A 111522-nucleotide genomic window follows, 5' to 3' on the forward strand; every position below is an offset into this window, starting at 1 on the left:
GGTAGTGCGCCGGGCCGCGGCGGCTGGCACCATCCCACGGCGGGCGCAGCGTGGCGGCGCCGCGCCCTCGGACGAACACCGCACCGGAACGCGGGGGCGCGGTGCTCGTAGGCGGGCGCGATCCGCGGTCGCGCGACAGCGCAGGTGTCGGCTCTCGCGCGGCGGCGGGCCGGGCGCGTTCGAACCACGTTTCCGACGTCGAACCGGCCGTCGGTGGCGGTTCGACGTCGGAAACGTGGTTCGACGCTGCGCGTCGGCGCGCGGCGCACAACGCAAGTCACCCCGAACCGCGCATGCGCGCGGCTCGGGGTGACTTTGGTTGTGCGCCGGCAGCTTGCGCCGCAGCGCAGCGCAGCGCAGCGCAGCCCGCGCCCTGCTACTCCAGCCCGCGGCGCCGCAACAGCGGCCCCACCTCGGCATCGCGCCCGCGGAAGTCCCGGTACGCCTCGAGCGGGTCCTTCGCCCCACCGACACCGAGCAACTTCGACGCGAACCGCTCACCCGCTGCGCGCGAGAGCCCACCGTTCGAGCGGAACCACTCCACGGTGTCGGCATCGAGCACCTCGGACCAGATGTACCCGTAGTACCCGGCGTCGTACCCGCCCGAGAACGTGTGCGCGAAGTACGTCGACGAGTACCGCGGCGGGACGGCCTCGACCGCGATGCCCGCGGATTCCAGAGCCGCCCGCTCGAAGTCCTCGACCGAGGTCACGGAAGCCGCCGAGGCAGCGGAGAGCCGGTGCCACGCCTGGTCGAGCAGCGCCGCGGCGAGGTACTCCGTCGTCGCGAACCCCTCGTTGAAGCCGGCGGAGTCGCTGAGCCCCAGGACGAGCTCCGGCGGCAGCGGCGCTCCGGTCTCGTGGTGCTTGGCGTAGTTCGCCAGGACGGACGGCCACGACACCCACATCTCGTTCACCTGCGACGGGAACTCGACGAAGTCCCGCTCCACGTTCGTGCCCGAGAAGCGGGGGTAGGTGGTGCGGGCGATGAGGCCGTGCAGCGCGTGCCCGAACTCGTGGAAGAGCGTCTCGACCTCGTCCTGGATGAGGAGAGTCGGTGATCCGGCGGCCGGCTTCGCGACGTTGAGGTTGTTCACGACGACGGGCAGCGTGCCGAGCAGCGCGGACTGCTCCACGACGGGGTTCATCCACGCGCCGCCGCGCTTGCCGTCCCGCGTGTAGAGGTCGAGCAGGTAGAGCCCGACCTCCTCACCGGAGGCGCCGCGCACCTCGAACACCCGCACCTCGTCGTTGTACCCGTGCAGGTCGGGGCGCTCGGTGAAGGTCAGGCCGTAGAGCTCGCCGGCAGCGTGGAAGACACCGTCGTGCAGCACCCGGTCGGCCTCGAAGTAGGGGCGGAGCACCGAGCTGTCCGCCGCGAACTGCTCGCCGCGCAGGAGCTCGGTCGCGTACGCCCAGTCCCACGACTCGACCTCGTGACCGAGCACCCGGGCGCGGACGTCCCGTTCGTCGTCGGCGTTGCGAGCGGCCGCGCCGACGAGTGACGACAGCAGACCGTCGACGGCTTCGGGCGTGCCCGCGGTCTCGTCGGCCGTGACGACCGCGGCGTGGTTCGGGAAGCCGAGGAGTTCGGCGCGCTCGGCCCGGAGTCGGACGATGCGCAGGAGGACGTCGCGGTTGTCGTGTTCGTTGCCCCGACGGCCACGGGAGAGCGACGCCTCCATGATCCGCCGACGCAGCCCGCGGTCGGCCAGCGACGACAGCCACGGATGCCCGGTGTAGAGCGGCAGTGTGATGAGCCAGCCGTCGAGCCCCCGGTCGGCAGCGGCTGCGGCGGCGGCGGACGTCGCGCCGTCGTCGAGGCCGGACAGTTCCGAAACATCGGACACGTGCACGGCGAGGTCGTTCGTGTCTTCGAGCAGGTTCCGCTCGAAGGTCGTCGTGAGCGTCGAGAGCTCCTGGTTGATCGCGGTGAGCCGTTCCTTGCCGGCGTCGTCGAGCCCGGCGCCCGCGAGGGTCATCTCGGTGTGCGTCCGCTCGACCAGCCGACGGTCCTCGTCGGTGAGGTCGGCCCGGTCGTCGAGCGAATCGCGGACCGCCGCCACCCGTGCGTACAGACGTCCGTCGAGCGTGATCGCGTCGCGGTGCGCGGCGAGGAGCGGGGAGACCTCGGCCTCGAGGTCGTGCAGCTCCGGCGTCGAGTCCGCCGACGACAGCGTGAAGAACGCGTGGCTCACGCGGGCGAGCAGCTGCCCGGTGCGCTCGAGCGCCACGAGGGTGTTCTCGAAAGTGGGCTCGTCGGGGGAGGCGGCGATCGCCTCGACCTCGGTGCGCTGCTCGGCCATGCCGGCGTCGAACGCGGGGCGGTAGTGCTCGAGCCGTACCTCGCGGAACGGCGGGAGGGCGTAGGGAAGGGTGCTCGGTCCATCGAACGGGGTTGCCATCGCTCCACCCTACGGACCGGTGACGCTGTCGGACGGGAGGCGCGGTGCGGACCCGACCCGCGCCTCCTGTCCGACGGTCGGTGGCGTCTCAGGCGCGCGTCGCCGCGTCGATGAGGGTCTCGGCTGCCCGCCGCGCGTGCCGCGCCGGGGTCGTCGACCCGGCGATCGCGGCCGTGGTCTGTGCCCCCTCGGCGAGGAGGGCGAGCTGGGCGGCGAGTTCCTCGGCGGTGGCGGGGTCGCGGACGACCGAGGCCGCGAGGTCCTGCACGAAGCGCTGGAACGAGTCCTTGTGGGCACGGGCGATCTCGGCGACGGCGGGGGAGGTGGCCCCGAGCTCGCCGAACGCGTTGATGAACCCGCAGCCGCGGAAGGTGTCGTCGCCGAACCACGACTCGAGGAAGTCGTAGACCGCGAGCAGCTTGTCACGCGGGGTGGTGGCGGTGTCGACCGCGCCGTGGACCCCGTGTTCCCAGACGTCGTGGCGTCCGGCGAGGACCGCGGCGATCAGCTGCTCCTTGCCGGGGAACGCGGCGTAGAGCTTCTTGAGCGACACCCCGGCGCCGGTGCGGATCTCGTCCATGCCGACGGACTGGATGCCGCGCGCGTAGAAGAGCTGGTCGGCGACGTCGACGATCTGTGCCCGGACGTCGGGGTCGACGGTCGGGAGCGTGCTGGTTGGCATGGCGTACCCCGTTCGCTGCGTGTTCACCGTTCTCGACTTGCGCCGGGAACGACCGTTCTCTAGTGTAAGCCACATCGACGGAGAACGACCGTTCTCCGCGAGGTTCAGGGAAGGAACGACCATGGGTGCCATCACCGTCGGGACCGAGAACAGCGTCGACATCGAACTCCACTACGAGGACAAGGGAACCGGCCAGCCGATCGTGCTGATCCACGGCTTCCCGCTCGACGGCAACTCGTGGGAGGGCCAGACCCCAGCCCTGCTCGACGCCGGCTACCGCGTCATCACGTACGACCGCCGTGGGTTCGGGCAGTCCTCGCAGCCGTCGACCGGGTACGACTACGACACCTTCGCCGACGACCTGCACACGGTCCTGACGACCCTCGACCTGCACGACGTGATCCTCGTCGGCTTCTCGATGGGCACCGGCGAGATCGCCCGGTACATCGGCCGTCACGGCGAGGACCGGATCGCGAAGGTCGCGTTCCTGGCCTCGCTCGAGCCCTTCTTGGCGATCACCGACGACAACCCCGACGGCGCCGGCCCGATGTCGTTCTTCGAAGGCATCGCCGCCGACGTGAAGAAGGACCGGTACGCGTACTTCACGAACTTCTACCAGGACTTCTTCAACCTGTCGGACAACCTCGGCTCCCGCATCTCGGAGGAGGCCGTCCGGAACGCGTGGAACGTCGCTGCCGGATCGGGTGCCATCGCGTCCGCCGCAGCACCGCTGACCTGGCCGACCGACTTCCGTCAGGACATCCCGAAGGTCACCGTCCCCGCGCTGATCGTGCACGGCACGGCGGACAACATCCTGCCGATCGACGCCACCGGCCGACGCTTCACCAAGGCTCTGCCCGCGGCGGAGTACGTCGAGATCGAGGGCGCCCCGCACGGCCTGCTCACCACGCACACCGCCGAGGTGAACGAGGTGCTCCTGGGCTGGCTCGCGAAGTAGCGCGCGTGCTCGCATCGTGAGCAGAAATGGTCGGGTTCCCCAGTGGGACCCGACCATTCCTGCTCACCAAGCGATGCGCAGCGCGCCGCGCGGCGCCCTCAGTCCTCCTCGGGGGCGTCGTCGGGGTTCGTGACCTGGGCGCGCCCGGCGTCGTCGAGGTGGATCGAGGTGCCGTCGTCGAGCGCGACCATCGGCTTGCCCTCGAGGAAGGTCAGGGTCCAGCCCCACCCCGCCGTGTCGACCGACTCCGACGCGAGCTCGTCCTCGACGCCCCGCACGGCAACGACCATCGCCTCGGGGAGTTGCCCGGGTGCCTCGGCACCCACGTTCCAGCGTCTGCCCAACTGCATCCGTGCCTCCAGTCCGGTGGTGGCCGGGCCGGATCGCACACGCGACCCGGCCCGGACGACCGACGTTACGCCTGCTGTTCCGCCAGCTCGATCTCGGTGACGGCCAGTTCCGCGCCGTCCTCGAACGACAGGTTCTCGATGCGGCCGACGGCCGCCAGGTCGACCGCAGCGCGCTCGATGAGCGCCCGCGTCTCGGCCGGGGCCTGCACGACGGCGCGCGTCACGGGCGTCTTCTGGGACGCCTTGGCGGCCGTCTTCGCCCCGCGGATGCCGATGAGCGCCTGGCCCACCGCCCCGAGGAGCCCCGTCGGCTCAGCCTGCGTGGGCAGCTCGGCCACGGTCGGCCAGGAGGCGCGGTGCACGCTCGTCTCGTGGGTCCAGGCCCACACTTCCTCCGTCGCGAACGGGAGGAACGGTGCCAGCAGGCGCAGCAGCGCGTCGATCGCGGCGCGGAGCGCGAGGACCGCGCTCGCCTGGGTCTCGTGCGTCGCGTCCGAGGCGGTGCCGTACGCGCGCTCCTTGACGAGCTCGAGGTAGTCGTCGCAGAAGGTCCAGAAGAAGCGCTCGATCACCTCGAGGGCACGGGCGTGGTCGAACGCGTCGAACGCCGTGGTGGCCTGGTCGATGACCGACCCGAGCTCGGCGAGCACGTCGACGTCGAGCGGCTCGGTGACGCTCGTGGCGCCCTCGGGCAGCGGGAAGCCGTAGACGAACTTCGCGGCGTTGAGGACCTTGATCGCCAGACGACGACCGACCTTGATCTGCTTCGGGTTCTGCGGGTCGAACGCCGCGTCGGTCCCGAGCTTCGACGAGGCCGCCCAGTAGCGGACCGCGTCGGCACCGTGCTGCTCGAGGATGGACAGCGGCGTGACGACGTTGCCCTTCGACTTCGACATCTTCTTGCGGTCGGGGTCCACGATGAAGCCGGAGATGCTCGCGTGCTTCCACGGCACGCTGTCCGCTTCGAGCTGGCTGCGGAGCACCGTCGTGAACAGCCACGTGCGGATGATGTCCTGCGCCTGCGGGCGGACGTCGTAGGGGTAGACGAGGTCGTAGAGCGCCGGGTCGGTCTCCCACTTGCCCGCGAGCTGCGGGGTGAGCGACGAGGTGGCCCAGGTGTCCATCACGTCGAGCTCGCCCTGGAACCCGCCGGCGACACCGCGCTGGTCCTCGGTGTAGCCCGGGGCCGGCTCGGACGCCGGGTCGACGGGCAGTTGTGCCTCGGTCGGGACGATCGGCTCGTCGAAGACCGGGTTGCCGTCGGCGTCGAGCGGGTACCAGACCGGCAGCGGCACGCCGAAGAAGCGCTGGCGCGAGATGAGCCAGTCGCCGGAGAGGCCGCCGACCCAGTTGTCGTACCGGACGCGCATGAAGTCGGGGTGGAACGCGATCTCGTCGCCGCGCTGCCGGAGGGTCGCCTTGAGCTGCTCGTCGCGGGCACCGTTCACGATGTACCACTGGCGGGTCGAGACGATCTCGAGCGGCTTGTCGCCCTTCTCGAAGAACTTCACGGGGTGGTTGATCGTCTTCACGTCGCCGATCAGCTCGCCGGACTCGGTCAGGGCGTCCACGACGACCTTCTTCGCCGAGAACACGGTCTTGCCGGCCATCTCGGCGTAGAGCGCCTTGCCGCCGTCGGACTCGATCCAGGCCGGCTCGTCGGAGCGGACGCGGCCGTCGAACCCGATGATCGCGCGGTTCGGCAGCTGCAGCTCGCGCCACCACACGACGTCGGTGGTGTCGCCGAAGGTGCAGACCATCGCGATGCCGGCGCCCTTGTCCTGCTGCGCGAGGTGGTGCGCGAGCACCGGCACCTCGACGTCGAACAGGGGGGAGCGGACCGTCGTGCCGAAGAGGTCCTGGAAGCGCTCGTCGTCCGGGTGCGCGACGAGGGCGACGCACGCGGGGAGCAGCTCGGGGCGGGTGGTCTGGATGACGACGTCGTCGCCGCCGTCCGTGCGGTGGAAGGCGATGCCGTGGTACGCGCCCGGCATCTCCTTGTCCTCGAGCTCGGCCTGGGCCACGGCCGTGCGGAACGTGACGTCCCAGAGCGTCGGGGCGTCGGCCTGGTAGGCCTCACCACGTTCGAGGTTGCGGAGGAAGGCACGCTGGGCGCTCGCCCGCGAGGTGTCGTCGATCGTCCGGTACGACTGCGTCCAGTCCACGGAGAGGCCGAGCGTGCGGAAGAGGCGCTCGAACTGCTGCTCGTCCTGCACGGTCAGGCGCTCGCACAGCTCGATGAAGTTGCGGCGCGACACCGGGATCTGGTCGGCCGCCTTCGACGACTTGTTGTCCCCACCCTCGAACGGCGGCACGAAGGTGGCGTCGTAGGGGAGCTGCGGGTCGCAGCGGACGCCGTAGTAGTTCTGCACACGGCGCTCGGTGGGGAGACCGTTGTCGTCCCAGCCCATCGGGTAGAAGACGTGCTTGCCGCGCATGCGCTCGTACCGGGCCTTGAGGTCGGTGTGCGTGTACGAGAACACGTGCCCGATGTGGAGCGAACCGGAGGCGGTCGGCGGCGGGGTGTCGATCGAGTAGACGTTGCTGCGGTCGCCGGCGGCGTCGCGGTCGAACCGGTAGGTGCCGTCCTGCTCCCAGACCGGGCCCCAGACGTCTTCGAGTCCGTCCACCGTGGGCTTCTCGGGCATGGGCTTCGACATGGCGGGCCTTCCGTTCGGTGCGGTGCTGCGACCGCTGTGTGCGGCACCGAGTCCGTGATGAGGTGCCTGAGTGTGTGCGCGTGCTGCGCAGTCCCACGATCGTAGCGGCTCGCACCGACCCTCCGGTGGCCAATAGCACACGGATCCGGCAGACACGCCGGGCAGCTGATAGTCTGTCGGAGTTTGTCCGGCGGACGCGGGGTTCGCAGGGACTGCAGCGTCGCCGTCCGCCGGGCGCCCGAAGGCAAGACACAGCACTACCGGAGGAACTCACTTGGCACCGAACGAAGCAGGAAACGCACGGGGCGACCGCCCCCTGCGCACCAAGGGCGCCATGAAGCGCGCACGCCGCAAGCTGACCGAGGACGACGTCACCGTCGTCGAGGAGTCGCTGCTCAAGCGTGCCGTCGCGGCCGCCGCGCTCGGCAACGCCATGGAGTGGTTCGACTTCGGCATCTTCGCCTACCTCACGGTGACGATCTCGAAGGTGTTCCTCCCCGAGGGCGACCCCGCCGCGAACATCGTCGCGACCTTCGGCTTCTTCGCCGCAGCGTTCATCGTGCGCCCCATCGGCGGTGCGGTCTTCGGCCCGATCGGCGACCGGATCGGCCGACAGAAGGTCCTCGCCCTCACGATGATCCTGATGGCCGCGGGCACGCTCATGATCGGCCTGATCCCGAGCTACAACTCGATCGGCTTCTGGGCGCCCGTGCTGCTGCTCGTGGCGCGGTTCGTGCAGGGCTTCTCGACCGGTGGTGAGTACGGCGGCGCGGCGACGTTCATCGCCGAGTACTCGCCGGACAAGCGCCGCGGGTTCATGGGCTCGTGGCTCGAGTTCGGCACCCTCGCCGGCTACGTGCTCGGCGCATCGATCGTGACAGGCCTGCAGTTCGGCCTCTCCGAGGACGCCCTGCTCAGCTGGGGTTGGCGCATCCCGTTCATCATCGCCGGTCCGCTCGGCCTGATCGGTCTCTACCTGCGCCTCAAGCTGGAGGAGACCCCGGCGTTCCAGAAGCAGCAGGAGCAGGCCGCGGAGCGCGAGGGGCAGAAGACCCCGTTCCTCAAGCTCTTCGCCGAGAACTGGCGCTCGCTGATCATCTGCATCGGTCTGGTCCTCGTGTTCAACGTGACCGACTACATGCTCCTGTCGTACATGCCGACGTACCTCGAGCAGAACCTCGGCCAGAACGCCACGTTCGGCCTGATCCTCATCGTGATCGTGATGATCCTCATGATGGTCGTCATCACGTTCGGCGGTCGCCTGTCCGACAAGTTCGGCCGACGTCCCGTGCTCGCCGCGGGCTGCGTCGGGTTCATCCTGCTGTCGTGGCCGGCGCTCAAGCTGGTGCAGACCGGCACCGGCGTGGGGGTCTTCGCGGGACTCCTCATCCTGGGCGTGGTGCTCGTGACGTTCACCTCGACCATGCCGTCGACCCTGCCGGCGCTGTTCCCGACGATCATCCGCTACGGCGCGCTCGCCATCGCGTTCAACGTGTCGGTGTCGCTCTTCGGCGGGACGACCCCGCTCGCCACCTCGGCGCTCATCAACGCCGCGAAGGACGCCGGCTACGGCTGGGCCGAGGACATCCCGGCGTTCTACCTGATGCTGGCCGCCCTGATCGGGCTCGTCGCCGTCTACTTCACCAAGGAGACGGCCGCGACGCCGCTGATGGGGTCCGGCCCCACGGTGGCGCACGAGGACGAGATCGCCGGCGTCATCAAGGACTACAACGACCCGGAGTCCGAGCTGGCGCAGTCCGACTGGGCGAAGGACTTCTCGACGAGCGAGATCCCGATCATCTCGGGCGACGTGCCGTCGTCCGGTGACGGTTCGAAGGAGCCCACGGGCTCGTAGCCGTCGGCTGCCTGGAGGCACGGTGCGCGTCCGCCTCGGACGTCGCGCCGTGCCTCCGCTCGTCCGGGCGCCGTGCGCGACACGGTGCGCGCGGCGCGGCCCTGCGCCGAGACTCGGCTGGCCGGACGTTCCTCGCGCCTCCGACCCGCGAAAGTGTCCGCCGGGCCGAGTCTCGGCGACCTCAGGCGCGCCGCGCGCCGCGCGGGCGCGGCCGCGGCCGCGGCCGCGCTACGCGGCGCCGGCCTCGGGCCGCGGGCCCGCTGCGAGCCGCTCGGCGGCACGCAGCAAGCGCGCGGTCACGGCGTGCGTCGGGCGGTCGAACACCGTCGCGGCGGGGCCGTGCTCGACGACCCGGCCCTCGTGCACGACCAGCACGTCGTCGGCCATCCGCCGGACGGCCCGGAGATCGTGCGACACGAAGACCATCGCCACGCCCGTGCTGTCCCGGAGCCCCTCGAGGAGCGTCAGCACCGCGTCCTGCACCGTGGCGTCGAGTGCCGTGACCGGTTCGTCGAGCACGATCACCTCGGGCGACGTCGCGAGTGCGCGGGCGATCGCGAGGCGCTGCCGTTGCCCGCCGGACAGCGTCAGCGGTGAGCGTCGGCGGAGCGCAGGGTCGAGCCCCACCTGGTCGAGCGCCGCGTCGATGCGGGGACCGAGCGCACCACGGGCCGACCGCTCGGCGCCGCCGGTGAACGCGTCCGCGAGGACCCGCTCCACGCTCCACCGCTCGTCGAACGTCGCCCCGGGGTCCTGCACCACCGCGGACACCCGGTGCCGCATGGGCCGGCGGGTGCGTTCGTCGAGCGGCACCCACTGCGACGAGTCGAGCGTGACCGTGCCCGCGTCGGGGAGTTCGAGGCCGAGGAGCATCCTCGCGAGCGTGGTCTTGCCGGACCCCGACGCACCGATCACCCCGAGGACGCGCCCGCGCTCGAGCCCGAACGACACGTCGCGCACGGCGGGGACGCCGTCGAACGCCCGCGCGAGCCCCTGGGCGGCGAGCACCACGCCCGCACCGTGCGAGGTTCCGCGTTCCGTGCGACGCTCCGACCCCCGCACCGTGTCCGGCACCTCGCACACTGCAGACCCGCCAGACCCGCCAGACCGGCCAGACCCGCCGGGCCCACCCGCGCCCGCACCCGCCGCCCGCACCAGCGCCCGCGTCGCCTCGTGCTGCGGCGCCGCGAACACCGACGCCACCGGCCCCTGCTCCACCACACGGCCCTCGTGCACGACGACCACCCGGTCCGCCCACCCCGCGACGAGCCCGAGGTCGTGCGTGATGACGAGCAGCCCGGCGCCGCGTGACTGGGCCGCACGCAGCTGCTCCATCACGGTGACCGCGACCCCGGCGTCGAGCGCCGTCGTCGGTTCGTCGGCGACCACGAGCGCCGGCGACCCGACCGTGGCCGCGGCGATGAGGGCGCGCTGGCGCATCCCGCCGGACAGGGTGCCCGCGAGCCGACCGTCCGTGGCGAGCGCCGCGTCGAGGCCGACCGCGACGAGGGCGTCCCGCACGGCCCCCACCCGCTGCGCCGCCGTCATGTCCGTGTGCAGCCGGAGGGCGTCCGCGACCTCACGCCCGACGGGACGCAGCGGGTCCAGGGCGCCCAGGGCCTCCTGGCCGACGTAGCCGACCCGCGAGCCGCGCACGCTCCGCCACCTGCGGTCCGAGAACGCCCGGACGTCGAGCCCGGCCACGGTCAGCCGGTCGACCCGGACCGACGAGCCGGGCGCCGACAGGCCGAGCGCCGCCCGCGCGGTGACGGTCTTGCCGGAGCCGGAGGCGCCGACGAGCGCGACGCACTCGCCGGCATCGACCTGCAGCGCAACGTCCTGCACGACCACTGATCCGCCGATCGTGACGGTCAGCCCCTGCACGTCGAGCACGGTCATCGGATCGCTCCACTTCGTCGGATCGCCCGGCCGAGCACGGTCACCGCGGTCGCCAGGACCACGATCGCGAGGCCGGGGAAGGTGCTCATCCACGGTGCCGTCAGCAGGTACGTGCGTCCGTCGGCCAGCATCGCGCCCCACTCCGGCGCGGGCGGCGGGGTGCCGACGCCGAGGTAGCTCAGCGCCGACGCCCACACGATCGCCTGCCCGACACCGAGCGTCCCGACCGCCACGACCGGCCAGAGCGCCGCGGGGAGCACGTGCCGCACGGTGATCACGGCGGGGGAGCGGCCCATCAGCACGGCGGTCTCGACGACCTGCGAGCGGCGCGCCCGGAGCACGAGCCCGCGGACGATCCGGGCGTACCCGGGCGCCGTGGCGAACCCGACCGCGAGCATCGCCGGGACGGGCCCGGGGCCGGTCACCGCGATGACGACGAGCGCCACGAGGAGCAGGGGGAGCGCGAACGCGACCTCGGTCAGTCGGCCGACGACCCCGTCGACGACGCGTCCGCCGAGTCCCGCGACCACGCCGAGCACGACCCCGACCCCGCCGCCGACGAGCGTCGCGACCACACCGACCACGAGCGACGCCCGCGTGCCGGCGACGACCCGGGCGAGGACGTCCCGCCCGGACTCGTCGGTGCCGAACGGACTCGACCACGACGGCGCCTGGAGCGCCTGCGCCGGGTGCACGGCGAGCGGGTCGCCACCGCCGAGCAGCGCCGGCCACACCGCCGCGACCACGGCCAGCGCCACGACGGCGGCAGCGGTCCATCCGGCCGGGCCGAGCGTCCCCCCACGGACTCGCTCGGACCGTCCGGCGGACGCGTCACCCTGGGCACCGGCCTGGAGGCGCGGTTCGGCGATCCCGCTCACCGTGCGCCCGCCCCGTGCCGGGTGACGCGCGGGGCGCGACGCCGGGTCGCCCCCGCCCCGGCCGTCCCGCCGGCACGCGGGTCCACCACACGCTCGACGAGGTCCGCGACGGCGAGCACGACCACGTACGCGGCGGCCGACACCAGCGCGATGCCCGCGACGAGCGGCATGTCCCGCTGCGTCACCGCGGTCACGAGTGCGCGCCCGATGCCCGGGAGCGCGAACACCGACTCGACGACGACCGCACCGGACACGAGCGAACCGAACGCCCACGCGGACAGGGCGATCCCCGGGAGTGCGGCGTGCCGGAGCAGGTGCCGGCCGAACAGTCCCGCGCGGGTCTCGCCACGACTGCGGGCCGCGAGTGCGAAGGCCGACCGCTGGGCGTCGACCACGCCGTCCCGGACGGTCTCGGCGAGGTACCCGGCGACCGGCACGGCCACCGTGACGACCGGCAGCACCCAGCCCCGGGCCGAGCCGTCGCTGACCGCCGGCACCCAGCCGAGGGCGCTGGCGAACACCACGATGAGGACGCTGCCGAGCCAGAAGTGCGGGGTGACGCTCGCGGTGACGCTCAGGGCGCTCGTGAGTCCCGCGGCGAACCGACCGCGCTGCGTCGACCACCACGCGGCGACGATCGCGAGCACCCAGGCGACGACGAGCCCGAGAACGGCCAGGGTCAGCGTGACCGGGAGCTGCTGCCCGAGGAGCGTCGACACCGGCGTCCGGAACGCGTACGAGTCACCGAGGTGCCCGGTCGCCAGACGCCCGAGGAACACCGCGTACTGCACGAGCACCGGCCGGTCGAGGCCGTACTCCTGTCGGACCTGCGCGACCGCTTCGGCCGAGGCCTGGGAGCCCGGTCCGCCGAGGATGGCGAGCGCCGGGTCGCCCGGGATGAGCCGGATCGCGACGAACACGATCGTGGCGACCGCCCAGAGCACCCCGATGCCGCCGGCCAGGCGGCGCAGTCCCCACAGGGTCCACGCCGACCACGCGGCGGGCGTGCCTCGACGTCCGCGACGCAATCCGTGCCTCCCGTCCGACGATCGCGAGGTCGCGATCAGCGGTCGATCCAGGCCGTGCCGAACCACGGCGTCGACACCGCGGTGGTCTGCACACCGTGCACGCTCGACCGCAGCAGGAAGTGGTTCTGCTGGTCGTAGAGCGGGAGGACGGTGCCGCTGGACAGGATGATCTCCTGCGCCTGCTCGTAGAGGTCGCCGCGCTCGGACGTGTCCGAGGTCTGCGCTGCCCGCTGGAGCAGGTCGTCGAGCTCCGGGTCGTCGAGCTGGGCGAGGTTCGCGAAGTACCCGGACGGTGCCGGCGTGATGCTGGCGGAGTCGTACAGGATGCGGAGGACGTCCGCGCCCACCTTCGTGTACGGAGCGCTGACGACGTCGTACTCGTTCGCCGCGAGGGCCGCGTACCAGCTGGAGAGGTCGAGCTCCTGCAGCACGACCTTGAAGCCGACGGCCTTCTCGGAGGCCTGGATCTGCTGGAACAGGCTGCGCTCGGCGGGGACGGACTGGTTCGTCGACACCGGGAACGTGACGGTCAGCTGCTCGCCGTCCTTCTCGCGGATGCCGTCGCTGCCCACCTTCCAGCCGGCGTCGTCGAGGAGTCGCTTCGCCTTCGTCGGGGAGTACTCGAACAGGCTCTTGTCGGAGTACCCGTACGGCTCGACGCTGGAGAGCACCGAGTACGAGCGCTTCGCCGTCCCGAGGAAGAGCGACCGGATGCCGGGGTCGATCTCGGCGCCGGCGATGAAGGCCTTGCGGACGGCCTCGTCGCGGAAGACCCCGTGGCCGGAGTTCAGCTCGAGGCGGTTCGACGCACCGGGGCGCGGAGCGTCGAGGTCGCGGATGGACCCCTTCGACGAGGCCGCCTTGAGCTGGTCGGGCTGGGCGTTGTCGATGACGTCGACCTGGCCGGACTGCAGTGCCGCGTACCGCGAGGTCGAGTCGGGCAGGAAGCGCCACGTGATGCCGTCGAGGCGGGGCTCCGTGCTGCCGCGGAGCGGCGTGTAGTCGGCGTTCTTGCGGAGCGTCACCCGGTCGCCGTGCTTCCAGCCGGTGACCTCGAACGGGCCGGTGCCGACCGGCGACTCGCAGTTCACCGCCTGCGAGCGCTCCAGCGCCTTCGGGGACTCCATGCCGACCCACGGCTGCGAGAACGACTCGAGCAGCGCGCTGTCCGGCCGGCTCAGCGTCAGGGTGACGGTGTGATCGTCGGTGGCCGTCGCCTTCGTGATCGACTGCAGCGCGAGGTACCCCGTGCTCGACGCGGTCGCCGGGTCCTGCACGTGCTCGATGTTCGCCACGACCGCGGCGGCGTCGAAGGGCGTGCCGTCGGTGAAGGTCACGTCGTCGCGGAGCGTGAAGGTGAGCGTCCTGCCGTCGTCGCTCGTCGTCCAGGACTTCGCCAGCGCGGGGACGGGCTTGCCATCGTCGAGCGCGGTCAGCTCCTCGATGTACTGGGTGGACAGGAGCGCCTGCGGGTAGTTGCCGCCGACGTGCGGGTCGAGGCAGGTCGGTTCGGCGTCACCCGAGGCGTACGTGAGCGTGCCGCCGTCGACCGGCGTGCTGTTGGACGTCGCGGTGCCGCCACCGGTGCAGCCGGCGAGCACGAGGAGGAGTGCGGCGGCGCCGGCGACCACTGCGGTGGTTTTCTGTACTGAGTCCAAGATCATGGCTGGACGAGTCTAGCGGTTTACTGGGGCCCATGGACGAACCGATGCGCCGCGGTGGCCGCCCCCGACGCTCGAGCGCCGAGGTGCTCGCTGACGCCGCGGCCGAGCTGTTCCTCGAACAGGGCTACGGCCGGACCACGGTCGACCAGATCGCCGCACGGGCCGGGGTCAGCCGCGCGACGTTCTTCAACTACTTCACGGCGAAGTCCGACGTGCTCTGGCTCGACCTCGACGCCGCGGTCGCGACGCTCCCGGCGTGCCTCGCCGCCTCGACCGAGGAGTCCGCGGTGCGGGCCGTCGAGGCCGCGCTGCTCGCCACCGCCCGCGCCCACGACCCCGACCGGGTCCCCTGGGCGATCGCACAGGCCGAGGTGATGGGCATCGGGGCCGAGCTCGTGGCGAGCGTCGCGGCACGGGTGACGGCCCAGCACGCGGCGGTCGCGGCCTTCGTCGCCCGCCGGACGGGGGAGCACCCGGCGGCGCTCTGGCCCCAGACGGTGTCCGGCGCCATGCTCGGGGCGGCCGCAGCGGCCTTCGGCGTCTGGGTCTCGGACGGGGTCGGGCGCCGACCGCTCGTCGAGTACGTCGGGGCGGCGCTCACCCCGGTCGCAGCGGGTCTCGACTCCCACTGAGGTCCGGCCCAATAGGCTCTCTCCCCATGACCCGCGCGCGATGGACACGAACCGCGGTCTTCGCCGTGGTCGCCCTCGCGGGGGTGTTCGTCGCCTACTGGCACATCGGCAGACAGAGCACCTACGTCGACGAGTTCACCTACACGCGGGCCGGGTGGGACTACGTGCACGGGGTGCTCACCTCGAACCTGCAGCACCCGCCGACCGGCAAGTACCTGTTCGGCGTCGCACAGCTCGTGTTCGGCGAGGGCGTGCTCGGGCCCCGTCTCGTCGCCGCGACGGCCTCGTTCGGCACCGGAATCGTCCTGTTCGCCTGGCTCCGGCGTCCGATCGGGTACTGGGGCGCCGTGCTCGCCGCCGGGCTCTGGTGGCTCACGCCGCGTGCCGACTCGCCGACGTGGGCGGACGTCGCGTCCGGCACGGCCGCACGGATCGATCGGCTCGCCCTCCTCGAACCGCTGATGACCTTCTTCGCCGTGGCGGCGCTCGCCGCGGCCTGGCAGTGGGCGACCCGACCCCGACGCGCCGCCGACCGGACCACGGCCTGGGACGGCTGGTGGTGGATGGCGCTCGCCGGTGCCCTGCTGGCGCTGTCGGTCACGTCGAAGGTCACCACCACCGTCCTCGTGCTCGCGCTGGTCGCGGTCCCGCTGCTGTTCCGGCGCTGGTCCGGGCTGCTGACCGGGGGCGTCGCGGCCGCCGCGGCGTTCGCCGTGGTGTTCGTCGTCGCGTACGTGCCCGTCGGCGGGGTCCGGGCGATCACCTTCATGATCGAGTTCCAGGGCAAGCACGACACCCGCGGGCACATCATCTCGGTCCTCGGGAAGACGTACATGATCGCGCCGTGGTGGACGAACTTCGTGCGGGTCGTCGAGGGGGTCGGGTGGCCGACGGTCGTCGTGCTCCTGGTCGGCACGGCCGCGGCGTTCGCGATCCGCCCGGACCGGCTCGTCGCGCTCCTCGGGATCGCGCTCGGGATCCTCGTCGTCTTCTACTCGACGGCCAACGTCGCACTGCCGCACTACTACCAGGCGTGGATGCCCTGGATCATCGCGCTCGCCGCGGTCGGGTACACCCGGCTCGCCCGGCTGCGGCCGCCGCTCACGACCGTGGTGGCGCTCCTCGCGGTCGTCGTGACGATCGTCCCCGCGGTCGTCGTGGTGCGGACCGTCGCCGAGACGCGCACCACCGGGTTCGCCCGGCTCGAGGGGGTCCTCGAGGAACGCGGGGTGCCGGACGACGTCCGGGTCCTCGTGTCGGGGTCGGCGCAGCAGTCGTTCGCCGTGTTCATCGGCCGCCGTGGCGCGACCCAGGGGGTGACGCACGGGGACTACGGCGTGCTCGTCGCCGGGATCGACCCGCGGTTCCCGATGGACGACGACCTGCGGGCCTTGCTGCGGGAGCACCCGGAGCGGTTCGAGGAGTTCCGGCTCGACGCGCTGCGGGTGTGGGTCGTGCGGGACGGCCTGGTGATCGAGCGGCGCGGGGACACCGCGACCCTGGTACCCGCCGACCGCGGCTGACCCGACCGCGCAGCCGCGTGCGGCTCAGTCGGTCCGGAGCGTGCCGGCCCCGCCCGCGGCGACGTCCTCGGCCGTCCCGTCCCGCACCACCTCGGGCACATCGTCGCCCGTCGGCACGAGCGACTCGTCGCCGGGGTAGCTCAGGGTGAGCACGGCCTCCTCGATGTACTGGCTCTCCTCGAGGGACTTCTCGACGTCGCGCAACCGCACCGCCACGTGCTCCTCGTTCTCGTTGCCGGTCAGGTCGACCGCGGCGACGAGGTAGACCCGCGAGGGCCCGACGAACTCGAGGTGCAGGTAGGTGACGCGCTCGATCTGCGACCACCCGAGCAGCTCGACGAGCACCGCGTTCTCCAGCTCCGGGGACGTGCTCTCCCCGAGCAGGAACCGGCGGTTGCGGTCGATCAGGACGATCGCGACGACCCCGAGCAGGATCCCGATCGCGATCGAGCCGATGGCGTCGAAGACCGCGAGGCCGGTGACCTGGTGGAGGAACACCCCGAGGAACGCGACCACGAGGCCGATGAGCGCCGCGGCGTCCTCGGCGAAGACGGCACGGAGGGTCGGGTTCGACGACTGCAGGACGTGCCGGAGCACCGGCACCCGCCGCTTCGTCGCCGCGCCGTGCGCCTGCCGGTACGCCTGCAGGAAGCTCGTGCCCTCGAGGCAGAACGACAGCCCGAGGACGATGTAGTTCAGCAGCACGTCCTCGGCCGGCCCGGTGTCCCCGAGCTCGGTGATGCCGTGGTAGATCGAGACGATGGCGCCGGCGGTGAAGAGGCCGAACGCGGCGAACATCGACCAGATGTACGTCTCACGGCCGTAGCCGAGCGGGTGCGCGGTGTCGCGCTTCCTCGAGCCACGCCGTTCGGCGACGAGCAGGAAGATCTCGTTGCCGGTGTCGGCCCACGAGTGTGCGGCCTCGGCGACCATGGACGCCGATCCGGAGATCAGGGAGGCGATCGTCTTGGCGATCGCGACGAGCAGGTTCGCGCCGAACGCGATGACGACGGTGAGCAGGGAATCGGGACGCTCCTGCTGCGCGGGGGCAGCATCTGACGAGGGCATCGCTCCAGCATGCTCCCGTCCGCTAAACTCGTGCACACAGGCGTCGATCCGGCCATCACCGGGGAGCCTCCGGAAGAACCCGGCCGTCAGCACCATCGACCGCCGGCAGTAGAACCGGGCGGACCGGGCCGCGCACGCCCCCGGCAACGAGCGGTCGCCCCGGGTCACCCGAAGCGGCAAGCGAGGTGGTACCGCGGAGCCTGCTCCGTCCTCGTGGTCCTGAGAACCGGCAACCCACAGGAGCCCCGCGGTGCGCTACCCACTTGATTCCGACGCAGACGGCGTCGTCCCGTCGCCGTCCTTCCCCGCCGTCGAGCAGGGGATCCTCGCCTTCTGGAAGGGCGACGGCACGTTCCAGGCGTCGATCGACCAGCGCGAGGGCTGCGACGAGTGGACGTTCTACGACGGCCCGCCGTTCGCCAACGGCCTGCCGCACTACGGCCACCTCCTGACCGGGTACGCGAAGGACGTCTTCCCGCGCTACCAGACCATGCGCGGCAAGCAGGTGCACCGTCGCTTCGGCTGGGACACCCACGGGCTGCCCGCCGAGCTCGAGGCGATGCGCCAGCTCGGCATCACCGAGAAGCACGAGATCGACGAGATGGGCGTCGACGTCTTCAACGCCGCCGCCAAGAAGTCCGTCCTGCAGTACACCGACGAGTGGCAGCAGTACGTCACCCGCCAGGCGCGCTGGGTCGACTTCGAGAACGACTACAAGACCCTCGACGTGACGTTCATGGAGAGCGTGCTGTGGGCGTGGAAGCAGCTCTGGGACAAGGGGCTCGCGTACGAGGGATTCCGGGTCCTGCCGTACTGCTGGAACGACCAGACGCCGCTGTCGAACCACGAGCTGCGCATGGACGACGACGTCTACAAGATGCGCCAGGACCAGTCGGTCACGGTGTCGTTCCCGCTGCTGGGTGCGCGCGCCGAGTCGCTCGGGTTGGCCGGCGTGCGTGCGCTCGCCTGGACGACGACCCCCTGGACCCTGCCCACGAACGCCGCGCTGGCCGTCGGGCCTGCGGTTTCGTACGTGGTGCTGCCCGCCGGTCCAGGAGGCGCGGCTGACGGTGGCACCGCCGGTTCCGTCCACTACCTGCTGGCGTCGGACACCGTGGCCGCCCACGCGAAGGACCTCGGCTACGAGAGCGCCGAGGATGCCGCTGCCGCGGTCGTCCGCACCCTGACGGGTGCGGAGCTCGACGGCGTCGAGTACGAGCGCCTCTTCGACTTCCTCGCGGAGACCGAGGGCATGGAGAACGCCTGGAAGATCCTCGTCGCCGACTACGTCGAGACGGGCGAGGGCACCGGCATCGTGCACCAGGCCCCGGCCTACGGTGCCGACGACCAGGTGGTCTGCGCCGCCGCGGGGATCCCCGTGGTGCTGTCGCTCGACGAGGGCGGTGTCTTCACGTCGCAGTTCGGCGAGGTCGCCGGCATGCTCTGGTCGGACGCGAACAAGCCCCTCACGAAGGCCGTCCGCGACGCCGGGCGGCTGCTCCGCCAGGCGTCCTACGAGCACAGCTACCCGCACTGCTGGCGCTGCCGGAAGCCCCTCATCTACAAGGCCGTGTCGAGCTGGTTCGTCCGCGTGACCGAGTTCCGCGACCGCATGGGCGAGCTCAACCAGGACATCAACTGGGTGCCGGACAACGTCAAGGACGGCCAGTTCGGCAAGTGGGTCGGGAACGCCATCGACTGGTCGGTGTCCCGCAACCGGTACTTCGGCACGCCGATCCCGGTGTGGCAGTCCGACGACCCCGAACACCCCCGCACCGACGTGTACGGCTCGCTCGAGGAGATCGAGCGTGACTTCGGTCGACTGCCTGTGAACGCCGACGGCGAGGTCGACCTGCACCGCCCGTTCATCGACGACCTGACGCGCCCCAACCCGGACGACCCCACCGGGAAGTCGACGATGCGCCGGATCACCGACGTGTTCGACGTCTGGTTCGACTCCGGGTCGATGCCGTACGCCCAGGTGCACTACCCGTTCGAGAACCGCGAGTGGTTCGAGTCGCACAACCCGGCCGACTTCATCGTCGAGTACATCGGGCAGACCCGCGGCTGGTTCTACGTCATGCACGTGCTGTCCACCGCGCTGTTCGACCGGCCGGCGTACAAGAACGTCATCAGTCACGGCATCGTGCTCGGCTCCGACGGCCAGAAGATGTCGAAGTCGCTCCGGAACTACCCGGACGTCTCCGAGGTGTTCGACCGCGACGGTGCCGACGCGATGCGCTGGTTCCTGATGTCGTCGTCGGTCATCCGCGGCGGGAACCTCGTCGTCACGGAAGAGGGCATCCGCCAGGGCGTCCGCGAGTTCCTGCTCCCGCTCTGGTCGACGTACTACTTCTTCACCCTCTACGCGAACGCGTCGGGGGAGTCCGGGTACCAGGCGTCGCGGAGCACGGCGAGCACCGACGTGCTCGACCGCTACCTGCTCGCGAAGACCCGGGTGCTCGTGTCGGACGTGCAGCAGCACCTCGACGCGCTCGACACCCCGCTCGCCGCACAGGCCGTCCGCGACTTCGCCGACGTGCTGACGAACTGGTACGTGCGCCGGTCGCGCGACAAGTTCTGGCTCGGCGCCGAGTCCTCGCCCGAGGCCCGTGCCGCGTTCGACACGCTGTACACCGTGCTCGAGACGCTCACCCGCGTCGCCGCACCCCTCGCCCCGCTCGTGACCGACGCGGTCTGGCGGGGACTGACCGGCGGCCGCAGCGTCCACCTCGAGGACTTCCCCGACGCCGAGGAGTTCCCGGCCGACCAGGCGCTCGTCGACGCCATGGACCGCGTGCGTGACGTCGCCTCGAAGGGGCTCGCGCTCCGCAAGGCCACCGGCAAGCGCGTCCGCCTGCCCCTCGCCACCCTGACGCTCGTGGTGCCCGACCCGGCGGCCGTCGAGCCCTTCGTGGACATCCTCCGCGACGAGCTCAACGTCAAGCAGGTCGTGCTCGAGCAGCAGGAGGAGTCGTCGCTCGGTCGGTACGGCATCGAGCGGAAGCTCACCGTGAACGCCCGTGCCGCCGGACCCCGCATCGGCAAGCAGGTCCAGCAGGTCATCCCGGCCGCCAAGAAGGGCGACTGGACCACGACCGAGTCCGGCGTGACCGTCGGCGGCGTCGACCTCGTCGAGGGCGAGTACACGCTCGACCTCACCGTCGCCGACGACTCCGTGGCGGTGGCGTTCCTCGACGGCGGCGGCTTCGCGGTGCTCGACACCGTGACGGGGCCCGAGCTCGAGGCCGAGGGGCTCGCCCGCGACGTCGTCCGCGCCGTCCAGCAGGCCCGCCGTGACGCCGACCTCGACGTCAGCGACCGCATCGTCCTCACCCTCGGTGCGGACGAGGTCGCCGACGCGGCGGTCCGCACCCACCAACAGCTCATCGCGGGGGAGACCCTGTCGACGAGCGTCGAGATCGTGCCCCTCGGGGCAGACGCCACCACCACCGACGTCGGTGACGGTGCGAAGGTGACCGTGGAGGTGTCACGCGCATGAGCGAGTACCCCGAAGAACCGTCCGAGGACGGCATCGAGATCCCCGTCGGCCCCGCCGGTGCGACGGACCCCGCCGACGCCGTGCCCTACGGTGCGGACGACGACGAGGTCAAGCGCGTCGAGGCGGCCCTGTACGCCCGGATCGGCGAGCAGTCGCCCGAACACCGGCTGTCCGCGACCCGGCGCGCCGTCGAGCTCCTCGGCGACCCGCACCTGTCGTACCCGGTGATCCACCTGACCGGCACGAACGGCAAGACCTCGACCGCGCGCATGGCCGAGAGCATCGTCCGGGCACACGGCCTCCGGACCGGCCTCATGACGAGCCCGCACCTGGTGTCGATCCGGGAGCGCATCGTCATCGACGGCACCCCGATCGCCGCCGACCGCTTCGTGGAGAACTGGGACGACATCGCCCCGATCCTCGAGATGACCGACCAGGAGCTCACCGACAAGGGCGAGCTCCCGCTGACCTTCTTCGAGGCGCTGACCGTCCTCGCCCTGGCGTGCTTCGCCGAGGCTCCGGTCGACGTCGCCGTGATCGAGGTCGGCATGGGCGGCGAGTGGGACTCCACCAACGTCGTGCAGAGCCAGGTGCAGGTGTTCACGCCGATCGCGATCGACCACGCCAAGCAGCTCGGCAGTACCGTCGCCGAGATCGCCCGCACGAAGTCCGGCATCATCAAGCCCTCGTCGTCGATCGTCTCGAGCGCACAGACGCCCGAGGCGCTCGCCGAGCTGCAGCGCGCGGCCGAGCTCACCGAGTCGACCCTCGCGGTCGAGGGGGACGGCTTCCGGCTCATCGACGTGACGCCGGCCGTCGGCGGCCAGCTCATCACCGTGCAGGGCATCGCCGGACGCTACGACGACCTGTTCCTGCCGCTCTTCGGCCGGCACCAGGCCCACAACGCCGCCGTGGCGATCGCCGCCGTCGAGGCCTTCCTCGGCCGCGGCTCGCAGGCCCTCGACGAGGACGTCCTGTCCGAGGGACTCGCCGGTGCGACCAGCCCCGGCCGGCTCCAGCCGATCGCCACGGGTCCGACCGTGGTGGTCGACGCGGCGCACAACCCGCACGGCGCACGCGCGCTCGCCGAAGCGCTCCCCGTGGCGTTCCCGTCCGAGCACGTGGTCGGCGTCGTCGGCATCCTCGGCGACAAGGACGCCCGCGGCTTCGTCCGCGCGCTCAAGGACACCGTCGCGACCTTCGTCGTGACCCAGCCGCCGGGGGAGCGTGCCCTCGACGCGGACGAGTTCGCCCGGGTCGTGGTCGACGAGGTCGGCGAGGACCGGGTCGTCGTCGAGCCGTCGCTCGAGGCCGCCCTCCAGGAAGCCCGTGACCTCGCGGACGACGCCGAGGCGGACGACGCCATGGTGCTCGTCGCGGGCTCGATCGTGATGGTGGGCCGGGTCATGGACCTGGTCCACGCCGAAGGCGGGACGAAGTGACGGACGCGGGCCGCGCCTCCAGGACCCCACGCGCGCCGCGCACCCGTCGGCCGCGACGCGATCGCGGCGCACGGGAGAGCCTGCTGTCGATCACCCTCGTGCTCGAGGCGATCATGTTCTTCTTCCCGATGCTCGTCGTGTTCGGCAAGGGGACGCTCCCGCCGGCGGTCGCGTTCGGCGGTGGCATCGGCTCGATGATCGTGCTGGCACTGGCCTCTCGCCTGACCGGCAACCGCGCCGGTGTAGGGTTCGGGTGGCTGCTGCAGGCGGCCATCCTCGCCACCGGGTTCATCGAACCGTTCATGTTCGCCGTGGCCGTGGTGTTCCTGGCGCTGTGGGTCTTCTGCTTCGTCAAGGGCGGTCAGCTCGACCGTCAGAACGCCGCGAGACGCGCGGCCCTCGGCGAGGACTGACCACCCCGTTCGACCACGAAACACCAGGAGTTCCGCGTGTCCGATCTCGAAGAGACCCTCGTCCTCGTCAAGCCCGACGGCGTCGCCCGCCAGCTCACCGGTGAGATCCTCCGCCGGATCGAGGCCAAGGGCTACGAGATCGTCGACCTGAAGATGGTGACGGCGCCCCGTGACCTGCTCGACGCCCACTACGAGGAGCACCAGGGCAAGCCGTTCTTCGAGCCCCTCGTCGAGTTCATGCAGTCCGGCCCGGTCGTCGCCGTGCGCGTCGCCGGCAACGGCGTCATCGCCGGCTTCCGGTCGCTCGCCGGCACCACCGACCCGACCTCGGCCGCGCCCGGGACGATCCGCGGTGACCTCGGCCGCGACTGGGGCCTCAAGGTGCAGCAGAACCTCGTGCACGGCTCCGACAGCCCAGAGTCGTCGGCGCGCGAGCTCGCGCTCTGGTTCGCCTGAGTCCGGAGGATCGACGCGTGACGAACAACGACCGTCCCTCGAAGAACGAGCGTCGCCAGCACGCCCGTGACGTCGCCCGGCAGCGCGCCGAGGCCGAGAAGCGCCGCAAGCGCCGCAACCGCTGGTTCCTGCAGGGCGGCATCGGCCTCGGGATCATCGCCGTCGCCGCGATCGTCGCGATCGTGGTGGTGAACGTGAACAACCAGCCCGCCGTGTCCGCGGCCGGGCCGAAGAACATGGCGACCGGTGCGATCCAGTTCACCGGTAGCGACGGCACGGTCACCCCCGTGACCTCCGGCGCGGTGTCGGCGAAGGCCACCCCGTCCCCGGTGCCCACCGCCGCCGCCGACGGCAAGGTCCAGGTCACCGAGTACGTCGACTGGGCCTGCCCGGTCTGCAAGCAGTTCGAGGCCGCCTACGCCGACCAGATCCTCGACAAGGTGAAGTCCGGCGACGCGACCCTCGCGATCCAGCCCGTGTCGATCCTCGACCGCAGCTACCAGAACTCGCGGTACGCCAGCCGTGCCGCGAACGCCGCGATGTGCGTCGCGAACTACGCGCCGGACAAGTTCCTCGACGTCCAGACGCAGTTCTTCGACAACCAGCCGGAGGAGGGCACGAAGGGCCTGACGAACGCCGAGATCGCGAAGCTCGTCACGGCTGGTGGCGCGACCGGGTCGAACGTCTCCGAGTGCCTGTCCAGCGAGCGCTTCCGCGGGTGGGTGACGAAGTCCACGAACGCCGTGCTGGCCGATCCGGCACTGCAGGGCACGCAGGGCTTCGGCACGCCGACCGTCCTCGTGAACGGCAAGAAGATCGCCACGCTGACCGACGTGATCACCGAGATCGACGCCGCGTCGAAGTAGCACGCTGGACGACGACGGCCCCCGCTTCCGATCGGAAGCGGGGGCCGTCGTCGTCCGGAGCAGCCGGGACTACGCCTTCCCGCCGTTCTGCTCCACGAACGCGGCGAAGGCGTCCGTGTCGGTGAGGGAACCGTTGTACTGCTTGCCGTTGACGATCACGGTGGGGGTCCCGGTGACCTTGTCGAGCGACGAGTTCGGGATCGGGTCGTTCAGCACCCGGTTCGTCGCGTCGGCAACCCACCCGGCGAACTCCTGGTCCGTGATGCAGGACGCCACGTTCTCGTTCGTCGCCCCGGCGGCCTTCGCCAGTGACGCGAGCTTGTCGTTCGTGAGGCCGCGCGTGCTCTCGGACGGCTGGTTCTCGTAGAGCGACGTGTTGTACGCGAGGAACGCGTCCGGGTCGTAGTTCGCGACGCAGGCCGCGGCGGCGGCCGAACGGGTCGAGTACTTCGAGCCGAGGGACACGCGGTCGAGCAGGTTGAACGGGTGCAGCTCGAGCGTCGCCGAGCCGTCCTTCACCCACTGCTGGATCTGGGACATCTGGCTCGTCTCGAACTGGTTGCAGTACGGGCACATGTAGTCCGAGTACACGGTGATGTTCGCGACCGAGTCGTCCTGCTTCGTCGGGGTCGGCTTCCCGCCCTCCGGCGTCGCCTTCGTGGTGACGGGGACGATCTGCCCGTTCGAGCCCGTCAGGAGCACACCGTCGCTCGCCATGTTCTTCGGCCCGGGGCCGGCGGGTTGCACGGAGTTCGCGACGACCACGACGACGATCGCGGCGACCGCGAGCGCGCCGACGATGATGCCGCTGATCCCCAGGGTCTTGTTGCGGCGTCGACGCGCCTGCTCCTTCGCGCGGGCGAGGCGTGCGCGCTCCCGCGCCGCCTCCCGCCGGGCCTTCTTGCTCTCGTTCTCGCTCATCGCCATCGAGCGTAGGTCGTGCCGGTGGGCCGATCGGCCGATCTGGCTGGGAAGGACCCAGGAATTCGATGACGCGTCATCGGCAACGCTCAGCGGGCGCTCAGAAGGAGGAGAGGACCCGCGGGAACACGATGAGGATCGACACGGCGATGAACAGGTAGTTCGCCAGCGGGAAGGCCCAGCAGAAGGGCAGCAGGGTCCGACCGAGCCGCTGGGCGCCGGCGCCGAAGCGTCCCTGCGCGGCGTTCCAGATCGTGAACACCCAGAACATCGGGATCGTCATCGACCACACGAGCATGCACCACGGGCAGAGCGCGCCGATGAACCAGACGGTCTGGGTGAAGAGCCACGTGACGAAGACCCACGCCAGGAACACGCCCGCGTTGAACGCGATCCAGAACCAGCGCGAACCGTTGCGGAACCCGGCGAGGAGCATGACCGCGACGGCGATCGGCGCGACGAAGCCCATGACGCCGAGCAGCGGGTTCGGGAACCCCAGCAGGTGCCCCTGCCAGCTGGCCATCACGTCCGAGCAGTTGATGAACGGGTTGACGTCGCAGGACAGCACTGCCTGGGGGTGTGCGTACTTCTCGAACTCGTCGATGACCAGTCGGAACGCCCCGTACAGGCCGACGGCACCGGTGATCAGGAGGAAGACGCCCATGGCGATCGGACGGCGGACGGCAGGTGCTGGCGTGCTCACGGCGTCATCATCGCATGCTCGATCCGGTCCTTTCCCGGTGCGGCATGCGATAATCCCTGGAGGTCGTGCGGCCATCCGCACGACGACGAAAGCTTTCCGGGCCCAGCCCGGACGATCAGGTGCGGTGAGAGCGCACCGTGACCGGGACGCGCGCGACGCGACGGTCACAAGACAGCGAACGCGGGGGCGTGGTCGCCACCCGCTACAACTACAGAATTCCCGCCGTCCGGACAGGATGCGAGCGGGGTCAAGGAGTGCACCAGGTCCATGGTGGAGCAGAACAACGACAACACGAACAACGAAGAAGTCGCACCGAAGCGTCGAGGCCGCCTGTTCGGCGGTCGGCGCGCCCGGTCGGCCGGCCAGGAGGCACGGGGTGACGCCGCGCAGACCGGTCCCGTCGAGCAGGTGACCGGGTCTCCGGCGGACGGCACGTCCGACGCCGGCGCGGCGACGCTCGCGGTGACGGACGCAGCGCCGGACGCCGGGGGAGCGCCGGAGGCGCCCACCGTGTCGGTCGCGGTCGAGGCGACCGCCGGCGGCGACGAGCCGCACGACGTGAGCACCCTCACGGGCGACCTGCCGGTCATCACGGCCGGTGACGACACCGAGACCGCAGCCGCACCGGCCGCGACGGTCGAGGCGGACGCGAGCAGCGCCTCCAGTCCGGCGGAGCCCGTCGACGAGCCGTTCGTCCCCAAGGCGACGAGCACGCTCAGCCTGATCTTCCACGCCCCGGTCCTGCCGGACCTGCCCGAGCGCGCGCCCCGTCACGACGAGGACGACGACGACGAGCAGGGCGGCGGACGCCGTCGGTCGCGTCGCCGCGGCACGAGCGCCGACCGCGAAGGCCGTGAGCCGCGCGAACCGCGCGAGCCGCGGGACCACCAGGAGCCCCGCCGCCGCGAGGTCGAGTACATCACCGAGCCGCAGAAGGTGAAGGGCTCGACCCGGCTCGAGGCGAAGAAGCAGCGCCGCCGCGACGGGCGCGATGCCGGTCGTCGTCGCCAGGTCGTCACCGAGGACGAGTTCCTCGCCCGCCGCGAGAGCGTCGACCGGCAGATGATCGTCCGGTCGAGCGCCTCGAAGATCGAGATCGGCGTGCTCGAGGACGGGGTCCTCGCCGAGCACTACGTGACGAAGTCGCACAACGTGTCGCTCATCGGCAACGTCTACCTCGGCAAGGTGCAGAACGTCCTGCCCTCGATGGAGGCGGCGTTCGTCGACATCGGTCGCGGTCGCAACGCCGTGCTGTACGCGGGCGAGGTCGACTGGAACTCGGTCGACACCGGCAACCACGGGCGTCGGATCGAAGCCGCGCTCAAGCCGGGCGACAAGGTCCTCGTGCAGGTCACGAAGGACCCGGTCGGGCACAAGGGCGCCCGTCTGACGAGCCAGGTCTCGCTGCCGGGCCGCTACCTCGTGTACGTGCCGAACGGCTCGATGAACGGCATCTCGCGCAAGCTGCCGGACACCGAGCGTGCGCGCCTCAAGAAGATCCTCAAGGAGGTCCTCCCGGAGCACGCGGGCGTCATCGTCCGCACCGCCGCCGAGGGCGCGACCGAGGAGCAGCTCACCCGCGACGTGCAGCGGCTCACCAGCCAGTGGGAGGCGATCCAGAAGAAGGTCGCGAACGGCCAGGCGCCGGTCATGCTCCACTCGGAGCCGGACCTGCTCGTGAAGATCGTCCGCGACGTCTTCAACGAGGACTTCACCAAGCTCATCATCGACGGCTCCGCGGCGCGCGAGACGATCGACGAGTACCTCACCGCGGTCGCGCCGGACCTCAAGGACCGCGTCGAGATCTACGACGGCCCGGACTCCTTCGAGGAGTACCGCCTCAACGAGCAGATCGAGAAGGCCCTCGACCGCAAGGTCTGGCTGCCCTCCGGTGGTTCGCTCGTGATCGACCGCACCGAGGCCATGACGGTCGTCGACGTCAACACGGGGAAGTTCGTCGGGTCCGGCGGCAACCTCGAGGAGACCGTCACGAAGAACAACCTGGAAGCGGCCGAGGAGATCGTCCGCCAGCTCCGCCTGCGGGACATCGGCGGCATCATCGTCGTCGACTTCATCGACATGGTGCTCGAGTCGAACCGCGACCTCGTGCTGCGTCGACTCGTCGAGTGCCTCAGCCGTGACCGGACGAAGCACCAGGTCGCCGAGGTCACCTCGCTCGGCCTCGTGCAGATGACCCGCAAGAAGATCGGCGTGGGGCTCCGCGAGTCCCTCGACGAGGTCAACGCCAAGGTCAACGACAACAACGCCGACCCGGGGCCGTCGAAGAGCCGTCGCAAGAGCCGCGGTGGGGCCGGCAACGGCGGGTCCAACGGTGGGAACGGTTCGAACGGTTCGAACGGTGGGAACGGGTCGAACGGCGGGTCCGGCAACGGTTCGTCGTCGAACGGCTCGTCGCACGCGCACCAGATCACGGACGACGTGAAGAGCGCGCTGTCCCGGATCGCCGCATCGACCATCCCGCACGAGGAGCACGACGGGGCTGCGACCCCGGCTTCGGCGTCCTCTGCAGTGTCGGCGGGTTCGGCGGCATCGGCTGCATCGGCGGCATCGGCGCCGGAGGCTCCCGCCGCGGAGTCTGGTCCGGACACCGGCGCGTCGCAGTCCGAGCACGGCGAGCAGTCGTCGGGCTCGAAGCGCCGACGTCGCCGTGGTGGCCGCGGTGCCGGTGCGCCCGAGACGACGGCGGACACCGCGTCCGGCTCGTCCTCGACGCCCGATGCGCCGTCCGCGCCCGAGCAGGGCACCTCGGCGGCTGCCGCTCCGGCTGCTGCGGCTCCGGCTGCGGTGGCTCCGGTCGCTGCTGCTCCCGTCGTCGAGGACGCGCCGGCCAAGGCGCCGACCCGCCGTCGGGTGAGCTCGAGCGCCCCGGTGACCCCGGCCGAGACCTCGGTCGCGATCCTCGACATCCCGATCGCCGCCACGAAGCGCGAGCCGCGCCAGGTCAGTGGGGACGCCGAGTCCCTGCTCGACTCCGTGCTGCAGGCGCTCCCGGAGCCCAAGCAGCCGGGGCAGGGCCGTTCGCGGTCCCGTCGCGTCTCGTCCCCGAGCATCAGCGCACCGGCGACGGCCGAGGGTGACGACACCGACGACGGCGCCGTGATCCTGGGGAACTGACGATGTCGAACCCCGGCGATCCGCAGCGGTCGCAGCACGATCGTGGGTACTACGGCGCGGGCTGGTCCCAGCCCGCGCCGCCCGCCGGTGCCCCGCAGCAGCCGGGCGGAGCGTACGGGGGACCGCAGCAGTCCGGTGCCCCGTACGGCGGGCCACAGCAGCCCGGCGTTCCGTACGGTGCGCCGCAGGGCGGCCCGTACCGCGGGCCGCAGTACGGCGGGTCCTCGCCGGCTCCGCGGCCGCCGCGGACGCCGGCGGATCCGCGTCGGGCCTTCGCTCCGGGAGCGTCGGTCACGAACACGGCCGGCGCACTCATCGCCGTCGTGTCGATCGTCCTCGTGGAGTTCGTCTCGGGGCTCGTCGGCCTGCTCGGCGCCTCGTTCGTGGTGCACCCGTTCGCGAGCTACGGCGCGGGCGGCAGTCTGGTCGGCGGGTTCGTGTCCGGGGTGTTCGCCACGCCGTTCCCGTTCTACGCCGGGGCCTTCCTCGCGCTGGCGTTCCTCACGCCCGTCGACCGACGGAGCCCGCTGCCGACGGTGCTCCTCCGCGCCGTGCTCGCCGGGGCCGCTGGGACGATCGCCCTGGCGCTCGTCGGGGTCTTCACGGGCACGTTCAGCGCCGTCCGCTCGGGAGGCGCCCAGCTCCTCATCGACGTCGTCACCCGCCCGCTGCAGTCCGGTGTGCCGTTCACCCTGATGCTCATCGCGACGTCGACCGCGGCGTGGCTCTGGCTCGGGCGGCCAAGGGGCGGACGTCGTGCGCCCGGAGCACCCGGCACGCCCGGGACGGTCCGACCGGCCGACGCGGTGCCGCCGGCGACCGTGCAGCCGTCGTCGCAGCAGGGTCAGCAGGGTCAGCGGGGTCAGCCGGGGGCGCAGGGGGCCCAGGTGCCGCCGTACGCGCCGCCGCAGCCCCCGTCGAACCCCTGGGGTGGTCCGGCGCCGCGCTGAGCCGCTGAGCGGCCGCGTGCGGCTCGTGGCCGTGTGCCGGGCGCCGTGTGCCGCGCGCCGCGCACCGACGTGGTGCGACATGGTCGAGGTCGTCCGACGTCGACCATGTCGCACGTTGCGTGCGCCGTCCGTTGCGGACGCGGGGGTGCGACATCGCCGACGTCGTCCGACCTCGGCGATGTCGTTCGGCCTCGCCACGCGCGACGGCGCCGCACCGCCGCGCCACGCCACGCCCGGGAGTCGGCCGCGCGCCGAGGGAGCTGCCCGCGGGGCGGGGGTGCGCCGCGCCTCCTGGACCGCCGCGCGCCACCGCGCCGTGCCGCGTGCGAGGTGCCGGGCAGGGCGCGAGGGAACGACCGTCGCACCCAGCACGGGACATCGCACCGTGCGTGGGCGGCCGCGCGCTCAGAACGTGTGCTTGTCCCGCTGGGCGACCCGCAGCCCGCTGCCGATCAGGCGCAAGACCAGCTCCCGCCCGGTGACCGCCGTGGCCCCCGCGGCGACGAGTTCCTCGTAGCGCGACAACGGCACGTCGTAGTGGTCGTGGTCGAACGCACGGCGTGGGATACCGACGCGTCCAGCGAACTCGTGCAGCTCGTCGTATGATGTGTCACTGACGAGGTGCGACCACAGAGTGTCGTGTGCGGGCCACGTCGGCGGGTCGATCATCACGGTCACACGGCAATCGTACGTGTGTCGCCGTTTGACCGGACCTGGGGGCATCGAGTATTCTCGATCCCTGGTGTCAGCGGGCCGTTCTGCCTGCGTCGCCGATCGGGCCCGGCCCTCCGGGAACCGCTCGTGCAGAAGTGGGCACCCGAGACTTCCCTCAAGCAGAGTTACGTAAGGATTTCCACGTGGTTTACGCAGTAGTGCGCGCCGGCGGCCGTCAGGAGAAGGTCGAGGTCGGCACGATCATCACGATCGACCGTGCCAAGGCCGACGACAAGGGCAACATCGACCTCGCCCCGGTGCTCCTCGTGGACGGTGACAAGATCACGTCGGCGGCTTCCGAGCTCGCCAACGTGACGGTCACCGCCGAGGTGCTCGAGGACCTCCGCGGTCCGAAGGTCGTCATCCAGAAGTTCAAGAACAAGACCGGGTACAAGAAGCGTCAGGGTTTCCGCGCTGAGCTCACCCGCGTCAAGATCACCTCGATCGCGTAAGGCGGGAGTAGAAGATGGCACACAAGAAGGGTGCGAGCTCCACTCGCAACGGTCGTGACTCGAACGCACAGCGCCTCGGCGTGAAGCGCTTCGGTGGCGAGGTCGTCAACGCCGGTGAGATCATCCTCCGCCAGCGCGGTACCCACTTCCACCCGGGCGCCAACGTCGGCCGCGGTGGCGACGACACGCTGTTCGCCCTCTCGGCCGGTGCGGTCGAGTTCGGCACCAAGGGCGGCCGCAAGGTCGTCAACATCGTCAACGCGTAAGCAGTTCGACGATCTGACTCTGCGGGAGGGGCGGGCCACGTGCCCGCCCCTCCCGTTCTTTCGTTGCAACACCAAGGAGTGGACCCATGGCGACCTTCGTCGACCGCGTGACCCTGCACCTCACCGCGGGGAACGGCGGCAACGGCTGCGTGTCGGTCCGCCGTGAGAAGTTCAAGCCGCTGGCCGGCCCGGACGGCGGCAACGGCGGTGACGGTGGGGACATCGTCCTCGTCGCCGACCCCCAGGTGACGACCCTGCTCGGCTACCACCGCTCGCCGCACCGTTCCTCCAAGAACGGGCAGCCCGGCATGGGCGACATGCGGAGCGGCACCAGCGGTGAGACGCTCGAGCTCCCGCTGCCGATCGGCACCGTCGTGTACGACGAGAACGGCGACGTCCTCGCGGACATGACCGAGCCGGGCATGCGCGTCGTCATCGCCCCCGGCGGTCAGGGTGGTCTCGGCAACGCCGCGCTCTCGACCACCAAGCGCAAGGCCCCCGGGTTCGCGCTGCTCGGCACCGAGGGCTGGGCCGGTGACGTCAGTCTCGAGCTGAAGACCATCGCCGACGTCGCCCTCGTCGGGTTCCCGAGCGCCGGCAAGTCCTCGCTCATCGCCGCGATCTCCGCCGCGAAGCCGAAGATCGCCGACTACCCGTTCACGACCCTCACGCCGAACCTCGGCGTCGTCGAGTCCGGATCCACCCGCTTCACCGTCGCCGACGTCCCCGGTCTGATCGAGGGCGCGTCGGAGGGCAAGGGCCTCGGCCTCGAGTTCCTCCGTCACGTCGAGCGCTGCGAGGCACTCCTACACGTGATCGACTGCGCCACGCTCGACCCCGGCCGTGACCCGATCAGCGACCTCGACGTCATCCTCGGCGAACTCGAGCGCTACCCGGTCCCCGATGGGCAGGTGCCGCTGCTCGAGCGCCCGCAGATGATCGCGCTCAACAAGGTCGACGTGCCCGAGGCCGAAGAACTCGCCGCCTTCGTGCGCGACGAGCTCGAGGGCCGTGGCTACCGCGTCTTCCCGATCTCGACCGCGTCCCGCAAGGGCCTGCGCGAGCTGACGTTCGCGCTGGCCGACGTCGTGGAGCAGGCCCGCGCCTCCCGTGCCGCCGAGCCGGTGGCCGAGCGCATCGTCCTCCGCCCCAAGGCGGTCGACGACAAGCCCTTCACCATCCGCGCCGAAGGCGGCGAGGAGCACCGCTTCTACCGCATCCGCGGTGCGAAGCCGGAGCGCTGGGTGCAGCAGACCGACTTCACCAACGAAGAGGCGATCGGCTACCTCGCCGACCGCCTGGCGAAGCTCGGCGTCGAGGACGGCCTGTTCAAGGCCGGAGCCGTCGCCGGGTCCACCGTCGTCATCGGTGGCGACGGCGGCACCATCTTCGACTGGGAGCCCACGCTCACCTCGACCGCGGAGCTCATCACGAGCGCCCGCGGGACCGACGCCCGGATCGGCGCGACCTCGCGTCCGACCCGCAACGAGCGTCGCGAGGAGTACTTCGAGCGCATGGACGCCAAGGCCGCGGCGCGTGCCGAGCTCGAGCAGGAGCGCATCGCCGGGCTGTGGGCGGAGGACGGAGACCTGTCTCCTGCCGAAGCCGACCGGGACGACAGGGGCTGACCACGGCATGACCGACACGACCGCACGCACCGACCTCGGACCCGTCACCCGGCGCGAGGACATCCCGCGTGCCAAGCGGATCGTGGTCAAGGTCGGGTCGTCGTCGGTCAGCGGTGACAACACCGGGCAGATCGCACCGCTCGTCGACGCCATCGTGGCAGCGCACGCCCGGGGGACCGAGGTCGTCCTCGTGTCCTCCGGCGCCATCGCCACCGGGTTCCCGTTCCTCGGGCTCGAGGGCCGCCCCGACGACCTCGCCACCCAGCAGGCCGCCGCCGCGACCGGGCAGAACGTCCTGATGTTCCGGTACCAGAAGGAACTCGACCGGCACGCGGTCGTCGCGGCGCAGATCCTCCTGACCGCTGGGGACCTGCAGAACCCGACGCACCGGGTGAACGCGCAGCGGGCCATCGACCGGCTGCTCGCGCTGCGGGTGCTGCCGATCGTGAACGAGAACGACACCGTGGCGACGCACGAGATCCGCTTCGGGGACAACGACCGGCTCGCGGCGCTCGTGGCCCGGCTGCTCGGGGCCGATGCACTCGTGCTGCTGTCCGACGTGGAGTCGCTCTACACGCGGCCCCCGGAGCAGCCCGGCGCGGCGCCGATCACGCACGTGCCGTTCGGCGACGAGCTCGCCGGGGTCACGTTCGGGTCGATCGGTGCCGCGGGCGTGGGGACCGGGGGAGCGGGGACGAAGGTCGCTGCCGCCCGGCTCGCGGCCGAGGCCGGCACGGCGGTGCTCGTGACGGCGACGGCGCTCGTGGAGCGGGCGTTGGCGGGGGAGCCGGTCGGGACCTGGTTCGAGGCGGCGGCGCGGGGCTGACGGGTTCGGTTCGGTTCGGTTCGTTCGGTTCGGTTCGGTTCGGTTCGGGAGGCGCGGGTCGGCTTCGACGCGCCGCTCACGTCCGCCGAGGGGGCATTGTTCGTCACGCTCGGCGCCTCCGAGCGACGGATTCCGCGACCTCGGCGGCACGCCTGCGGCGTGTCGTGCCCGCTCGCGGGGCGCGCGGACCGAGTGGTGAGGGCGCTGCGGGCGTGTGCTGACTCCTCCACAAGAGCCGCGCCTCCAGGGCCCTCCACAGGTGAGCCGGACCGCCGTCATGTGGCGGACCCCCGCGCCTAGAATCGAGCCATGTCGCTGACCGCATCCGCCCCGACCCTGACCGACAAGCTCGTCGCTGCGCGCGACGCGGCGTCGGTCCTCGCCACGGCGACGACCGCGGTGAAGGACGCGGCGCTCCTCGCGATCGCGGCGGGCGTGCGACAGGCGACGGACGAGATCGTCGCGGCCAACCACGAGGACCTCTTGGCGGGCGAGGAGAGCGGGCTCTCGTCCGGGCTCCTCGACCGGCTGCGGCTCGATCCCGTCCGCATCGACGCCCTCGCCGCCGCGGTCGAGCACGTCGTCGGCCTCACCGACCCGGTCGGGCAGCACGTCCGCGGGTCGCGGTTGCCGAACGGGCTGCAGCTCTCCCAGGTGCGGGTGCCGTTCGGGGTCGTCGGCGCGATCTACGAAGCGCGGCCGAACGTCACGGTCGACATCGCCAGCCTCGCGCTGAAGAGCGGCAACGCGGTCGTGCTCCGGGGCGGCTCGGCGGCGCAGCGCACCAACGCGGTGCTCGTCGCCCGGATCCAGGACGCCGTCGCCTCGGCTGGGTTGCCGCGCGAACTCGTGCAGACGATCGACGAGTTCGGGCGTGCCGGCGCGACCGCCCTGATGCGGGCGCGCGGGCTCGTCGACGTGCTCATCCCGCGGGGCAGCGCGTCACTGATCCAGACCGTCGTGACCGAGTCGCAGGTGCCCGTGATCGAGACGGGTGCCGGGGTCGTCCACGTGTTCCTCGACGAGTCGGCCCCGCTCGACCGGTCGATCGACATCGTCCTGAACAGCAAGGTGCAGCGGCCCAGCGTGTGCAACGCGCTCGAGACGCTCCTCGTGCACGAGCGGGCGGCCGACCGGCTCCTGCCCGCGCTGGCCGACCGGCTGCGGGCCGCCGGCGTCACGCTCCGCGGTGACGACGCCACGCGGGTGCTCGTGCCCGGTGTGCTCCGGGCGACGGACGACGACTGGGCGACCGAGTCGATGGACCTCGACCTGTCCGTCCGGGTGGTGCCCGACGTCGATGCGGCGATGGCGCACATCGCGCGCTGGTCGACGCACCACACCGAGTCGATCGTCACGAACGACGTCGACACGGCCGAGCGCTTCCTGGCCGAGGTCGACTCCGCGGTCGTGATGGCGAACGCCTCGACGCGGTTCACCGACGGCGGGGAGTTCGGGTTCGGTGCCGAGGTGGGGATCTCCACGCAGAAACTGCATGCTCGTGGGCCGATGGGGCTGCCCGAGCTGACGAGCACCAAGTGGATCGTGCGCGGGCAGGGACAGATCCGCGGCTAGACTGAACGGCGAATTCCCCCGACCGAACGGAGCATCGGATCAATGACCTTCCTCGCAGAAGCCGCTGAGCACGCCTCGGGGGTCCCCGCGTACGTGTTCCCGCTCGTCGGTGCCCTCTTCTTCGCGTTCCTCGGGTTCGTGACCTGGAGCTTCCGCGACGTGGCCTACCGCCACTCGCACAAGTTCGAGGCCACGCGCACCCACGAGACGGGTGTCGACGAGTTCGGTCGCGCCGAGCACTGACCCGCGACTCCATGCTCGAGAGCACGGGGCGGCCTCGCATCGGCGTGATGGGTGGCACGTTCGACCCGATCCACAACGGCCACCTCGTGGCAGCGTCCGAGGTGGCGCGCGCGTTCGACCTCGACGAAGTGGTCTTCGTCCCCACGGGGCAGCCGTACATGAAGTCCGGTGTGACCGACGCCGAGCACCGCTACCTCATGACCGTCGTCGCTACGGCGTCGAACCCGATGTTCACCGTGAGCCGCGTGGACATCGACCGCCCGGGCCCGACCTACACCGTCGACACGCTGAAGGACCTGCACGAGCAGCGACCCGACGCGCAGCTGGTCTTCATCTCCGGCGCAGACGCCGTCCAGCAGATTGTCGACTGGAAGGACCATGATGGCCTCTGGGACCTCGCGCACTTCGTCGCTGTGACACGTCCGGGACACGCCTTGAGCATCACGGGTCTGCCCGAACGAGACGTAAGCTTGCTCGAAGTTCCCGCGCTGGCAATATCGTCGACCGACTGCCGCGACCGGGTGAGACGTGGTTTCCCCGTGTGGTACTTGGTCCCCGACGGTGTCGTCCAGTACATCTCCAAGCACCATCTGTATCGGAGCGTTGCATGAGTTCGTCCGACGCGCAGCCGCCCCTGTCGCGGCGCCAGGCGCGCGAGCGGGAGCGTGCCGCCGCGGGCGGTGCGCAGCCCGTGACGCCGCCCCCGACCGTCGCCGCCCCGGCCGAGCAGCCGGAAGTGCGCCACCGTCCCGGCAGCCACGTCGCTCCCGCCCCCGGCGCACCCGCACAGTCCGCCGTGCCGTCGTCGGCCTCGTCGCCGTCGTCCGCCGGCTCCGGTGTGCCGTCGATGCCCCCGGCCTCGGCGACCGAGATCGTCCCCGGCTCGGGCGGACTCACCCGTCGGCAGATCCGGCAGCTGCGCGCGGCCGAGGGACAGGCGATCCAGCCCGTCCCGCTGCAGAACCCGACCCCGCAGTCGTCCGACCGCACCGTCGAGGACGTCCTCGGCTCGGTCGACGCGCTGCACGGTGGACCGGAGCGCCCCGGCACGCCGGACGCGACGGGCACGTCGGCCGCCGCCGAGCCCGAGCCGCTCGCGCAGGAGTCCTCCGTCGACCCCGAGCCCTCGGCCGAGACGGTCGTGCTCGACCAGGCGGCCGTGGCGCAGGCGACCGAGGCGGACGGATCGCCCGACGCGATCGAGCCCCTCGAGGAAGCCGCCGCCCACAGCGAAGAGCCGCGTCGCCACCGTTCGACCTGGGCCCCGCCCGAGGCCACCGAGCCGTCGGACACCGAAGCCGACTCGGACACGCCGGACACGCCGGACGCGCCGGGCACACCGGATGCTCCGGACACGCTGGGCGCCCCGGACGTCCCTGCCACGGCGCAGCGGACCCCGATCCAGTCCTCCACGCCGGCGGTGTTCCCGCTCTCGCTGGACGAGGACGACACGAACGAGGTCCCGGTCCAGAACGCCGCCCAGCCCGCGCGCGCCGCCTCGGCACCCACGTCGAGTGGCGCGCCCTCGTCCGCCGGCGATGGTGAAGCCGATGCCCCCCGCGTGCCGGCCTCGTTCCAGCGTCCGGCCGAGCCGAAGCCCCTCACGACCGCGTTCGAGCCGCCCGTCGGCCACTGGTCGCAGCAGGCGCACGACTCGAACGACGCCGAGGTCCACGACGAGGAGACCGGCACGCGCCGCGTCGCCGTGACCAACACGAACGCGATCATCCTGCCGAACTCGGCCCTCGCCGACCCGACGGGCGCGCTGAACGCCACGGGCGAGGTCATCCTCACCGGCTCGATCGACCTGCCGGCGTCGCTGTCCTCGACCGGATCGCACCGGCCGATCGACGGTGCCGAGGTCGACCGCCTGCTCGAGCAGCACGACGAACAGCCCGACACGGACGCCAGCCCGGTCCGTGCCAGCCGTGCGGTGTCGAGCCACACCTCGACGCGGCAGGTCGTCCTCGCGGCGGCCAAGCCGAAGGAGTCGCGCACGCCACTCATCCTCGGCGTGACGGTCGGTGCCGTCGGCGTCGCCGCTGCAGCCGTCATCATCGTGGCCCTCGTCACGACCCACACGTTCTGAGTCCTCCCCACCGCGCACGGCCTGGCCGTGTGTCGGTGGGTGGCTTATGATCGTGACCCATCAAGCGATCCGGCAGCCTGCCAGGTCGACCGACCGGAAGGAATCCGTGACCGCCTCCTCACGCGCAGTGGAACTCGTGCAGATCGCCGCCCAGGCGGCCGACGCCAAGCAGGCCGAGGACCTCGTCGCCCTCGACGTGACCGGGCCGCTGCAGCTCACCGACGTGTTCCTGCTCGCGACCGGCCGGAACGAGCGCAACGTGCTCGCCATCGCGGACGAGATCGAAGAGCGCCTCCTCGAAGCCGGGGCCAAGCCGCTCCGTCGTGAAGGCCGGAGCGAGGGCCGCTGGGTCCTCATCGACTTCGGCGACATCGTCGTGCACGTCTTCCACGAAGAAGACCGTCAGTACTACTCGCTCGAGCGTCTCTGGTCGGACTGCCCGACCATCCCGCTCGAGCTCCCGGTGGACCACACCGCGTAGGTGCGACGCGCCCGGGTGGCGGCGACGATTTCGTCACCCGGCGTTCGCATGGTGTACGCTTCTATGGTGCCTCCGGGGAACGGAGGCACACTGAAGTCGGTGGGAACACCAACACTTCGGGTCTGTGGCGCAGCTGGTAGCGCACCTGCATGGCATGCAGGGGGTCAGGGGTTCGAGTCCCCTCAGATCCACCATCACCCCCGCGGTTCTCCGGAACCGCGGGGGTCTTCTCGTTCCGGGGACGCGCGCCCGAGGCGATCCGGCTCCCGCGTCCCCAGTACGCTGAGCGCATGAGCAGCGACGCACCCCTGTCCGGTTCCGCCCTGACGATCACCGCCGGCGGCTACACGGCCGAGATCGCCTCGGTGGGGGCGACACTGCGGACGTTCCGGTTCGAGGGACGCGACCTGGTCGTGCCGTTCGACGCCGACGAGGTCCGCCCGGCCTTCCGCGGAGCCGTCCTGGCGCCGTGGCCGAACCGGGTCGTCGACGGGAAGTACACGTTCGGCGGGACCGAGCACGAGCTCGCGCTGACCGAGCCGAAGCGACAGCACGCGCTGCACGGACTGGTCGCCTGGACCGACTTCCGGATCGTCGCCCACGAACCGGACCGCGCGGTCCTCGGCACGACGGTGCCCGCCCAGGACGGGTACCCGTTCCGCGTCGAGGTGCTCGTCGAGTACCGCGTCGACGGCGAGGGGCTGCACACGACGATCACCGGCACGAACACCGGTGCCGACGCGGCACCGTGGGGGACCGGTCCGCACCCGTACCTCGTCGCCGGCGAGGGGCGTGTCGACGACTGGACCCTGACGCTGCCGGCGGCCGAGGTGCTCGAGGTCACCGAGGACCGCCTCGTCCCGACGGGCCTCGCGCCGGTGCACGACGAGTTCGACCTGCGCTCCGCGACGCGCATCGGCGACCGGTTCATCGACCACGCCTTCACCGGGTTCGACCGCGACGCCGACGGCACCGCGACGATCGTCCTCACCGCCGCCGACGGCCGCGGTGTCCGTGCCTCGTTCGGCCCGGAGTGCGGCTGGGCGCAGGTGCACACCGCCGACCACGTCGTGCCGGAGTACCACCGTGCGGGTCTCGCGGTCGAGCCGATGACCTGTGCGCCGGACGCTTTCAACGCCGGGTCCGACGCCGGACTCGTCGTGCTCGAGCCCGGGTCCTCGTCGGCGGCCTCGTGGACGATCGCGGCGGTCTGACGGCAGCACCCGCGTCCGCCCGGATCGAGGTCCGGCGGCTGCCGTCGACTCCCGACCTCGGCGCCCTCGCCGCCGCGTCCGGCGCCGAGGTGGTCTGGCTCGACTCCTCGCTGCCGGCCGGTTCGCCCCCGCCCGCGCACGCCCGTGCCCGGTGGTCGGTCCTGGCGCTGACGGACGGCCCGTTCGCAGCGCGGTTCCGGCACGAGACGCGACGGGCGTTCGTCGAGACGACCCCGGCGTCCCGATCGTGGTTCGGGGGCGTCGCGACCGCCGAGGGATCGGACCGACCCGCCTTCGCGGTCCTCACCGAGTTGCTCGCGCGCACCCCGGTGCTGCCGGAACCGGTCGCGGGCTGCGGCTTCGCGCTCGGCTGGGTCGGGTTCCTCGGCTACGAGCTCGGTCGCGAGTCGGGCGGCGTCGACCGGACGGCCGAGGGGCACGCGGACGCGGACCTGCGGTTCGTCGACCGCGCGGTGGTCGTCGACGCCGCCGGTGACGCCTGGGCACTCGCCCTGGCGAGCGATGCGGAACCCGGGGCCAGCGCGCGGAACCGCGCATGGCTGGAGACGGTGACCGCCCCGGTCACGCGGGTCGACGTCGACGACGGGGCCCCGTTCCTCCCGGGCCCCGCTCCGGCGACCGGGCGCGTCACGCGCGCCGCCTACGAGACGGCGGTGGACGCGTGCCGCGCGGAGATCCGTGCGGGCAACGCGTTCCAGGTGTGCCTCACGACCGCCTTCGCGGTGCCGCCGGTCCAGGAGGCGCGGCGGGGCTCCGTCACGGACCCCCACCTGACCGAGTACCTGCGGCTGCGCGCGGCGGACCCCGTCCCGTTCGGTGCGTACCTGCGGCTCGGCCCGCTGCGCGTGGCGAGCCGTTCTCCTGAGCGGTTCCTGCGGATCGATGCGTCCGGGACGGTGTCCGCGGAGCCGATCAAGGGGACCCGTCGGCGTTCCGACTACCCTGTGGAGGACGAAGCGGTCCGTGCCGGACTCGCCGTGAGCGCGAAGGACCGAGCCGAGAACGTCATGATCGTCGACCTGCTCCGGAACGACCTGCTCCGGACGGCGGTACCGGGGTCGGTGCACGTCGACCGGCTCTGCGACGTCGAGACCTACGCGAGCGTGCACCAGATGGTGTCGACGATCGGTGCGGTCCTGCCCGAGGGGACGTCGCGGGCAGCCGTGGTGCACGCCGCGTTCCCGCCGGGGTCGATGACCGGCGCGCCGAAGATCAGTGCCATGGGGATCGCGGATCGGCTCGAGGACGGGCCTCGCGGGCTGTACTCGGGTGCGATCGGGTACTTCTCGGCCAGCGGCGCGGTCGACCTGTCGGTGGTGATCCGCACACTGGTGACGGTCATCGACGACCGGGGCACGGTGCGGTCGCGGTCGTTCGGTGCCGGCGGCGCGGTGACGTGGTCGTCGGTCGCCACGGACGAGGCGGACGAGGTCGAGACGAAGACGCGCTCGGTGCTCGCCGGTGTGGGGGCCGTCGCCCGCTGGTGACGGCGGATCGTCGGGCGGCGGTGCCGGAGCACTCCTCCACAGGGTGCTGATCCACCGCTCACACGGCGTGTCGAACGCGTGTTCGAAGCAACTGTCCACAGGATGTCAGACCCGATTGACATCATCGAACACATGTTCGAATATGAGGGCATGCAGACGGCGGCGGCACTCCGATCGCCCGGGGCTCACGGAGAGCCGACCGGGCGGCCCGGTCCTGCCCGGCCGGTGCGGCGGGTCGACCACCTCGGTGACGCCCGCGCCGCACTCGAACGGATCACCTCGCTGCGGTCGCGTGTGGCCGAGATGGAGTCCACCCGGGTCGACACCGAGGGGCTGCCCACGGCCGAGGCGCTCGCACCGCTCCTGCCGGGTGGCGCGATCCGCGTGGGCGGGTCCTACTCGGTGCACGAGTCGGTGCTCCTCGCGATGACGATGCTGCAGGCAGCCTCGGCCGCCGGTGCCTGGTGCGCGGTGGTGGGGGTGCCGTCCTTCGGGGTCGAGGCAGCGGCCGCGGCCGGCATCGACCTCGAACGGCTCGTGCTCGTGCCGGACCCGGGCGACCAGTGGCTCACCGTGACGGCCGCGCTGGCGGACGTCGCCCAGATCGTCCTCACCCGTCCGCTCGGTCGGGTGGTGCCCGGCGACGTCTCCCGGCTGTCGGCACGGCTGCGTCAGCGTGGTGGGGCGCTCGTCGCGCTCGGGTCCTGGCCCGGGGCCGACGTCTCGCTGCGGGTGACCCGGTCCGAGTGGAGCGGCATCGGGGACGGGCACGGCTTCCTGACGGAACGACGGGTCACGGTGTCGGCGTCCGGTCGTGCCGGAGCGGGGCGACCGGTGGACGCCGACCTGCTGCTGCCCGCGGCGGACGGCACGGTCCGGGCCGCCGTCCCCACCGCTGCGGCGTCCGGCCCCGGCCGGACGACACCCGTGCTGCGTCCCGTGGCGGTGGCGTCGTGAGCCCCCGGGGCGGCGGCCGGACCCGGACGACCGGGTCCCGGGTCACCGGTGCCCTCGCCGGACGCGGCCCCGGGGCCGGCGCGGGTGCGGCGGGCGTGCCCGATGCGCGTTCGATCCGAGCCGACGCACTCGCCCGCGGTGGGGCGCTGCCCGAGCCCCCGCCGACCCGGACGATCGTGCTGTGGTGCCCGGACTGGCCGGTGATCGCGGCCGCTCGCGCTGCCGGGTCGCCGCCGGACCACCCGTTCGCCCTCGTGGTGAAGGGCCAGGTGTACGCCAGTTCCGCCAGCGCCCGGCAGCACGGCGTGGTCCGTGGGCTCCGCGTGCGCGAGGCACAGGCGCGCTGCCCCGAGCTCGTCGTGCAGCCCTACGACGACGCGCTCGACCACCGGGCGTTCGAGCCGGTCATCCGCGCGGTCGAGGCGGCGGTCCCCGGTGTCGAGGTGCTCCGCCCGGGCACCCTCGCGCTACGGTCCCGCGGGCCGGCCCGGTACTACGGCGGAGAACGAGCCGCCGCGGCGACCCTCGCCGGCATCGCTGCCGACCACGGCGCTCCCGGGGTGCGCGCCGGCGTCGCGGACACCCCGTTCGCCGCCGAACAGGCCGCACGGGCTCGCCCGGCACGTCCGGGGGAGCGGGTGCGGATCGTGCCCGTCGACGGCTCGGCGCCGTTCCTGGCCGGGCTGCCGCTCGGCGTGCTCGGCGACGCCGATCTCGCGATGCTGCTCGGGCGCCTCGGCATCCAGACCCTCGGCGAGTTCGCCGCGCTGGCCGACGAACAGGTGCGCGACCGGTTCGGACTCGCCGGGGCGTTCCTGCACCGGCTCGCCGGCGGTCGTGACCCGCGAGAGGTCGCGGCGCGCGCGGTCCCGCCCGAACTCCGGGTCGAGGCGTCGTTCGAACCCCCGCTCGACCGTGCCGACCAGATCGCGTTCGCGTTCCGTCGCTCCGCCGACGACTTCGCCGCACGCCTCCGGGCAGCCGGACTCGTCGCCACCACGATCCGGGTCGGCATCGTCGACGAGCGGGACATCCTGCTCGAGCGCACGTGGGTGCACCCGCGGTGGTTCGACGCCGCCGACGTGGTGGACCGGGTGCGCTGGCAGCTCGCCGGTGGGGTGGACCCGACCGGGCTCGAGGCGCCGGTCGTCCAGGTGGTGCTCGAGCCCGTCGCGGTCGACGACATGGCGAACCACGAACGCGGGCTCTGGGGGACCGGACCGGACGAACGCGTGCACCACGGTCTCGCCCGCGTGCAGGGACTGGTCGGGCACGACGGGGTGGTCACGCCACGGATCGGCGGCGGGCGCACCCTGGCCGAACGCGTGGTGCTCGTGCCGTGGGGCGACGCTCCCGCCGGTGGCGAGCGTGCGCTGGCGACCGTCCGCGACCGCCCGTGGCCCGGCAAACTTCCCGGTCCGCCGCCGGCGACCGTGCTCGACCGTCCGCGCCCGGTGGACGTCGTCACCGGCGACGGCGGCACCGTCGACGTCGACGACCGCGGCGTCCTCACCGGGGTCCCGGAACGGTTCCGTGCCGAGGGGGAGCGTGGTGGCCGGTTCGACGCCGTGACCGCGTGGGCCGGACCGTGGCCGCTCGTCGTGCGCTGGTGGGAGGCCGGCGGACGCCGACTCCACCGGTTGCAGCTCGTCGACGCCGACGGACGTGCGTGGTACCTCGTGCTCGCCGACCACCGGTGGTGGGCCGAGGCGGTGGCGACGTGACCGCCCGGACGGGGGAACACTGATGGGGTACAGCAACCCGCCGATCCCGTGGTCCCAGTTCGAACGTGCGCTGTCCGACAAGCGGAGCCCCGGCAGCACGCACGACGGCGACGGCGGGGACAGCCCCGCGTGGTCCCGCAAGCGCGAGCCCTACGCGCCGACGGCCCCGCCGGTGGCCGACGACACGAACGTGCCGGTCGTGCCGTACGCCGAGCTGCACGCGCACTCGACGTTCAGCTTCCTCGACGGCGCGAGCGGCCCGGAACAGCTCTTCGAAGAGGCCGCTCGGTTGCACCTGCACGGGCTCGCCCTCACCGACCACGACGGGTTCTACGGTGCCGCGCGCATGGCCGAGGTGGCCGAGGCCTACCCGACCGTCGCCACGGTGTACGGCACCGAGCTGTCCCTCGGGCTGACCGAACCGCAGAACGGCGTACCCGACCCCGAGGGCACGCACCTGCTCCTGCTGGCGGACGGGCAGGACGGGTACCACCGGCTCGCCGGTGCCGTCACCCGGGCGCACCTGGCCGCCGGCGCCGAGAAGGGACGACCCCGGTACGACCTCGACGACCTCGCAGCACGATCGGACGGGCACTGGCGCGTCCTGACCGGGTGCCGCAAGGGGGCCGTCCGGCAGGCGCTCGAGCGCGGGGGCGAGTCCGCGGCCGAGGACGCCCTGCGCGCCCTGCTCGACCGGTTCGGCACGGCGGGGGTCGTCGTCGAGCTCACCGACCACGGCGACCCGATGGACACCGCGCGGAACGACGCCCTGGCCGCCCTCGCCGCGAAGCACGCGCTGCCCACGGTGGCCACGGGCAACGTGCACTACGCCACCCCGGACCGCTTCCCGGTGGCGACGGCGCTCGCCGCGGTCCGGGCCCGCCGCAGTCTCGACGAGATCGACGGCTGGCTGCCGGCCGCACCGACGGCCCACCTCCGCTCGGGGGCCGAGATGACCCGGCGGTTCGCCCGCTACCCCGGGGCGATCGAGCACAGCGTCGAACTCGCCGACGAGCTCGGGTTCCGGCTGAAGACGGTCAAGCCCGGGTTGCCCGACATCGACGTCCCCGACGGGCACACCACGATGTCCTGGCTGCGGGAGCTCACCTGGCGCGGAGCCCGCCGGTTCTACCCCGGCAGTGCCGACGGTGTCGACCCGCAGAAGCGCGAGCGCATCGAGCGCGAGCTCTCGGTGATCGAGGACAAGGACTTCCCCGGCTACTTCCTCATCGTGCGGGACATGGTGCAGTACGCCCGTGAGCGCGGCATCCTCTGCCAGGGCCGCGGCTCGGCGGCGAACTCGGCGGTCTGCTACCTGCTCGAGATCACCGCGGTCGACTCGATCCGCTACGGGCTGCCGTTCGAGCGCTTCCTGTCGGCCATGCGCGACGAGGAACCCGACATCGACGTCGACTTCGACTCCGACCGGCGTGAAGAGGTCATCCAGTACGTCTACGAGAAGTACGGCCGGTTCAACGCTGCACAGGTCGCGAACGTCATCACCTACCGGCCGAAGGGCGCCGTGCGGGACATGGCGAAGGCGCTCGGCCACAGCCCCGGGCAGCAGGACGCCTGGTCGAAGCAGGTCGAACGCTGGGGCTCGGTGACCGAGAGCCAAGACCACGACATCCCGGACACCGTGGTCGACATGGCGCAGCAGGTGCTCGGGTTCCCCCGGCACCTCGGCATCCACTCCGGCGGCATGATCCTCACCGACCGGCCCGTGGGCGAGGTCGTGCCGATCGAGCATGCCCGCATGGACGGCCGGACGGTGCTGCAGTGGGACAAGGACGACTGCGCCTACATGGGGCTCGTGAAGTTCGACATGCTCGGGCTCGGGATGCTCGCCGCGCTGCAGTACTCGTTCGACCTCGCCGACGAGCACTGCGGGGAGCGGTGGGACATGCACTCCATCCCGAAGGAGGAACAGGGCGTCTACGACCAGCTGTGCCGCGCGGACACCATCGGGGTGTTCCAGGTGGAGTCCCGAGCGCAGATGGGGACGCTGCCCCGACTGCTGCCGCGGCGCTTCTACGACCTCGTCATCGAGGTCGCCCTGGTGCGCCCCGGGCCGATCCAGGGCGGCGCGGTCCACCCGTACATCCGGCGGCGCACGGGCGAAGAGCCGATCACGTACATCCACCCGTCGCTCGAACCCGTGCTCGAGCGGACCCTCGGCGTCCCGCTCTTCCAGGAACAACTCATGCAGATGGCGATCGCGGTGGGCGGGTGCTCGGGGGACGACGCCGACCTGCTCCGGCGTGCGATGGGGTCGAAGCGCGGGCACGAGAAGATCGACCGGCTGCGCGAGAAGCTCTACGCCGGGATGGCTGCGAACGACATCCACGGCGAGGACGCCGACGCCATCTACGCCAAGATCCAGGCGTTCGCGAACTTCGGCTTCGCGGAGAGCCACTCCATCAGCTTCGCGCTCATCGTCTACGCGAGCGCGTGGATGCGGCTGCACTACCCCGGAGCCTTCCTCGCCGCGCTGCTCCGTGCGCAGCCGATGGGGTTCTACTCGCCCCAGACCCTGGTGGCCGACGCCCGGCGGCACGGGGTCACCGTCCTGCGACCGGACATCCTGCGCTCCGGCGTGGACGCCACGTTGGAGCCGCTGCACGACGACGACGCCGACGGCGGTCCAGGAGGCGCGGCGCACGTTCACGCGACGGGTCACGACGACTGCCTGGCCGAGGAACAACCCCCGGTGCTGCCGTTCGACAAGGCCACGCCCGACGACACGGCGCGGCACCGGCGGGACGGCGCCTTCGCGGTCCGTCTCGGATTGGCCGAGGTCTCCTCGCTCGGCCGGAAGAGCGCCGAGAAGATCGTCGCCGAGCGGGACGCCCACGGTCCCTTCACCGACATGTCCGACCTCGCTCGCCGTGTCGGCCTGACCACGGCGCAGCTCGAGGCGCTCGCCGCCGCCGACGCCTTCGCGTCGATCGGGGTCGACCGGCGCGGTGGGATGTGGTCGGCAGCACAGGCCGCGGCCGAGCGTCCCGACCAGCTGCCCGACACCCAGGTGACGGTGCAGCCGCCGCTGTTCGGGCAGATGACCAGCGGTGACGTCCTCATCGCGGACATGTGGTCGACGGGGATGACGACGGACGACCATCCCGTGCGGCACGTCCGTGGCGGCCTCGTGGCCCGCGGGGTGCTCAGCGTCCAGGACACCGCGACGGCCGAGACCGGACGGCGGGTCGAGGTCGGGGGGATCGTGACGCACCGGCAGCGTCCGGCGACGGCGTCCGGCATCACGTTCATGAACGTCGAGGACGAGACCGGGCTGGTGAACGTGATCTGCAGCGTCGGCGTGTGGGGGCGGTACCGACGGGTCGCGCGCGAGGCGCCGGCCGTGATCGTGCGGGGGATCCTCGAGCGCTCGCCGGACGGGGTCGTGAACCTGGTGGCCGACAGGATCGAACACCTGTCCCTGTCGGTCCGCACCCGGTCGAGGGACTTCCAGTGACCGTCCGGCTACCGCACCTCGGGGATGCGGATCGTGACCTCGAGCCCGCCGGACCGCACGTTCCGGAGCGACGCCGTCCCGCCCGCACGCTCCGCCACGGCCCGCACGATCGCGAGCCCCAGTCCGGAACCACCCGGCAGGGGGATCGTGCCGGTCGCGGGGTCGGGGTTCGGGCGGGACTTCCGGGCCTCGTCGGGGCGGGTGAACCGGTCGAAGGCGACGGGGATGAACGACTCCGGCACGCCGGGGCCGTCGTCCGTGATCTGCAGGATCCCCTCGCCGCCGGCACTGCGCCACGAGACGAAGACGCCGCCGCCGCGGGGGAGCGCCGAGACCGCGTTGCCGGCGATGTTCGTGACGAGCTGCGCCATGCCACCGGTGTCGAGCCGGTACCGCGGCTCCACGGTGCCGCCGCCGATGCCCGGGCCGGAACCCCCGACGGCGACCGGGGACTCCAGGTCGAAGTCGACGGTGATGTCCTTGGCGGACGCGATGAGCCGGACGCGGTCGACGGCACTCATGACCTCGTCGCCGAGGTCCGACCAGCCCGTGGGCTGCTGTTCGGCGCCGTCCTGTTCGCGGCGCTCGGACTCCTCGATGCGGGACAGCGCGAGCAGGTCGTTCGCCAGGCGGGACAGCCGCGCGACGCTGAGCTTCGCGCGCTCGATGTGGGCGGCGAGGGCGGCCGCGTCGTCCCCGTCGAGGGACGCCAGGTCGAGCTGGGTCGTCAGGATCGCGAGGGGCGTGCGGAGTTCGTGGCTCGCGTCCGAGACCATCTGGCGCTCGCGTTCGGTGGCCTGGCGCGTGCGGGCGAGGAAGGCGTTGAGGGTCGTCGCCAGCGAGGCGAGTTCGTCCTGGGCCGGACCGACCGGCAGCTCGGCGCGCTCGGGGGCGACGGAGAGGCGCTCGGCCTCGCGGCGCATCCGGTTCACCGGGCGCAGGGCGGCGGTCGCGAGCACCCACGAGGCGACGCCGAACGCGACCAGGATCGCGAGCCCGGTGAGCGACAGCGTCGAGGTCAGGTCGTCGACGACGATCGCCTCGGCTTGCGAGTTGCGGGCCGCCACGACCGTCCACCGACCCGCCTGGTTGACGGGGTGCTCGACGACGACGCGGTACTCCGAGCCGGCGACCCGGATGAGGGACGTCCCGGCCTTCGTCTCGGTGAGGCTGCCGAGCGCGCGCTCGACGCGGGGCGGCATGGTCGACAGGGCGATGTCACCGGACGGCGAGACCACGGCCACGAGCTGCGCGTTGCCCGGCGGGGACAGGTCGGGGTCGCTGTCGACCTCGAGCGTGGCCACGTACGGGTCGGCGTCCGCGTCGAGCAGGGTGCGCGTGGCACTCGCGACGACGCTGACCACCTGGAACCGCATGACGAGCACGAGCAGCACGATGACCACCGCCGCGATCGCCGTGGACCCGATGGTGATCCGAGCGCGGAGCGACAGGTTCCGCAGCGGACGGATCAGGCCATGCCCGGAACCGGTCACGCCCCGAGCAGATCGAGCCGGTAGCCGCGGCCGCGCACGGTGGAGATCGCGACCGTCGCCTCGTGCGAGGTCAGCTTCTTGCGGAGGTACGAGATGTACTGCTCGACGACGTTCGGGTCGACGTGCTGCGAGCCGTCCCAGACCTCTTCGAGGATCTTCGGGCGGTCGACCACGGTGCCCACCGACCGTGCGAGCAGCCGGAGGAGCGCGAACTCGGTGGGGCTCACGGCGACCCGCTGGCCCTTGATCAGGATGCGGCGGGCCTCGGAGTCGATCGCGACGTCGCCCACCTCGATGGTGCGCGGGGCGCCGGCGGACTCGCGACGGCCGAGGGCGCGGAGACGAGCGGTGAGCTCGGCGAAGGCGAACGGCTTCGTGAGGTAGTCGTCGGCGCCGGCGTCGAGGCCGAACACGCGGTCGTCCACGGCGTCCCGCGCGGTCACGAGGAGGATCCGGACCGGGTCCTCGCGCTCGCGGATGCGTCGGGCGAGCTCGAAGCCGGACATGCCGGGCATCATGACGTCCACGACGGCCAGGTCGAACGCCTGGTCGCCGAGCGCGATCAGCGCCTCGACCCCGTTCTCGACCGCGGTGACGCGGTACCCCTCTGCCGCGAGCCCACGCTCCATGAGCGCGCGCATCTCGTCATCGTCCTCGACCACCAACAGGCGCATAGCGACCTCCTCGACCCCATCGTGGCATCGAACCTGTACATGCGGGAGATCCCACGGCTGAACTCGCTGAATCTCGTCACAGTCACGGCGGCCGGACAGGTAGAACGGTCTGTCCCCCGTTCGTGGGACGTGAGGACTGCTTGCTTCGTTGCTATGCTCGCGCACCGGAAGCGGCGTACCCGACGTCACATCCGCAGTGGGGGCACCATGAGCGACATGCCGGAACACCCGGCCCTCGTCCGTCTGCGTGCCGAGCTCGACGCCGCTTGGAAGGGCATCGGCGTGCTCGGCGACATGGAGGACGACAGCCGCGACCGTGTGGTCGCCGAGCTCCGGGCGGCGGTCCCGGACATCGCGAGCGTCGCTGCTCGTGCCGCGGGGGCCGATGCCGTCGTGGCCGAGATCAGCCGGTTCGCGAGCGTCGAGGTCGTCTCGAGCGACTCGACCGTGCCGACGGCGACGATCTGGGACGACATCGTGCACTCGGCGGCCGAGGCAGCGTCCGCCGCACGCTGACGCGCCACGTGCCGGTGAGCAAGGCGGTGCCGGCCGCACGCTGACGCGCCACGAGCGCGCACGCGCCCGCGCCCGCCCTCGGGCAGCGTCAGTCGTCCTCGCCGAGCAGCTCCTCGCGCACGCGCCGGATGTCCTCGAGCAGCGCCCCGATCAGGATCCAGTGCCGCGAGTTCGGCCGGATCACCTCGAGCGGCGCCGTGAGTGCCGGCTCCGCGACGTCCTCGTCGTGCTGCGGCGACGTCGGCACCGACCACCGGGACCGAGGGGACGCGGCGGTCGACACGGGCACCTCCTTCGCGGCGACCCGGGCACTGAGCGCTCGGACGTCGGCCGCGATCCGGGCGACCTCGGTGGCGATGCTCCCGACGACGGGGTCGGCCCGGAGGTCGGGCGCCGTGTTGTCCTGGATCGCCCGGGTCATGCCGGTGACCCGGGTGACGAGCACACGCAGGTGTTCGGCCACGACGATGTCCTCGTCGAGGACGGTCCGGTGCCGGCCGCCGCGCGGGTTCATCGTGAGGGACTCCCGGGCCGCGGTGAGCGACGCCTCGGCGCGGGCGTGCTGCTGTCGGAGCGCCCGGGCCTGCAGGAGCGCCTCGTGCCAGCGGTCCTGGTCCCATCCCTCGGTGAGCCCGATCGCGACCCGCTCGAACGCGGCTGCGGTGTCCCGGGCGAGTCGTGCGACCGCGAGGTGCGCCGGACCGAGCAGCACCGGCGGCACGATGAGCGCGTTCACGATGAGGGCGACGATCGCTCCGAGGACGGTCTCGAGGATCCGGTCGGCCGAGTAGTTCGGCGTGACGACGCCCGCGGTCAGCACGAGCATGCCGCTGATGCCGACCTGCGTCGCCGAGGTCGGGGTGAGCCGCAGCGCCCACGCGATGAGGATCGCGAGCACGATGACGAGCAGGACGACCCACACGGTGTCGCCGAGCAGCAGGTGGAACCCGGTGGCGAGCACGACCCCGAGGACGACCCCGGCGCTGCGCTCGAGTCCCTTCACGAACGACTGGTTGATGCTCGGCTGCACCACGAGCAGTGCGGCGATCGCGGCGAAGGTCGGGAACGGGCCGTCGATGAGCACCCGGCACAGCAGCACGGCGGCGACCACCGCGACCGCGGTCTTGACGACCTGCAGGAACGGCGTGCGACTGGAGCTGCGGAGACGCGCGACCGGGTTCACGACGACCACGGTAGCCACGGTGCGCGCGCCGAGCCGTGCACGAACGCGACGAATCCCGCCCCGTCCGGTTGACTGGTCTCGTGTGGCCCAACCATGAGCGCGTCATCCCGCAGGCCTTCGCCGGCTCCGGGACCTCCGTCGTGGCCGCACGCGCGCACTCGGTCGAACCCTCGGGCAACGGCTACCTGTACGGCTACGAGGTCGACACCGTGGACCGCAACGGCCAGCGCGCCACGGTCCTGACCTACGTCGACACCGGCGGGACCCACGACCAGAACAGCGCGATCGTCACCGACCCCGCGACGGGCGAGCCGGTCTCGGTGTGGGCGTACCCGAACGACCCCGGGCTGCCGGTGCTGCCCCAGGTGACGTACCGCGACGCCGTCGCCGAGCTCCTCACGACGCTCGGCATGCCGGTCACCGACCCGACCCTCACGGTCGCGGCGTACCGACCGGGCAAGCGTGCCGTGGTGCGGGTCGACGCCGCCGAGGGGACCCTCTTCCTCAAGGTCGTGCGTCCGCACCGGGTGGCCCCGATCGAGAAGTCGCACGAGCAGTTCGTCGCCGCCGGACTGCCGGTGCCGCGGGTGCTGTCGAGCCGTGGGGACGGTCTGCTCGTCCTCGAACGCATCCGCGGGGTCCCCGCCGGCAGCCGCATCCTCGAGATCGCGGACGACCCGCGCTTCGTGGCCTCCCTCGCCGCGCTCACCGGGCGGATCGCAACGGTCCCGATGACGCAGCAGGCCCGCGCCGACGCGATGGACCACGCCGACTGGCACCGCCGCACCCTCGTCGCCGCGCTGCCGCAGGACGCCGAGGAGATCGACGCGCTCTACGACGCCATCGGACGACGCTCGATCGGCTGGGCGACCGCGACGAAGCAGGTCGTGCACGGCGACCTGCACCTCGAGCAGGTCTTCGTCGACGAGGACGAGCCGTGGCGCATCTCCGGCCTGCTCGACATCGACACGGCGGGCTGGGGCTACCCGGTGCGCGACATCGGTGCCGTGGTGGCGCACCTCGTCGTCACGGGGCTGTGGCACCGGTCGCGCGGCGACGCGGAGCGCGGGGCGGCCGCCGAACGCCTCGCCGACGCCATCGCGCGCGACTGGATCGCGCGCAACCCCGACCAGTCGGACCGGATCGGCCCGGCGATCGGCGCGCAACTGCTCGCGCACGCCGGCGGCCAGGCCACGACCGGTTCCGCGAACGGCATCCACACGGCGGAGCAGCTGCTGGCGGCGACGCAGGCGGCCCTCGCGGAGGCGACGCCGATCGTCCCGTCCGACGGCCTCCTCCGCCCGCGCTCCGCACCACAGGCCTGACGCGACCACCTGCGCGACGCCGGTCGCGGGACGGGTCCGCAGCGCGCCTCCTGGACCCGACAGCAGGCGGATCCCGGGAGGCGCGACTCGCGCGGGCGTCGTCGAGTCGCCTCCGTCGGTGGTCGGGGAGTAAACTGAGCGCGCACGCACCGCGTTCCCGCGTGCCGCGTCGATTCCGGACGCAGCAGTCGGTCACTTGACCGACGTGGGAACCGGGTCCGTGATCGCTCCGAGGGGGCATCACGTGCGTGTGACGGCGCCGGATCCCGGCGCGGACCGTCGCATCCGGCCCCACCCGGTGGCCGCGATGGGAACGGTCCGCGGGACTCCACGTCCCCCGGACGGGGACCGGCGAAGCGGTGGGCCACGGTGGCCCCCGGAACACCGGAGCCGTGCCAGGCGCCGGTTCAGGACTTCCGCCCCGCGGGGCGGCTCGCCCGCACGAACGGGCGGAACAGGAGGAGCGTTGGCTCGATCAGGCACCCGGCGAGCAGCCGGCGGGACGCGGACCGCGTCGCGTCGCACCAGGCCGCTCGACAACGACGGCGTCATCCCCGTGCTCGCCCGCGCCGTGCGCGAGGTCGAGGCGGCGGCGCAGCGTGGACCGCTCAAGGCGTCGAACCGTTCGAAGTTCCAGGCGGTCGCCCTGCTCATGCGCGAGGAACGCGCACGGGTCAAGGCGGACACCGAACTCACCGACTCGCAGCGCGCCGAGCAGCTCAAGCGGCTCGACGGCGTCGCGACGATCCTCGCGAAGACCGCGGCGCGGGACACCAGCGTGATCCAGCTCCTCACGGAAGAGGCGTCGGTCAGCGAGACGACCCGCACCGTGAAGCGCGACATGATGATCGCGGGTGGCATGGAGCTGCAGCCCGAGGAACTCGTCATCGCGGCGGAGCCCTCGCCGACGGTGGAGAGTCCGGTGCGTGCCGTCGTGCCGCAGGCGGTCGTGCAGCGACAGCTCGCGAACCCGTTCCTGCCGCCGGACTTCGCGCTCGCCGACCAGCCCGTCGCGCACCCGCGTCGCCTGGCGAACTGGGAGCTGTTCGGCCCGCTCTTCAAGTCGTTCGAGTACGGCGCGGGCGGGGGAGCGGCGACGATGCCGCTGCCGGAGCCCACGACGCTGCACTCGCGGTCGGGCACCACGCTCATGAAGCACCAGGCGGAGCTCATCGCCGCCGCGGCGCAGGGCCACCGCACGTTCCTGCTCGCCGACGAGCCCGGCCTGGGCAAGACCGCGCAGTCGCTCCTCGCCGCCGAGGCCGCGAACGCATTCCCGCTGCTCGTCGTCGTGCCGAACGTCGTCAAGACGAACTGGAAGCGCGAGGCCGCCCGCTGGGTCCCGAACCGCACCGCCACGGTCATCCACGGCGACGGGGACGACCTCGACGGGTTCGCCGACATCGTCATCGTGAACTACGAGATCCTCGACCGGCACGCCGGCTGGCTCGGGAACTTCGGGTTCAAGGGCATGGTCGTCGACGAGGCGCACTTCATCAAGAACAAGGACTCGCAGCGCTCGAAGTTCGTGCTGCAGCTCGCCGAGGCGATCCGGTCGCGCACCGCGTCGCCGCTGCTGATGGCCCTCACCGGCACGCCACTGATCAACTCGGTCGAGGACTTCCGCACCATCTGGGAGTACCTCGGCTGGATCGACGACAAGAAGCCGCGCGCCAAGCTCATGAACGAGCTCGAGGAGATCGGCCTGACGCCGGCCGACCCCGGGTTCTTCGTCGAGGCCCGCAAGGCCGTCATCGACCAGGGCATCGTCCGCCGCCGCAAGGTCGACGTCGCCGCGGACATCCCGGCACGTCGGATCGCCGACATCCCCGTCGAACTCGACGACGAGGTCGGCCGCTCGATCCGCGACGCCGAGCGCGAGCTCACCGCGAAGCTCGTCAAGCGGTACCACCAGGCGCTCGACGCCCGCACCGGGCAGGACCCGGTCGTCGGCATCGACCACAAGCTCGTCCGCCAGGTCGCGCGCTGGGAGCTCGAGGACCAGGACGCCTCGCCGACCGGGGAGAACGTGTTCTCGATGGTGCGGCGCATCGGTCGGGCCAAGGCACAGCTCGCGGCGGACTACGCGGCGCAGCTCGCCTCGAACGTCGGCAAGGTCGTGTTCTTCGCGAAGCACCTCGACGTGATGGACCAGGCGGAAGAGGTGTTCGCACGTCGACACCTCCGCACCGCGACGGTCCGGGGCGACCAGACGCCGGCGCAGCGCACGGCCGAGATCGACTCGTTCGTGAACGACCCCGACGTCGCCGTGATCGTCTGCTCGCTCACCGCGGCGGGCGTCGGCCTGAACCTGCAGGTGTCGTCGAACGTCGTGCTCGCCGAGCTGTCGTGGACGAGCGCCGAGCAGACCCAGGCGATCGACCGCGTGCACCGCATCGGGCAGGAGGAGCCCGTCACGGCGTGGCGCATCATCGCCGCCCAGACGATCGACACCAAGATCGCCGAGCTCATCGACTCGAAGGCGTCCCTGGCCGCCCGCGCGCTCGACGGCTCGGACGAGGAGATCGTCGACTCCGGCGACATCCAGCTCGACGCGATGGCGGCGCTGCTGACCGAGGCGCTGGAGCGCGGCTAGGGCCGGCGCCGTCCGGCGCGTGCGGCGCGTGGCGCGCATGTCTCTCGCACAACGGAAGTCCGTCCGAACCACGCGATCGCGCGGTTCGGACGGACTTCGGTTGTGCGGGACTCCGCGGCGTCAGATGCGCGACTGGACCTCGGCGAGCGAGGGGTTCGTCGCCGTGCTGCCGTCGGGGAACACCAGCGTCGGCACGGTCTGGTTGCCGCCGTTGACCTCGGCGACGAGTTCGGCCGTGCCGGGCGTCTGCTCGATGTCGACCTCGCGGTAGGGGACCCCGGCCTTGGACATCTGGTTCTTCAGGCGCGCGCAGTAGCCGCACCAGCTGGTCGTGAACATCGTGACGGCGCCGGCCTCCGGCACGAACGCGTCGCGGGTGATCGTCTCGCTCATGTGCTCAGGCTAACCCCGCCGGTTCGGGGAACACGGGGAGGCCCTGGTAGACAGGACCGCGTGAGCGACACGCACCTCGAGATCGAGCGAACCTACGACCTGCCCGAGGGCGGTGCCCTGCCGGACCTCGTCGGCATCGGCGGCATCATCCGCACTGAGCACCAGGAGCCGTTCGACCTCGACGCGACGTACTGGGACTCCGAGCGGTACGACCTCGTGGCCGCCCGCGTGACGGTGCGCCGCCGGACCGGTGGCCCCGACGCCGGCTGGCACATCAAGCGCGCCTCGTCCGACACCGTCCGGCACGAGCAGCACTTCCCGCTCACCGACGACGCCGACACCGTCCCCGACGAGGTCCTCGCCGCACTCTTCACCGAGCGCCGTGGCCGGGGCCTCCACCCGGTGGTCCGGATCACGACGACCCGCACGGTGACGCGGCTGCTCGACGAGGACGGCGACCAGATCGCCGAGCTCGCCGACGACCAGGTCCGCGCGACGCGGCTCGACGACGACGCCCCCGAGACCCCGCGCACCTGGCGCGAGGTCGAGGTCGAGATCGTCGGCGGCGTCGACCCGCAGGTCGCCCACGAGCTCTTCGCGTCGCTGGACGGGCGCTTCGCCGCCGTCGGCGCCGGCCCCGCCGCCATCTCTTCCAAGCTGGCACGTGGGCTGGCAGGAGCACCGGCACCGCGCCTCCAGGCCGAGGACAAGCCGGACAAGGGAACGACCGCACGCGTGCTGGTGAAGCGGCTGCGGAAGCTCCGCGCCGCGCTCCTCGCCCAGGAGGCGCGGCTCCGCTCCGGCGACGCCACCGACCTCCGGCAGGCGGCCGAGACCGCCCTCGAGATCGCCGCGATCCTCGGCGCGTACCGTCCGGCGTTCGCCGCCGGCGACGCCGTCGACCGCGCTGCCGCGGGGGCGGACGGACTCGCCGCCGTCACCGCGCGCGCTGCGTTGGCGGAGTACCTCATCGACCGGCTGCCGCGCGCGTCGACCCCGGCGCAGGACGAGCTCGTCGACGCGATGACGCGCGAGCGGATCCTGGCGGCCACCCGCGAACGTCGCGACCAGTCGGTCCGGGACGTCGTGGCGTTCCTGCACGGCGAGCCGTTCCTCGAGCTCCTCGACGCCCTCGACGACGCGGTCGAGCGCCCCGCACCGACCGCGTGGGCCCTCCGGTCGCCGAAGAAGGTCGCGCAGGACGTCGTCGCCCAGGTGAAGCCGGAGGTCCGCGAACTCGTGCGCGCCGCGGTCGCCGACGACACCTCGGACACCGCCGCTGCGCGTGAGGCCGCCGACCGCGCCACGACCGAGGCCGCCTGGCAGGCGACGATGCGCGCGCGCCTGACGATGGACGTGCTCGGCGACGACGCGTTCCCGCACGCACTGTGGAAGCGGATCGGGACGGCGGCCGACGTCCTCACCGAGCGGGTGCGCTCCCTGCACGCGCTCGACACGCTGCGCACGAACGCGGCGATCGCCGAGCGCGGCGGCGAGGGCACGTTCGGGTACGGGGTGCTCGCGGGCGACCGGGTGCGCCTCGCCGAGGAGTCCTACGACGAGGCGGTGCACGCGCTCAACCGCGTGTGACGCGGCGCGCGGCGGGCGGCGGGCGCTCGCGCGCTCGCTTGGTGAGCAGAAATGGTCGGGTGCCGATGGGCAACCCGACCATTCCTGCTCACGAAGTCGTCACGCGGCGGGCGCCTCGTCCGCCAGCCCCAGGACGTCGAGGAGCCAGGCGAGCTCGAACGCCCGCTCCTTCCACGAGGCGTACCGGCCGCTGACGCCGCCGTGCCCCGCTGCCATCTCGGTCTTGAGCAGCACCGGAGCGCCGACCTCCCGCAGCTTCGCGGTCCACTTCGCGGGCTCGACGTACAGCACACGGGTGTCGTTGATGGACGTCACGGCGAGGATCTTCGGGTACTGCACGTCGTCGCGGACGTTCTCGTACGGCGAGTACTCGCTCATGTACCGGTAGACCTCGGGGTCGTGCAGCGGGTCGCCCCACTCGTCCCACTCGATGACCGTCAGCGGCAGGTCGGGGTCGAGGATGCTCGTCAACGCGTCGACGAAGGGCACCGCCGCGAGGATCCCGGCGAACCGTTCCGGGGCGAGGTTCGCCACAGCGCCCATCAGGAGCCCGCCCGCGCTGCCGCCCTCGGCGACGAGCCGGTCGGCGGTGGTGCGTCCGGTGTCGATCAGGTGCGTGGCGACCGCGACGAAGTCGGAGAAGGTGTTCTTCTTCGTGAGGGTCTTGCCGTTCTCGTACCAGTGCCGACCCATCTCGCCGCCACCGCGCACGTGGGCGACGGCGAACACGACGCCGCGGTCGAGCATCGACAGGCGCATGACGCTGAACCCGGGGTCGATCGAGTGCTCGTACGAGCCGTAGCCGTAGAGGTGCAGCGGTGCCGGACGGTCGGTGTCGACCGCGTCACGGCGCCACACGAGGGAGATCGGCACGCGGGTACCGTCGTCGGCGGTGGCCCAGTCGCGCTCCTGGACGTAGTCGGCCGGGTCGTAGCCGCCGAGCACGGGCTGACGCTTCAGGACCGTGACCTCGCCGGTCGCGAGGTCGAGGTCGCTCACCTCGGACGGGGTGACGAACGACGTGAACCCGATCCGGAGCGTCGGCTGGTCCCACTCCGGGTTGCCACCGAGCCCGGCCGAGAACAGTGCCTCGTCGAAGGGGACCTCGTGCGCGTCGCCGTAGCCGTCGCCCTCGATCGGGATGATCGCGACGCGGGGGAGCGCCTCGGACCGGTACTCGAGCGCGAGGTGTCCGGCGAAGGCGTCCACCGCCTCGATCCGACGCTCGGCGTGGTGGGCGACGACGACGCGCCGGTCGCGCTCCGACGTGGGGTCGTCCGCGGGGACGTCGACGAGCTCGAAGTTCTCGGCGCCGTCGTTGTGCAGGACGAGGAACCGGTCGCTGCCGCCCACGATCGCGTGCTCGATCTCGTACTCGACGCCCTCGCGCCGGGGCCACACGACCTGGAACTCGCCGGTGGGGTCGGCCGCGTCGAGGACGAGCGCCTCGGAGGTGATCTTCGACCCGAGCTCGATCACGATGTACTGCGACGACCGGGTGACCCCGACGCCGACCCAGTAGCGGTCGTCCGGCTCCTCGAACACGACGACGTCGTCGGCCGCCGGGCTGCCCACGGTGTGCCGCCAGATGCGGTCGGGCCGCCAGGAGTCGTCGACGGTCGGGTAGAACACGAAGCGCCCGGACGGGTCGAACGTCGCCCCGGAGCCGGTGTTCGGGATCTCGTCGCCGAGGTCGGTGCCGGTCGTGAGGTCCCGCACGTGCAGGGTGTACCGCTCGTCGCCCTCGACGTCGATGCCGTAGACGAGCCGTGTGCCGTCGTCGCTGATGTCGTAGGAACCCAGCGAGAAGAAGTCGTGCCCGTCCGCGAGCGCGTTGCCGTCGAGGACGACATGCTCGCCGGGGAGCGTCGCTTCGCCCTCGGTCACGGCAGGCGGGGTCCAGTCGTCCGGCCCGCTGATCGGCGCACGGCAGTGCACGCCGTACTGGCTGCCCTCGGCCGTGCGCGTGAAGTACCACCAGTCGCCCATGCGGACGGGCACCGAGAGGTCGGTCTCCTGCACGCGGTTCTTCACCTCGGCGAAGATCCGGTCGCGCAGTCCGTCGAGGTGCGCCGTCGCCTGCTCGGTGTGGCGGTTCTCGGCTTCGAGGTAGGCCAGGGTGTCCGGCGACTCCTTGTCGCGCAGCCACTCGTAGTCGTCGACGAAGTCGATGCCGTGGTGGGTCCGCGTCACGGGCCGCTTGGCGGCGGTGGGCGGGGTGGCCTGGGCGTGCTCGATGCTCACCACCCCACCCTATTCGCCCGGTGTGTGACGGCGTCGTGGACGCGGTCGGTGAAGGCCGTCACCTCGTCGGCGACGGCCACCGCGAGCCACGCTCGGCGACGGCGCCGCTCGGTCACCGGCCGCAGCACCCCGGCGCGGCAGAGGTCGTCGGTCACGGTGTCGATCGAGCGGGCGTCGTCGCCGAGCAGCTGCTCGAGGTGGTCCTCGGTGACGACGGGATCGTCGAGGAGGGTCCGGGCGACGGCGTCGTGCGCCCGGGTTGGCCACCACCGCGACCCGCGGGGGACGGCGGCCTCGTCGAGGAGCAGCGCCGTGACCGTGGCTTCGTCGCACACCGTGCCGATCGCGATCGCGACGTCACGGACCCACTCGTCGACGACACCGCGACGGTACCGGTCGAGGTGCCAGAAGTACCGGTCCCGCTCGGCGACCAGGGCGGTCGCGACCGGCACCGTGACGGTCCGAGCGAGGCCACGACGCCGGAGCACGGCGGCGACGAGGGCGCGGCCGATCCGCCCGTTGCCGTCGGTGAACGGGTGGATCGACTCGAACTGCGCGTGCGCGATGGCCGCCTGCGCGATCGGGTGCAGGTCGTCGCGGTGGAGGAACGCGAACAGGTCGTCCATCAGCTCGGGCACGAGCGCGGCCGGCGGCGGGACGTGGCGCGCGAGCCGGGGCGTGGTGCCGCCGCCGATCCAGTTCTGCACGTCCCGCCAGCGTCCGGCGTACCGGCCGTCGACCGGGTCGTCGCGCAGGAGCCGGTGGTGGGCCGCGAGCAGTGCCCGTTCCGTGATCGTGCCGGACGCCGCAGAGGACACGAGCGTCTCGATCGCCCCGCCGGCCCGGACCATCGCCGTCGCGCTGCGGTTCGCCCGGACGCCGACGACGGCCCGCGCGAGGTCGTCGAGCGTGGCGTGCTCGTCCTCGATGCGGGAGGTCGCGACGGCCTCGGTCCGGTCGAGCACGCGAGCGAGCACGGCGAACCGGTCGCCGTGGTGCTCGTCGAGGTGCACGAGCGCGGTGGCGGCGCGGTCGAGCAGCGCTGCGGTGTCGGCGTCCGGGGACCAGGGGAGTCGGGCGATGCGCGGCGGGACAGACGCCACCACCGACGTCGTCTCGCGGTCCTGCCGCGGGCCGCGCACGCTGCTGCGCCAGGGGAGCGTGACGGTGGTGTGGGACGGCCAGGGGTGCTCGGTGCGGGGCATCGGTTCCTCCACGGTGGACGAGACGGGACGACGGGACGACGGCTCGACGCTAGAGCGGCGTCGGCCACCGCCGCGAGGAATCTGCATGTCGTGTGCACGGCCGCGGTGTCCGCCCCCGTCGGTACCGTGGTGGCATGAGCAACTCCTTCGTCGTGACGAACGCACACGTGGTCCCCGTCACCGCCCCCGAGTTCGACGGCGGCGCCGTCGTGGTCGAGGACGGTCGCATCACCGCGATCGGCCCGGACGTCTCGCCCCCGGCCGGGCTGCCGGTCGTCGACGCCGCGGGTGCGTGGCTCGTCCCGGGCTTCGTCGAGTCGCACGGGCACGTCGGCATCCACGAGGAGGCGAACGGCGAGGCGGGCAACGACACGAACGAGATGACGGGCCCGAACATGGCCGGGGTGCGCGCGATCGACGCGATCGACATCGACGACGAGGGCTTCCGCGACGCCCTCGCCGGCGGCATCACCTCGATCGTCGTCAAGCCCGGGTCCGGCAACCCGATCGGCGGCCAGACCGTCGCGATCAAGACCTGGGGCGGCCGCACGATCGACGAGCAGCTCATCTCCGACGCGGTGAGCATCAAGAGCGCGCTGGGCGAGAACCCGAAGCGCGTGTACGGCGGCAAGGGGCAGACCCCGTCCACCCGTCTCGGCGTCGCGAAGATCATCCGCGACGCCTTCGTCGAGGCCCAGAACTACCGTGCCGCCCGCGACGCCGCCGCCGCGAAGGGCGAGCCGTTCGCCCGCGACCTCACGAAGGAGGCACTCGTCCGCGTCCTCGACGGCGAGCTCGCGTGGGACCAGCACACGCACCGCCACGACGACATCGCCACCGCGATCCGGCTGGCCGAGGAGTTCGGGTACCGCCTGGTCGTGAACCACGGCACCGAGGCGCACAAGATAGCGCACGTCCTCGCCGAGAAGGACATCCCCGTCATCTACGGCCCGCTCTTCACGAGCCGCTCGAAGGTCGAGCTCCGTGACCGCGGTATCCCGAACCTCGCGGCGATCGCGGCGGCCGGGGTCCGTGTAGCGATCACGACCGACGCCCCGGTCGTCCCGATCGGCATGCTCGTCGACCAGGCCGCCGCGGCGGTGAAGGAGGGGCTGCCCCGCCAGACCGCGCTCGAGGCGCTCACGACGAACCCCGCCGACTTCCTCGGGTTCGGGGACCGCGTCGGCCGCCTCGCCGAGGGCTACGACGCCGACCTCGTCCTGTGGGACGGCGACCCGCTCGACGCGACCAGCCGCGCGACGCGCGTCTGGATCGAGGGCGAGTCCGTCTTCGAGTGGGCCGACGGCACGGGCGTCACCACGCCGCGCTGGTAGCGACCAGGTTCCGGACGGGAGGCACGGTGCGGGCCCGCACCGCGCCTCCCGTCCGCCGCCCGCAGGCGGGTCTCAGACCTCGCGCGCCAGCAGGAAGTCGTTGATCCGCGTCGTGAGTTCCGCGTCGATCGCCCGCGCGACACCGTTCACCGACCGGATCGGCGCCGCCTGGCGCACGCTCGAGACGAGCCAGGCCGCGTCCGCCGCGTGGAAGTCGTCCAGCGTGAGGAGCTCGTAGGCGGTCTCGATGCCCGCTTCCTCGGCGAAGCGGAACACGTCCGCCTGCGTCGTCCCGGCGAGGATCCCGATGTCGGTGCGCGGCGTCACGAGCCGCCCGCCGACGGACAGCACGAGGTTCGCGCGCGTGCCCTCGAGCACGTAGCCGTCCGTGGAGACGAACACGGCGTCGTCCGCTCCGCGTCGGCCGGCCTCGCGGAGCGCTGCCATGTTCACCGCGTACGACAGCGTCTTCGCGCCCTGCAGCAGCCACGGAGACGTCCGCTCGACGTCGTGCCGGTAGCCGCGGTCGAGCGTGACGACGGAGATGCCCTCGGTGCGTGCGGCGGTCGAGTCGCCGGACGGTGCCGCGTAGACCCACCCCGTCGGGCGGTCCGAGCCCTCGACGCCGCGGGTGAGGACGGTCTTGACGAAGGCCTCGCGGACCGGATCGAGCCGGGCGCACACCGCCTCGATCGCCCGGCGCCAGGCGTCGGTGTCGGGTGCGGGCAGGTCGAGCATCGCGGCCGAGCGGCCGAAGCGCGCCAGGTGTGCCTCGAGCGCCTGCGGGTGCCCGTCGATCACGGTGACGGTCTCGAAGACCCCGTCGCCGCGGATGATGCCGAGGTCCTGCACCTGCACGTGCTCCTCGAGGGGCTTCGCCCACGTGAACGCGTCCGCCGCGGGGTCGTGCGGCGCGCGGTCGCGGGAGGGCTGGTTCAGGACGGCGAGCACGGTTTCGGTCATGGGGCCATCCAACCGCAGCCCGGCCGGGAACGACCTAGCCGGCTTCGGGGAGCGCGCCCATGAGCTTCCACACCGCCGGCGTCAGCTCGGGGTGCTGCAGCGCGATGCGGCGGAGCCGGTGGTACTCCTCGCCGAGGCGGGTGCCCTGCCCGGAGGCGGGGTGCATCGACCACTGCGCGCTCCGCTGCCCGATCGCGGCGTCCAGCTCGACGGCGTCGGCGCGGAGGATGAGCACGACCTGCTCGTCCACGGTGGGGAGCGTCGGCATGAACTCCCACGGGTCCTCGCCCTGGCGGCTGCGGTGCTCGACGATCATCGAGATCTCCTCGGCTGCCTCGGCGCGCAGCACTTCGAGGCTGCGCCCGGTCCTGCCCGGCTCAGCCATGGTGCCCCCGCAGCGTGCCCGCCATGGAAAAAGCCTACGCCAGAACTTCGGCCAGACTGGACGCGTGACCCCACGCGACCCGAGCAAGTCCCAGCACCCCGCCGTGGTCGTCGTCTACCTCGTGCGCGACGGCGAGCAGGGCCCCGAGGTGCTCCTCGGGGAGAAGCGACGCGGCCTCGGGACCGGCCGGCTCGTCGGACCCGGCGGCAAGCGGGAGCCCGGGGAGTCCGCCGTCGAGACGGCGGTGCGCGAGGTCGCTGAAGAGGTCGGCCTGCGGATCGACGCGGCGGACCTGGAGGCGCGGGGCACGTTGGACTACCGGTTCCCGTACCGCCCGTCCTGGTCCCAGGTCTCGGACGTCTTCGTCTGCCGCCGCTGGCAGGGCAGCCCGTCGGGCAGCGACGAACTCGAACCCCGCTGGATCCCGGTCGACGCCGTGCCGTTCGATGCGATGTGGGACGACGCGAAGTACTGGCTGCCGGGCGTGCTCGGCGGGGGATCGGTGCGGGCGCGGTTCACGTTCGCCGAGGACGATGCCACGGTGTCGGGCTACACCGGCACCGGGGTGGCAGCGCCGTCCGGACCCTGACCCGTCGCCGTCCCAGCGCGTCGTCCTACCGGGTGGGGGTCTGCGTGCGGGTGCTGCCGGTGCGGGCTTCCTCGGCCGCGGCGATGACCTCGGCGTCACCGCTCCGTCCGCCGAGCGGGCGCACGAAGAAGTCGATGATGCCGAACACGATCGCGCCGATCATCGCGAACATCGCCCAGCCGACGAACAGCCCGGCGACGTTGCGGCCGTCGGCGGGGGCGAGCAGCACACTCGCCGCGTAGAACCCGACCGTCAGCACGAGGAACACGACGACGACGGTGACGAGGACGCGGTGCCAGGCGATGCGCGGGTTCATGCCCCCAGGATACGCGCCGTGCGGACGCGGTCCGGGCGTCGGTCGTGTCGATGCGCGTGCACCGTGCCACACTGCGCGCGTCGATCGACTGGCACGGTGTCGAAGTGTGCACGTGCATCGGATGCGTGTGCACCGTTCGACATCGTGCCCGTGGATCGACGCGTGCGATGTCGGAACACGCACACGCACGGGCGCCGCACACGCACGAGCGACGCGCGCGCGGCGCGCAGCCCGGGGCTCAGCGGTCCGCGTGCCGACCGTGCGGACGCTCACCGGCGCCGTCGGCGGGGCGACCCGTGGCGTCGGCGCGACCCGGCGCCCTGGACCCGTCCGCCCGTGGGACGGGACGGGTGCGGGGGCCGGTCGCCGCGCCTCCTGGACGCTGCACCGGACCGGTGCGGTCCCCGCGGACGACGGGGATGCGACCCGTCGGCGTCGTCTCGGTCTCGAGGCCGTCGCGACCGCCCATGAAGACGTCGCCGCCGACGCGTTCGTCCTCCCAGTCGTCGTCGTGGAGGACGCTCAGCGTGCCGGTCTCGGTCGAGGTGAGCCCGTGGCGCTCGAGCTCGGCGTCGCGCTGCTTGCCGAGGAACTCGCGGTTCGCGGTCTGGGCGTCCTGGAACATCGTCGTGCGGCCGGTGACGATGGCACGGATGCGTCGGCGCTCCCACCACTGCTTGCCGAAGTACATGAGGACGAGTCCGGCGCCGGCGTAGCAGGCCATCGTGATGAGGCCGCGCGAGTACGACGGGCCGACGCCGTAGATCTGGTGCTTGATCATGTCGACCATGCTCGAACCGACGACGACGTTGTTGAGCCACGCGAACGGCTCCGGCATGAACCACTTCGGGTAGGCGCCGCCGGACGACGGCATCGACAGGAAGACGAAGCAGATCATGGCCGGCGCGGCGATGAACCGGCCGACGAAGTAGCTCAGGCCGTTGACGGCGAGGCCGATCGCGACGATCCAGCCCCAGGCGATGAGGACGAGTTCGATCCAGTGCCCGTGGATGGCGCCGACCACGGGCCCGGCGAGGGTGTTCGTGATGAGGGAGATGACCAGGCCACCGACGACGATGACGGCCATGCGGGTGCGGTGCCGGAGCGGGCCGCCCATGATGCCGATGAACATCGCGACCATGTAGCCGCCGATGCACCAGGCGAGCATGACGTACATGGCGACGGTGCCGTACTCGTCCCAGGCGGGCAGCGGAGCCAGTTCGGTCACGGTGGGGGCGGCGACCCCGATGCCGGTCAGGACGGTTGTCAGCGTCACGGGGACGAGCGAGGCGACCTGGAACTGGTGCGCGGTGGCCTTGAAGACCTCGTTCGTCGAGGGGTCGTACGCCACGGCCATGGTGCCGGCGAGCACGTCGCGCTTGGCCTGCGCGAGGGAGTCGTAGGTGTGGAAGAGGTACTCGCCCGGCAGCGCCTTCTGCATCGCGGCCACCAGGGTCGGGTCGCTGCCGACGAGTGCCACGGGGACGTCGTGCGGGTGCGGGGCGTGGAACGCGAAGACGTAGCAGAGGCAGAAGCCGACGATGAAGAACAGCGGCATCCAGAGCTGGAGGCCGATCAACTGGAGCGACGGGTGCAGCGTCCCGAACCAACGCCGGTAGCCGCTGATGCGCTGCGGCTCCGGGACGGGTGCCTGCCGGACGCGACCGGAACCACCGGAGCCGCTGCGGGTCGGCCGGGTGCCGGCGACCGGGGCACCGCGTCGGGGCTTCGAACCACCGCGGGTGGACGGACGTGTCGTGCGCTGCTTGGGAGCGGATGACTGCCGCGGCCCCCCGTCACGATCCGGGAGGTCGTTGTTCCTGGGGACGTCGTTCCGCGGCGTGCTCACTCGGCGATGCGCTCCTGTTCTGGGTCGGGCCGCCAGGATACGCCCGGGATCCTGGTCGCGGTCAGGACCGGCTGCGCGACGCCTGCGCCGAGTCCATCGCGAGTTCCTCGGCGTCGAGGGTCACGAGCACGCGGCGCATGACCTCCTCGTCGAGGTTGCCCTTCTCGCGTTCCTCGAGCACGATCTCGCGGCGACGGTCGAGCAGTTCCCGCCGGATGTCCTGGATCTGCGCACCCCGCAGGCGGACCGGGGCGTTGCGCTCCTCGTCCTCCTCTTCCTCGGCGTCGCGGCGGAACGTCTCCGCCTGGCGCTCGAGCCGGGCCTTGAGCCGGTTCACCACGGCGTCGACGGCCTCGTCGCCGTACTGCTTCGACCAGTCCGGACGTCGCTTCTCGAGCAGCTCGATCGCGGCCTCGGTCGTGCGCTGGTTGAGGCGCATCTCGCTGCGGACGTCCTCCTCGCCCTCGGCCGGGTCCTGCACCTTGAGCGACCGGATCACGAACGGCAGGGTGAGTCCCTGGAGCAGGAGGGTCCCCACCGTCACGATGAACGCGATGATGAAGATGGTGTCCTGGGCCTTGATGTCGACCGGGTTCGCCACGACCGACACGGCGGCGGCGAGGGTCACCACGCCCCGCATGCCCGTCCACGAGATGACGGTGAGCTCGCGCCAGTTGAGCTTCGGTTCCGCCGAGCCGCGCATCCACCGCAGGGACGGATGGCCGCGGGAGAGCCGGATGCGCAGGGGTCGGAACCACCTGCCGTTGAAGCGGTTGCGCACGTAGGACTCGAACACGAAGAGCGGCCGCACGAGGATCACCACCACGAGCACCACGGCCGCGGCGGTCAGGGTCTGCCCGAGGCTGCGCTCGCTCTCGACGAGGTCCTGCACGACGGTGTTGAGCTGGAGGCCGATGAGGGCGAAGACGAACCCCTCGAGGATGACGTCGATGCTCGTCCAGAGCGGGCGCTCCTGCAGCCGGGTCGCGTAGCCCTCCTTCGGCGAGTTGTAGCCGATGTAGAGGCCGGCGGTCACCACCGCGATCACCCCGGAGCCGGAGAGGTCCTCGGCGAGGATGTACGCGACGAACGGCAGCAGGATGCTCATGATCGTCTCGACCACCGGGTCGTTGATCCGCATCCGGATCCAGTGCACCGCGACGCCGAGGACGATGCCGACCGCCAGTCCGACGCCGATCGCGAGGCCGAAGATCCCGAGGTCCTGCCAGATCGTGAGCGAGGTGCCCGCCGCGATCAGGGTGAACACGCGCACGAGCGTCAGGGACGCGGCGTCGTTGATGAGGCTCTCGCCGGACAGCACCGTCATCACGCGGCGGGGGAGCCCGAGCTTCCGGCCGATCGCGGCGGCCGACACCGCGTCCGGCGGGGCGACGATCGCGCCGAGCAGGATCGCCGCGGGCCAGTCCATGTCGGGGATGATGATGTACGCCGCGAGGCCGACGGCCAGTGCCGTGATGATCACGAGGAAGATGCCGAGTCGACGGATCTGCTTGATCGACTGCCGGAAGCTCTGCCACGACACGTCGAGCGCCGCCGAGTAGAGCAGCGGCGGCAGGATGATCGTCAGGATGACCTCGGAGTCGATCTCGATCGGCGGGAGGCCGGGCAGGAACGACGCGGCCAGGGCGACGGCCGTCACGAGCAGTGGCGCCGGCAGTCCCTTGGCCCGAGCGAACCCCGTCACCGCGAGCGATCCGACCAACAGGATGAGGAGCTCGACGGTGTCCATGCCGTCCATTCTCCCATCGGAATGGTTCCGGATCTGAACGAGTCCGAAGGCGACATGAACAGCAGGTGTCCGACAGGGTTTGCCAGGCGGCGTCCAGCCTGGGACACTTGCCCGCGGTGGACATCACACTCATAGTCGTCCTGGTCATCGCGTTGGCCCTCTTCTTCGACTTCACAAACGGTTTTCACGACACCGCCAACGCGATGGCGACCCCGATCGCCACCGGTGCGATGAAGCCCAAGGTGGCCGTCACGGTCGCCGCGGTGCTCAACCTCGTCGGTGCGTTCCTCAGCACCGCGGTGGCGACGTCGATCTCGCACGGCCTCATCAACGAGGGGCCCGGAGGCGTGGCGATCAGCCCGGAGATGATCTTCGCCGGGCTCATCGGGGCGGTCGTCTGGAACATGATCACGTGGCTGCGCGGCCTGCCGTCGTCGTCCTCGCACGCGCTGTTCGGCGGGCTCATCGGTGCCGCGATCGTCGGTGCGGGGTTCAACGCCGTCAACTACGCGGCCCTGCTGACGGTGGTGATCATCCCCGCGTTCCTCTCGCCGGTGATCGCCGCGCTGGTCTCGTTCCTGTCCACGCGGATCGCGTACCGGATCACCCGGCGCCCGGTCTTCCCGAACGAGCGCGGCGGCTTCCGCATCGGCCAGGTCTTCACGAGCTCGATGGTGTCGCTCGCGCACGGCACGAACGACGCGCAGAAGACGATGGGCGTCATCACGCTGACCCTCATCGCCTCGGGTGCGCAGTCGTCCGAGCAGGGCGTCCAGTTCTGGGTCGTCATCGCCTGCGCCCTGGCGATCGCCCTCGGCACGTACACCGGCGGGTGGCGCATCATCCGCACGCTCGGGTCCGGCATCACCGAGATCCGCGCGACGCAGGGGTTCGCGGCCGAGGCGTCGACCGCGGCGACGATCCTCGCCTCGAGCCACCTCGGCTTCGCGCTGTCCACCACGCAGGTGTCCTCCGGCTCGATCATCGGCGCCGGTCTGGGCCGCCGCGGGTCGAAGATCCAGTGGTCCACCGCCGGCAAGATCGTGATCGCCTGGTTCATCACCCTCCCGGCAGCCGCTGCCGTCGGCGCGGTCGCGTCCGGCATCGCCCGCCTCGGCGTCACGGGCCTCGTCATCGACGCGGTCGTCGGCGCCGCGGTGATCCTCGGGCTCTACCTGTGGTCGCTCCGCAAGCCGCACGAGCAGGCTGCCGCGATCGAGGTGGACGTCGCCGCCAACGCGGTGTTCACCCGCAAGGAGCTGCGTGACCTCCAGCGGAAGAAGCGCGCCGAGACCGTCGCCGCGCGTCGAGCCGAGCTGAGCCGCGAGCGCACCCTGCGCCGCATGGCCGGCCGCAAGGGAGGACGACGCTGATGAGCATCGACTGGTTCGCGTTCCTCACCGTGGCGATCGTGTCGCTCGTCGGCGCGTGCTTCGTGGTCACCGTGTACTCGATCGGCCTCCGCTTCTGGAGCGCCGCCGACACCCGCGCCGGCAAGTTCACCGTGAAGGACGACGGCACGATCGGTCCGGCGACGGTCGGGTTCCCGCACCCGTCGAACGTCACGACCGCCGTGCGCTGGTTCCGGACGCTGTCCGTCGCCTGCTTCGTCGTCTCCGGCGCGGCCGTCCTCTACGGCATCTACCTCATCGTCCCGCAGTTCCACTGACGCATCCCGCGCTGACGCGTGCGCGCCCTGGGCGCGACCCCCTGACGGCCTGGAGGCACGGTGCCGACCCGCACCGCGCCTCCAGGCCGTCACCGCGCGCGTCCACCGCGCCACCCGCGACGTCCGCGCACGTCGCGACGCGCCCGCCCGGGCCTGGGCCCGGCCCCGACCGGCCGGACGGGCTACCCTCGTGGGCGTGACCGGCAACGAAGCAGCACAGACCCGTACCGAGACCGACTCCCTGGGGTCGCGTGACGTCCCAGCGGACGCGTACTGGGGCATCAACACCCTCCGCGCCCTCGAGAACTTCCCCATCACCTCGGTGCCGATCGCGGTCTACCCGGACCTCATCGAGGCCCTCGCGACCGTCAAGCAGGCGGCCGCCCGGGCGAACAAGGCGATCGGGGTGCTCGACGCCGAGCGTGCCGACGCCATCGACCGTGCCGCGCAGGAGGTCCGCGACGGCTCGCTCCGGGACCAGTTCGTCGTCGACATCGTGCAGGGCGGTGCCGGTACCTCGACGAACATGAACACGAACGAGGTGCTCGCGAACCGCGCCCTCGAGCTCCTCGGCCGCGAGAAGGGCGACTACGGGTACCTGCACCCGATCGACCACGTCAACCGCAGCCAGTCGACGAACGACACGTACCCGACGAGCATCAAGCTCGCGATGATCCTCGGCGTGCGGCGGCTCGTGTCGCAGCTCGAGGCGCTGTCCGACGCGTTCGCGGAGCGCGGGCACGCCTTCCAGGACGTGCTGAAGATCGGACGCACGCAGCTGCAGGACGCGGTGCCGATGACCCTCGGGCAGGAGTTCACCGGCTTCTCGCACACCATCCAGGAGGACGTCCTCCTGCTCAAGACGGTCATGCCGCTGCTCGCCGAGACGAACCTCGGCGCAACGGCGATCGGCACGGGCATCACGGCCGACCCCCAGTACCGCGACGAGGTCCGCCGCCAGCTGCAGGTCGCGTCCGGGCTCGACATCGTGACGGCCCCGGATCTCATCGAGGCGACGAGCGACGCCGGCGCGTTCATGACCCTGTCCGGCACCGTGAAGCGGAGCGCGGCGAAGCTCTCGAAGATCTGCAACGACCTGCGGCTGCTGGCCTCGGGTCCGCAGGCCGGCCTGGGGGAGATCACGCTCCCGGCCCGGCAGGCGGGGTCCTCGATCATGCCGGGCAAGGTGAACCCGGTCATCCCCGAGGTCGTGAACCAGATCGCGTTCGCGGTCGTGGGGGCGGACACCACGGTCACGATGGCGGCCGAGGGCGGGCAGCTGCAGCTCAACGCGTTCGAGCCGATCATCGCCCACTCGATCCTGCAGTCGCTGCAGTGGATGGCGAGCGGGTGCGCGACGCTCCGGGTGAACTGCGTGGCCGGGATCGAGGCGAACGAGGCGAAGCTCGCGGCCCAGGTCGACACGAACGTCGGCGTCGTCACCGCGCTCACGCCGTACATCGGGTACGCGGCCGCGGCGTCGATCGCGCACACGGCGTTGACGACCTCGACGCCCATCTCGACGCTCGTGACCGCGGCGGGGCTCATGGAGGAGGACCAGGTCCAGCGCGTCCTGAGCCCGGCGCGGCTGTCGGGCATCGAGCTGGCGACGGGGGCGATCCCGGTCGTCACCGAGGAGATGCTCGACCGGGCGGCGCGCGAGCGCTGACGCGCGGCGCCGCGCCGCGCCTCCGCAGTGTGCGAGGTTCCGCGCACGGTGCGGGGCAATCGCGCTCCCACACCGGTCGGAACCTCGCACACTGCGATCGCGGGCTCGCACCGTGCGAGCAGCGTTCACCCGGTGCCTACGGCATCGGCGGCTCGCCGACCCGCACCTGCCGGGACAGGTCCCGCAGGTGTTCCGCCGCCTCGGCCTGGGCGGGATCGGCGTCGTCCTCGGCCGCCCGCTGCGCCGCGATCGTCCGGACGTGGTGCGCGGCGGCGATGTCGGCGTCCCGCCACCGGGCGAGCGTGAAGTTCCGCGTGACGTCCCGCAGCGGCAGCCGGATGGACTCGTCGGCCTCGATCCCGGCGAGGAGCTGGCGCATCCGGATCACCTCGGAGTCGAGCTCACCGCCCACCACGAGGACGAAGTTCGAGATGTACAGGTACACGAGCAGCAGGATCGCGCCACCGAGCCACCCGTACGCCTTGTTGCCGCCGCCGATCGTCTCGACGTAGAGCGAGAACCCGAGCGTCGCCAGTGCCCACGTCACGATGGCGAACCCGGCACCGGCGGACACCCACCGCAGCTGCGGCGTCTTCACGTTCGGCGTCGCGTAGTACAGCACCGCGACCATCACGACGAGGTCGGCGGCGAGGATCGGCCACTTCACCACGTTCCAGAGGTCGTCGATCCACGGCGCCCACCCGAAGGACCGGATGACCGCGGCGGAGATCGTCGGGGTGCCGAGCAGGATCACGATCGCGATCGCACCGCCGGCCATCACGAGCAGCGTGACGAGGAGCATCATGCTGCGGAACTTCCAGATGCGACGCCCCTCCTCGACCTCGTAGGCGGTGTTCATCGCCCGGCCGAACGCCGTCGCGTACCCGGAGAGCGACCACAGCGTCAGCACGACGCCGATCGCGAAGCCGAGCCACGGGTTGTCCAGGGTGAGGAGCTGCCGGAGCGGACCCTCGAGGTGCGCAGCCGTCTCGGGGCGGACGATGAACCCGAGGATCCCGATGATGTCCTCGAGGCTGTCGCCCTGCCGGTCCACGATCGACAGGGCCGACACCACGGTCAGCGTCGTCGGGAACACCGTGAGCAGCGCGAAGAACGTCAGCGACGCCGCCGCGTCGACGACGCGGTGCCGGATGACCGAGTGGTAGGTGCGCCGGACCACGGCGCGGACTCCCGTCCGCTGGAGGTCGCGCGATGCGCTGTCCGGCATGCGTTGTACGGTACCCGACACCTGCGGGCCAGGAGGCGCGGTGGCGGCCCGCACCGCGCCTCCCGTCCGGTCGACGGTCGCGTCCGGCGGCCGCTCCGCTCGTCAGTTCGCGTGCGGGTGCCGTGCGTCGTACCGGCGGAAGGACGGCACCGCGCGGAGGAGCAGCGCGACCAGGCCGATGATCAGCACGCCGCCGATGATCGGCGGGTACGCGATGCCGGCGGCGACCACGAGCCCCGCGTAGAGGTCGCCCAGCCGCGGTCCACCGGTGACGACGACGATGAAGATGCCCTGCAGGCGTCCGCGCATGCCGTCCGGGGAGGCGGCCTGCAGGATCGTGTTCCGGAACACCGAGCTGACGTTGTCCGCGCCGCCGGCCGCCGCGAGGAAGAGTGCCGCGAGGCCGAGCGCGGGCAGGATGCCGGTGCTGAACGCGTCGCCCTCGCGGCCGCCGAGCGCGTGGGCACAGGCGATGACCACGCCGAACGCCGCGATCGCGCCACCGTAGGCGGTGATCGCCCAGCCGACCGCCTCGCCCTGGCGGCGGACGTGTCCGAGCGGACCGGAGAACACGCTCGAGAGCAGGGCTCCGATCGCGTACGCCGCGGTGAGGGTGCCGACGGTGATCGACCCGCCGCCGATCACGAGCGCACCGATCGCGGGGAAGAGCACGCGGGGCTGCCCGAACGTCATCGCGACGATGTCGAGCACGAACGTCATGGTGATGTTCCGCGACCGTCGGAGGAACCGCGCCCCCTCGACGAGCGAGCTGAGCCCCGGACGGAGCGCGTCCCGGTCGGCGGCCATCCGCGGCAGGGTGAACACCCCGAGGAACGCGAACGTGAACAGGACCACGTCGATCGTGTACGTCGGGGCGAAGCCGACGGCCGCGATGAGCACGCCCGCGACCGCGGGACCCACCGTGACCTGGAACCCCGAGGCGATGCCGCCGAGGGCGCTCGCCGCCGGCAGCAGGTCCGTGCCCACGAGCCGGGGCACGATCGCGGAGCGGGACGCGTTGCTCACGGTCGCGGCGACGGCGTTGACCGTGGCGAGGACGTAGAGCAGGGCGACGCTGTGCAGTCCGAGCCAGGCGTGCGTGGCGATCAGGGCCACGGCGGCCCAGGCGATCACGGCGGACACGAGTGCGACGGTGCGCCGGTCGAACGCGTCGGCGAGCATCCCGCCGTAGAGGCCGGCGACGATCATCGGCAGGAGCGCGATCACGCCGACGAGGGCGACCGCGAAGGTCGAACCGGTGATGTCGTAGACCTCGAGGCCGACGGCGACGGTGGTCATCTGCGTGCCGATGCCGGCGATGGCGGTGCCGAGCCAGAGCCGGGCGAACGCGGGGGAGCGGCGGAGCGGGGTGAGGTCGGCGAGGAGACGGCGTCGGCGCTCGCCGGTCGGTGTGGATGATGTCACGGTGGAACCATTCTGGGGGCTGCGGCGCCGTCCGTGGACGTGCGGGGCCGTGTCCGCGCTCTCTGGTTGACTGGCGGGCATGACTGACCTGAACAGCAAGCCCGAGTTCGACGCCCCCGAGGGCCCCGCCCCCACCGAGCTCGTCATCACCGACATCGTCGAGGGCTCCGGCGACGTGGCCTCCGCCGGGTCGACCGTCAAGGTGCACTACGCCGGCGTCGAGTACGAGACCGGCGAGGAGTTCGACAGCTCGTGGAACCGCGGCGAGCCGATCGACTTCCCGCTCGCCGCCCTGGTGCGCGGCTGGCAGGAGGGCATCCCCGGCATGAAGGTCGGCGGGCGCCGCAAGCTCGTCGTCCCGCCGGAGCTCGCCTACGGCCCCGCCGGCGGTGGCCACTTCCTGTCCGGCAAGACCCTGATCTTCGTCATCGACCTGCTCGGGGTCCGCTGATGCAGGTCGGCGCACCGACCATCGAGCTGAACGACGGACACCGGTTCCCGGAGCTCGGCCTCGGCACCTACGGGCTGAACGGCGACGAGGGCGCCGCGGCCGTCGGGACGGCGATCGCGGGCGGCTACCGGCTGCTCGACACCGCGCTCAACTACGGCAACGAGGACGCCGTCGGCAAGGCCGTCCGCGAGTCCGAGGTGGCGCGCGAGGACCTCGTCGTCACGTCGAAGCTCCCCGGCCGCCACCACGGCTACGACGAGGCGCACCGCTCGATCGACGAGACCCTCGGCAACCTGGGCCTCGACTCGGTCGACCTGTACCTGATCCACTGGCCGAACCCGTCGGTGGACAAGTTCGTCGACACGTGGAAGGCCTTCGTCGACCTCCGCGACAGCGGCAAGGTCCGCTCGATCGGCGTCTCGAACTTCACCCCGGAGCACCTGCGTCGCATCGTGGACGCCACGGGTGTCGCCCCGGCCGTGAACCAGGTCGAGCTGCACCCGTACTTCCCGCAGGGCGAACTGCGGAAGGTGCACCAGGAGCTCGGCATCGTGACCGAGAGCTGGAGCCCCCTGGCGAAGCGGTCGGAACTCCTCACGGAGCAGCCGATCGTCGACGCCGCCGCCGCGCACGGGGTCACCCCCGGGCAGGTCGTGCTCCGCTGGCACGTCCAGATCGGTGCCGTCCCGGTGCCGAAGTCCGGCGACGCGGCCCGGCAGCGTGAGAACCTCGACGTCTTCGGCTTCGAGCTGACCGACGCCGAGGTCGCGGCGATCTCCGGCCTCGAGCGCGGACGCCTCTGGGACGGCGACCCGGACACGCACGAAGAGATGTAGGAAGCCTCACTTCGGGATGGGGGGACTACACTGGGTTCCCCTGTCCCGAAGGGTTGTGTGTGTCAGAACCGACCGAGATCGACCGCGAGCGCGGCTACGTGGACGGCCTGTTCGGCCGTCTCGACGAGCTGACCGCCGAGGCCGAGCAGCGTCTCGCCGAAACCCGTCGTCAAGCGGTCGGCGGGAACCACCAGAGCCGCAGTGAACGCGACGCGTACGCCCGGCTCTACGAGGACACCATCGCGACGCTCGAGCGCGTCGGCGACCGCCTGGTCTTCGGGCGGCTCGAGGTGTCCGAGCCGGACAGCGACGAGGACTCGTTCCGCTACATCGGCCGCGTGGGCCTGCGGGACCGCGACCACCGACCGCTCCTGCTCGACTGGCGCGTCCCCGGTGCCAGCGCCTTCTACCAGGCGACCGCCGCGCACCCGATGGGCATGCGCGCCCGCCGGCACCTGACCCTCGACGGGCGCAGCGTCGTCGGCATCGAGGACGAGGTCTTCGACGCCACGCTCTACGACGACGAGCGCACGCACCTGCAGGGCGAGGGCGCGCTCCTCGCCGCGGTCACCGCCGAGCGCACCGGCCGGATGACGGACATCGTCGCGACGATCCAGGGCGAGCAGGACCGGATCATCCGCTCCCCGCTCGAGGGCGTGCTCATCGTCCAGGGCGGCCCCGGCACGGGCAAGACCGCCGTGGCCCTGCACCGTGCGGCCTACCTGCTGTACTCGTACCGCGAGCGGCTCCGGGGCTCCGGCGTGCTCATGGTCGGCCCGTCGCCGGCGTTCCTGACCTACATCGAGCAGGTGCTCCCGTCGCTCGGCGAGACCGGCGTGGTGATGGCCTCGCTCGGCTCGCTCTACCCGGGCGTGCACGCGACGAAGCACGACCAGCGCGACGTCGCCGCGGTGAAGGGCTCGGCCGAGATAGCGCAGCTGCTCCGTCGCGCGGTGCGGTCCCGCCAGGTCGTCCCGACCGAGTCGGTCACGCTCGACGTCGAGGGGGAGCGGCTCGTCGTGCCGCCCGAGCTCGTCGCCGACGCCATGAAGCGTGCGCAGGACCGCGGGAAGCCCCACAACGCCGCCCGCGTCACGTTCAACAAGACCGCGCTCGACGCCATGACGCGGTTGCTCGCCGAGCAGCTCCGCCAGCGCGGGACCACCGTCGACGAGGCGGACGAGAAGGTCCTGCGCGAGGACATCCGGTCGTCGTACGACGCCCGCGTGCTCCTCAACACCGCGTGGCTGCCGCTGCCGCCGGAGAAGCTCCTCGAGGACCTGTACGCCCGGCCGAACTGGCTCGCCTCGCTCACCCCCCACTGGACCCCGGAGCGCCGGGCCCTGCTGCTGCGGGAGCGGGGAGCCGCGTTCACGGTCGAGGACGTCCCGCTCCTCGACGAGGCCGCCGAGCTCCTCGGCCCGTTCGACCCCACCGGCGGTGCCGCCAAGCGCGCGGCGAAGGCCAGCCGCAACCGCGACATCGAGAACGCCCGCCAGGCCATCGAGAACATGGGCGTCGAGGGCATCGTCACCGCCGAGCAGGTCGCCGGCTCCTTCGCCGAGGGCGGCGACCCCCGCTCCACCGCCGAGCGCGCCGCCGAGGACCGCGAGTGGACCTACGGCCACATCGTCGTCGACGAGGCGCAGGAGCTCTCCCCGATGCAGTGGCGGGTGCTCGCCCGCCGGAACCCGCTCCGCTCGTTCACGATCGTGGGCGACATGGCGCAGGGGTCCTCGCCCGGGGCCGCCCGCACGTGGGACGACGTCGTCGGCGCCCTCGCCCGTCGTCGTCGGGGCCGCGCGCCCCAGGTGCCGATCGAGCACCGCGTCGAGGAACTCACCGTGAACTACCGCACGCCGCGCTCGATCGTCGAGGCCGCCGGGGCCTTCGCGGACGCCGCCGGCCTCGCGGTCACCCGGACCGAGGCCGTGCGCGACGGCGACCCCGTGGTGCGCGTCACGTCCAGCCGGGCCGAGGTGCTCGACACGGTCGCCGCGATCGTCGGCAGCGAGCGGGAGCACATCGGGGCCGGCACGATCGGCGTCATCGTGCCCGAGGCGGACGTGGACGCGGTCCGCGAGCGGTTGGCCCGGACCGAGGTGGACGTCCGGTCGCTCGGGTCGCCCCGGCCGGGGTCCGTCACGGTGCTCACGGGCGCCGATGCGAAGGGGCTCGAGTTCGACGGCGTGCTGCTGGTCGACCCGGAGCGGGTCGGTGCGGACGCGGCGCGTGCGGCTGCCGCCGTGTACGTCGCCATGACGCGCCCGACGCGCCGCCTGACCGTCATCGACGTCGCCTGAGCGCGGCGCGCGTCACTTCGTGAGCGCCGCGCGCGTCACTTCGTGAGCGCGGCGCGCGTCACTTCGTGAGCAGGAATGGTCGGGTGCGCGCGGGCGACCCGACCGTTTCTGCTCACGAAGCGAGCGCACGAGCGCGCGGGCGGGCGCGGGCGCACGGGAGGCGCGGCGCACCTCCGTCAGGTCGGGGTGCCCTCGGCCCGCACGCGCGTCACCAGCGCCGCCCACGGGCCGTCGAGGCGGGTGCCGGGGATCGTGACCGTCGTCCGTTCGACGGTGATCGTCCACGTGAAGTCGTCGCGGACGCCCGGCGCAGGGGCACTCGGGGCGTCGCGGGGCAGGGCACCGACGAGCGCCGACCACCCGCCCGGGTCGTCGCAGGCATCGGTGTCGACGCGCCAACCCCTGGTGGTGCCGGCGATGCCCCCACTGCGGCGGACGTCGATGTGCATGCCCCCGACGGTACGCCGGCAGCCCGGCTCAGTCGAGCACGCCGACCGTGCGCCAGGCGTCCTGCACCGCGGTGTGCTGCGCCGACCCGTCCCCGAAGCGCGTGCGGGCGGCGTCGACGGTGACGGTGGCGAACCCGGCGAAGTCGATCGAGGCGGTGACGGTGTCGGACGTGAGGGCGTCCCACCAGACGGCTCCGGCGCCTTCCCACGCGTTGCCGCCGATCACCGTGGCGGCCAGGTAGAAGGCGTGGTTCGGAATGCCGGAGTTCGTGTGCACGCCGCCGGAGTCCTCGGTGGTGTCGACGTACCCGGCCATCGTCGCGGGCTGCGGGTCCTTGCCGAGCACCGGATCGTCGTAGGCGGTGCCGGGGGCCTGCATCGACCGCAGTGCGACGCCGTGCACGGCCGGCGTGAAGAGCCCCTCGCCGATGAGCCACGACGCCTGGTCGGCGCTCTGGCGGCGGGCGTACTGGGCGACGAGCGACCCGAAGACGTCGCTGATCGACTCGTTCAGCGCCCCGGACTGCCCCTCGTACGTGAGGTCGGCGGTGTACTGGGTCACGCCGTGCGCGAGTTCGTGGCCGATGACGTCGACCGCGATCGTGAAGCGGTTGAAGACCTCGCCGTCGCCGTCGCCGAACACCATCCGGCTGCCGTCCCAGTAGGCGTTGTCGTAGTCCTGCCCGTAGTGCACCGTGGCGTCGAGGGGGAGGCCTGCGCCGTCGATCGACACCCGGCCGAACACCTCGAGCCAGAAGGCGTGGGTGTCGCCGAGGCCCGTGTACGCCTCGTCCACCGCGGGGTCGCCGGAGTCCGGGTCGCCCTCGCGCCGGACCGGGGTGCCCGGGAGCGTGGTGCTGCCGTGCGCGTCGGAGATGGTCCGCTGCGGCGACCGGTCGACCGTGCCGCTCACGCCCTGCGGACGGACCCGGTGCTCGTGCTTCGGACGCTGGACGGTGTCGAGCGACGCCAGCGCCGTCCGTGCCGCCGAGGCCGCGCGTGGGAAGCCCCGGGCATCGGCGACGGCGCGGAGCAGGTATGGCGGGACGACGGATCGGATGCGGTCGGTCGGGGTCATGGCGTCATGGAACCACCGGGCACCGACACCGCGGTCAGTCCTGCTTGCGGTTCTCCACGAGCCCGAGGGCGTACGACTCCCACCACTGTCCGGCGGCCGGCCCGCCGTTGCAGGTGCCGTCGCTCAGCCCCGGCGTCTTCACCCACAGCAGCGCGTCGAGCCGGGTGGAACCGCGGGTGACGTGCGGGGCCTGACCGAGGCCGGCGCCGTCCGGGTTGCACCACGTGCCGCGCCAGCCCTGACCGTTGCGCGAGACGTCGATGACGAAGTGCGTGTCCCCGCCGATCGCGTCCGCGAGCCGATCGGCGTAGGCGCGTTCCTGGTCGACCCGGTAGAAGTTCGAGACGTTCGTGAAGAAGCCCTGCACCCGGTCGACCCCGGCCTCGCGCAGCCACTTCGCCATCGTCGCCGTCGGCACGCGGTTCTCGTTCCCGCCGTCGAGGTACACGGTGAGGCCGTGGCCGCTGAGCTCGTCGACGGCCTTGCGGATCAGGGGCAGGCGGTCCTGCTCGAGGCGCTTGCACACCTGGATCTGGGCGATGGCGTCCGGCTCGACGAGCACGACGGCCCGGGAACCCGCCATGGCGCGCACCGCCGACCGGACCCACGGCAGGTACTCGTCCGCGGCGGTCCCGCCCTTGGAGTAGCTGCCGCAGTCGCGGTCCGGGACGTTGTAGAGGACGAACACCGGCGTCTTCCGCTGCCGCTCGGCGCTGCGGACGACGTCCCGGATGGTCCGGCGCGTCTCGGACACCGAGGTGTTCGTCAGCCAGGTGGCGATCGGCTCGTCCGCGATGACGGCGATCTTCCGGGCCGTGGTGTCGTCGCCGTCGGCACGGGCCTCGGACTCCCGCTTGCCGGGCTGGTTCTCGGCCTCGGGCTGCTCCGCGAGGCCGCCCGGGAACGCCTCGGACGCCGTCTTCCGCTCGGCGACCTGCCTGCCGGTGGGCTCGGTGCCGCGGGGGAGCACCAGCACGAGCGTCACGACGAGCGCGGCGACGACGACCGCGGCGAGCCCGATCCACGTCCACTGACGACGGCCGGGGCTGCGGCGTGCACGGGTTCCCTCGAGACTCGGCATGCGCCCATGCTCGCAGGTGCGCCCCCGGCGTGCCCAGGCCCGGCCCGTCCCGCCGGGCGTTCACCCAGCGTCGCCGCCGGTTCTTGCCAGGACCGTGTCCCAGACTGGCCGGATGTTTCGGAAGCTCCTCCTCCTCGCCCTGACCGCGGCGTACGCCTGGGTGATCTGGCGGATGACGCTGACCCCGCAGGTCTTCTCGGCGGCGCAGAACTCCCTCGTCCTGCACGCGATCGCCTGGGTGCAGCAGCTCCCGCACGGCACGTGGTTCAGCTACGACCGCGTGGAGTTCCTCGCCAACATCGCGATGTTCGTGCCCGTGGGGATGCTCGCCGCGCTGTGGCTCCCGCGCCGGTGGTGGATCCTCGGTGCGGTCGTCGCGGTCGTGCTCTCCACCGGCATCGAGTTCGCGCAGGCGACCTACCTGCCGTACCGCGTGGCCGATCCGCGCGACGTCCTGTCGAACGGCCTCGGCGGCCTGCTCGGCGCGACGCTCGTCGGCCTCGTCCGCAGTCTCTTGCCGGCACCACGTCGGCGTCGCCTGCGCGCCAGGACCGTCTAGCGATCTGGTAGTCTTGCGCGGTTGCCGTCGAACGGCCGCGGACAAAGAGCGCTCGTGCATCAGGCACGGGCACCGCGCAACGGACTGAAAGGGGATCTACGCATGGCACTTGACGCGAAGGTCAAGCAGGAGATCATCGAAGAGTACGCGACCCACCCGGGCGACACCGGTTCCCCCGAGGTCCAGGTCGCCGTTCTGACGCGTCGTATCAACGACCTGAACGAGCACCTCAAGGAGCACAAGCACGACCACCACTCGCGTCGTGGTCTGCTGCTCATGGTCGGTCAGCGTCGCCGTCTCCTCGGTTACCTCTCCGACGTCGACATCGCCCGCTACCGTGCGCTCATCGAGCGTCTCGGCCTGCGTCGCTAGTCGACCGACCCACGGCTTGACCGAACGCCCCGGCCCTCACACGAGGACCGGGGCGTTCTCCGTTCCCCCGGGAATGGTTGCGGGGGACGTGCGGTTGGGTACGATGTTCATGCAAACGCATCGAAAGTCGGGACTCACCATGACCACCATCGCCGTCGTCTCCGCCGGGCTCTCCGAGCCCAGCTCCACCCGCCTGCTCGCCGACCGCCTGGGCGAGGCCACGATCGCGGCGCTCGCCGCACCGAGCCCGTCCGGCCTGCCAGGAGGCGCGGCCCACGTCCTGCACGTCGACCTGCGTCCGCTGGCGCACGAGATCACCGACGCGATGCTCACCGGGTTCGCCGCACCGGCGCTGTCCGCCGCGATGGCGACGGTCGTCGAGGCCGACGCCGTGGTGTTCGTCACGCCGATCTTCACCGCCGGCGTGAGCGGTCTGGCGAAGTCGTTCCTCGACGTGCTCGACAAGGACTCGCTCGCCGACATGCCGGTCCTGCTCGGAGCCACCGGCGGCACCGCACGACACTCGCTCGCGATCGAGCACGCGCTGCGTCCGGTGTTCGCGTACCTCCGCGCCGCGGTCGTCCCCACCGGTGTGTTCGCCGCCACCGACGACTGGGGGAGCGAGGGCGACTCGGCTGCACTGGACGGTCGCATCCGCCGGGCCGGTGAGGACCTGGCCTGGGCGATCCGCGCCTCCCGTCGGACCCCGCAGGAAGCCGACGCGCTCCCCGAGACGGCGGACTTCGCGTCCCTGCTCGGTGGGCTCGGCCACTCGCCCGTGCGCTCTTAGGCCGGCCACAGGGGTCGTCGGGCGGGGGTGCAGCCCCTGCCCGGCCCGCTCACCGGTGGGCTCGGGAACCTCGTCGTGACGACGGATCGTGACGACGAGGAGGACCGATGGACACCAGGGGCAACGGCCGGCGACCCGGCTGGACGACGAGTGCGCTCGTCAGCGTGGGCGGGCTCGTGGTCGCGGCGCTGACCGGGGCCGGGGTGTGGTTCGGGCACGAGCAGGCCACGACGGGCTCGGCCGACTCGTCGACGAGTGACGCCGGGACCTCGTCCGACGCCGGGACCGCGACCGACCAGGGCGTGAGCCAGGGCACGACCGGTGGCTCCGGCTCCTCGGACGCGACCACGACGGGATCGTGACCGTGCGTGCCGCAGCCGAGTGGGACCTCTGGACCACCACCGCCCGCGTCGTCCTCGACCACCGTGACCGCCGCCACCTCGCCGCCGCACGGGCGTGCGTCGTCGAGGTCACCGCCGCCGTCGACGCGGCGTGCAGCCGCTTCCGCAGCGACTCCGAGCTCGTCGCCCGCGCAGCCGACCTGGTGCGCGGCGCCGAGGTCTCCCCGCTCCTCGCCGCACTCGTGCACCACGCGCTCGACGCCGCACGTACCTCCGACGGCGACGTCGACCCGACCCTCGGCGCCCGCATGGCGTCGCTGGGCTACGACGCCGCGTTCGCCGACGCCGCGCCCGTGCCGACGCCCGAGGCCGTGGCCCGAGCGCTCGACGGTCGCCCGGCGTGGCAGCGTGTCCTGCTGTCCGGCACCTTCCTGCGCGTGCCTGAGAGCGTCACGCTCGACCTCGGTGCCACCGCCAAGGCCGCCGCTGCCGACATGGCCGCGGCGAGCATCACCGCCCGCCTCGGCATCGGCGCGCTCGTCTCGCTCGGCGGGGACGTCGCGACCGCCGGGCCCGACCCGTCCGGCGGCTGGCAGGTCCGGGTGCAGGACCTCGACGACGACCCCGCCGACCACGTGCGGATCGCCTCCGGCTGGTCCGTCGCGACCTCGAGCACCCGGAAGCGCCGGTGGGAGCAGGACGGCCACGCCCGGCACCACATCCTCGACCCGCGGTGGGGGCTGCCGGCCGAACCGGTCTGGCGTTCGGTGACCGTCGTCGCGCCGTCGTGCGTCACGGCGAACACGATGACGACCGCCGCGGTCGTCCGTGGACACGGTGCCACCGAGATGCTGCGGCGGAGCGGTCGCGCGGCACGCCTGGTCGCTGCGGACGGCACCGTCGTCCGGATCGGGGGCTGGCCCGCCGACGACGGCTGATCAGTACCAGTGCGGGTTGACGCTCATCTCGTGGTTCCACGCCCCGCACGGCGAGCCGTAGGCGTCGTGGATGTAGGCGAGGCCCCAGTTGATCTGGGTCGCCGCGTTCGTCCGCCAGTCCGCGCCCGCGACGGACATCTTCTCCGCCGGGAGTGACTGGGGGATGCCGTACGCACCGCTCGAGACGTTCAGGGCGTTCGCACGCCAGCCGGACTCCTGCGTCCACAGGGACACCAGGCACGAGAACTGGTCCGACCCCCACCCGTACGACCCGATGGCGCTGCGGGCGTACGCCTGGGCACCCGCCGGGTCGACCACGACGCCGCCCGTGCTCGGGTAGGACGAACCGCCGCCGCTCGTCGACGGGACGGCGGGGCTCGGTGCCGCGTCGGCTGCTGCTGCTGCCGCGGCCGCCTCCTCGCGCTTCCGCTGCTGTTCGGCCTTCTGCGCCGCGACCTGCACGCCGAGCTGGTACCGCTGCTCGGTCTTCGCGGTGGTGTCCTTGAGCGACGCCAGCTGGGCGTAGAGCTCGTCGCTGTGCTGCTGCGTGTCGTCGACCGCGGCGTCGGCGGCGGCCTCGGCGTCCTTCGCCGCGCTCGCCTTCGTCTCGGCGGCGTCGGCCAGGTCGGCGCGTTCGTCCTCGGCACGGGTGGCCTGGTCGTGCAGCGAGGACGCGGTCTTCGCGGCGACCGAGGCGTCGTCCATCACGCCGGCCCACGTCGACGACAGCTGGTCGAGCGCGCCGAGCTGGTACAGCAGCTGGGAGGGGTCCTTCGCCGTCGCGATGCGCGTGGTCATCTGGCTCGAGCTGCCGTCACGGTAGAGGTTCGCGGCGAGCTGGCCGGCGCGCTGCTGGGCGCGGTCCGCGGTCTTCGCCGCCTGGTCCGCCTGGGTCTGGAGGCTCGTGGCGGCCTGGGTGGCCGACGCCAGTGCCGACTCGGCCGCGTCCGCACGCTGGGACGCCACGAGCGCCGCCTGCGACTTCACGGCTGCGGCCTGCTGGGCGGACTCCAGCGCCGCCTGGACCCTGGTGACCTCGGCCTTCTTGGTCTGCTCGTTGCCCTTCGCGTGCTCGACGTCCTGCCAGCTCGGGTACTCCGTCGCGTTCGCCGGGACAGCGGTGACGACGGGGGCGACGAGCGCGCCGACGACCACTGCGGCCGCGACGAACCAGCCCCGGGAGGGGGTGAGGCGCATGGCAGCAGGCTAGCGAGGACACTCCGGTTCGCCGTGAGCCTCGCCGCCGAATCCCTGAGGACTGGTAAAGTCCATCACGTCCAGGGACCGTTTCCCCGGGCGTTACGACAAACACTGCGCAGGCCGGGCACGGAGCTGGTCATCGGTGGTGGCTCGCGGGCCGGACGGTTTCCCGAGTGCTTCTACTGCTGGCCAGACATGCGTCCCGATCCCTTCGGCGCGCACGCACCATCGGGTGCCGTGGCCCCAGCCTGCCGAACACATCAAGGAGGCACCCTTTTGGAGGGTCCCGAGATCAAGTTCGCCGAGGCCGTTCTCGACAACGGCAAGTACGGCAAGCGCACCGTCCGGTTCGAGACCGGTCGGCTCGCACAGCAGGCGCAGGGCGCGGTCGCCGCGTACCTCGACGAGGACACCATGCTCCTCTCGGCCACCAGCGCCGGCAAGCACCCGCGTGAAGGGTTCGACTTCTTCCCGCTGACCGTCGACGTCGAGGAGCGCTCGTACGCCGCCGGCAAGATCCCCGGTTCGTTCTTCCGTCGTGAAGGCCGTCCCAGCACCGAGGCGATCCTCGTCTGCCGCCTCATCGACCGGCCGCTGCGCCCGTCGTTCGTCGACGGCCTCCGCAACGAGGTCCAGATCGTCATCACCGTCCTGAGCATCGCTCCGGACGAGTTCTACGACGCGCTCGCGATCAACGCCGCGTCCGCGTCGACGCAGATCTCCGGTCTGCCGTTCTCCGGCCCGATCGCCGGTGTGCGCCTCGCGCTCATCGGTGACCAGTGGGTCGCGTTCCCGAAGGCGTCGCAGCTCGCCGAGGCCGTCTTCGACCTCACCGTCGCTGGACGTGTCGTCACGGACGAGGCCGGCAACGAGGACGTCGCCATCATGATGGTCGAGGCCGAGGCCACCGAGCACAGCTGGGACCTCATCCAGGGCGGCGCGACCAAGCCCGACGAGGCCGTGGTCGCGCAGGGGCTCGAGGCGGCGAAGCCGTTCCTCAAGCAGCTCGTCGAGGCGCAGGCGAAAATGGCCGCCCAGTCGGCCAAGGAGATCCAGGACTACCCGGTCTTCCCGCCGTACGCCCCCGAGGTCTACGACGCGGTCGAGGCCATCGCGCTGTCCGAGCTCGGCGACGTCTACAAGATCGCCGGCAAGCTCGAGCGTCAGGACGCCGACGACGCCCTGAAGGCCCGCGTCAAGGAGGCCATCGCCGCCAAGGTGACGGCCGGCGAGCTCCCCGAGAGCGCCAACGGCCAGGTCAGCGGTGCCTACAAGTCGGTCACGAAGAAGGTCGTCCGCGGCCGGATCCTGACCGAGCAGGTCCGCATGGACGGTCGCGGCCTCGCCGACATCCGTCCGCTCGACGCCGAGGTCGCCGTGATCCCGCGCGTCCACGGTTCGGCGATCTTCCAGCGCGGCGAGACCCAGATCCTGGGCGTCACCACGCTGAACATGCTCAAGATGGAGCAGCAGATCGACTCGCTGTCGCCCGTCACGAAGAAGCGCTACCTGCACCACTACAACTTCCCGCCGTACTCGACGGGTGAGACCGGTCGTGTCGGTTCGCCGAAGCGTCGCGAGATCGGGCACGGCTTCCTCGCCGAGCGCGCCCTCGTGCCGGTGCTGCCGTCGCGCGAGGAGTTCCCCTACGCCATCCGTCAGGTGTCCGAGGCCCTCGGCTCCAACGGTTCGACGTCGATGGGTTCCGTCTGCGCCTCGACCCTGTCGCTCCTCAACGCCGGTGTGCCCCTCAAGGCCCCGGTCGCGGGCATCGCGATGGGCCTCGTCTCCGACACCGTCGACGGTCAGACCCGCTACGCGGCGCTGACCGACATCCTCGGTGCCGAAGACGCGCTCGGCGACATGGACTTCAAGGTCGCCGGCACCTCGGACTTCGTCACGGCCATCCAGCTGGACACGAAGCTCGACGGCATCCCGTCGTCGGTCCTCGACGCCGCGCTCAAGCAGGCCAAGGAGGCCCGCTCGGCCATCCTCGGTGTGCTGAACGAGGCGATCGACGCCCCCGACGAGATGGCGGACACCGCTCCTCGTGTCATCTCGGTGCAGATCCCCGTCGACAAGATCGGTGAGCTGATCGGCCCGAAGGGCAAGACGATCAACGGGATCCAGGACGAGACCGGCGCCGACATCTCGATCGAGGACGACGGCACCGTCTACATCGGCGCCGTCGACGGTCCGTCGGCCGAGGCCGCTCGCGCCCAGGTCAACGCGATCGCGAACCCGACGAACCCGGAGATCGGGGACCAGTTCCTCGGCACGGTCGTCAAGATCGCCACGTTCGGTGCGTTCGTGTCGCTGCTCCCGGGCCGCGACGGTCTGCTCCACGTCTCCGAGGTGCGCAAGCTCGCCGGCGGCAAGCGTGTGGAGAACGTCGAGGACGTCCTCGGCGTCGGCCAGAAGATCCTGGTCGAGGTCACCAAGGTGGACGACCGCGGCAAGCTGTCGCTCGCGCCGGTCGTCGCCGACGAGGTGGACACCGAGGGCGGCAAGGGACACGAGTCCCACGCCGAGGCCCCGGCCGAGGGCTGATCCCTCCCGCGTCCTGACGGACGAACGGCCGCCGTCCCTTCCGGGGCGGCGGCCGTTCGCCGTTGTGGGACTACGCGGCGGGGGTCTCCTGCGTGCCGACGAGCTGCGCGCGGCCGAGCAGGTGCTCGCGGAGCACGAAGCCGACCACCGCGGGCGTCGCGTCGGCGGGCGCCTCGAGGACGGGCACGTCGAGCGCGCTCAGCGTGAAGAAGTACCGGTGCGGCCCGTGCGCGGCGGGCGGTGCCGCGCCGAGGAACGTGTCCGTCCCGAACTCGTTGCGGCGACGCAGCGCCTCGGCGGGGAGCAGCGCGTCGTCGGTCCCGGCACCGGCCGGCAACGAGGTCGTCGACGCCGGGACGTCCGTGAGGCTCCAGTGCCAGAACCCGGACCCCGTCGGGGCATCGGGGTCGTACACCGTGAGCACGAAGCTCTGCGTGCCCTCCGGAGCGCCGGACCACTCGAGCGCGGGGGAGCGGTCCTCGCCGCCGGCGTCGGTGCCGCGGGCGGACGTCGGGAGCACGCCGCCGTCGGTGAAGTCGGGGCTGGTCAGGGTGAAGGACGGGACCTCGGGGAGGTTCCAGTTGGGGTCGTTGGCCATGTCCCCAGCCAACACCCGCGTGCTCGGATGTCGCTCGGTGCCCACCGGCGGACGGGAGGCGCGGTGCGGGGCCGACCCGTGCCTCCAGGCCGACAGACGGTCGCGTTCGTCGACGCGACGTGCGTCGTCAGGCGGCGAGCACGCGCTCGACGACGCGGCCGAGGGCCGCCGTCGCCGCGATCGCGTCACCGGCGTACGCGCCGGACATGGCGCCGTCGCGTGCGAGCATGAGCTCGTCCGCACCGTCGCCCGGCAGGGTGTGGCCGGACTCCTGCAGCAGGTCGGCCAGTCGCTCGGTGTACCAGTCGCGGTGCATCGCGACGACCTCGCGCACGGGGTCGCGCGGGTCGTGGTACTCGGCGGCGGCGTTGAGGAACGCGCAGCCGCGGAAGTCGGGGTCGTTGACCTCGTCGGCGAGGGCCGTGACCCAGGCCCGGACGGCGGCCTCGGGCGAGCCGGCATCGGCGATGAGCTGTTCCATCCGCTGCTGCACGCGTTCGTGCTGCGTCCGGATGTAGGCCAGGATCAGGTTGTCCTTCGACCCGTAGTGCTTGTAGAACGTCGCCTTCGTGACGCTCGCCTCGGAGATGAGACGGTCGACGCCGACGCCGTGGATGCCCTCTTCGTAGAAGAGCCGCGTGGCGGTCTCGAGGATCCGGACCTTCGCGCCGCCGGAACGGGGAGCCGGGGGGACGCTCGACCCGTCCGGCGACGCGAGGTTCGTGCTCGGGCCAGGGAGACGCTGGACGGTCGGTTGGGGGGAATCGACCGTCACAGCGTGGCTCTCCTTGGGCTCATCGGCTCCGCGGCGGAGCGGGGGGACTCGTGCCGCGCGAGGACTGATGTCCCGAGCCACCGGATCGGAATATAGGGGGGCTTCCGATCCGGTACGAGAACTGTACCACAAGGAGGACAGACAGACGAGTCTTTCTATCCTCCATATCTGTACCCCACTTCGAGTGACACCGTGAGCGGCTGTGGAAACTGGGCGGCGGGCGCTCCGGGGTCAGTAGGCTCGTCTGCGATGAACCACCCAGTGCCGTTGCCGCTCGAGGCCCCGGACACGTCGTTCCTGACGTCCGGGGGCGCCTTCGTCCGCCGAACCGTCCTCCCGTCCGGCGTGCGGGTCCTGACCGAGGCCATGCCCGGAGCGAGTTCGACGAGCCTCGGCTTCTGGGTCGGGGTCGGCTCCCGCGACGAACGCGACGGCCAGTACGGCTCGACGCACTTCCTCGAACACCTGTTGTTCAAGGGGACCCGGACCCGGTCGGCCCTCGACATCGCGATCTCGTTCGACTCCGTCGGTGGCGAGCACAACGCCGCGACCGCCAAGGAGTACACGTGCTACTACGCACGGGTCCGTGACGCCGACGTCCCGATGGCGGTCTCGGTCATCGGGGACATGGTCACCGGCTCCGTCCTCGACGACGCGGCGTTCGACATCGAGCGCGGGGTCATCCTCGAAGAGCTGGCGATGGCGGCGGACGACCCGGCCGACGTCGCCGGCGAGGCGTTCTTCGCCGCGGCCTTCGACGGGCACGCCCTCGGCCGGCCGATCGGCGGCACGCCGGAGAGCATCCGCGCCGTGCAGCGGGACGAGGTCCTCGCCCACTACCGCGAGCACTACGCGCCGAACGGCATCGTCGTCACCGCCGCCGGGGCGATCGACCACGACCGCTTCTGCGAGCTCGTCGAGGCCGTGTTCCAGGGTGCCCCGAACGCTGCTCCGCTGGCACGGCGCACGCCGCAGCCGGTGGCGGACCCGGCGATCCCCAAGCTCTCGGTCGTGCACCGTCCGACCGAACAGGTCTCGATGCTCCGCGGGTCGCAGGGCCTCGACCTCCGCGACGAACGGCGGCCGGTCCTCAGCGTGCTCAACGCCGTGCTCGGCGGCGGCATGAGCTCCCGACTCTTCCAAGAGGTGCGCGAGCGCCGCGGACTCGCCTACGCGGTGAGCTCCTTCGCGCCCGCGTACCTCGACAACGGTGCCTTCGGCGTCTACGCCGGGTGTGCCCCCGACAACGTCGCCGGGGTCGTCGAGATCGTCGACGCGGAGTTCCGCCGGATGGTCGACGACGGCATCACCAGCGACGAGCTCCGTCGCGCGAAGGGGCAGATCGAGGGGGCGCTCACGCTCTCGCTCGAGGACTCCGACGCCCGGATGACCCGACTCGGCCGGTCCGAGCTCGGCACGGGGGAGTTCACCGACCTGGCCACCGCCCTCGAGCGCGTGGACCGGGTCACCACCGACGACGTCCTCGACCTGGCCCGCGACCTCCTGACCCGGCCCACGATCACCTCGGTGGTCGGGGCGGTGCAGCAGGACGAGCTCGCGGCCGCGATCGGGATCGGCGGTTGAGCACCGACATGTCGCACTACCTCTACCTCGTCCGGCACGGAGAACACCAGGACGCCGAACACGGGCTGCGGGACGGCAAGCTGTCCGAGCGCGGCAAGCGGCAGGCGATGCTCGTCGCGGACCGTCTCGGCGGCGTGCCGTTCGACGGCGTCTACCACTCGCCGCTCGAAGCGCCGAGCGAGACCGCGTCGTTCCTGTCGCAGCGGCTCCCGGCGATCGAGCCCGAGCCGTCGACCCTGCTCTTCGACTGCATCCCGTCGGGTCCGACGCCGGACATGCCGCACGCGTACCAGGGGTGGTACGGCGGCATCACGGAAGAGGAGATCGTCGCCGGGCAGGCCCAGATGGGCGATGCGGTGGCGGAGTGGTTCACCCCTGCCCGCGAGGACCGGCACGACCTCCTCATCACGCACAACGCCGTCATCGGCTGGTTCGTGCGCGAGGCGTTCCAGGCACCGGAGTGGCGCTGGATGGGGACGAACGTGGCGCACACGGCGTTGACGATCATCCGGATCCGCTCGGCCAAGCCGGCCGAGGTCGTCGCGCTCAACGACCTGGCGCACCTGCCCGTCGAGCTGAGGACGGGCCTGCCGGTCGGTCAGCCCGTCTGACGGGTCCTGCGCGCCCGGAGTGCGGCGACCCGCGCTCGGAGCACCCGGTCCAGTCCGAACGGCCCACCGCCGAGCGCGACCAGCACCACCGCGAGGAGCAGGTACAGCACCTCGGGCAGGTAGAGCAGGTCGCCGTACCAGGTCACCGCGTCCGCCGGCCGGAGCTGGTGGACCGCCACGGTCGTGAGCGCGACCGTGCTGATCACGCCGAGGACGGCCGCGGCCGCCCGCGTCACGAGGCCGACGGCGAGCAGCAGGCCGAAGACGAGCTCGCAGCCCGCGACCACGGCGGCCGTGACGTCGGGCACCGGCGCGCCGATCGAGCGGATCGTCTCCGCCATCGCCGCGCGACCCGGAGCGGTCACGGTCTTGTTCCACCCGGACGCGGCGAAGAACAGTCCGAGCGCGACCCGGACGAGCGAGATCGAGAGGAACGGCAGGCGGGTCGGGGAGTCGAGGGCACGAAGGAGCAGGACCATGCCCTGCCGTTCGGAGCGGAGGCGCGGATCGCCTCAGCGCACCGGCTTGCGGTACCAGGCGGTCGCGTTCGGGTTGTCGTTGAACGCCGGTACCCGCTCGTACTCCCGACCGCGGTACATCGCACCGGCGGCGACGAGGGAGTCGTTCGTGTCGAGCACGATCGCCGTCGCGCCGAGCTCGACACCGCGTGCCTCGAGCGCGTCCATGACCGCCGTCGCCACGCCGCGTCCACGTCCCTCCGGGGTCACGAAGACGTGCTTCACCTCGAACCGGACGTCGTCGCCGTCGTCGGGGATCCGGCGGAGGCCGCCGCACCCGACCGCGCGACCTGCGTCGTACGCGACGACGAAGGTGCCGACCGGCGGCGTGAACTCGGCCGCCGGAGTGCGCTTCCGCGAGTACGACCCCTGGGCGCTCGGGAACGTGGCCTCGCGCTCGTCGAGGTACGCGTCGAGCAGGGCGTCGACCTCGGGGATGTCTGCCGGCACGGTCCTGACCTCGAGCGTCATGCGTCGATCCTAGGATGGTGGACATGGTCACTCCCGTCGCCGTCGTCGGCGCCACCGGTCGTCTCGGGGGCCTCGTGGCCGCCGTGGTCGAGGAACTGCCCGACTTCGAGCTCGTCGCGAGCCTGTCCTCCAAGGACGGGGCGCACGAGGCCGGCCCCGACGTGTTCGGCGGCGCGGCGATCGTGGTGGACGTGACCGTCCCGGCGCTCAGCCCCGCGATCGTCGACAACGCCCTCGTGAGCGGCGCGAACGTGCTCGTCGGCACGTCCGGGTGGTCCGGCGACCGACTCGCGACGCTCCGCGCGGGGCTCGAGTCGCGTCCGGAGCAGGGCGTCTTCGTGGTCCCGAACTTCTCGATCGGGTCCGTGCTCGGCACCCACCTGGCGACGATCGCCGCGCCGTGGTTCCCCTCGGTCGAGATCGTCGAGACGCACCACGCCGGCAAGATCGACTCCCCGTCGGGCACCGCGGTCCGCACGGCCGAGCTCATCGCCGACGCCCGGCGCGAGGTCGGTCCGGTCGACGCACCCCACGTCGACCAGCGCGCGCGGGGGCAGCAGGTCGCGAGCGTCCCGATCCACTCGCTCCGTCTGCCGGGCGTCAAGGCCGTGCAGGATGTGGTGCTGAGCGGCCCCGGCGAGACCCTGACCATCCGGCACGACACGAACGACGACGTCGCCTACGTCGCCGGCATCCGTGCAGCCCTGTCCGCCGTGGGGTCGATGCGCGGCCTCACGGTCGGCCTCGGCAGCGTCCTCGGCATCGGCTGACCGTCGTGCGCCTGACCCGGTCCCTCCGTTCGCCCTTCTGGGGCGCGGCGCTCATGGCGGTGCTGCTGGCGCTGTACATCGTGCTCGTCGGGCAGCGTGCCGTGGCGTTCATCGCGACGGGCATCCCGATCGGCATCGGCATCGGCGTCGCGCTCTTCGTCGTCGCGGCGATCGGTGCGCTGCTGCTCGTGCTCGAGTTCCGCTTCGGGCTGCGCATCACGCGGCTCGGCGCCCGGCTCGAGCAGGAGGGCGGCGCTCCCTCGGACGTCGTCCCGGTCCGTCCCTCGGGGCGTCCCACGCGCGAGGCCGCCGACGAGCTCTTCCCCGAGTACCGGGCCGCCGTCGAGTCCGACCCGGCCGACTGGCGCGGGTGGTACCGACTCGGCGTCGTCTACGACGCCGCGGGTGACCGCAAGCGGGCGCGGGCCGCGATGCGCGAAGCGCTCACCAGGGCACGCGTGTCCTGACAGGAGGCGCGGTGCGGGCCCGCACCGCGCCTCCTGGCACACAGCCGGTCGCGTCAGAACGCGGCGTCGACCGCGTCCTCGGCGCGCTGGTACCGGAACGCGTACCCGGACTCGAGCAGCTTCGTCGGCACCATCTGCTGGCTCGACAGGAGCATCTCGTCGGCCGCCTGCTGCAGGAGCAGCCGGAGCGCGAACTCCGGGATCCGGAAGAGGTAGGGCCGGTGCAGGTCCTCGGCGACGCGCTTGGTGATGCGGTCGGCGACGGCGGCCTCGGGGCCGGCGAGGTTCACCGGCCCGACGACGTCCGAGGCGTCGGGGCTGGTCGCGAGGTGCACGATCGCGCCCACCTCGTCCTCGAGGGCGATCCACGGCCAGTGCTGCCCACCGGTGCCGAGGCGGCCGCCGAGCCCGGTCTTCGTGAGCGGGACGAGCGGTGCGAGCGCGCCGCCGCCCTTCCCGACGACGATGCCGGTGCGGAGCGTCACGACGCGGACGCCCTCGGGAGCGGCGTTCGCGGCGGCCTCCCACGCGGTGCAGACCTCGGCGAGGAAGCCGGTGCCGGCGGCCGCGTCGTCCTGCAGGACGTCGGCCGGGCGGTCGCCGTAGACCCCCGAGGCCGAGCCCGAGAGGAACAGCGGCGGCGGGTTCGTCGCGTGGCGCATGGCCTCGACGAGGGTCTCGGTGGCGGACACCCGCGACTGCAGGATCTCCTGCTTGTAGGTCTCGGTCCAGGGGAGCTTGCCGATGTTCGCGCCGGCGAGGTTGATCACGACGTCGGCGCCGTCGAGGATCGCCGGGTCGAGCTTCCGGGTGCCCGGGGACCAGCGGAACTCGCTCGCCGTGCGCGGCTCGCGTCGGACGAGGGTGGTGACGTGGTGCCCGGCCTCGCGCAGGGCGTGGACGAGGGGCGTACCGATGAAGCCGGACGCACCGGCGAGCAGGATCGAGAGCGGCGCTGTCGTCATGTCGCTCACGCTACTCAACTGCCCGTGGATGTCTCCGGCTCGTCGTAGGCTCGTGGTCGTGACCGACAGCGAGAGCGTGCAGCCCGACCCCACCGTCGCGACCCCCTACGAGGACCTGCTGCGGCGTGTCCTCACCGAAGGAACTCCGAAGGGCGACCGCACCGGGACGGGGACCCGCAGCCTGTTCGGCGCACAGCTCCGGTACGACCTGTCGAAGGGCTTCCCGCTCGTCACGACGAAGCGGGTGCACTTCAAGTCCGTCGCCTACGAGCTGCTCTGGTTCCTGCGCGGCGACGGCAACGCCCGCTGGCTGCAGGAGCACGGCGTCCGGATCTGGAACGAGTGGGCGGACGAGGACGGCGACCTCGGCCCGGTGTACGGCGTGCAGTGGCGCTCGTGGCCGACGCCGTCGGGGGAGCACGTCGACCAGATCGCCCAGGTCATCGAGCAGATCACGACGAACCCGGACAGCCGCCGCCTGATCGTCTCGGCGTGGAACGTCGCCGACATCCCCGAGATGGCGCTCGCCCCGTGCCACGCGTTCTTCCAGTTCTACGTCAACGACGGCAAGCTCTCGTGCCAGCTCTACCAGCGGAGCGCGGACATGTTCCTCGGCGTCCCGTTCAACATCGCCTCGTACGCGCTGCTCACCCACATGATCGCGGCGCAGACCGGGCTCGAGGTCGGCGAGTTCGTGTGGACCGGCGGCGACTGCCACGTCTACGACAACCACGTCGAGCAGGTGGAGGAGCAGCTGTCCCGGACGGCGTACGCGCTCCCCACGCTCGAGCTCGCGCCGCGCGACTCGATCGACGACTACGAGTACGAGGACTTCACGGTCGTCGGCTACCACCACCACCCGGCGATCAAGGCCACGGTCGCCGTCTGATGTCGTCCTCGTGGACCGAACCCGTCCGTGGTGTCGGGATGGTCTGGGCGCGCTCGACGAACGGCGTGATCGGGGCCGACGGCGGGATGCCGTGGCACGTACCGGAGGACCTCGCGCACTTCCGGCAGGTCACCGGCGACGCGACCGTCGTGATGGGGCGCCGCACGTGGGAGTCGTTGCCGGAGCGCTTCCGGCCGCTGCCCGGGCGGCGGAACGTCGTGCTGACGCGTGACGGCTCGTGGACGGCCGACGGGGCCGAGGTCGTGCACGACCTGGCGACCGCGCTGGACACCGACGAGCCCGTGTGGATCATCGGCGGCGGGCACGTGTACGCGGCGGGGGTGCCCTTCGCCGACCGGGTCTCCGAGACGGTGATCGACGTCGAGGTGCCGGGGGACACCGTGGCGCCGACGCTCGCCGGGGCGGCCGGGTGGTCGCTCGTCGACGAGGGGCCGTGGCAGGAGTCGCGCGTCGACGGGACGCGCTACCGCTTCCTCGAGTGGCGCCGGCGCGCGTAGCGCCGGGCGCTCGCCGGGGCGTCAAACCACGGAAACGACATCGCACCAGGCATCGGCGATGGTTCGACGTCGGAAACCTGGTTCGACACGTTCCTGGGCCGCACCGTCCACGCGGACGGCAGCCCTCGCGCGCATCCCCGGTACGCTGGTGCCCGTGTCCCCGCGTGAGAATCCCTTCGGTCAGGTCCTCGTCGCCCTCGTGACCCCGTTCACGGCCGACGGCGAGGTCGACTGGCCCGGCGTCGAGCAGCACATCGACGACTGCATCACCGCCGGCGCCGACGGCATCGTGGTCACCGGCACGACCGGTGAGACGAGCACGCTGACCGACCCCGAGAAGCTCCGGCTGGTCGAGGTCGGCAAGTCCGTCGCCGCGGGCCGCGCGAAGATCATCACGGGTGGCGGGTCGAACGAGACCGCACACGCGATCCACCTCTACAAGCAGAGCGAGAAGGCCGGCGCCGACGGTGTGATGATCGTCACGCCGTACTACAACAAGCCGACGCAGTCCGGTGTGCTCACCCACTTCCGGATGATCGCCGACGCGACCGACCTGCCGGTGATCCTGTACGACATCCCCGGTCGCACGGGCATCCCGATCACCTACGAGACGATCGTGCGGGCCTCGCACCACCCGAACATCCTCGCGGTGAAGGATGCCAAGGGCGACTTCGCCGAGGTGTCCCGGGTGCTCAACAACACCGACCTCATGTACTTCTCGGGCGACGACACGAACGTGCTCCCGCACCTGTCGATCGGCGCGACGGGACTCATCGGCGTCACGGCGAACATCACGTCGACGCCGTACCGCACCATCGTCGACGCCGTGAACCGGGGCGACCTGGCCACCGCGACCGCCGAGCACAAGCGCGTCGAACCCCTCGTCCGCGCCGTGATGACGCACGTGCCGGGTACCGTGGCGGCGAAGTACATCCTGCACGGGCTCGGCCGCATCGGCAGCCCGCGCGTCCGGTTGCCGCTCGTCGGCCCCGAGGACTCCGAGGCGTACGCCATCGAGACCTCGCTCGAAGCCGTCCGGGACATCCCGGGCGCCGACTTCTCCAACTTCCGCCCCGACCGCAACGCAGCGGCCGGCGGTGCTCTTCCGAAGGTGCCAGGCACCACCCGCTAGCGAACACGCGGCGCGCAGGACGCGCGTCGCCCGAATCCGTAGGACCGAATGCCCACACAGATCTCCGAACCGCAGCCGCTCGAAGCCGGCACCCTCCGCGTCATCCCCGTCGGGGGACTCGGCGAGATCGGTCGCAACATGACCGTGTACGAGTACGAGGGCAAGCTGCTCATCGTCGACGCCGGCGTGCTCTTCCCCGAGGAGCACCAGCCCGGGGTCGACCTGATCCTGCCGGACTTCGCGCCGATCCGGGACCGCCTCGACGACGTCCTCGGCGTCGTGCTCACGCACGGCCACGAGGACCACATCGGCGCCGTCCCGTACCTGCTGAAGCTCCGCGACGACATCCCGCTGATCGGCTCCACGCTGACCCTGGCCCTGGTCGAGGCGAAGCTCAAGGAACACCGGATCAAGCCGTACACGCTCGTCGTGGCCGAGGACCAGACCGAGCAGCTCGGCCCGTTCCACCTCGAGTTCGTGGCCGTCAACCACTCCATCCCGGACGCCCTCGCCGTCGCGATCACGACCCCCGCCGGTCGTGTCCTGCACACGGGTGACTTCAAGATGGACCAGCTCCCGCTGGACGACCGCATCACCGACCTCCGTGCCTTCGCACGCCTGGGGGAGCAGGGCGTCGACCTGTTCCTGCCGGACTCGACCAACGCCGACGTGCCGGGCTTCACCGCGCCCGAGCGCGACATCGGACCCGTGCTCGAGAACATCATCACGCGCGCCCGCAAGAAGGTCGTCGTGGCGAGCTTCTCGTCGCACGTGCACCGCGTGCAGCAGGTCCTCGACGCCGCTGCCGCCGCGAACCGCAAGGTCGCGTTCATGGGCCGCTCGATGATCCGCAACATGACGATCGCCGCCGACCTCGGCTACCTCCGGGTGCCCGAGAACGTGCTCATCGACACGAAGAAGGCGAAGAACGTCCCCGACGACCAGATCGTCTACATGTCGACCGGGTCGCAGGGCGAGCCGATGGCCGTGCTCGCGCGCATGGCCAACCTCGAGCACCAGATCGAGATCGGCGAGGGCGACACCGTCATCCTCGCCTCGTCGCTGATCCCGGGCAACGAGAACGCCGTGTACCGCGTCATCGACGGGCTCACCAAGCTCGGCGCGAAGGTCGTGCACAAGGGCAACGCCAAGGTGCACGTCTCCGGACACGCGTCGGCCGGCGAACTGCTCTACTGCTACAACATCCTCCGGCCGAAGAACGTGCTGCCCGTGCACGGCGAGCACCGCCACCTGTACGCCAGCGCGGACCTCGCGATCCAGACCGGTGTGCCGCCGCGGAACGTCATCCTCGGCCAGGACGGCATCGTCGTCGACCTGAAGGACGGCGAGGTCCGGGTCGCCGGCCAGCTCGACATCGGGTACGTCTACGTCGACGGATCGACCGTGGGCGAGATCACCGACGCCGACCTCAAGGACCGCCGGGTCCTCGCGGAAGAGGGCTTCATCTCGATCTTCGCCGCCGTGGACTTCACCACCGGCCAGTGCGTCGTCGGCCCGGAGATCCAGTCGCGCGGCTTCGCCGAGGACGACTCGGTCTTCGACGACGTCCGTCCGCAGATCGCGAAGGCGCTCGCCGAGGCGGCCGCGAACGGCACGCGCGACGGGCACGCCTTCGGGCAGGTCGTCCGCCGGACCGTGGGTCGATGGGTGAACACGAAGCACCGTCGTCGTCCGATGATCGTGCCGGTGGTCATCGAGGCGTAGTGCTCGTCGCGACCACCGCGCACGTCGCGGTGGTCGCAGTGGCCGTGTCCAGGAGGCGCGGTGCACGTTCCTGACGGACGTGCACCGCGCCTCCTGGCACGTTCCGGCCTGTCGGCTGACCGGTTTCATCCCACAGGATGATCTTCTGTCGGTATGTCAGACAATAGTGTTCCGGGGTGACTGTCCTGCGTCGCTGGGTGTGGCCCGGCCTCAAGTTCCTCGTGTTCGCCGCCATCGCGGTGTCCCTCGTCCGCCTCGCGTTCTTCGCAGCCCAGCCCGAGGGCGAGGAGACCGTCCCGACCGGCGCGATCGAGGACCCGACCGTCACGGTCGCGACCGGCGACATCGTGAACGACGTCGAGGCGACCGGCACGATCCGGTCGGTGGCCGCCACGGCCGTCCGCTCCTCGGTCGAGGGCACGGTGAACAAGGTGTTCGCCGGCAACGGCGCGCACGTCGAGCAGGGCGCCCCGGTGATCGACGTCCGGGTCGAGACCCCGTCGACGGGGACGACCGACGACGGCGAACCGCTGCCCCCGACCGTGACCTTCTCGACCGTCGTCGCGCCGGCGTCCGGCACCGTGTCCGGACTCGACCTCGTCACGAAGCAGCCCGTGGCCATCGGCGACACCGTGGCACGCGTGGCACCGGAGGCCTACCGGGCGACCGCGACCCTCGATGCCGCCCAGCTCTACCGCCTCACCTCGCGTCCGTCCGAGGCGACCGTCACGGTCACCGACGGCCCGGCGCCGTTCACCTGCACCCACCTCACGCTGACGAGTGCTGCGGCGTCCTCCGCGGACGCCGGCGACGACGGCGACGACGGCTCCGGTGACGCCTCGGCCGGGGGCACGGAACTCGCGTGCGACGTGCCGAGCGGGGTCACCGTGTTCCCCGGACTCGAGGTCACGGTCGCGGTCCCCGCGGGGAAGGCGGAGGGCGTCCTGACGCTCCCGACGACCGCGGTGCAGGGTACGGCGCAGAAGGGCGTCGTCACGGTCGTGGGCGAGGACGGCAAGCGTGCCGAGAAGACCGTCGCGCTCGGCCTCAACGACGGGGAGAGCGTCGAGGTCCGGTCTGGGCTGTCGGAGGGCGACACCGTCCTGCAGTTCGTCCCGGGCAAGGAGCAGGTCGAGGGCGACGAGTTCGCCGACGACGGCTCCGTGGTGGTCGGATGAGCGCGCGGGCAGCGTTCCTCGTCCGGGTGCGCGGGCTGCGCAAGTCGGTCGAGCTCCCGGACGGGTCCGAGCTCGAGATCCTGCGTGGCGTCGACCTCGACGTCGACGCGGGCACCCGGGTCGCGATCGTCGGGCGCTCGGGGTCGGGCAAGTCCACCCTGCTCAACGTGCTCGGGCTGCTCGACACCCCGACCGACGGCGTCCACGACTTCGGCGGTGTCGACGTCGGTCGTGCCGGGTCGCTCCGGCGGGACCGGATCCGCGGGGAGGACGTCGGGTTCGTGTTCCAGCAGTTCAACCTCCTGCAGGGGCGCACCGCGCTCGAGAACGTCGAGGTCCCCCTGCTCTACGCGACCGGACGCGCCTTCTGGGCCAGGCGTCGGCTCGCGCTCGAGATGCTCGACCGGGTCGGACTCGCGGACCGCGCCGACACGCAGCCGCACCGCCTCTCGGGTGGCGAGCAGCAGCGCGTCGCGATCGCCCGCGCGCTCGTGCGTGCGCCGCGCCTGATCCTCGCGGACGAACCGACGGGCGCACTCGACGTCGACACGGGTCGTGTCGTGATGGAGCTCCTCGAGACCGTCGCCGGCGAGACCGGGGCGGCGCTCGTGACGATCACCCACGACGCCGCCGTCGCCGCACGAGCGGACGTCGTCCACCGCATCGACCACGGCCTGGTCGTCGACCCCACGGACGTGTCCGTCGCCGGGATCGCCGCCGAGGTCGTCGGGGTGACGCCGTGAACCGGGTCGTGACGACCGTCGTCGGCACGCTGGTCGAGTCCTGGCAGGAACTCCGGGTCCACCGTGGCCGGGTCGTGCTCAGCCTCGTCGGCGTCACCATCGCGGTGGCCTCGCTCGCCGTCGTCGTCGGGTTCGGGTCGCTCGCGGAGCGCGTGACGGCGGCGTTCAACGAGCAGTACGGCGGACGTCCCGCGACCTACAGCATCACCGGGACGCCCGGCTCCGGCGACGGCACCGGTGCGGCCGCGGCGGCCACGGCGGACGCGGTCGACCGGGAACTCCGCGCGGCCGCGGACCGGTACGACGTGCAGTACGCGACCGAGGCGTCGTACACGTCCCGTCGCATCCAGTTCCCGGACGGTGTCGCCGAGGTCCAGGGCATGACGGTCGACCCGCCGTGGGCCGAGATCCACCGGCTGCGGATCGCCGCGGGGGACTGGTTCTCCGAGTCCGACCGGGACCGCCTGGCACCGGCGCTCGTCGTCAACCAGGCGTTCCTCGACCGGCTCGGTGGCGCGGACGTGGTCACGCACCCGACCGTCCGGATGCCGGGAACCCCCGGCGTCACCGCGGTCGTCGTCGGGCAGTACGTGTCGTCGGAGTACGACACCGACCCGATGTTCTACCAGCTGGCGAACTCCGTCGCGACGGCGAGCGTCACGCCCGGTGCGGACGACGGCAACCAGCGGACGTTCGAGGTCTGGATCCCCGAGCACGGAGCGAAGGCGCTCGCGAACCGGATCGCCAGCGACGCGGAGCGTGCGGTCGGCGGCGACGTGTCGGTGGACGCCGGCCGCATGGACGCCGCGGGCTCGGTGGACGGCGACCCGCTCGGCGCGATGCGCTACGTCATCGCGGGCGTCGCGGTGCTCGTCCTCGTGCTCGGTGGCCTCGGCCTGCTCAACGTGTCGCTCGTGAGCGTCCGCCAGCGCATCCGAGAGATCGGCATCCGTCGCGGCGTCGGCGCCTCGGCGGGGCGGATCTTCGTGGCGGTCCTGCTCGAGAACGTCCTCGGCACCGCGGTGGCCGGCGGCATCGGCGTGATGGTCGGCGCCGCGGTCCTCGGGAACGACACCGTGCGCGGACTGATCACGAGCGGGGTCGAGGTCGGTGGGGCGCCGTTCCCGCTCGAGGCGGCGCTCATCGGCGTCGGGTCGGCCGTGTTCGTCGGCGCGCTCGCCGGCTTCCTGCCCGCGGTGCTCGCGGTCCGGGTGAAGGTCATCGACGCGATCCGGTACTGACACCGCGCCCGCCGTGGCATTCGTCGCGGATGCTGCGGCGGGCCGCGCTCGGTTTGTCCTGAGGGGGGATTAGGGTTCTGCCCATGGCCGGAGGCACCAAGTCGACCACGCGCTCGCGCGCGTCCTCGTCGTCCCGTGGAAGCGGGACGCGTGGCTCGTCGCGCACCCAGGCCACGACGAAGAAGCTGCCGCAGGCCGCACCGACCCCGGTCTTCCGCGAACAGAACCCCCTCGTGACGTTCTGGCTCGCGATGGCGCACGGCGTCGGCGCAGTCTTCCGCCTGCTCGGCACGGAGACGCTCGAGAAGGACCAGCGGCGCGACGGGTTCCCGTTCCTGCTCTTCGTGCTGGCGGTCGCCGGCGCGGTGGTCGAGTGGCTCAACCCGTCGAACGCCGTCTCGGTGGCGCTCGACGCGTACACGTTCGGCGGGCTGTTCGGCCGGCTGGCCTTCGCGTTGCCCGTCATCATGGTCGTCTTCGCCGGGTGGCTCTTCCGGCACCCGGCGTCCGTGCACGACAACACCCGGATCGGGATCGGTCTCGGCCTGTTGCTCGTCTCCATCGCGGCGCTCTGCCACGTGTTCGGCGGGCAGCCGAGCGCCTCGGACGGCATGCCCGCGCTGGCGACCGCCGGCGGTGTCATCGGCTGGGTCGTGATCGCCTGGCTCGTCGCGGTCGCCACCGAGTGGGTCGCGGTGCCGGTCGCGGTGTTGCTGCTCGTGCTCTCCCTCTTCATCATCACCAAGACGCCGCCGAACAAGATCGGTCGGCGCCTGCACGAGCTCTACGCGTACCTGTTCGGCGCGCCGGCCCCCGCAACGGAGACGGACGAGCCCGTCGCCGAGGCGCCCGCCGCACGGACCAAGCCGACGAAGAAGCGCGGCGCGAAGGGCGACACCGACTTCCAGCTGTTCGACGACCTCGGCTTCGAGGACGACAAGGCCGCCGAGTCCGACGCCGAGGGCGGGACCATCCCGTGGTGGCGCCGGAACAAGTCCGGTCGCGAAGAGGACCCGGCGTACGACAGCCCCGTGATCAGCGGTGCGACGTCGGCCGTGCCCCCGGCCGCCGCAGCCGCGCCGGCACCCGGCCCGAACGCCGGTGCCGCCGCCGGTCTGGTCGACCACACGCCGGCCGAGCCCGGTTCGGTCAACCTCAACGACTCGGTCGAGCAGGACCTGCAGATTGCCGAACAGGCCCTGCGTGACTTCGGGACCCCGGTGCCGGAACGCCCCGCGCCGGCCGAGGTCGTCCGTCCGGACGCCTCGGTGTCGCCGGTGGTCTCGCCGTCGCTCCCGGCCGAGGACCTCTCCGTCGACGCCGCCGACGACACGGACGGCCTGCCCCCGGTGGCCGGCCCCGATGAAGACCCGGCCGCGCCCTACCGGCTGCCGGCCGCCACGACGCTGAGCTCCGGCACGCCGTCGGTCGCACGCAGCCAGGCGAACGACGACATCGTCGCCGCCATCACGAGCGTCCTCACCGAGTTCAAGGTGGACGCGAAGGTCACCGGGTTCTCCCGTGGGCCGACGGTGACCCGGTACGAGATCGAGCTCGGCCCCGGCGTGAAGGTCGAGCGCGTCACCGCCCTGTCGAAGAACCTGTCGTACGCGGTCGCCTCGAACGAGGTCCGCATCCTGTCGCCGATCCCGGGCAAGAGCGCGATCGGCGTCGAGATCCCGAACACCGACCGCGAGACCGTCTCCCTGGGTGACGTCCTGCGCTCGAACGCCGCTCGCAAGTCCAAGCACCCGATGACGATCGGCGTCGGCAAGGACGTCGAGGGCGGCTTCGTCGTGGCCAACCTCGCGAAGATGCCGCACCTGCTCGTCGCCGGCTCCACCGGGTCCGGCAAGTCGGTGTTCATCAACTCGATGATCACGTCGCTGCTCATGCGCGCGAAGCCGTCCGAGGTCCGCATGGTCCTCGTCGACCCGAAGCGCGTCGAGCTCTCGATCTACGCCGGCGTCCCGCACCTCATCACGCCCATCATCACGAACCCGAAGAAGGCGGCCGAGGCGCTGCAGTGGGTCGTGAAGGAGATGGACATGCGGTACGACGACCTCGCGTCGTTCGGGTTCCGGCACGTGGACGACTTCAACAAGGCGATCGCGAACAACGAGATCGTCCTGCCGGCCGGCAGCGAGCGGAAGCTCAAGCCGTACCCGTACCTGCTCGTCGTCGTCGACGAGCTCGCCGACCTCATGCTCGTCGCACCGCGTGACGTCGAGGAGTCGATCGTCCGCATCACCCAGCTCGCCCGTGCCGCCGGCATCCACCTGGTGCTCGCGACGCAGCGTCCGTCGGTCGACGTCATCACCGGGCTCATCAAGGCGAACGTGCCGTCGCGGATCGCCTTCGCGGTGACCAGCGTCACCGACTCCCGGGTCATCCTCGACCAGCCGGGCGCCGACAAGCTCATCGGGCAGGGCGACGCGCTCTTCCTGCCGATGGGGTCGTCGAAGTCGCTCCGCGTCCAGGGTGCCTGGGTGCAGGAGAGCGAGGTCGCCGAGGTCGTCCAGCACGTCACCCGCCAGGCCCGTCCGGAGTACCGCCAGGACGTCCAGGCCGTGGTGGAGCGCAAGGAGATCGACGCGGACATCGGCGACGACCTCGAGCTGCTCCTCGCGGCGGTCGAGCAGGTCGTGTCGACGCAGTTCGGGTCGACCTCGATGCTCCAGCGCAAGCTCCGTGTCGGGTTCGCCAAGGCCGGCCGTCTGATGGACCTCATGGAGTCCCGCGACATCGTCGGCCCGTCCGAGGGATCGAAGGCGCGCGACGTCCTCGTGACGACCGACCAGCTGCCGGCCGTGCTCGCGAAGCTCCGGGGCGAGGAGCCACCAGCGGGTGCTGCCCCGGCCGCCCCCGCAGCCGGTCCGGCTCCCGTGGCGCCGGCGCCGGCGTCGGCCCCGACCGACGACGGCGACCGCTACGGTGCCGACCCGGTGGCGGACATGACGCGCGGGTACGATGAAGCAGACGACGAGCCCGATGAGGACGCGTGGGGACTGACGGGCAGGGAGTGAGTGCGATGACCGCCTCGGACAGCACGGAGACCACGCACGGCGCACGCTTCCCGTGGCGCGGACGACTCCTGCGCAAGGGCCCCGGCCCGGCGTCGACGGGCAACGTCGCGAACATCATCACGGTCGTGCGCATCCTCATGGCGCCGCTGTTCTTCGTGCTGCTCCTGACGGACGCCGGCACCGACGGGCCGCTGCGCATCTGGGCGGCCGTCGTGTTCGTCGTCGCCATCGTCACGGACAGCGCCGACGGCATCATCGCCCGACGGCAGAACCTCGTCACGGACTTCGGGAAGCTCGTCGACCCGATCGCGGACAAGGTCCTCATCGGCGGTGCGCTCGTCGCGCTGTCGATCCTCGGCGAGCTCCCCTGGTACGTGACCGTGCTGATCATGGTGCGCGAGATCGGCATCACGGTCTTCCGGTTCGCGGTGCTCTCGGACCGGGTGATCCCGGCGAGCCGGGGCGGCAAGATCAAGACCGTGCTGCAGGCCGTCGCGTTGACCGCCGCCCTCTTCCCGTGGTGGAACCTCGTGGGGGACTGGGCGCACTGGGTGAACGGCATCCTGATGACCGCGGCCTTCCTGGCGACCATCCTGAGCGGCATCGACTACCTGTACCAGGCGTGGAAGCACAACCGGACCACCGCGTGACGGCGGCCGACGACGCCACCGGCACCGCGCCTCCAGGACACGACACGGGACCCGACGTCCGGACGGCCGCTCGCGACCTCGTCGCGCGCCTGACCGAACGGGGCGACACCGTCGCCGTGGCGGAGTCGCTCACCGGTGGACTCGTCGTCGCGACCCTCGTCGGCGTGCCGGGCGCCAGCGCCGTGGTGCGCGGGGGAGTCGTGGCCTACGCGACGCCCGTGAAGCACACCGTGCTCGGCGTCTCGTCGGCGCTGCTCGCGTCCAACGGTGCGGTCGACCCCGAGGTGGCTCGGCAGATGGCCTCGGGCGTGCGAGCAGCACTCGCGGTCGACGGAGCACCCGCGACATGGGGCATCAGCACGACCGGTGTCGCCGGACCCGACCCGCAGGACGGTCAGCCGGTGGGGACGGTCTTCGTCGGCATCGCGGACGCCGACGGTGCCCAGGCGTACGAGTTGCACCTCGACGGCGATCGCGATGCAATCCGCTGGGCGACCGTCTCCGAACTCCTGGCACGGATGTCGTCCACGATCCGGGCCCGGGAATAGGTCCCGTTTCCACTGGGTTACATCTCACGCAATCTCCAGCAGTAGAGCAGCCGGCGTGGTTAGCATGCTGCAACCGGCAACGCTACTGTTGCTGAACCCGAACTCGGCCATCAGGACCGAGCGGGCGCGGAGACGACAGAGAGGAGGAGTTCTCATGGTTCTCGTTCGTCAGGAAATCGGCGACGTTCTGCGGGACTTCCGCTTGCAGAAGGGCCGGACCCTCCGTCAGGTCGCGTCCAAGGCCAGCGTGGCTCTCGGGTACCTCAGCGAGGTCGAGCGTGGGCAGAAGGAAGCCAGCTCGGAGATCCTCGCGTCCGTCGCGGACGCGCTGGACACCCCCATCTCGACCATCATGCGTGAGGTCGGCGACCGTCTCGCGGTGGTCGAGGGGCTCACCCCGGTGCCCGACACGCTCCCGGACGACCTCGTCGCCGAGTTCGACAACGACCTCGCGGTGCGCTGACGCCACCGCTTCCCGAACGCCCCCGCTGGTCCGCCAGCGGGGGCGTTCGGCGTTCCGGGGCCGTGCTCTGGCGGCGGGGCGGCGCGGTTACGCTGGGATGATGCGCGTGAGTGAGTTCTGGCGGGCCGTCGACCAGGTGTTCGGCGATGCCTACGGTGCCGTCGTCAGTCGTGACGTGGTGCTCGAGGAACTCGGCGGACGCTCGGCGGCCGAGGCGCTCGACGCGGGCATCGATGCGCGCCGCGTGTGGGAGGCGCTGTGCGAGTCGCAGGACGTCCCGCTCGAGAAGCGGCACGGCAAGGGGCTGGCGGAACCGCGGGACTGACGCGCGGTCTCCGTCCGAAACTCTGTTCGGCGTGTTGCTCGAACGGGTGTTCGATCGATGGTAGCTTCCTCCACAGCGGCGCTGTCCGGAGAGTTCGTCCACAGATCGCGCGGTCGTCGGCAGTGATGTCGGTGGCCCGCCCTAGGTTCGAGTCAACGGGAACAGCCCGAAAGCCTTGTCGCTGAAGCACCGGCCCTGCACCACCGGCCGGGTGGACGCGACAGCCTACAGGCGGCCGACACCGAGCACGAAGGAAGCACACCATGCCCTCACCCCAGGACCGCGAGAAGGCCCTCGAGACCGCTCTCGCCCAGATCGACCGTCAGTTCGGCAAGGGCACGGTCATGCGCCTCGGCTCGGACGAGCGCGCTCCCGTCGCCACCATCCCGACCGGTTCGGTCGCCCTCGACGTCGCGCTCGGCATCGGCGGGCTCCCGCGTGGCCGCATCATCGAGATCTACGGCCCGGAGTCGTCGGGTAAGACGACCCTGACGCTGCACGCCATCGCCAACGCCCAGCGCGCCGGCGGCATCGCGGCCTTCATCGACGCGGAACACGCGCTCGACCCCGAGTACGCGAAGAAGCTCGGCGTCGACATCGACGCGCTGCTCGTCTCCCAGCCGGACACCGGTGAGCAGGCGCTCGAGATCGCCGACATGCTCGTCCGTTCCGGCTCCATCGACCTCGTCGTCATCGACTCCGTCGCGGCGCTCGTGCCCCGCGCCGAGATCGAGGGCGAGATGGGTGACTCGCACGTCGGTCTGCAGGCCCGCCTCATGTCGCAGGCACTCCGCAAGCTCGCCGGTGGCCTGAACCAGACGCAGACCACGATGATCTTCATCAACCAGCTGCGCGAGAAGATCGGTGTGTTCTTCGGCAGCCCCGAGACCACCGCCGGCGGTAAGGCGCTCAAGTTCTACGCGTCGGTCCGCCTCGACATCCGTCGCATCGAGACGCTCAAGAGCGGCACCGACGCGGTCGGCAACCGCACCCGCGTCAAGGTCGTCAAGAACAAGATGGCCCCGCCCTTCAAGCAGGCCGAGTTCGACATCCTGTACGGCACGGGCATCTCGCGCGAGGGCTCGTTGCTCGACTTCGGCGTCGACCACGGCATCGTCAAGAAGTCCGGTGCCTGGTACACGTACGACGGCGACCAGCTCGGGCAGGGCAAGGAGAACTCGCGGTCGTTCCTGATCCAGAACCCCGAGATCGCTGCTGAGATCGAGGGCAAGATCCTCGCCAAGCTCGGTGTCGGCGGTGCGTCGGCCGAGGCGGTCGAGGCTCCCGTCGAGTCGATCGCGCCGAAGATCGCGGAGCGCAAGGGCGCGTGACGACCGACCACGACGGCGACGAGGACCTCGCACCGGTCACCGACCTGTTCGGTGCGCGCGGTGCGCGGTCCCGTCGCCGATCCGCGGCTGGGCCGGCGACGGCGGACGACACGGATGCCGTGACGGACCAGGGCGGAGCCGACGCCGACGCGCCGGTCCCGCTGCCGATCCAGGGCGCTCGGGCACAGGCGGAGTGGCTCTCGCCCGTCGTCGGGGACGGCAGCGGCCGCAGTGCCCGTGCCGAGCAGGACGGCTACGACGACGACCGGACGGCAGACGCCACGACGGCGTCCGTGTTCGCGATCGACGGCGGTGCCGAACTCGACCCCGCGGACGCCCCACGGCCGATCGACGAGCAGCGTGCCGACGCCGAGCGGCTCAGCATGCGCGCGCTCGGTCGCAAGGGCGTCAGCGAGTCCGAGCTGCGCACGATGCTGACCAAGAACGACCTCGACCCGGACGTCGTCGAGCACGAGATCGAGCGGCTCACCCGCGTCGGACTCGTGGACGACGTGGCGCTCGCGACCGACCTCGTCGACCGACTGCACGACCGCAAGGGTCTGGGGCGCCAGGGCGTCGTCGCCGAACTGCGGCGCCGCGGCATCGACCAGGTCGCGATCGACGCGGCGCTCGAGGCAGCCGCCGATGACGAGGACGACGAGTTCGTCCGGGCGATCGACCTCGCGCAGAAGCGTGCCGGGCAGCTCCGCGGGCTCGATCGAGCGACTGCGGAACGACGGCTCTCGGGCTTCCTGATGCGCAAGGGCTACAACGGGGGCATCGTGCGGATCGCGGTCGAGCGTGCGCTCGACGGCGGTGGGCGTCCGCCGGCGGGACCTCGCGGCTCCGTCCGCTTCGAGTAGCGTCGCGACGGTTTTACACTGGGACGACCATGGCCACCGTCGCAGCGCGCCCCCGCACCTACCAAGTCCGCACCTACGGGTGCCAGATGAACGTGCACGACTCCGAGCGGCTGAGCGGGTCGCTCCAGGCTGCCGGGTACGTCGCTGCCGACGGCGAGCAGGCGGACGTGGTCGTCATCAACACGTGCGCCGTGCGCGAGAACGCCGACAACCGTCTGTACGGCAACCTCGGGCAGCTCGCGGGCATCAAGCGCGAGCACCCCGGCATGCAGATCGCAGTCGGCGGGTGCCTGGCGCAGAAGGACAAGAACGTCATCCTCGAGAAGGCGCCGTGGGTGGACGTCGTCTTCGGGACGCACAACATGGGGTCGCTGCCGACGCTGCTCGAGCGTGCCCGGCACAACGACGAAGCGCAGATCGAGATCCTCGAGTCGCTCGACGTCTTCCCGTCGACCCTCCCGACCAAGCGCGACTCGACGCACAGTGGCTGGGTGTCGATCTCGGTCGGCTGCAACAACACCTGCACGTTCTGCATCGTGCCGTCGCTGCGCGGCAAGGAGAAGGACCGCCGCCCGGGTGACGTGCTCGCCGAGATCCAGGCACTCGTCGACGACGGCGCGATCGAGGTCACCCTGCTCGGGCAGAACGTCAACTCGTACGGCGTCGAGTTCGGGGACCGCCAGGCGTTCGGCAAGCTGCTCCGTGCCGCCGGCCAGATCGCGGGCCTCGAGCGGGTCCGGTTCACCAGCCCGCACCCCGCCGCCTTCACGGACGACGTCATCGACGCGATGGCCGAGACGCCGAACGTGATGCCCCAGCTGCACATGCCGCTCCAGTCCGGGTCGGACCGCGTCCTCAAGGCGATGCGCCGCAGCTACCGGAGCGAACGCTTCCTCGGCATCCTCGACCGCGTCCGGGCGAAGATCCCGCACGCGGCGATCTCGACGGACATCATCGTCGGCTTCCCCGGCGAGACCGACGCGGACTTCGAGGACACCCTGCGCGTCGTGGAGCAGTCGCGGTTCGCCTCGGCGTTCACGTTCCAGTACTCGATCCGGCCGGGGACGCCCGCGGCGACGATGGACGAGCAGCTGCCGAAGCACGTCGTGCAGGAACGGTACGAGCGGCTCGTCGCCCTGCAGGAGCACATCACGGCAGAAGAGAACGCGAAGCAGGTCGGGCGTACGGTCCAGGTCCTCGTCGCCACCGGTGAGGGCAAGAAGGACGACGCCACGCACCGGCTGTCGGGCCGCGCCGAGGACTCCCGACTCGTGCACTTCTCGGTGCCGGGCGGATCGGACGTGCCGCGCCCCGGGGACGTCGTCACCGTCGAGGTCACCCGCTCGGCCCCGCACTTCCTGATCGCCGACGGGGACGCACCGTTGCGGATCCGCCGGACCCGCGCGGGCGACGCGTGGGACCGTGCCCAGGCGGAGAGCTGCGGCGTCCCGACGCCGGCACCCGTCGGGGCCGCCGACGGCCCGCGGCCGGTGTCGCTCGGTCTGCCCAGCATCCGTGTCGGCCGCTGACGAGGAGCGCGCCGGCGGCGGCGACCTGATCGCGGTCGTCGGGGCGACCGGCACCGGCAAGTCCGACCTCGGCATCGCGATCGCCGAACGCCTCCGCGCCGCGGGCCGCCCCGCCGAGATCGTCAACGCCGACGCCATGCAGCTCTACCGCGGCATGGACATCGGCACCGCGAAGCTCAGCGTCGAGGAGCGCCGGGGCATCCCGCACCACCAGCTCGACGTGCTCGACGTCACGGACGAGGCCAGTGTCGCCGCCTACCAGCGTGATGCGCGGGCGGAGATCGAGGCCATCCACGGCCGCGGGAACGTCGCCCTGCTCGTCGGCGGCAGCGGGCTGTACGTCTCGGCCGTGCTCTTCGACCTCGCGTTCCCCGGGACCGACCCCGAGCTCCGCGCCCACCTCGAGCGCGAGCACGAGGAACTCGGGCCGGGCATCCTGCTGGAACGACTCCGCGGTCTGGACCCGGCGGCCGCGGCGACCATCGACGCACGCAACCCGCGGAGGTTGATCCGTGCACTCGAGATCGCGAGCCGATCCGAGGTGGTCACGCCGAGCCTCCCGTCCGCGCCCCGCGCCTGGCGACCCGCTCGGATCCTGCACCTGCACCGCGAACGAGCGCAGCTCGTCGCCGCGCTGCACGAGCGCGCGGCGCGCATGTTCGACGCCGGTCTCGTGGAGGAGGTCCGTGGGCTGCGCGAGCAGGGCCTCGAGTCGGGGCGGACCGCGCGGGCGGCGATCGGGTACTCGCAGGCGCTCGAGGTGCTCCGCGGGGATGCGACCGTCGACCAGGCGGTGGAGGCGACGGGCATCGCGACGCGCAAGTACGCCCGCCGGCAGGTGTCGTGGTTCCGGCGGTACGCCGACGCGGAGCTCCTCGACGTCACCGGCGCGGACCGGGCTGCGCTGACAGCGGCTGCCCGTAGGATCGTCCCGTGACCGAGCTGCACTTCACCAAGGGCCAGGGGACCGGCAACGACTTCGTCCTGTTCGCCGACCCCGACGCGTCGGTCGACCTGACCCCCGAGCGGATCCGCGCCATCGCCGACCGCCGGTTCGGTGTCGGCGGCGACGGCGTCATCCGGGCAGTCCGGTCCGATGCGCTGCCGGAAGGGCAGGCGCTCGTCGCCGAGGACCCCGCGGCGACCTGGTTCATGGACTACCACAACGCCGACGGCACGGTCGCCGAGATGTGCGGGAACGGCATCCGCGTGTTCGCGCGCTACCTCACGGAGTCCGGGCTCGTCGACCTGACCCCCGGCGAGACCCTGACGGTCGGCAGCCGCAAGGGACTCGTCGACATCCAGCGGACGACCAACGGCTTCTCCGCCGACCTCGGGCGCTGGGGGCTCGGCATCGAGGGCGGCGGCGCGGACGACGTGCTCGTGCGGGCGAAGAACCTCGACGGAGCACGCCCCGGGCTCGGCATCGACGTCGGCAACCCCCACGTGGTGGTCGCCGTCGCGACCGAGGACGAACTCGCCGAGGTCGACCTCACGTACGTGCCGGTGCTCGACCCGGTGCCCGCGGCCGGAGCGAACGTCGAGTTCGTGCTGCCGGGCGACCCGCTCGTGCAGGACGGCGTCGGTCAGATCACGATGCGCGTCCACGAGCGCGGCAGCGGCGAGACCCTGTCGTGCGGCACCGGGGCCGTCGCCGCGGCCCTCGCGACGCGGTACTGGGCGGGCAACGGGGCGCCGGACACGTGGCGCGTGCGCGTGCCGGGTGGGGTCGTCACGGCGCGCATCTTCGCGGCGGAGGACGGCGAGCACGTCGCGTTGTCCGGGCCGGCGGAACTCGTGTTCTCCGGTGACCTGACGGTCTGACCCGGGCTGGGCTCCGGCCAGGAGGCGCGGTTCGGCGCGCCGACGCTCGTCACGTGGGTCGCGCCTCCTGGCCACTGCCGTGGTGCGGACGGGCGGGCTGGTCGCTCGCGCTGGCCGCGTTGCCCGGTAGCGGCGCGCTGGCTGCGCTGCGCGCCGGCCGGTCGCGGCGCGCTGGCTGCGCTGCGCGCTGGCCGCGCTGGCTGCGCTGCGCGCTGGCCGCGCTGGCTGGCTGCGGCCCGGTGGCCGCGCTGCCCGGTCGCGTGACGTGTCGAACCACGTTCCCGACATCGAAC

Annotated in this window: 99 protein-coding genes and 1 tRNA gene; 66 read left to right on the forward strand and 34 right to left on the reverse strand. The window is 71.8% G+C overall.

Going from position 1 to position 111522, the window contains the following annotated elements; translation table 11 throughout:
* Positions 1 to 376: 376 nt before the first annotated feature.
* Positions 377 to 2404 carry a M3 family metallopeptidase gene (locus JSX79_RS02675; protein ID WP_229085085.1) on the reverse strand — a complete coding sequence of 676 codons (2028 nt, stop codon included), beginning with the start codon at positions 2402 to 2404 and terminating at the stop codon, positions 377 to 379.
* Positions 2405 to 2492: 88 nt separating this feature from the next.
* Positions 2493 to 3086: a TetR/AcrR family transcriptional regulator gene (locus JSX79_RS02680; protein WP_229085086.1), complete on the reverse strand. Its 594-nt coding sequence runs from the start codon at positions 3084 to 3086 to the stop codon at positions 2493 to 2495.
* A gap of 121 nt (positions 3087 to 3207) precedes the next feature.
* Here JSX79_RS02680 and JSX79_RS02685 point away from each other — a divergent pair, with 121 nt between their 5' ends.
* Positions 3208 to 4044: an alpha/beta fold hydrolase gene (locus JSX79_RS02685; RefSeq protein ID WP_229085087.1), complete on the forward strand. Its 837-nt coding sequence runs from the start codon at positions 3208 to 3210 to the stop codon at positions 4042 to 4044.
* A 98-nt stretch (positions 4045 to 4142) separates the two neighbouring features.
* Here JSX79_RS02685 and JSX79_RS02690 read toward each other — a convergent pair whose 3' ends face one another.
* On the reverse strand, positions 4143 to 4394 hold the full coding sequence (locus tag JSX79_RS02690; protein ID WP_070416567.1) for a hypothetical protein: 252 nt from the start codon (positions 4392 to 4394) through the stop codon (positions 4143 to 4145).
* 65 nt (positions 4395 to 4459) lie between these two features.
* Complete coding sequence (gene valS, locus JSX79_RS02695) at positions 4460 to 7054, reverse strand: valine--tRNA ligase (protein WP_229085088.1); 2595 nt, start codon at positions 7052 to 7054, stop codon at positions 4460 to 4462.
* A 334-nt stretch (positions 7055 to 7388) separates the two neighbouring features.
* Between valS and proP the strand changes: the two genes are divergently transcribed.
* Positions 7389 to 8909 carry a glycine betaine/L-proline transporter ProP gene (proP, locus tag JSX79_RS02700; RefSeq protein ID WP_229085089.1) on the forward strand — a complete coding sequence of 507 codons (1521 nt, stop codon included), beginning with the start codon at positions 7389 to 7391 and terminating at the stop codon, positions 8907 to 8909.
* Between the two features lie 228 nt (positions 8910 to 9137).
* On the opposite strand, the gene JSX79_RS02705 is transcribed toward proP, so the two are convergent.
* From JSX79_RS02705 to JSX79_RS02720, 4 genes are read right to left on the reverse strand one after another with little or no spacing between them, the layout of a single operon-like run.
* Entirely contained in the window at positions 9138 to 10808 is a 1671-nt protein-coding gene (locus JSX79_RS02705) for an ABC transporter ATP-binding protein (RefSeq protein WP_229085090.1), read from the reverse strand.
* On the reverse strand, positions 10805 to 11686 hold the full coding sequence (locus JSX79_RS02710) for an ABC transporter permease (protein WP_229085091.1): 882 nt from the start codon (positions 11684 to 11686) through the stop codon (positions 10805 to 10807). Before JSX79_RS02710 ends, JSX79_RS02705 begins: the two co-directional genes overlap by 4 nt.
* A complete protein-coding gene (locus JSX79_RS02715; RefSeq protein WP_229085092.1) occupies positions 11683 to 12714 on the reverse strand; it encodes an ABC transporter permease in 1032 nt (343 codons plus the stop codon). Before JSX79_RS02715 ends, JSX79_RS02710 begins: the two co-directional genes overlap by 4 nt.
* A gap of 35 nt (positions 12715 to 12749) precedes the next feature.
* A complete protein-coding gene (locus JSX79_RS02720; protein WP_071295391.1) occupies positions 12750 to 14378 on the reverse strand; it encodes an ABC transporter substrate-binding protein in 1629 nt (542 codons plus the stop codon).
* Positions 14379 to 14410: 32 nt separating this feature from the next.
* On the opposite strand from JSX79_RS02720, the gene JSX79_RS02725 reads away from it, so the two are divergent.
* On the forward strand, positions 14411 to 15010 hold the full coding sequence (locus tag JSX79_RS02725) for a TetR/AcrR family transcriptional regulator (protein WP_070416563.1): 600 nt from the start codon (positions 14411 to 14413) through the stop codon (positions 15008 to 15010).
* 26 nt (positions 15011 to 15036) lie between these two features.
* Positions 15037 to 16533, forward strand: coding sequence for a hypothetical protein (locus JSX79_RS02730; RefSeq protein ID WP_229085093.1), 1497 nt, complete (start codon positions 15037 to 15039; stop codon positions 16531 to 16533).
* Positions 16534 to 16557: 24 nt separating this feature from the next.
* Here the strand turns inward: JSX79_RS02730 and JSX79_RS02735 are convergent, their stop codons facing one another.
* Positions 16558 to 17601, reverse strand: a complete 1044-nt coding sequence (locus JSX79_RS02735; RefSeq protein ID WP_229085094.1) for a cation diffusion facilitator family transporter — start codon at positions 17599 to 17601, stop codon at positions 16558 to 16560.
* Positions 17602 to 17851: 250 nt separating this feature from the next.
* Between JSX79_RS02735 and ileS the strand changes: the two genes are divergently transcribed.
* Genes ileS through JSX79_RS02760 form a run of 5 tightly spaced genes read left to right on the forward strand, consistent with a single transcriptional unit; the run spans position 17852 to position 24280 of the window.
* Entirely contained in the window at positions 17852 to 21103 is a 3252-nt protein-coding gene (gene ileS, locus JSX79_RS02740; protein ID WP_229085095.1) for an isoleucine--tRNA ligase, read from the forward strand.
* The gene (locus tag JSX79_RS02745) at positions 21100 to 22545 is read left to right on the forward strand and encodes a folylpolyglutamate synthase/dihydrofolate synthase family protein (RefSeq protein ID WP_229085096.1); all 1446 of its coding nucleotides are present in this window, start codon (positions 21100 to 21102) and stop codon (positions 22543 to 22545) included. Before ileS ends, JSX79_RS02745 begins: the two co-directional genes overlap by 4 nt.
* Complete coding sequence (locus tag JSX79_RS02750) at positions 22542 to 22958, forward strand: DUF4233 domain-containing protein (RefSeq protein ID WP_070416559.1); 417 nt, start codon at positions 22542 to 22544, stop codon at positions 22956 to 22958. The genes JSX79_RS02745 and JSX79_RS02750 overlap by 4 nt, the downstream gene beginning before the upstream one ends.
* Before the next feature lie 36 nt (positions 22959 to 22994).
* Entirely contained in the window at positions 22995 to 23414 is a 420-nt protein-coding gene (gene ndk, locus JSX79_RS02755; protein ID WP_070416558.1) for a nucleoside-diphosphate kinase, read from the forward strand.
* Positions 23415 to 23431: 17 nt separating this feature from the next.
* Positions 23432 to 24280: a thioredoxin domain-containing protein gene (locus JSX79_RS02760; protein WP_071295396.1), complete on the forward strand. Its 849-nt coding sequence runs from the start codon at positions 23432 to 23434 to the stop codon at positions 24278 to 24280.
* A gap of 69 nt (positions 24281 to 24349) precedes the next feature.
* Here the strand turns inward: JSX79_RS02760 and JSX79_RS02765 are convergent, their stop codons facing one another.
* Complete coding sequence (locus JSX79_RS02765) at positions 24350 to 25201, reverse strand: thioredoxin domain-containing protein (RefSeq protein ID WP_175473612.1); 852 nt, start codon at positions 25199 to 25201, stop codon at positions 24350 to 24352.
* Positions 25202 to 25301: 100 nt separating this feature from the next.
* Entirely contained in the window at positions 25302 to 25904 is a 603-nt protein-coding gene (locus JSX79_RS02770) for a vitamin K epoxide reductase family protein (RefSeq protein WP_229085097.1), read from the reverse strand.
* Positions 25905 to 26171: 267 nt separating this feature from the next.
* Here JSX79_RS02770 and JSX79_RS02775 point away from each other — a divergent pair, with 267 nt between their 5' ends.
* Positions 26172 to 29039 carry an Rne/Rng family ribonuclease gene (locus tag JSX79_RS02775; RefSeq protein WP_229085098.1) on the forward strand — a complete coding sequence of 956 codons (2868 nt, stop codon included), beginning with the start codon at positions 26172 to 26174 and terminating at the stop codon, positions 29037 to 29039.
* A 2-nt stretch (positions 29040 to 29041) separates the two neighbouring features.
* Positions 29042 to 29989 (forward strand): hypothetical protein, encoded by a 948-nt coding sequence (locus tag JSX79_RS02780; protein WP_229085099.1) that lies wholly within the window; start codon positions 29042 to 29044, stop codon positions 29987 to 29989.
* Positions 29990 to 30394: 405 nt separating this feature from the next.
* Here the strand turns inward: JSX79_RS02780 and JSX79_RS02785 are convergent, their stop codons facing one another.
* Positions 30395 to 30658, reverse strand: coding sequence for a DUF4031 domain-containing protein (locus tag JSX79_RS02785; RefSeq protein WP_229085138.1), 264 nt, complete (start codon positions 30656 to 30658; stop codon positions 30395 to 30397).
* Between the two features lie 188 nt (positions 30659 to 30846).
* On the opposite strand from JSX79_RS02785, the gene rplU reads away from it, so the two are divergent.
* The 15 genes from rplU to JSX79_RS02860 all read left to right on the forward strand — a co-directional run bounded on the left by rplU (position 30847) and on the right by JSX79_RS02860 (position 47141).
* Complete coding sequence (gene rplU / locus JSX79_RS02790) at positions 30847 to 31155, forward strand: 50S ribosomal protein L21 (RefSeq protein ID WP_022905369.1); 309 nt, start codon at positions 30847 to 30849, stop codon at positions 31153 to 31155.
* A 14-nt stretch (positions 31156 to 31169) separates the two neighbouring features.
* Complete coding sequence (gene rpmA, locus JSX79_RS02795; RefSeq protein WP_070416551.1) at positions 31170 to 31421, forward strand: 50S ribosomal protein L27; 252 nt, start codon at positions 31170 to 31172, stop codon at positions 31419 to 31421.
* 86 nt (positions 31422 to 31507) lie between these two features.
* The gene (obgE, locus tag JSX79_RS02800; RefSeq protein WP_229085100.1) at positions 31508 to 33049 is read left to right on the forward strand and encodes a GTPase ObgE; all 1542 of its coding nucleotides are present in this window, start codon (positions 31508 to 31510) and stop codon (positions 33047 to 33049) included.
* Positions 33050 to 33056: 7 nt separating this feature from the next.
* Entirely contained in the window at positions 33057 to 33875 is an 819-nt protein-coding gene (gene proB, locus JSX79_RS02805) for a glutamate 5-kinase (protein ID WP_229085101.1), read from the forward strand.
* A gap of 309 nt (positions 33876 to 34184) precedes the next feature.
* Positions 34185 to 35450 (forward strand): glutamate-5-semialdehyde dehydrogenase, encoded by a 1266-nt coding sequence (locus tag JSX79_RS02810; protein ID WP_229085102.1) that lies wholly within the window; start codon positions 34185 to 34187, stop codon positions 35448 to 35450.
* 42 nt (positions 35451 to 35492) lie between these two features.
* On the forward strand, positions 35493 to 35693 hold the full coding sequence (locus JSX79_RS02815) for a hypothetical protein (RefSeq protein WP_070416548.1): 201 nt from the start codon (positions 35493 to 35495) through the stop codon (positions 35691 to 35693).
* Positions 35694 to 35704: 11 nt separating this feature from the next.
* A complete protein-coding gene (nadD, locus tag JSX79_RS02820; RefSeq protein ID WP_022907294.1) occupies positions 35705 to 36304 on the forward strand; it encodes a nicotinate-nucleotide adenylyltransferase in 600 nt (199 codons plus the stop codon).
* Positions 36301 to 37782, forward strand: a complete 1482-nt coding sequence (locus JSX79_RS02825; protein WP_229085103.1) for a hypothetical protein — start codon at positions 36301 to 36303, stop codon at positions 37780 to 37782. Before nadD ends, JSX79_RS02825 begins: the two co-directional genes overlap by 4 nt.
* A 106-nt stretch (positions 37783 to 37888) precedes the next feature.
* Complete coding sequence (rsfS, locus tag JSX79_RS02830) at positions 37889 to 38263, forward strand: ribosome silencing factor (protein ID WP_070416546.1); 375 nt, start codon at positions 37889 to 37891, stop codon at positions 38261 to 38263.
* 118 nt (positions 38264 to 38381) lie between these two features.
* Positions 38382 to 38457, forward strand: a tRNA-Ala gene (locus JSX79_RS02835).
* Positions 38458 to 38553: 96 nt separating this feature from the next.
* Positions 38554 to 39477: an aldose 1-epimerase family protein gene (locus tag JSX79_RS02840; protein ID WP_229085104.1), complete on the forward strand. Its 924-nt coding sequence runs from the start codon at positions 38554 to 38556 to the stop codon at positions 39475 to 39477.
* On the forward strand, positions 39456 to 40985 hold the full coding sequence (locus JSX79_RS02845) for an anthranilate synthase component I family protein (protein ID WP_229085105.1): 1530 nt from the start codon (positions 39456 to 39458) through the stop codon (positions 40983 to 40985). The genes JSX79_RS02840 and JSX79_RS02845 overlap by 22 nt, the downstream gene beginning before the upstream one ends.
* 132 nt (positions 40986 to 41117) lie before the next feature.
* Positions 41118 to 41942 carry a hypothetical protein gene (locus JSX79_RS02850; protein ID WP_181015132.1) on the forward strand — a complete coding sequence of 275 codons (825 nt, stop codon included), beginning with the start codon at positions 41118 to 41120 and terminating at the stop codon, positions 41940 to 41942.
* Between the two features lie 113 nt (positions 41943 to 42055).
* Complete coding sequence (locus JSX79_RS02855; protein ID WP_070419144.1) at positions 42056 to 43666, forward strand: DNA polymerase Y family protein; 1611 nt, start codon at positions 42056 to 42058, stop codon at positions 43664 to 43666.
* 22 nt (positions 43667 to 43688) lie between these two features.
* A complete protein-coding gene (locus JSX79_RS02860) occupies positions 43689 to 47141 on the forward strand; it encodes an error-prone DNA polymerase (protein WP_229085107.1) in 3453 nt (1150 codons plus the stop codon).
* A gap of 8 nt (positions 47142 to 47149) precedes the next feature.
* On the opposite strand, the gene JSX79_RS02865 is transcribed toward JSX79_RS02860, so the two are convergent.
* Positions 47150 to 48634, reverse strand: coding sequence for a cell wall metabolism sensor histidine kinase WalK (locus JSX79_RS02865; protein ID WP_229085108.1), 1485 nt, complete (start codon positions 48632 to 48634; stop codon positions 47150 to 47152).
* The gene (locus tag JSX79_RS02870; protein ID WP_070416542.1) at positions 48631 to 49308 is read right to left on the reverse strand and encodes a response regulator transcription factor; all 678 of its coding nucleotides are present in this window, start codon (positions 49306 to 49308) and stop codon (positions 48631 to 48633) included. Before JSX79_RS02870 ends, JSX79_RS02865 begins: the two co-directional genes overlap by 4 nt.
* 216 nt (positions 49309 to 49524) lie before the next feature.
* Here JSX79_RS02870 and JSX79_RS02875 point away from each other — a divergent pair, with 216 nt between their 5' ends.
* On the forward strand, positions 49525 to 49824 hold the full coding sequence (locus tag JSX79_RS02875; RefSeq protein ID WP_139199160.1) for a hypothetical protein: 300 nt from the start codon (positions 49525 to 49527) through the stop codon (positions 49822 to 49824).
* Between the two features lie 88 nt (positions 49825 to 49912).
* Here JSX79_RS02875 and JSX79_RS02880 read toward each other — a convergent pair whose 3' ends face one another.
* The gene (locus tag JSX79_RS02880; protein WP_229085109.1) at positions 49913 to 51007 is read right to left on the reverse strand and encodes an aromatic acid exporter family protein; all 1095 of its coding nucleotides are present in this window, start codon (positions 51005 to 51007) and stop codon (positions 49913 to 49915) included.
* A gap of 80 nt (positions 51008 to 51087) precedes the next feature.
* Here JSX79_RS02880 and JSX79_RS02885 point away from each other — a divergent pair, with 80 nt between their 5' ends.
* Positions 51088 to 52332 carry an aminoglycoside phosphotransferase family protein gene (locus JSX79_RS02885; protein ID WP_229085110.1) on the forward strand — a complete coding sequence of 415 codons (1245 nt, stop codon included), beginning with the start codon at positions 51088 to 51090 and terminating at the stop codon, positions 52330 to 52332.
* A 466-nt stretch (positions 52333 to 52798) separates the two neighbouring features.
* Entirely contained in the window at positions 52799 to 54928 is a 2130-nt protein-coding gene (locus JSX79_RS02890) for a DEAD/DEAH box helicase (RefSeq protein WP_070416539.1), read from the forward strand.
* A 120-nt stretch (positions 54929 to 55048) separates the two neighbouring features.
* Here JSX79_RS02890 and JSX79_RS02895 read toward each other — a convergent pair whose 3' ends face one another.
* Positions 55049 to 55321, reverse strand: coding sequence for a mycoredoxin (locus JSX79_RS02895; protein ID WP_070416538.1), 273 nt, complete (start codon positions 55319 to 55321; stop codon positions 55049 to 55051).
* 60 nt (positions 55322 to 55381) lie between these two features.
* Between JSX79_RS02895 and JSX79_RS02900 the strand changes: the two genes are divergently transcribed.
* Positions 55382 to 56911 carry a CYTH domain-containing protein gene (locus JSX79_RS02900; protein WP_229085111.1) on the forward strand — a complete coding sequence of 510 codons (1530 nt, stop codon included), beginning with the start codon at positions 55382 to 55384 and terminating at the stop codon, positions 56909 to 56911.
* A 99-nt stretch (positions 56912 to 57010) separates the two neighbouring features.
* On the opposite strand, the gene JSX79_RS02905 is transcribed toward JSX79_RS02900, so the two are convergent.
* Together JSX79_RS02905 and JSX79_RS02910 are read right to left on the reverse strand one after the other, a co-directional pair.
* Positions 57011 to 59155: a S9 family peptidase gene (locus tag JSX79_RS02905; protein ID WP_229085112.1), complete on the reverse strand. Its 2145-nt coding sequence runs from the start codon at positions 59153 to 59155 to the stop codon at positions 57011 to 57013.
* Positions 59152 to 60360, reverse strand: a complete 1209-nt coding sequence (locus JSX79_RS02910) for a Fic family protein (RefSeq protein WP_229085113.1) — start codon at positions 60358 to 60360, stop codon at positions 59152 to 59154. Before JSX79_RS02910 ends, JSX79_RS02905 begins: the two co-directional genes overlap by 4 nt.
* Before the next feature lie 134 nt (positions 60361 to 60494).
* Between JSX79_RS02910 and JSX79_RS02915 the strand changes: the two genes are divergently transcribed.
* Complete coding sequence (locus tag JSX79_RS02915; protein ID WP_229085114.1) at positions 60495 to 61694, forward strand: amidohydrolase; 1200 nt, start codon at positions 60495 to 60497, stop codon at positions 61692 to 61694.
* A gap of 72 nt (positions 61695 to 61766) precedes the next feature.
* On the opposite strand, the gene JSX79_RS02920 is transcribed toward JSX79_RS02915, so the two are convergent.
* Positions 61767 to 62657 (reverse strand): aminodeoxychorismate lyase, encoded by an 891-nt coding sequence (locus tag JSX79_RS02920; protein WP_071295410.1) that lies wholly within the window; start codon positions 62655 to 62657, stop codon positions 61767 to 61769.
* A gap of 34 nt (positions 62658 to 62691) precedes the next feature.
* Positions 62692 to 63042, reverse strand: a complete 351-nt coding sequence (locus JSX79_RS02925; protein ID WP_070416534.1) for a tryptophan synthase subunit alpha — start codon at positions 63040 to 63042, stop codon at positions 62692 to 62694.
* A 64-nt stretch (positions 63043 to 63106) separates the two neighbouring features.
* On the opposite strand from JSX79_RS02925, the gene JSX79_RS02930 reads away from it, so the two are divergent.
* Complete coding sequence (locus JSX79_RS02930; protein ID WP_175475779.1) at positions 63107 to 63631, forward strand: 8-oxo-dGTP diphosphatase; 525 nt, start codon at positions 63107 to 63109, stop codon at positions 63629 to 63631.
* A gap of 25 nt (positions 63632 to 63656) precedes the next feature.
* Here JSX79_RS02930 and JSX79_RS02935 read toward each other — a convergent pair whose 3' ends face one another.
* The 3 genes from JSX79_RS02935 to JSX79_RS02945 all read right to left on the reverse strand — a co-directional run bounded on the left by JSX79_RS02935 (position 63657) and on the right by JSX79_RS02945 (position 67546).
* Entirely contained in the window at positions 63657 to 63947 is a 291-nt protein-coding gene (locus JSX79_RS02935) for a hypothetical protein (protein WP_071295411.1), read from the reverse strand.
* A gap of 238 nt (positions 63948 to 64185) precedes the next feature.
* Positions 64186 to 65796 carry an ABC transporter permease gene (locus JSX79_RS02940; protein WP_229085115.1) on the reverse strand — a complete coding sequence of 537 codons (1611 nt, stop codon included), beginning with the start codon at positions 65794 to 65796 and terminating at the stop codon, positions 64186 to 64188.
* A 61-nt stretch (positions 65797 to 65857) separates the two neighbouring features.
* Complete coding sequence (locus tag JSX79_RS02945) at positions 65858 to 67546, reverse strand: sodium:proton antiporter (RefSeq protein ID WP_071295413.1); 1689 nt, start codon at positions 67544 to 67546, stop codon at positions 65858 to 65860.
* 116 nt (positions 67547 to 67662) lie between these two features.
* Here JSX79_RS02945 and JSX79_RS02950 point away from each other — a divergent pair, with 116 nt between their 5' ends.
* The 3 genes from JSX79_RS02950 to JSX79_RS02960 all read left to right on the forward strand — a co-directional run bounded on the left by JSX79_RS02950 (position 67663) and on the right by JSX79_RS02960 (position 70884).
* Positions 67663 to 68919, forward strand: coding sequence for an inorganic phosphate transporter (locus tag JSX79_RS02950; RefSeq protein WP_083294992.1), 1257 nt, complete (start codon positions 67663 to 67665; stop codon positions 68917 to 68919).
* Positions 68919 to 69215 (forward strand): hypothetical protein, encoded by a 297-nt coding sequence (locus tag JSX79_RS02955; protein ID WP_070416529.1) that lies wholly within the window; start codon positions 68919 to 68921, stop codon positions 69213 to 69215. The genes JSX79_RS02950 and JSX79_RS02955 overlap by 1 nt, the downstream gene beginning before the upstream one ends.
* Positions 69216 to 69411: 196 nt before the next feature.
* A complete protein-coding gene (locus JSX79_RS02960; protein WP_070419138.1) occupies positions 69412 to 70884 on the forward strand; it encodes an aspartate ammonia-lyase in 1473 nt (490 codons plus the stop codon).
* A 136-nt stretch (positions 70885 to 71020) separates the two neighbouring features.
* Here JSX79_RS02960 and JSX79_RS02965 read toward each other — a convergent pair whose 3' ends face one another.
* Together JSX79_RS02965 and JSX79_RS02970 are read right to left on the reverse strand one after the other, a co-directional pair.
* Complete coding sequence (locus tag JSX79_RS02965) at positions 71021 to 72112, reverse strand: YihY/virulence factor BrkB family protein (RefSeq protein ID WP_229085116.1); 1092 nt, start codon at positions 72110 to 72112, stop codon at positions 71021 to 71023.
* A 102-nt stretch (positions 72113 to 72214) separates the two neighbouring features.
* Positions 72215 to 73537, reverse strand: a complete 1323-nt coding sequence (locus tag JSX79_RS02970) for an MFS transporter (protein ID WP_083403314.1) — start codon at positions 73535 to 73537, stop codon at positions 72215 to 72217.
* Between the two features lie 79 nt (positions 73538 to 73616).
* Between JSX79_RS02970 and JSX79_RS02975 the strand changes: the two genes are divergently transcribed.
* From JSX79_RS02975 to JSX79_RS02985, 3 genes are read left to right on the forward strand one after another with little or no spacing between them, the layout of a single operon-like run.
* On the forward strand, positions 73617 to 73988 hold the full coding sequence (locus JSX79_RS02975) for an FKBP-type peptidyl-prolyl cis-trans isomerase (protein ID WP_092094011.1): 372 nt from the start codon (positions 73617 to 73619) through the stop codon (positions 73986 to 73988).
* Complete coding sequence (locus JSX79_RS02980; RefSeq protein WP_070416527.1) at positions 73988 to 74824, forward strand: aldo/keto reductase; 837 nt, start codon at positions 73988 to 73990, stop codon at positions 74822 to 74824. The genes JSX79_RS02975 and JSX79_RS02980 overlap by 1 nt, the downstream gene beginning before the upstream one ends.
* Positions 74825 to 74883: 59 nt before the next feature.
* Positions 74884 to 77127, forward strand: coding sequence for an ATP-binding domain-containing protein (locus JSX79_RS02985; RefSeq protein WP_229085117.1), 2244 nt, complete (start codon positions 74884 to 74886; stop codon positions 77125 to 77127).
* A gap of 176 nt (positions 77128 to 77303) precedes the next feature.
* Here JSX79_RS02985 and JSX79_RS02990 read toward each other — a convergent pair whose 3' ends face one another.
* From JSX79_RS02990 to JSX79_RS03000, 3 genes are read right to left on the reverse strand one after another with little or no spacing between them, the layout of a single operon-like run.
* Positions 77304 to 77576: a protealysin inhibitor emfourin gene (locus JSX79_RS02990; protein WP_092383984.1), complete on the reverse strand. Its 273-nt coding sequence runs from the start codon at positions 77574 to 77576 to the stop codon at positions 77304 to 77306.
* Positions 77577 to 77604: 28 nt separating this feature from the next.
* The gene (locus tag JSX79_RS02995; RefSeq protein ID WP_229085118.1) at positions 77605 to 78654 is read right to left on the reverse strand and encodes a M4 family metallopeptidase; all 1050 of its coding nucleotides are present in this window, start codon (positions 78652 to 78654) and stop codon (positions 77605 to 77607) included.
* A 34-nt stretch (positions 78655 to 78688) separates the two neighbouring features.
* Positions 78689 to 79735 (reverse strand): glycoside hydrolase family 6 protein, encoded by a 1047-nt coding sequence (locus tag JSX79_RS03000; RefSeq protein WP_229085119.1) that lies wholly within the window; start codon positions 79733 to 79735, stop codon positions 78689 to 78691.
* 112 nt (positions 79736 to 79847) lie between these two features.
* Here JSX79_RS03000 and JSX79_RS03005 point away from each other — a divergent pair, with 112 nt between their 5' ends.
* From JSX79_RS03005 to JSX79_RS03025, 5 genes are all read left to right on the forward strand, one after another.
* Complete coding sequence (locus JSX79_RS03005) at positions 79848 to 80294, forward strand: VanZ family protein (RefSeq protein ID WP_175473608.1); 447 nt, start codon at positions 79848 to 79850, stop codon at positions 80292 to 80294.
* Between the two features lie 102 nt (positions 80295 to 80396).
* Positions 80397 to 80666, forward strand: coding sequence for a 30S ribosomal protein S15 (gene rpsO, locus JSX79_RS03010; protein ID WP_070416523.1), 270 nt, complete (start codon positions 80397 to 80399; stop codon positions 80664 to 80666).
* Positions 80667 to 80805: 139 nt separating this feature from the next.
* Positions 80806 to 81456, forward strand: a complete 651-nt coding sequence (locus JSX79_RS03015; RefSeq protein WP_229085120.1) for a CE1759 family FMN reductase — start codon at positions 80806 to 80808, stop codon at positions 81454 to 81456.
* Between the two features lie 107 nt (positions 81457 to 81563).
* Positions 81564 to 81818, forward strand: a complete 255-nt coding sequence (locus JSX79_RS03020) for a hypothetical protein (RefSeq protein ID WP_229085121.1) — start codon at positions 81564 to 81566, stop codon at positions 81816 to 81818.
* Complete coding sequence (locus JSX79_RS03025; RefSeq protein WP_229085122.1) at positions 81815 to 82735, forward strand: FAD:protein FMN transferase; 921 nt, start codon at positions 81815 to 81817, stop codon at positions 82733 to 82735. The genes JSX79_RS03020 and JSX79_RS03025 overlap by 4 nt, the downstream gene beginning before the upstream one ends.
* Here the strand turns inward: JSX79_RS03025 and JSX79_RS03030 are convergent, their stop codons facing one another.
* Entirely contained in the window at positions 82736 to 83932 is a 1197-nt protein-coding gene (locus JSX79_RS03030; RefSeq protein ID WP_229085123.1) for a hypothetical protein, read from the reverse strand. It abuts the gene before it with no gap.
* A gap of 279 nt (positions 83933 to 84211) precedes the next feature.
* Here JSX79_RS03030 and JSX79_RS03035 point away from each other — a divergent pair, with 279 nt between their 5' ends.
* Complete coding sequence (locus JSX79_RS03035; protein WP_071295422.1) at positions 84212 to 86485, forward strand: polyribonucleotide nucleotidyltransferase; 2274 nt, start codon at positions 84212 to 84214, stop codon at positions 86483 to 86485.
* Between the two features lie 70 nt (positions 86486 to 86555).
* Here JSX79_RS03035 and JSX79_RS03040 read toward each other — a convergent pair whose 3' ends face one another.
* Positions 86556 to 87083, reverse strand: a complete 528-nt coding sequence (locus tag JSX79_RS03040; RefSeq protein WP_229085124.1) for a YbhB/YbcL family Raf kinase inhibitor-like protein — start codon at positions 87081 to 87083, stop codon at positions 86556 to 86558.
* 127 nt (positions 87084 to 87210) lie between these two features.
* Positions 87211 to 87858, reverse strand: a complete 648-nt coding sequence (locus JSX79_RS03045; RefSeq protein WP_071295424.1) for a TetR/AcrR family transcriptional regulator — start codon at positions 87856 to 87858, stop codon at positions 87211 to 87213.
* 249 nt (positions 87859 to 88107) lie between these two features.
* Here JSX79_RS03045 and JSX79_RS03050 point away from each other — a divergent pair, with 249 nt between their 5' ends.
* Both JSX79_RS03050 and JSX79_RS03055 read left to right on the forward strand, forming a co-directional pair.
* Positions 88108 to 89442 carry a pitrilysin family protein gene (locus JSX79_RS03050; RefSeq protein ID WP_070416515.1) on the forward strand — a complete coding sequence of 445 codons (1335 nt, stop codon included), beginning with the start codon at positions 88108 to 88110 and terminating at the stop codon, positions 89440 to 89442.
* Between the two features lie 8 nt (positions 89443 to 89450).
* Positions 89451 to 90053: a histidine phosphatase family protein gene (locus JSX79_RS03055; protein WP_070419134.1), complete on the forward strand. Its 603-nt coding sequence runs from the start codon at positions 89451 to 89453 to the stop codon at positions 90051 to 90053.
* On the opposite strand, the gene JSX79_RS03060 is transcribed toward JSX79_RS03055, so the two are convergent.
* Together JSX79_RS03060 and JSX79_RS03065 are read right to left on the reverse strand one after the other, a co-directional pair.
* Complete coding sequence (locus JSX79_RS03060) at positions 90041 to 90532, reverse strand: DoxX family protein (protein WP_229085125.1); 492 nt, start codon at positions 90530 to 90532, stop codon at positions 90041 to 90043. The two genes, JSX79_RS03055 and JSX79_RS03060, sit on opposite strands and share 13 nt — an antisense overlap.
* Positions 90533 to 90565: 33 nt before the next feature.
* Complete coding sequence (locus JSX79_RS03065) at positions 90566 to 91042, reverse strand: GNAT family N-acetyltransferase (protein ID WP_229085126.1); 477 nt, start codon at positions 91040 to 91042, stop codon at positions 90566 to 90568.
* A gap of 23 nt (positions 91043 to 91065) precedes the next feature.
* Between JSX79_RS03065 and JSX79_RS03070 the strand changes: the two genes are divergently transcribed.
* The gene (locus JSX79_RS03070; RefSeq protein ID WP_071301748.1) at positions 91066 to 91812 is read left to right on the forward strand and encodes a 4-hydroxy-tetrahydrodipicolinate reductase; all 747 of its coding nucleotides are present in this window, start codon (positions 91066 to 91068) and stop codon (positions 91810 to 91812) included.
* Positions 91813 to 91817: 5 nt separating this feature from the next.
* Positions 91818 to 92279: a tetratricopeptide repeat protein gene (locus tag JSX79_RS03075; RefSeq protein ID WP_374115138.1), complete on the forward strand. Its 462-nt coding sequence runs from the start codon at positions 91818 to 91820 to the stop codon at positions 92277 to 92279.
* Positions 92280 to 92332: 53 nt separating this feature from the next.
* Here JSX79_RS03075 and JSX79_RS03080 read toward each other — a convergent pair whose 3' ends face one another.
* Positions 92333 to 93244: a TIGR01777 family oxidoreductase gene (locus tag JSX79_RS03080; RefSeq protein ID WP_175473607.1), complete on the reverse strand. Its 912-nt coding sequence runs from the start codon at positions 93242 to 93244 to the stop codon at positions 92333 to 92335.
* A gap of 58 nt (positions 93245 to 93302) precedes the next feature.
* Between JSX79_RS03080 and JSX79_RS03085 the strand changes: the two genes are divergently transcribed.
* The 18 genes from JSX79_RS03085 to JSX79_RS03170 form a co-directional block, all read left to right on the forward strand.
* Complete coding sequence (locus JSX79_RS03085) at positions 93303 to 94133, forward strand: thymidylate synthase (protein ID WP_229085127.1); 831 nt, start codon at positions 93303 to 93305, stop codon at positions 94131 to 94133.
* Positions 94133 to 94651 (forward strand): dihydrofolate reductase, encoded by a 519-nt coding sequence (locus JSX79_RS03090; protein ID WP_071301672.1) that lies wholly within the window; start codon positions 94133 to 94135, stop codon positions 94649 to 94651. The genes JSX79_RS03085 and JSX79_RS03090 overlap by 1 nt, the downstream gene beginning before the upstream one ends.
* 154 nt (positions 94652 to 94805) lie before the next feature.
* Positions 94806 to 95783: a 4-hydroxy-tetrahydrodipicolinate synthase gene (gene dapA, locus JSX79_RS03095; RefSeq protein ID WP_071295500.1), complete on the forward strand. Its 978-nt coding sequence runs from the start codon at positions 94806 to 94808 to the stop codon at positions 95781 to 95783.
* A gap of 48 nt (positions 95784 to 95831) precedes the next feature.
* On the forward strand, positions 95832 to 97508 hold the full coding sequence (locus JSX79_RS03100) for a ribonuclease J (RefSeq protein WP_070416509.1): 1677 nt from the start codon (positions 95832 to 95834) through the stop codon (positions 97506 to 97508).
* 176 nt (positions 97509 to 97684) lie between these two features.
* Complete coding sequence (locus JSX79_RS03105; RefSeq protein ID WP_229085128.1) at positions 97685 to 98686, forward strand: HlyD family efflux transporter periplasmic adaptor subunit; 1002 nt, start codon at positions 97685 to 97687, stop codon at positions 98684 to 98686.
* Positions 98683 to 99429 (forward strand): ABC transporter ATP-binding protein, encoded by a 747-nt coding sequence (locus tag JSX79_RS03110; RefSeq protein WP_229085129.1) that lies wholly within the window; start codon positions 98683 to 98685, stop codon positions 99427 to 99429. The genes JSX79_RS03105 and JSX79_RS03110 overlap by 4 nt, the downstream gene beginning before the upstream one ends.
* Positions 99426 to 100670, forward strand: coding sequence for an ABC transporter permease (locus JSX79_RS03115; RefSeq protein WP_229085130.1), 1245 nt, complete (start codon positions 99426 to 99428; stop codon positions 100668 to 100670). The genes JSX79_RS03110 and JSX79_RS03115 overlap by 4 nt, the downstream gene beginning before the upstream one ends.
* Positions 100671 to 100753: 83 nt before the next feature.
* Positions 100754 to 103696, forward strand: a complete 2943-nt coding sequence (locus tag JSX79_RS03120) for a DNA translocase FtsK (protein WP_229085131.1) — start codon at positions 100754 to 100756, stop codon at positions 103694 to 103696.
* Entirely contained in the window at positions 103693 to 104346 is a 654-nt protein-coding gene (gene pgsA, locus JSX79_RS03125) for a CDP-diacylglycerol--glycerol-3-phosphate 3-phosphatidyltransferase (protein ID WP_083294987.1), read from the forward strand. The genes JSX79_RS03120 and pgsA overlap by 4 nt, the downstream gene beginning before the upstream one ends.
* Entirely contained in the window at positions 104319 to 104894 is a 576-nt protein-coding gene (locus tag JSX79_RS03130; protein ID WP_302847533.1) for a CinA family protein, read from the forward strand. Before pgsA ends, JSX79_RS03130 begins: the two co-directional genes overlap by 28 nt.
* Before the next feature lie 154 nt (positions 104895 to 105048).
* Positions 105049 to 105357, forward strand: coding sequence for a helix-turn-helix domain-containing protein (locus JSX79_RS03135; protein ID WP_058742950.1), 309 nt, complete (start codon positions 105049 to 105051; stop codon positions 105355 to 105357).
* Positions 105358 to 105457: 100 nt separating this feature from the next.
* A complete protein-coding gene (locus tag JSX79_RS03140) occupies positions 105458 to 105682 on the forward strand; it encodes a DUF3046 domain-containing protein (RefSeq protein WP_022907383.1) in 225 nt (74 codons plus the stop codon).
* 263 nt (positions 105683 to 105945) lie between these two features.
* Entirely contained in the window at positions 105946 to 107013 is a 1068-nt protein-coding gene (gene recA, locus JSX79_RS03145; protein WP_070416506.1) for a recombinase RecA, read from the forward strand.
* Entirely contained in the window at positions 107010 to 107876 is an 867-nt protein-coding gene (locus JSX79_RS18570) for a regulatory protein RecX (protein ID WP_229085132.1), read from the forward strand. The genes recA and JSX79_RS18570 overlap by 4 nt, the downstream gene beginning before the upstream one ends.
* 29 nt (positions 107877 to 107905) lie before the next feature.
* The gene (gene miaB / locus JSX79_RS03155; protein ID WP_229085133.1) at positions 107906 to 109405 is read left to right on the forward strand and encodes a tRNA (N6-isopentenyl adenosine(37)-C2)-methylthiotransferase MiaB; all 1500 of its coding nucleotides are present in this window, start codon (positions 107906 to 107908) and stop codon (positions 109403 to 109405) included.
* Entirely contained in the window at positions 109392 to 110342 is a 951-nt protein-coding gene (gene miaA / locus JSX79_RS03160) for a tRNA (adenosine(37)-N6)-dimethylallyltransferase MiaA (RefSeq protein WP_229085134.1), read from the forward strand. Before miaB ends, miaA begins: the two co-directional genes overlap by 14 nt.
* The gene (dapF, locus tag JSX79_RS03165; protein WP_229085135.1) at positions 110339 to 111229 is read left to right on the forward strand and encodes a diaminopimelate epimerase; all 891 of its coding nucleotides are present in this window, start codon (positions 110339 to 110341) and stop codon (positions 111227 to 111229) included. Before miaA ends, dapF begins: the two co-directional genes overlap by 4 nt.
* 53 nt (positions 111230 to 111282) lie before the next feature.
* Positions 111283 to 111522 (forward strand): hypothetical protein (locus JSX79_RS03170; protein WP_229085136.1); only part of this gene is annotated, 240 nt, incomplete at its 3' end.

This window comes from Curtobacterium sp. GD1 (genome assembly GCF_020882855.1).
GTDB lineage: Bacteria > Actinomycetota > Actinomycetes > Actinomycetales > Microbacteriaceae > Curtobacterium.

Bases quoted from the DNA above. Each gene is read 5' to 3' on its own strand.
- JSX79_RS02675 (WP_229085085.1), bottom strand. From the start codon at position 2,404: ATGGCAACCCCGTTCGATGGACCGAGCACCCTTCCCTACGCCCTCCCG.
- JSX79_RS02680 (WP_229085086.1), bottom strand. From the start codon at position 3,086: ATGCCAACCAGCACGCTCCCGACCGTCGACCCCGACGTCCGGGCACAG.
- JSX79_RS02685 (WP_229085087.1), top strand. From the start codon at position 3,208: ATGGGTGCCATCACCGTCGGGACCGAGAACAGCGTCGACATCGAACTC.
- JSX79_RS02690 (WP_070416567.1), bottom strand. From the start codon at position 4,394: ATGCAGTTGGGCAGACGCTGGAACGTGGGTGCCGAGGCACCCGGGCAA.
- valS (WP_229085088.1), bottom strand. From the start codon at position 7,054: ATGTCGAAGCCCATGCCCGAGAAGCCCACGGTGGACGGACTCGAAGAC.
- proP (WP_229085089.1), top strand. From the start codon at position 7,389: ATGAAGCGCGCACGCCGCAAGCTGACCGAGGACGACGTCACCGTCGTC.
- JSX79_RS02705 (WP_229085090.1), bottom strand. From the start codon at position 10,808: ATGACCGTGCTCGACGTGCAGGGGCTGACCGTCACGATCGGCGGATCA.
- JSX79_RS02720 (WP_071295391.1), bottom strand. From the start codon at position 14,378: ATGATCTTGGACTCAGTACAGAAAACCACCGCAGTGGTCGCCGGCGCC.
- JSX79_RS02725 (WP_070416563.1), top strand. From the start codon at position 14,411: ATGGACGAACCGATGCGCCGCGGTGGCCGCCCCCGACGCTCGAGCGCC.
- JSX79_RS02730 (WP_229085093.1), top strand. From the start codon at position 15,037: ATGACCCGCGCGCGATGGACACGAACCGCGGTCTTCGCCGTGGTCGCC.
- JSX79_RS02735 (WP_229085094.1), bottom strand. From the start codon at position 17,601: ATGCCCTCGTCAGATGCTGCCCCCGCGCAGCAGGAGCGTCCCGATTCC.
- JSX79_RS02745 (WP_229085096.1), top strand. From the start codon at position 21,100: ATGAGCGAGTACCCCGAAGAACCGTCCGAGGACGGCATCGAGATCCCC.
- JSX79_RS02765 (WP_175473612.1), bottom strand. From the start codon at position 25,201: ATGAGCGAGAACGAGAGCAAGAAGGCCCGGCGGGAGGCGGCGCGGGAG.
- JSX79_RS02775 (WP_229085098.1), top strand. From the start codon at position 26,172: ATGGTGGAGCAGAACAACGACAACACGAACAACGAAGAAGTCGCACCG.
- JSX79_RS02780 (WP_229085099.1), top strand. From the start codon at position 29,042: ATGTCGAACCCCGGCGATCCGCAGCGGTCGCAGCACGATCGTGGGTAC.
- JSX79_RS02785 (WP_229085138.1), bottom strand. From the start codon at position 30,658: ATGATCGACCCGCCGACGTGGCCCGCACACGACACTCTGTGGTCGCAC.
- rpmA (WP_070416551.1), top strand. From the start codon at position 31,170: ATGGCACACAAGAAGGGTGCGAGCTCCACTCGCAACGGTCGTGACTCG.
- obgE (WP_229085100.1), top strand. From the start codon at position 31,508: ATGGCGACCTTCGTCGACCGCGTGACCCTGCACCTCACCGCGGGGAAC.
- proB (WP_229085101.1), top strand. From the start codon at position 33,057: ATGACCGACACGACCGCACGCACCGACCTCGGACCCGTCACCCGGCGC.
- JSX79_RS02810 (WP_229085102.1), top strand. From the start codon at position 34,185: ATGTCGCTGACCGCATCCGCCCCGACCCTGACCGACAAGCTCGTCGCT.
- JSX79_RS02815 (WP_070416548.1), top strand. From the start codon at position 35,493: ATGACCTTCCTCGCAGAAGCCGCTGAGCACGCCTCGGGGGTCCCCGCG.
- nadD (WP_022907294.1), top strand. From the start codon at position 35,705: ATGCTCGAGAGCACGGGGCGGCCTCGCATCGGCGTGATGGGTGGCACG.
- JSX79_RS02825 (WP_229085103.1), top strand. From the start codon at position 36,301: ATGAGTTCGTCCGACGCGCAGCCGCCCCTGTCGCGGCGCCAGGCGCGC.
- JSX79_RS02840 (WP_229085104.1), top strand. From the start codon at position 38,554: ATGAGCAGCGACGCACCCCTGTCCGGTTCCGCCCTGACGATCACCGCC.
- JSX79_RS02850 (WP_181015132.1), top strand. From the start codon at position 41,118: ATGTTCGAATATGAGGGCATGCAGACGGCGGCGGCACTCCGATCGCCC.
- JSX79_RS02860 (WP_229085107.1), top strand. From the start codon at position 43,689: ATGGGGTACAGCAACCCGCCGATCCCGTGGTCCCAGTTCGAACGTGCG.
- JSX79_RS02870 (WP_070416542.1), bottom strand. From the start codon at position 49,308: ATGCGCCTGTTGGTGGTCGAGGACGATGACGAGATGCGCGCGCTCATG.
- JSX79_RS02875 (WP_139199160.1), top strand. From the start codon at position 49,525: ATGCCGGAACACCCGGCCCTCGTCCGTCTGCGTGCCGAGCTCGACGCC.
- JSX79_RS02895 (WP_070416538.1), bottom strand. From the start codon at position 55,321: ATGAGCGAGACGATCACCCGCGACGCGTTCGTGCCGGAGGCCGGCGCC.
- JSX79_RS02910 (WP_229085113.1), bottom strand. From the start codon at position 60,360: ATGCCCCGCACCGAGCACCCCTGGCCGTCCCACACCACCGTCACGCTC.
- JSX79_RS02915 (WP_229085114.1), top strand. From the start codon at position 60,495: ATGAGCAACTCCTTCGTCGTGACGAACGCACACGTGGTCCCCGTCACC.
- JSX79_RS02920 (WP_071295410.1), bottom strand. From the start codon at position 62,657: ATGACCGAAACCGTGCTCGCCGTCCTGAACCAGCCCTCCCGCGACCGC.
- JSX79_RS02925 (WP_070416534.1), bottom strand. From the start codon at position 63,042: ATGGCTGAGCCGGGCAGGACCGGGCGCAGCCTCGAAGTGCTGCGCGCC.
- JSX79_RS02935 (WP_071295411.1), bottom strand. From the start codon at position 63,947: ATGAACCCGCGCATCGCCTGGCACCGCGTCCTCGTCACCGTCGTCGTC.
- JSX79_RS02945 (WP_071295413.1), bottom strand. From the start codon at position 67,546: ATGGACACCGTCGAGCTCCTCATCCTGTTGGTCGGATCGCTCGCGGTG.
- JSX79_RS02955 (WP_070416529.1), top strand. From the start codon at position 68,919: ATGAGCATCGACTGGTTCGCGTTCCTCACCGTGGCGATCGTGTCGCTC.
- JSX79_RS02965 (WP_229085116.1), bottom strand. From the start codon at position 72,112: ATGCCGGACAGCGCATCGCGCGACCTCCAGCGGACGGGAGTCCGCGCC.
- JSX79_RS02975 (WP_092094011.1), top strand. From the start codon at position 73,617: ATGACTGACCTGAACAGCAAGCCCGAGTTCGACGCCCCCGAGGGCCCC.
- JSX79_RS02980 (WP_070416527.1), top strand. From the start codon at position 73,988: ATGCAGGTCGGCGCACCGACCATCGAGCTGAACGACGGACACCGGTTC.
- JSX79_RS02990 (WP_092383984.1), bottom strand. From the start codon at position 77,576: ATGCACATCGACGTCCGCCGCAGTGGGGGCATCGCCGGCACCACCAGG.
- JSX79_RS02995 (WP_229085118.1), bottom strand. From the start codon at position 78,654: ATGACCCCGACCGACCGCATCCGATCCGTCGTCCCGCCATACCTGCTC.
- JSX79_RS03000 (WP_229085119.1), bottom strand. From the start codon at position 79,735: ATGCCGAGTCTCGAGGGAACCCGTGCACGCCGCAGCCCCGGCCGTCGT.
- JSX79_RS03005 (WP_175473608.1), top strand. From the start codon at position 79,848: ATGTTTCGGAAGCTCCTCCTCCTCGCCCTGACCGCGGCGTACGCCTGG.
- rpsO (WP_070416523.1), top strand. From the start codon at position 80,397: ATGGCACTTGACGCGAAGGTCAAGCAGGAGATCATCGAAGAGTACGCG.
- JSX79_RS03015 (WP_229085120.1), top strand. From the start codon at position 80,806: ATGACCACCATCGCCGTCGTCTCCGCCGGGCTCTCCGAGCCCAGCTCC.
- JSX79_RS03020 (WP_229085121.1), top strand. From the start codon at position 81,564: ATGGACACCAGGGGCAACGGCCGGCGACCCGGCTGGACGACGAGTGCG.
- JSX79_RS03030 (WP_229085123.1), bottom strand. From the start codon at position 83,932: ATGCGCCTCACCCCCTCCCGGGGCTGGTTCGTCGCGGCCGCAGTGGTC.
- JSX79_RS03040 (WP_229085124.1), bottom strand. From the start codon at position 87,083: ATGGCCAACGACCCCAACTGGAACCTCCCCGAGGTCCCGTCCTTCACC.
- JSX79_RS03050 (WP_070416515.1), top strand. From the start codon at position 88,108: ATGAACCACCCAGTGCCGTTGCCGCTCGAGGCCCCGGACACGTCGTTC.
- JSX79_RS03055 (WP_070419134.1), top strand. From the start codon at position 89,451: ATGTCGCACTACCTCTACCTCGTCCGGCACGGAGAACACCAGGACGCC.
- JSX79_RS03060 (WP_229085125.1), bottom strand. From the start codon at position 90,532: ATGGTCCTGCTCCTTCGTGCCCTCGACTCCCCGACCCGCCTGCCGTTC.
- JSX79_RS03065 (WP_229085126.1), bottom strand. From the start codon at position 91,042: ATGACGCTCGAGGTCAGGACCGTGCCGGCAGACATCCCCGAGGTCGAC.
- JSX79_RS03070 (WP_071301748.1), top strand. From the start codon at position 91,066: ATGGTCACTCCCGTCGCCGTCGTCGGCGCCACCGGTCGTCTCGGGGGC.
- JSX79_RS03080 (WP_175473607.1), bottom strand. From the start codon at position 93,244: ATGACGACAGCGCCGCTCTCGATCCTGCTCGCCGGTGCGTCCGGCTTC.
- JSX79_RS03090 (WP_071301672.1), top strand. From the start codon at position 94,133: ATGTCGTCCTCGTGGACCGAACCCGTCCGTGGTGTCGGGATGGTCTGG.
- JSX79_RS03100 (WP_070416509.1), top strand. From the start codon at position 95,832: ATGCCCACACAGATCTCCGAACCGCAGCCGCTCGAAGCCGGCACCCTC.
- JSX79_RS03110 (WP_229085129.1), top strand. From the start codon at position 98,683: ATGAGCGCGCGGGCAGCGTTCCTCGTCCGGGTGCGCGGGCTGCGCAAG.
- JSX79_RS03120 (WP_229085131.1), top strand. From the start codon at position 100,754: ATGGCCGGAGGCACCAAGTCGACCACGCGCTCGCGCGCGTCCTCGTCG.
- JSX79_RS03135 (WP_058742950.1), top strand. From the start codon at position 105,049: ATGGTTCTCGTTCGTCAGGAAATCGGCGACGTTCTGCGGGACTTCCGC.
- JSX79_RS03140 (WP_022907383.1), top strand. From the start codon at position 105,458: ATGCGCGTGAGTGAGTTCTGGCGGGCCGTCGACCAGGTGTTCGGCGAT.
- recA (WP_070416506.1), top strand. From the start codon at position 105,946: ATGCCCTCACCCCAGGACCGCGAGAAGGCCCTCGAGACCGCTCTCGCC.
- miaB (WP_229085133.1), top strand. From the start codon at position 107,906: ATGGCCACCGTCGCAGCGCGCCCCCGCACCTACCAAGTCCGCACCTAC.